Here is a 113,139-nt window from a genome sequence, read left to right as displayed (position 1 = left end):
GCAGTCCCTCGACCACGGAGGACTCGATGACCAGGGGGGCCGGTGCGCCGGGACGGTCGGCAGGGGCTTTCATGGCATCACCCAGACAGGACATCGCAGACGACTTCGATCGGCCTCTTCCTGACCTTGCACCACCATGCACGTCAGGTGTCCGGCGCTCAACCGCACCGGCGACCGCACCGGTGCCCCTGTCTGCCCGGTACGTCCACCCGGGTTCGGCCCGCGCATCCGCGGGCGACTCGGCCGGCGTACCGCCGTGCGGGTGAGCGTGACCCGCTCAATGGACGTGTGCCGCCGCCGGCCCGACCTGCCGCGGCCGGCCCCGGACCGTGCGGAGCAGCATGAGGCAGCCGGCTGCGACCTCGCCGGTGCGGATGCGCAGGAGGCGGGCGTCGGGGGTGCGGCCGTGCGGGTCGCCGGGCGGGCCGGGCCTCCACAGGGCCAGGTGGTCCGGGCCGGGCGGCGGCCCCCACAGGCGGGGCGAGACGGGACCGAACAGGGTGACGGAGCGCGTGCCGTGGGCGACCGCGAGATGCGCGAGGCCGGTGTCGCCGCTGAGCACCAGGGATGCCTCGGCCACCAGCGCGGACAGTTCCCCGAAGGACAGGGTGCCGCTCAGCACGTCGTGTGCCGGCTGCCCGCTGCGCTCGGCGACCGAGCGCACCAGGGCGTCCTCACCGGGGCCACCGGTGAGGACCACATGGTGTCCGGCGGCGCGCAGGCACCGTACGACGGCGGCGAACCGCTCCTCCGGCCAGCGGCGCGAGCCCGAGGCCGCTCCCGGGTGCACGAGCACCGCACCGGGTGCCGGCGACGGCGTGCCGGGGTGGGGCAGCCGCAGGTCCAGGGGGTCGGCCGGGATGCCGTATTCCGCCAGGAAGGCGCACCAGCGGTCCCGTTCGTGGACATGGCCGCGCCACGGTGGCCCGTCGGGGCAGGCGTGGGCGAGCAGCCGGCCCGGGTGCAGGGCGGCGAGCGCGTCGCGGCTCTCGGGACCGTTGCCGTGCAGGTCGATCGCGACCTCGGGCGGCGGCCCGGCCCAGTGCGCGAGGGACGGCACCGCCCGTCCCGGCGCCTCGGCCGGGAAGACGGCGTCGACCGCACCGGTGGACAGCGCGAGTCCGGTCAGGGCCGGTGGCTGCGCCAGGACGATCCGGTGGCCCGGGAAGCCCCGCCGCACACCGCGCAGCGCGGGCACGCCGGCCAGAAGATCACCGAGCCCCAGCGCGCGCAGCACCAGCACGGCCGGGGTGTGCGGGGCACGAGGGTGGTGCGGAGCATCCGGGGCGTGCGGGGCGGGCTCGGCGGTCATCTCGCGCCCCCTGCTGTCGGGGCCGGCGACCGGGCCGCACGGCGGGCGAGGCCGGTGGTGGAACGGCCGTCCAGGTAGGGCAGCAGCAGGACCTGTCCGCCCCAGCTCTCCACCAGGGGCTGTTCGGGCAGGCGGGTGCGTGCGTAGTCGCCGCCCTTGGCCCAGATGTGCGGGCGGAGTGCGCCGAGGATGCGTTCGGGTGTGTCCTCCTCGAAGACGGCGACCGCGTCCACGCACTCCAGGGCGCGCAGCACCCGGACCCGGTCGGCGACCGGGACGAGGGGGCGGCCGGCGCCCTTGCCCCGGCGCACCGAGTCGTCGGAGTTGACGCAGACGATCAGGCAGTCGCCGGCCCGGCGGGCGGCCTGGAGCAGGGCGACGTGCCCGGCGTGCAGCAGGTCGAAGCAGCCGCCCGCGGCGACGACGGTACCGCCGGCGGCCCGGACCCGGGCGGCGGTGCGCACGGCGTCGTACGTGGCGGTGTGCACGTCGTCCGCACCGGGGCGCACGACGTCCGCGGTGGTGTCGCCGTCGGCCGGGGCCCCTGCCTCGACCGACGGCTGCACGGGCGACGGCTGGTCGGTCGACGGCGGCTCGTGCGCGGTGATCGTGCGGGCGCCGCCCTCGGCCACATAGCGGGTGGCCGCGTGCACGGCGGCCCGGACGGCGGCCTCGGTGAAGCCGCCGTCGGCGAGCAGCCCGGCCGCGGTCGCGGCGAACCGGTCCCCCGCTCCGCAGGGGTCGCCCGTCACGGCGGCCGGGGCCGGCACGAGCAGCGGGATCTCACCGTGGGAGAGCAGCGCGCCGCGCTCGCCCAGGGTGACGGCGACGGCCCGGGCCCGCCAGGCCCCGACGAGTGCACCGGCGTCGCGGGCAGCGGTGGGCAGCCCGGCGTGCTCGTCGGGGTCCCCGTCCGCACGGGGCAGCCCGGCCAGCCCGGCCCCTCTCGGGTCCCGGGCGGCAGTACGCGGCCCGGCCCCTCCGGAGTCCCGGGCCTCGGCCTGCTCTTCGCGGGCCCCGGCCGCGACGCGCAGCACCGCCTGCTCGTCATGGTGCCGGCCGCCGGCCAGTTGCCGGGCGAAGGTGCGGGCCTCCTGCGCCGAGGGCGTGGCCAGCCGGACGCCGGCCACCGGGGGCCGGCCCCGTACGTGGGGGTCCCAGACGACGGGCGCCCGGACGGCGGCGGTGGCCAGGGCCGCTCTGAGGACGTCGGCGGTGCCGCGACCGTAGTCGGCGACCAGGATGCCGTCGGCCCCGGTCACGGCGGTCTCCGCGGCCTCGGTCGCCTCGCGGGCGCGGCCCTCGCCGTCGTCCAGGCGCAGCAGCGGCCGGTCCCCGGCGAGGACGCGGGTCTTGCTGCTGAGGGTGCCGTCCAGGGGCACCTCCACCAGGGTGACGCGGCCGGCCAGCAGCTCGCGCACGGTGTGGCTGGCCGGGTCGTCGCCGAGTGCGGTGACGAGGGTGACCGGGCGGCCGTCGCAGGCCGCGAGGCAGGCGGCGAGGGCCGCGCCGCCCGGGCGGGAGCTGCGCCGGGTGCCGTGCACCACCGGCACCGGCGCGTCCGGGGCGAGCCGCTCGGCACGGCCGCACAGATCGTGGTCGAGCAGAGCGTCGCCCACGACGACCAGGGGGGTGCGCGAGGCACTCATGCGGGTCCCTTCCGGTGGGCCACGGGCGCGTCGGGCGCGGCCCGCCCGACGGTACGGGCACGGCCGACGAGCCGGCCGACGACACTCGGTCTGCCGTCGGCGCTCGTTCCACGGTCGGCGCTCGTCCTGCCGTCGGCGCCGGCAGCGCCGGGCCGCCCGGCCTCGCCCCGCTCGACCGCCCGGTCGAAGGCCTCGCAGAGCATGTGCACCGCGACCAGGTGCAGTTCCTGCACGGTGGCGGAGCCGCGGGCGTCCACGCACACCGCTTCGTCCGAACCGAGCTGCAAGGGGTTGGGGCCTCGTCCCGTCAGCCCCCACACCGTCATGCCGAGGCGGTGGGCGCGTTCGGCTGCGCACAGCAGGTTGGCGCTCGCGCCGCTGGTGGACAGCAGCATGAGGATGTCCCCGGGGCGGCCGTGGGCGGCGGTCTGTCGGGCGAACACCTCCTGGACGCCGTAGTCGTTGGCGATCGCGGTGGTGGTCGAGGTGTCGGCGTGCAGGGCGACGGCGGAGAACGGCGGCCGGTCGTCCTGGTAGCGCCCGACGAGTTCGGCCGTCAGGTGCTGTGCCTGCGCGGCACTGCCGCCGTTGCCCGCGACGAGCAGCCGGGAGCCGTCGCCGAGCCGCCGGGCGAGTTCGGTGCCCCAGCGCTCGATGAGCGGCCCGCAGTCGCGGAACGTCTCCAGAGCCTTCATCAGGTCGTCGCAGTGAGTGGTGCCGACGACGGACTTCGTAGCGTCGCGGGACTCCGTGCCGCTGACGGATCCCGTATCGCCGACAGGCTTCGTACCGCTGCCGGACTCCGTACCGTCGACAGGCTTCCTACCGCTGCCGGACTCCGTACCGCCGACAGGCTTCCTACCGCTGCCGGACTCCGTACCGCCGACAGGCTTCGTACCGCTGCCGGACTCCGTACCGCCGACAGGCTTCGTACCATCGACGGAATTCTTGCCGTGGACGGACCTCGTGCCCTGGACAGGCTTCATCGGACGACCTCCGAGAGCGAGCGGTTCGAGGACACGGCGCGGTACGTCCCGGCCACCCCGTCGGCGACGCGGTCCCAGGTGTAGTGGGCGAGCACGCGTTCGCGGCCGGCCGCGCCGTAACGGGCGAGCCGGTCCGGGTCGGCGAGCAGGGAGCGGACGACGGCGCCGAGGTCGTGGTCGTCGTCGGCCGGGACGAGGACACCCGTGCCGCCGTCCACGACCGAGTCGAGCTGGCCGCCCACCGCGGTGGCGACGACCGGGGTGGCACACGCCATGGCCTCCAGCGGGACGATGCCGAAGGGTTCGTAGCGGGGCAGGGACAGGACGAGGTCGGCGCTGGACATCAGCCGGGGCATCCGGGCCCGGCCGACCCCGCCGAGCAGGGTGACGCGGTCCCGGACGCCGTACTCGCCGGCGATGCCGTGCAGGCGTGCCGCCTCCGGGTCGGCGCCGAGCAGGTCGGACTCGGGGCCGCCGGCGATGAGGAGTTCGGCGTCCGGTACGTCGGCCAGGGCGCGGATGGCGCGGTCGAAGCCCTTGCGGGGCACGAGCCGTCCGACGGCCAGCAGCCGTCTGCGGGCACCGGGCGGCCGGACCGCGGCGGCGGGGGCGAACCCGTCGGGGTCGACGCCGCAGGGTACGACGTCGATCCGGTCCTCCGGCAGTCCCATGGCCTTCAGTTCGGCCACCTCGTCGCTGCAGGTGGCGATGATCCGGGTGCACTCGTGACCGATGGCCTCCTCGATCGCGAGCCGCTCGGCCGGACTGGTGTCGGCGGCACCCTGGTAGCGCCGCTTGACGGTGCCGAGTGCGTGATAGGTCTGCACGACGGGGATGCCGGGGCCCCGGGCGCCGGCCAGGGCGGCCAGGCCGGACATCCAGTAGTGGGCGTGCACCACGTCGGGTGGGTCCGCCGCCCACTGCCGGGCCAGGAAGGAGCCGAACTCGGCCATGTGTGGCAGGAGTTCGTCCTTGGGGACGGGTGCGGGCGGCCCGGCGGGCACGTGCACCACGTGTACGCCGTCGATCAGCGTCATCCGGTCCGGCAGCCCCGCCGAGTCCCGCCGGGTGTACACGGTGACCCGGTGTCCCTTCCCGGCGAGCTGCCGGGCGACCTGTGCCACGTACACGTTCTGGCCGCCCGCGTCCGGTCCGCCGAGCGCGGCCAGCGGGCTGGCGTGCTCGGAGACCATGGCGACGCGCCGGGCCGTGTGCGGGATACGGCTCATCGCGTGACCTCCTTGATCAGGCGCTCCCAGTCGTCCAGGAAGCGCCGTTCTCCGTAGCGGGCCTGTGCCGCGGCCCGGGCCGCCTCGCCCGTCAGGCGTGCGCGCTCCGGTTCGGCGAGGAACGCGCGTACGGCCTCCTCCAGCACGTCGAGGCGGTTGGAGACCACACCGGCGCCCTCGGGTACGGCCTCGCGGACCTCGGTGGTGTCCAGGGCGACCACGGGCATGCCCAGGAACATGGCCTCCAGCAGGGACAGGCCGAGCGAGGTCCAGCGCACCGGGTGCAGGTAGACCCGGCAGCGGGCCATCTCCCGGTGCAGTTCGTGCTGGGGCAGGTCCCGGGTGCGGCAGCGGTCGGGTGGCAGGCCGAGGTGGGCGGCGAGGCCTTCGGTGCGCATGCCGAAGACGTCCAGGGGCGCGGACCGCGCGAAGCGGGGCAGCAGGTCGGTGCCGGTCGTACGGCCCCTGCGCACGGGGTCGTTGACCACGACCGCCGCGCGCCGTTCGGTGCCGCTCCACAGCCGGCCGGGATCGATGACGCCGTGTTCCACGACCTCGGTCGGGGCCCGGCCGTTGTCCCACATGAGCCGGTTGAAGTGGGTGACGTGGACGATCGGGATCCCGGGCTGGTCGGACAGCGGGTGGACCTGCCGCTCGGGTGAGGTGTCGGGGCTGTTGTGCTCGACGTAGACGACGGGCACGTCCACGCCGGGGCGGCGGCCGGTCCAGCGCAGGGCCAGTTCGAGTTCGTGCGGGCGCTGCAGCACGATCAGGTCGATGTCGCAGCGGCGCAGTCGTGCCGGGGTCAGTTCGCGGACGTTCGCGGGCCAGTCCCAGGTCACGGCCCGGCCCAGGCCGTCGGGTCCGCGGTCCTCGATGACCGGGATCAGGTAGGTGTGCGGCCCCTGCACGAAGGCGGTGAGCCACGAACCGTGCACGTGCCAGACGAGGATGTTCATGAGTGTCGCTCCTGTATGAGCTTGTGCACCGCGCGTGCCACGTCCTGCCCGGTGACCTCGTCCAGGCAGGGGTGGCCGGGCACCGGGCAGGTCAGGGCCCGGGTGTCCGCGCACGGCGCCGATGGGTCGCCGAGCAGGATGACGGGGACGCCGTACGGTGCCCAGCGGTCGGCCGGGACCACCGGCGCGAACAGGGACACAACGGGGGTGCCGACCGCGGCGGCGAGGTGCGCGGGTCCGGTGTTGGCGCTGACGACCACGTCCGCCGTGCGGAGCACCCCGGCGAGGGTGTGCGCGGTCGTGCGGCCGCCGAGGTCCAGGGCGAGGCCCCCGCCGACCCGCCGGGTCAGGTCCGTCTCGTCCGGGCCGCCGGTGACGACCACCCGGTGCCCGGCGTCGGCGAGCAGCGCGACGGCCTCAGCGCACCGGTGCGGGCTCCAGGCGCGGGCGGGGGCGCTGGCGCCCGGGTGCAGCACGACGTAGGGGCCGTCGCCGGTCAGGCCGCTGGTGTCCGGGGGCGGCAGTACCCGCAGCCGGCCGTCGTCGCCGGGCGGTGACGCGAAGCCCATGGCGGCGGCGGTGTCGAGGGCCGCCTCGGTCTCGTGGCGGCCCGGGAGCCGCCGGTGGCGCACGTCCAGCAGCCGCCCTGGGTGGTCGGCGCTGTCGGCCCCGATCCGGCCGATGCCGGCGAGCCGCAGCAGCAGCGCGGCCGGCAGCGGGCTCTGGTGGAACGACGTGAGGATCAGGGCCGTTTCGAAGGCGCCGGCCCGCAGCCGCGCGATCAGGGCGCCGATGTCGGCCGGATCCACCGGCGGTGGTGCGAAGCCCTCCCAGGGCGCCTCCCACACCAGCACCTCGTCGACGCCGGGCAGCAGCCCGGCGGCGTCGGCGCCGCGGGGGCCGCAGAGCAGGGTGACACGCGAGGAGCGGGCTGCGACGGCGCGTACGGCGGGGCCGGCGAGCAGCACGTCCCCGAAGCCGTCGAGACGGACGACGAGGGATTTCATGACGATCGCGCCCCCATGGTGGCCGCCGGGTCCTGCAGAGCCCCGCGGACCGCTGTGAGGAGGTCGGGGGCGCACCGAGAGGCGAAACGTTTCACCTCGTCGGCCGCCGTGGCCGCGTTCGGGACCAGCATCCCCCGGGCGCCCGCCGCCCCGGCGGCCAGGACGTCGGCCGCGATGTCGCCGACCACCACGCACTCGGCGGGGTCGACGCCCAGCCGTGCGGCGGCCCGCAGGATCAGGCCGGGCCGGGGTTTGCGGCACGCGCAGCCGGCGTCCGGGGCGTGCGGGCAGAACTCCCAGACGTCGAGCCCGCCGAGCAGTTCGTCGGCACGCTCGTTGACGCGGCGCACCTGCCCGGCGGTGAGCAGCCCGCGCCCGATACCGGACTGGTTGCTGACCACACCGGTGGCGAGGCCGCGGGAGCGGACCAGCTCCACGGCCCGAGCGGCACCCGGCAGCAACCGGACCCGGCCGGGGTCGCCGTTGTGGGGCACGTCTGCCACGAGGGTGCCGTCGCGATCGAACAGGACGGCCCGGACGCCCCTCGTCCCGGTCCCGCGTCCTCGGACGGCGCCGCCGCTCATCCGGCACCTCCCAGCGGTTCGGCGTGCCGGTGGCGTACGGCTCCGCGCAGCCAGTGCCGGACGGCCAGGGGCGGGATGAGCATGCTGGTGCCGAGCATCCCGGCGATCTCCCGGGCGGTGCGCGGGCCGGGCAGGATGCGGGCGAGGGCGAACTCGGCGGTGCCCAGCGTCCACAGGGCCGCGCAGACGGTCGCGGCACGGCGCCGGCCGGCCAGGGCGCAGGAGGCGGCGGCGAGCGCGGCACCGGTGACCGCCAGATGGCGGTGCAGCCGGCCGCGGGGCGCCTGGGCGCGGTCCCACCAGTCGCGTCCGTGCAGCCGGTTCATCAGGGCGTCGTCGGCGTTGCCGCGCTGCACCGGCAGCGAGGCCCACCAGTGGGCGGCACGGACCGGGTGCCGGGTGACCCGCTTGCCGCGGCACAGCGACCAGCCGGCCCGCCGCACCCGCAGGGCGAGATCCGCGTCCTCGCGGAAGGCACGTGGGAAGCGTTCGTCGAATCCGCCGACCCTGGTGAGCGCCTGGGTGCGGTAGGCCATGTCGGCGGTGGCCCAGGCGGCGTTCTCCAGGCCCTTGGTGTTGCGTTCCCAGTCGGTGGGCCGGCGGTCCTGGGGCAGGGGGACACGCAGCTGCCCCTGGACACCGCCGACGTCCTCGCCGGCCGCCCGCAGGTCCTCGGCGAGCAGCCGGGACCAGTCCGGCAGCACCTGGACGTCGTCGTCCAGGAAGACCGTCCAGGGCGTCCGGACGGTTCGCCAGCCGGCGTTGCGGGCGGCGGCCGGGCCCTTGCCGCAGGTGCGCAGGGTCCGTACGCGGTCCAGGAGTTGCCCGGCCGCCTGCAGCGGCAGATCGCCGTCCGGCTCGGGCCGGTCGTCCACGACGATCACCTCGTGCGGGGTGTGCCCCGCGGCCTCGGCGAGCGCGCGCAGGCAGTCGGCGAGACACGGGCGGCCGATCGTCGGGACGACGACGGTGTAGGCGGGCGCATCCGTCATGCGAACGCCCTCCCCCGGCGGACGGCGAACGGTCCGAGCACCAGCAGGTCGACGGGGGCCGACCCGAAGCACTCCAGGGCGTCGCGCGGATCGTCGACCATGGGCCGGCCGGCGGTGTTCAGGCTGGTGTTGACCACCACCGGCAATCCGGTGCGCCGCTCGAAACCGTCGATCACGCGGGCCACCAAGGGCTCCTGGGTCCGGTCCACGGTCTGTATGCGGGCCGTGCCGTCGACGTGGACCACGGCCGGTATACGCGCCTTCCAGTCGGCGGCCACGTCATGCACGAACAGCATGTGCGGACTGGGCAGGGGTCCGTCGAACAGTTCGGCCGCCCGCTCGGCGAGCACCATGGGGGCCACCGGCCGGAACTCCTCGCGCCCCTTGACCGCGTTGAGCCGTTCCAGGTTCGCCGCCCTGCCCGGGTGGGCGAGCAGCGAGCGGTGGCCGAGCGCCCGGGGCCCGTACTCGCTGCGGCCCTGGAACCAGGCCACGATCCCGTCGGCGGCCAGCGCTTCGGCGGTCGTCTCGGCGATGTCGGCGGGCTCCTCGTACGGTACGGCCGCCCGTTCGAGCCAGTCGCGCAGCTCGGCGTCGCTCCAGCCACGGCCGAGCGCGGCGGTCGGCATCGGCTCCAGGGTGTCCTTCTGGCCGGCCACGTGCGCGGCCGCGCCGAGAGCCGTTCCGGCGTCGCCGGCTGCGGGCTGCACCCACACGTGCTCGAAGCCGCTCTCCCGCCACAGCCGGGTGTTGGCGACGCAGTTCAGGGCGACGCCGCCCGCCATGGTCAGGGCGTCCTCGCCGGTACGCTCGTGCAGTGCGCGGGCGAGCGTGAGCATGGTCTCCTCCAGACACAGCTGGGCGCTGGCCGCCAGGTCGGCGTGGTCCTGGTTCCAGGCGCCGCCCGCCGGGCGTGGCGGGACGAGGTCGGCCCAGGGCACCTGACGGGCCCGGAAGCCGCCCCCGTCGCCGGCGTGGACGTACGCGCGCAGCCGGTCGGCGAAGCGCGGGGTGCCGTAGGAGGCGAGCGCCATGACCTTGAACTCGTCGCTGCTGCGCAGGAACCCGAGGTGCTGGGTGACTTCCTCGTAGAACAGGCCGAGGGAGTCGGGCAGTTCCTGGGTGCCGAGGACGGTCAGTTCGCGGTTGGTGCAGCGGCCGGCCAGGTGGGAACCGCACTCCCCGCGACCGTCCAGGACGAGGACGGCGCAGTCGGGGTAGGGGGAGACCGGGCCGGCGGAGGCGGCGTGCGCCACGTGGTGCGGGACGAAGCGGACCTTGGCCGGGTCGAGTCCGGGCAGGGCCTCGGCGAGGAAGCCGGGGGCCTGGCGGGCGTACTCCTGACGCAGGCGGTCCCAGGGGTCGTCGAGGCCCAGCTGCTCGGCGGGCCGGGCGAGCGTGGGGTCGTAGGAGTAGGCGACGGCGTCAAGGTCGGACGGGGTGAGTCCGGCCTGCTCCAGGCACCAGCGGGCCGACTGTTCGGGCAGTTCCCAGGCGGAGAAGGGTACCGGCCGCTTGCCGTGCTTGCGGCGCGAGAACCGCTCCTCCTCCGCAGCCGCCATGACCTTGCCGTCCGTGATCAGGGCCGCGGCGGGGTCGTGGAAGAGTGCGTTGATACCGAGGACGTGCATGCGCTGCCTCCAGGGCGGCGAGGAGGGGCGGGTCAGGGCGGCGAGGAGGGGCGGGTCAGGGCTGCGGGGCCGGGGCCGGGGCCCGGGCCGGTTCACCGTCCGGGGGCCGGGCCGCGAAGTAGGCGATGGTCTGCTTCAGGCCCTCCTCCCAGGGGATCTGGGGCGACCAGCCGAGCAGTTCGCGCGCGAGGGTGGTGTCGGGGCGGCGCCGGCCCGGGTCGTCGACCGGCCGGTCGACGAACGCGATCGGTGAGCGGGAGCCGGTGAGGGCGACCACCCGGCGGGCCAGTTCCGCGACGGTGATCTCGTCGCTGCCGCCGATGTTCACCGGTCGCACGGACCGGCTCGCGGCGACCCGGAGCACGCCGTCGACCGTGTCGTCCACGTAGCACAGCGAGCGGGTCTGGCTGCCGTCGCCGGCGACGGTCAGCGGCTCTCCGGCGAGTGCCTGGCAGACGAACGTCGGCACCGCCCGGCCGTCGTGCGCGCGCATCCGCGGGCCGTAGGTGTTGAACAGCCGCGCGATACCTGCGTTCGTGCGCCGGGTCCCGGCGCGCGCGGTGACGAGGGCCTCGGCGAACCGTTTGGACTCGTCGTACACGCTGCGCGGCCCGATGGGGTTCACATTGCCCCAGTAGCCCTCGTGCTGCGGGTGCACCAGGGGATCGCCGTACACCTCGGAGGTGGAGGCGAGCAGGAAGCGGGCGCCGTCGCGTTCGGCGACGTCCAGGGTGTTGCGGGTGCCGAGGCTGCCCACGTCGAGGGTCTCCAGGGGCAGGCGCAGATAGTCGGCGGGCGAGGCCGGGCAGGCGAAGTGGAGCACCAGGTCGTACGGGCCGGGCAGCCGCTCCGGGCAGTCCGGTGCGGAGACGTCGCAGTGCATGTACCGGAATCCGGGCCGGCCTTCGAGGTGGGCCACGTTCTCGCGGCGGCCGCACACGAGATTGTCGGCGCAGTCGACTTCGACACCTGAATCCAGCAGCCGCTCGCACAGGTGGGAGCCGAGGAAGCCGGCGCCGCCGGTCACGAGCGTGCGCCGCCAGGGAAATGGGGTGTCACCGGTCATCGGGGGTGTCCCTTCGTCCACGTCGTCCGCGCCCCGGGGAACGCTCCTGCGTGGGCGTTCGGCGCGCGTGCCGCCGCCGGGTCAGGCGTCGCCGGTCAGGCGTCGCCGGCCGATTCGGAAAGGAATGGTCAGGGCCAGAGGTCCCGTGTCCCGGGACCGCCCTGGTCGGCCGCCGCTGGCTGGACGGCACCGGCAGCTTGGGGTTCCCTGCCGGTTGACTTCACACGATGAACCCTATTGTCCAGAATGTCGGGTGCTTGCGCGACCCAGGCGGCCCGTTACCACGGCGCCGAGCAGGGTGCACGGCAGGAGCGTCATGCAGCGGGAACACAGGGCACGGCGGGGGTGCGCAGTGGGGGCGCGGTGAGGGGCCGCGGCGGGGGTGCGCAGTGGGTCTGGGCGTGCGGTGGGGCACCGGAACCGAGCCATGGTTTCAGAGCCTGTCGGCGACTTGCGGCGGGTGTCCGCGTCCCCGATCCGGCCGTCACTCCCGGGCGGTGTGGCGGGTGGTGCGCGGGGCACTCGACCCGGGCAACGGCCGGCCGCTCACGGCCGCCGCGGTTCTCGCTGGAGGTGACGACATGGGTCACGGCGGAAACGTCATCCAGGAGCTGATGACCGATCACCGCGAGGTCGAGGAGTTCTTCGGCCGCATCGGGGCGCTGCCGCCCGGCTCCGAGCAGCGCAAGGATCTCGCCGACCAGGCCACGATCGAGCTGGTCCGGCACTCGGTCGCGGAGGAGGCCTACCTGTACCCGGCGGTGCGCGAGCACCTGACGGGCGGCGACGCACTGGCCGACAAGGAGATCGAGGACCACGCCAAGGCCGAGCAGATCATGAAGGATCTGGAGGGCTGCCGGGCGGACGATCCGCGGTTCGACACGCTCATGGCCCAGCTGATGAGCGAGATCCGGTCCCATGTGGCCGATGAGGAGCAGAACCTGTTCCCCCGGCTGGAGGCCGCCTGCCCGCCCGACGCGCTGATGGAGCTCGGCGACAAGGTCCGCCGAGCGAAGAAGATGGCTCCCACCCGCCCGCACCCGTCGGCGCCGGACACTCCCCCGGCCAACAAGCTGCTGGCGCCTGGAACGGGCCTGGTGGACCGGATGCGCGACGCGCTCACGGGACGGGGCAAGAAGAGCTGAGCGGCTGTGCGCCCGGGCACAATCAGAGAACGGAACCTCTCTGCGAGGCTCTCTGCGAGGAAATGCGCCCTCTTTTTCCACCCGAAAGGGCCTTCCCGCACATGCTGCACATGATGCGGAAAGGCCCTTTCGCTGCAACCGGCGTCGGGCTCAGCGTTGGGTGAGCATGCCTTCACGCAGGCGGGCGAGGGTGCGCGACAGGAGCCGGGAGACGTGCATCTGGGAGACGCCGAGGTGTTCCCCGATCTGGGCCTGGGTGAGTTCCTCCACGAACCGCATGTGGATGATCTGCCGGTCCCGCTCGCCGAGTTCGGCGATCAGCGGGGCCAGGGCGTGGAAGTCCTCGACCAGTTCCAGCGCCTGGTCCTCGCTGCCGATGAAGTCCTGCAGGGCGGCTTCGCCGTCCTCGCTGCCGCTGATCGTGGCGTCCAGGGAGGAGGAGTTGTAGCCGTTGGCGGCCAGGCGGGCCTCCCGCACCTCGTCCTCGGGCAGGCTCATCAGCTCCGACAGTTCCTTGACCGTCGGCGTACGGCCGAGGCGGCTGCGCAGCTCTTCCGTGGCGCGGGCCAGGTGGACGCGGGCTTCCTGCAGCCGGCGCGGCACATGCACGGCCCAGGTGGTGTCGCGGAAGAACCGCTTGATCTCTCCTACGATGTAGGGGATGGCGAAGGAGGTGAACTCCACCTCGCGCGTCAGCTCGAACCGGTCGATCGCCTTGATCAGGCCGATCATGCCGACCTGGACGATGTCCTCCATCTCCTCCGCACCGCGGCTGCGGAACCTGCCGGCGGCGAAGCGGACCAGGGACATGTTCATCTCGATGAGGGTGTTGCGCGCGTAGCTGTACTCGGGCGTTCCCTCTTCCAGAACCGCCAGCTGGTCGAAGAACAGCCTGGACAGCTCGCGGGCGTCCTTGGGCGCCACCCGGGAGGGATCGGCGACCTCCGGCAACCGGCCAGTCTTCGTGTCCATCGCCGGGATGCTCATGAGCGCCATGGCGTTCCCCTCCCAAAAGTCGTGCCTACCACCACTGCCTGCCGAAACGGCCGACGACGCATCGGCTACCCCTTCATCCCGCACCCATGCCACCGATGTGGACGACGGTCTCGCCCCCTTCCGGGCCGTGCTCCGGTCTCGGGCCCGGTGCACCGCTCAGGCCGAGGTCTTCGACTGAGGTTCCTCGCCCCGGGTGCGCAGTTGCTCGTTGATGCGCTGGGCTTCCTCGAGCTGGTCCTCGAGGATGACGATGCGGCAGGCGGCCTCGATGGGGGTGCCCCGGTCGACCAGTTCGCGGGCGCGCGCGGCGATCCGCAGCTGGTAGCGGGAGTAGCGGCGGTGGCCACCTTGCGAGCGCAGGGGGGTGATCAGGCGGTGCTCGCCGAGCGTGCGCAGGAAGGCGGGGGTGGTGCCGAGCATCTCGGCGGCCCGGCCCATGGTGTAGGCGGGGTAGTCGTCATCGTCGAGGTTGTCGACGGGACGGGGGCCGGCAGGGGGCATAGACCTCTTCTTTCGGGGACGCATCGGGGGGCCCGGGTGCCATGAATCGGCACCCGGGCCCCGAGCTTTCAACACCATCTACCGGCAGAACCGCGCCGGCCTTCTTCTTCCGCAGTGCCGCCTGGGAGGGCTGGGCTGCGGGGATCGCGTATGCGTGACCGGGGACCACCTTCCAATCCAGGGCCTGCGGCACCCGGGCGGACTATTTCCTCGCCCGGGCGATCCTGATGGCGTTCTGCTCCTCACCTTCGACTACTCGTTCGTACTGCTGGATACGACTGGTCATGCTCGCGGCCCCGAGGGCCGCGTCCTTACTGACCGGCGTGCGTGGCAGTTCGTGTCTGCCGCGCTCACTCCGACTTCTCGTATACCAGAACAGTAGCGCCGGGATGCGCCAATGTCTACTGTCTCCACCACAGGTTTTCTCGCGGGCCGACGCGCGCACTTCTGCCGCCCGTACACCCGGAAGACCGCCGCCCTCGATGACTCCCCCGCCCACCGGCACACTGTGGCCTGCGGTCGCGGCCCGCTCCGCCCGTCGCGCCGGGCTCGGGCCGCTGGGGAGGGTACCGCCTTCCGTATGCTGACGCCTCGACGTGCTGGGCGACTTGAGGGGGTGCGCGTGCCGCTGCACAGGGACGACCCGAGGTCCATCGGCGGCTACAGGCTCGTCGGCAGGCTCGGCGCCGGCGGCATGGGCAGGGTCTACCGGGGCAGATCGCGTTCCGGCCGCGAGGTCGCCGTCAAGGTCGTGCACACCCGGTACGCCCACGACCCCGTCTTCCGAGCCCGTTTCCGGCAGGAGGTCGAGGCCGCCCGCCGGGTCAGCGGTGCCTTCACCGCGGCCGTGGTGGACGCCGACCCTGAGGCCGAAGCCCCCTGGATGGCCACCCAGTACGTGCCCGGCCAGTCGCTCGCCGCCCGCATTCGCGACCAAGGCCCGCTGCGCTCAGGCGAGTTGCGGCCGCTGGCACTGGGCCTGCTGCGTGCGCCATCATGACCGCTAGGTCCATTCCTGGGTGGGCGGCGGCCACAGCGGACCGGGCACCTTCGAACTCGCGGGCGGGCGGACGGCCAAGGTCACGAAGGTCGGCGAACTCCGCTACCGTGCGCGGATCCTCGGCACCGACGGCGCCGTCGACGCCACGCCGGAGACGAACGACGTCGGGCTCGACGCCAACGGCGTCTGCATCGTGCTCAGCGCGGGCGGTGTGACCGCGACGCCGATCCCCCAGGCCGGGCGATCCGCCGGCCCGTCAGGCATACGGTGGTCCGGCGAGGGCAGACGACTCGCCACAGGACGTGCCGCTCCGCCGCCACGGCGGTGCCGCCGAGCGGTGCGTGCTACCCGGCGGAATTCGCGGGCCCCGTACGTACGACGGCCCGCCTCTGAGGAGAGGTCGTCACTGTGCTGCTGCCCGTGGAGAAGGAACTGCGCTCGGTGCTGGCCCGCTTCGCCGATGCCCGGTTCCGCCACGACCTTTACCCCACCGGCCGGTCCAGCCGGGAGCTCGAGGACACCTCCCACACGCTCTGCGTCATGACCGGCACCCAGTCGGTGGAGCAGGCCCTCGCCGCCGCCGACGCCCTCCTGGACCGGCTGCGAGCGGACCGTCAGTCCGCCACCAGGGCCGGCCAGGCCCTGGCCGCCTGAGCCGCGACCCGGCGTCGCGCCGTCCATACCGACAGCGCGCTTCGCCGGGGTCACGGGTCACAGCCGTGGTGCCGTGGTCGCGGGCCACGCCCGGGGGGTCATGCGATGTCGAGCATCCCGGACGCCCGGTCTGCCAGGAGCTTGGAGGGGTCCAGGACGACGGGCAGCTCGGTCAGGCCCCGGAACGCGGGGAAGGGCACGGTCAGCCACTTGGCCTCGTCCCCCGGCTGGGCCAGGGAGAGTTCCGGGAAGCGGCGGAAGAGGGACTCCAGGGCGATCTGCATCTCCATCCTCGCCAGCGGTGCGCCGAGACAGTAGTGCGGCCCCGTACCGAAGCCCAGGTGGTTGCTCTGCACACCCGGACGGGTGATGTCGAAGGTCTCGGGGCTCTCGAACGCGGCGGCGTCCCGGTTCGCCGAGGTGACCGCGATCTGCACCAGCGAACCCTTGGGAATGAGCGTCCCCGCGATGGTGATGTCCTCCAGCGCGTGGCGGAAGGTCGCGTTCTCGACCGAGCCCTCGAAACGGATGATCTCCTCGATCGCGTTCGGGAGGAGGGCGGGCTGGTCGATCACCTGCCTGAGCTGCTCGGGGTGGGTGAGCAGGGTGTAGACGGCGTTGCCGATGAGATAGGCGGTCGTCTTGTGGCCCGCGAACAGCAGCACCCACAGCGTGGACAGCAGCTCACCGTCCGTCAGCGACTCCTGCTCGTCCCGCGTCTGGATGAGGACGCTGAGCAGATCGTCCTCCGGCGCCTTGCGCTTGCGGGCGATCAGGACCTCGAAGTACTCACGTAGGGTGTTCTCCGCCTCGGCCAGGCGATCCTTGTCCTTCTTGCTGAATCCGGTCCGCGCGACGACGCTGCACCACTGCTGGACCTCCTGCCGCTCCTCCTCGGGGACGCCGATGAGCTCGCAGATCACCTGGAGGGGCAGCGGGAAGGCGAAGGCGGACAGCAGGTCGACGGGCTGCAGGGTGGAGCAGTCGTCGAGCAGCGCGTCGGTGATCTCCTGGATCCGTGGGCGCAGCGCCTCGATACGGCGCGGGACGAAGGCGCGGTTGACGAGCCGGCGCAGCCGCGTGTGCTTCGGCGGGTCGGCGAACAGCATGTTGTCGTCCAGGGCGATGGAGGAGTCGCCGAAGATGGACCGGTAGGCGTCGATGGCCGCGTACATGTCCTTGCTGATCCTCGGGTCCGCCAGGGCTGCCTTCGCGTCCTCGAACCGGGTGATCAGGTACGAGTCGACACCGTGCGGCGGAGTGAGGCGGCAGACGGGCGCGTTCTCACGCAGGTGCTGATAGAGGGGGTGCGGATCGGCCCGGTACACCGGGCAGCCACGGGATGCCGCGTCCACTGCCCGGGCTGTCTCGTCCGCGGTCTCCTGCTCCTGCATCTGAGTCATCGACGGCCCTTCTTCTCTTCCCACGGTGGCACGGGACTGCTGGGACGCTGGAATGCATTGACGCCACCCGGAACGGGAAAACGCGATTCACCCTGACGCGGACGTACGGCGTCCGCAGCGCACGGAAGCGCAGAAGCCGAGTGCGCCGTCCGGGGGAAGGCTCGATTGCCGACCTGGGGGGCCTGTGACAGGTTCGGATTCAGGGCCGCCATGAGTTCGAATTCGCTGCCCGAACTACCGCTGGGTCACTGGAGGAGGACGGGCCGTGGAAACGCGCGACGAAGAAATGGTGCCGGTATTGATCGTGGGCGGTTCGCTTGTCGGACTGTCCGCGTCGGTGTTTCTGGGAAGACTGGGCGTCAGCCATATGGTCGCCGAACGCCGGGCCGCCACTTCCGAACACCCCCGGGGCCGGGGGAACAACATGCGGACCATGGAGTTGTTCCGCACCGCCGGACTGGAACCGGACATCAGAAAGGCCGCGGCCGTTCTGTCCGGCAATCACGGCATCATGCAGACGGACAGACTGTCGGGCGGTGAGAGCAGATGGCTCTCGGCCCGTCTCACCGGCGGGGCCCCCGAGACGAACGTGTGCTCCACCCGGCGGTGCGCGTGCAGCCAGAACGACCTGGAGCCGGTCCTGCTGGCACACGCCCGTGAACTCGGCGGGGACGTGCGCTTCGGTACGGAGCTGGTCTCCTTCACCGAGGACCGGGACGGCGTGACGTGCGAACTGCGCGAGCGGGAGAGCGGCCGTACGTACTCGATGCGCACGGCCTACCTCCTGGCGGCCGACGGGCCGCGCAGCCCCGTGCGCGAGCGGCTGGGCATCGGACAGAGCGGCGGGGGCGACCTGTTCCACAACGTCAGCGTCACCTTCCGCAGCAAGCTCCTCCGCCAGGTGGTCGGGGACCAGCGCTTCCTCGTGTGCTACCTGAACGGGACCGAGGGCGAAGGGGTCCTGCTGCCCGTCGACAACGAGGAGAAGTGGGTCTTCCACGTCCCGTGGTTCCCGGAGCGCGGCCAGACGCTCGAGTACTTCACCGACGTGCGCATCGCCGACCACATCAGGGCCGCGGCCGGCGTACGGGACCTGGACGTCGAGGTCACGGGACGCGCCCCGTGGCACGCGGCGGACCGGGTCGCCGACCACTACCGGCAGGGGCGCGTCTTCCTCGCCGGTGACTCGGCCCACGAGATGCCCCCCACCGGTGCCTTCGGGTCCAACACGGGCATCCAGGACGCCCACAACCTCGCCTGGAAGCTCACGGCCGTACTCAACGGCTGGGCGGGAGAGGGCCTGCTGGACACCTACGAGAACGAACGGCGCCCGGTCGCCCTGGCCACGAGCGCCCGGGCCATCGAGCAGGCCGCGCGCGAGCAGCACCCCGGATACACGGCCGCGCAGGGGCCGGGTCAGAGCACGGACCTGATGACCGTGTCCCTCGGCTACCGGTACGTCTCCACGGCCGTGTCCGGCGCCGACACCGACGCGCCGACCATCCCGGAGACGCTGCGCCTGCAGGCGGACCCCGGTACTCGGGCCCCGCACATGACGGTCGTGCACAACGGGGACCCCAAGTCGACGATCGACCTGTACGAGCGGAGCTTCGTGCTGCTCTGCGGCCTCACGGACGGGCCCTGGCCGTCGGCCGCCCACGCCGCGGCGGCCAAGCTCGGCATCCCCCTGGTGTCCTACCGCATCGGCGCCGGCCCGGACTTCGACCTCGACACCGCTCCCGACACCGGTGCCGGTGCCGCGGACTGGGCCACCGTCCACGGCGTCACCCCGCAGGGCGCGGTGCTGGTCCGCCCCGACGGAATCGTCGCCTGGCGCTCCGCTGACCTCCCCGCGAACCCCGAGGACGAGCTGACGCACACCCTCGAAGGCCTCCTCAGCCGCTGAAGCCGCCGTTCGGCGCTGTTCAGCCACTGAAGCCGCCGATCGGCGCTCTCCAGCCGCCGATAGCCGCCGAGCCCGCCCTCCAGTCGCTGATCCCGCTCTCCCACGCCCCCCGAACCGTTCCATCCCAGGAGCCCTCCCATGCCTCACGCCGCCGAGACGACCGATCTGCAGGCTCCGGGCGACATAGGCCACCGCACCGCGGTGAGCGCCGACGACGCCCGGCACGAACGAATAGACGTCCACCACCACTACACCGCACCCGAATGGGTGCGGTGGGCCGAGCAGAACGGGTTCGCGGACCGGGACAGCCTGCCGCCGTGGACCCGGTGGGACGAGGCCGCCGCCCTGGACCTGATGGACCGGACCGGCACGCGCACCAGCATCCTCACCGTCGCCATGCTGGGACGCTTCCAGGATGCGGCGACACGCAAGGAGAGCACACGTGTCGCCCTGGACGCGGCCGGCGACCTGACCGCCAGGCACGCCGGCCGCTTCGCCTTCTTCACACCCGTCTTCCTCGACGACGCCGAGCTCTCCCGCTGGTCCGTCGGCCACGGGATGGACCGGCTCGGCGCGGTGGGCGTCAGCGCGCGCACGAGTACGGGGAACACGTATCTGGGCGACCCGGGTCTCGACCCGATCATGGCGGAACTCGACGAGCGTGCCGCTGTGATCAGCACCCACCCCATGCAGGTGAACACCTCCGGCGCCCCCGAGGGCGTGCCGCCGTTCGTGTGCGACTTCCTCATGGACACGACCCGCGCCGCACTGAGCCTGATCATGAACGGCACGCTGGACCGTTTCCCGCGGCTCACCTTCATCCTCCCGCACGGCGGCGGGTACCTTCCGTACATCGCGAGCCGGATCGAGGTCTTCGGACGCCAGCTCGTCCCCGCCGTCGACCCCGGCCGCGTCCGCGACTACCTGCACCGCTTCTACTACGACACGGCCGCGCCCATGTCCCCGTCGGCCACACCCACGCTGCTGGCCGCGGCGGGTTCCTCCCGCATCCTCTACGGCAGCGACTGGCCGCCGACCCCCACCCGCGTGGTCACCGACGTGACGACGCCCGCCCTGGACCGGGATCCCGCCCTCGGCGACCAGGAGCGCGGTCGCATCAACCGCGGCAACGCCCTGCGCCTCCTGCCCGCACTCGCGCCGGTCTGAGCGCACCCGGGCCCGTGCTCGTACTCGGACCGCGTGCGCGAACGACGCGCTGGGGCGCGGCCCGGCTCGCTCGCTCAGACGTCGGCCGTGCGGCTCGCCTCTCGGAGCCGCACGGCCGACGCACGGGTTAGGCTCAGCACAGTCCCGCGGGGATCGAGACCCGGCAGAAGTTGCCGCGGAAGAGGTTGCTCCCCTTCGTGGCGTTCTGGTTGACCAGGTCGGCGGGGGCGTTGGCGGTGATCCAGTTGCCGTCGACGCGGTTCTTCTCGTTGACCGCGCCGACGAAGCTCTTGAACAGCACGATTCCGCCCGACAGCGAGGACTTGCCGCTGTTGCCCGCGACCACGTTGCGCGTCAGCAGAGCGTTCTCCGCGCCCGCCAGCACGATCCCGGCGCCCTGTACGGAGGGCAGCCGGGCCGTCTTGGCGCAGTACTTGTTGTTGTGGAGCACCTGGTTCCCGCTGATGGTGAGCGCGCCGGCACGGGGCTTGTTCTCGTCGCCGATCACCATCAGCCCGGCGCAGTTGCCGGTCAGGTGGTTCCGCTGGACCGTCAGGTTGCGCAGGCGGAGGATCGTCAGGCCGTTCCGGTTGTTCTCCAGGGAGTTGCCCTCCACGACCAGTCCCCGGCTGTCGGTGGCGCCCTTCTCCGACATCGTCGTGTTGGCGAGGTACAGGCCGGCGTCCCCGTTGCCGCGGGCGATGTTGCTCCTGAACACACCACGGGTGGAGTGCTCCTGCGAGATGCCCCACTTGCCGTTCTTCTCGGACCTGACCCGCTGCACGGTCAGGTGGTCGGTGGCCAGGGACCACAGACCGACACTGGAGAAGCCCGTCACCCTGAGGTCGGAGACGGTGACGTTCGCGACGGGCTTGTTCCTGAGCCCCACCACGCAGATGCCCTTTCCGCCCTCCACGCAGCCGATCGCCGCCTTGGGGCTCGGGGCGGCCTTCTTCTTCTGGGGAGGCACGATCACCGTGCGGGGACCGGCGCCGCGCAGTGTCAGCCCGGAGGTCTTGACGGTGACACTCTCGTGGTACGTGCCGGCCTGCACGAAGACCGTGTCACCGGCACGGGCGGCGTTCACCGCCTTCTGGATCGACTCCCCCGGGTGCACCGTCAGGGTGCGCGGTGCCGCGGCGGCCGGGAAGGCGCCGGGGCCCACGCCGAGAAGTACGGCGACGAACGCGGCGTACCGAACATGGTTCCTTTTCATATCCGGAACGTAGGACCGAATACGCGGTTGCTCGCGCGGCACTCGCCCGCATGCCGCCGGTCGGGCGTAAAGGTTCACATCAGCGGCCGCGTTCCGCTGATGTCGGAGTAGCAGCGGTGGCAGCCCGATCCGGCCGTACCTAGGCTCGCTAGCGGATACGAGTCCCCGGGAAGGACAGAGAATGCCGCAGGTCGACGAAGAAGAGATCCGGGTCGGCGTGATCGATACGGCGGATCGGCCAAGAGCGGTGACGCGTTTTCTGCGTTCCGCCGTCAAGGAGACCATGCTGCTGCCGGTGTTTCTGGTCCTCACCGCCATGATGATGGCACTGTGGCTCATGGGTATGCCCTTCATGCAGGCCCTGACCATTTCGACGGCGGTGAAGATTTCGCTGGCCCTGTTCGAGGCGCGCCGGCAGTTCAGCCCTTCGAAGGGCTGACACTGCGGCGCTCCCCGCCCCGGGAAAGGGGCGGCTCTCGCACCGGGGTGGCGATCAGGGGACGGGCGCTTCCCCCCGGGCGGCGCGTCTCGCCGGTCGCCGCCCGGTCTCAGGCCCCGCGCCCCGCCTTCTCGCCGGCCCCGCTCTCCCCGAGGCCCCCCGGCGCCGCCGCCGCGAGGTCGTCGCGTCCCGGATGCGCCCGGCGCTCCCGCAGGTCGGCCACCGCCAGGTACAGGGCGACGAGGATGATCGCCGTAGCGGTGAGCAGCCCGAGCTGAAGGGCCGTCGTGGCGCGGCCGCGGTTGGCGAGATGCGCGAAGTAGACGGCGCCGACCACGGCGATACCGGCCGCCGAGCCGATGCGCTGGCCGGTCTGCAGCACCCCGCCCGCCGCACCGGCGCGTCGTACCGGGACGAGCATGAGCGTGAGGGTGGTGTTGGGTGAGACCGTGAGGCCCGATCCGATTCCGCCGATGACCAGCGGCAGCGCCATGGCCCAGCCCACGCCGTCCCCGGGCACCAAGTGGACGGCGACGACGACACCGAGCAGCCCGAGGGCCACGCCGCTCAGGCCGATGACGACCAGGCTGCGGCCGTAGCGCATCACCAGCCGTCCTCCGATGGCCGCGCCGACCGCCGAGGCGGCCGCGAACGGCAGGATCGTCACCCCCGCGCCGAGCGCGCTGTATCCCACGCCGTTCTGCAGGAACAGCGACAGGACGAAGAAGATGGTGGTCAGTCCGGCGAAGAACGTGAGGCTGATCAGGGCGCCGAGGGTGAAGGAGCGCAGGGAGAACAGCCCGAGGTCGACCAGCGGCGCCTTGCCCAGGCGTCCCCGGTCCCTCTCCCACACCCAGAAGGCGGCGAGCAGCAGTACGGCCACCGGGATCAGCAGCCACTTCGCCCGGCCCTGCCACTGCTGCTCCTGGACCAGGGGCAGCAGCAGCGCGAGCACGCCCGCGCCGAGCAGCAGTACGCCGAACGGGTCGAACTTCTCCCGTCTGTCGCCCGGCACCGGGAGCCGGGGCAGCAGCCGGTTCCCCGCGACCAGGGCGGCCACCCCGATCGGCACATTCACGAAGAACACCCAGCGCCACCCGTCGTCCGTGCCGAACGCCTGGATCAGCAGTCCGCCGGCCAGCGGGCCCACCGCGGTGGATACGGCGACGACGCTGCCGTGGAAACCGAAAGCCCGGGCCCGCTCGGCTCCCTGGAACATCTGCTGGATCAGCCCCGAGGTCTGCGGTGCGACCACACCGGCGGCCGCACCCTGGATCAGCCGGCACACCACCAGCCAGATGGGGCCGGTGGCGAGGCCGCACGCCACCGACGCGGCCGTGAACACCGCGAGTCCGAACAACAGCGCCTGGCGGCGCCCCCGCAGGTCGCCCAGCCGCCCCGCCGGTGCGAGCGCGAGCCCGAAGGCGAGGGCGTACCCGGACACCACCCAGGACTGGGTGGCCTCGGAGGCACCGAGACCGCTCTCCAGGGAAGGCAGCGCCACGTTCACGATCGAGACGTCGAGCAGCGAGATGAATCCAGCGGTCAGACAGACTCCGAGCGCTTTCCACCGCCGGTCGTCGAGAGCGGGCCGGGCCGTTTCTGTGGTCATGTGATCACGCTATGCAGGCACGGCCGGTCGCACCAGCGGGGAAGGTGAGCCGGGCCGCGGGGGCGTCGGGCCCCGGCCTCCGCGCCGGGCACACATGGGGGGCCTCGGACGGAGGCGTCCCTCGACGACGGCACGAGACACCGGCCTCGGCTCGGATCGGCTCGGATCGGCAGGCCTCGCCTGGCCTGGCCTGGCCTGGCCTCGCCTGGCCTGGCCTGGCCTCGCCTCGCCTCGCCTCGCCTCGCCTCGCCTCGCCTCGCCTGGCAACGAAGATCATCTACTGGGTAGCGTTCTGCGGCACCGGACACCAAGCCCACGGCCAAGGAGACCCCATGAGCACATCCGCAGCGCCCTCGTCCGCATCCTCGTCATCCTCGCCCCGCCCTTCCCGGCGCCGTCTGCTGGCCGGTGGAGCCGGTCTGGCCCTCGGGGCGTCCGCCGGGGCCCTCGTCCCGTCGGCCCCGGCCGCCGCCGCGGAGCCGGCGTCCGCGGCGCTGTTCCCGCTCAAGCCGCCTCACCTGCTGGAGGCCGAGACACTGGTGGACTACCTGCGGCTGAGAGCGGACCAGTGGGACCACAACCGGTACGACGCGGCCGGGGAGGACCTGGGCGAGACCGCGGTGACCTGGGGCCGTCCGGGACATCCGGAAGAGTTCGAGAACCTCTCCCAGTGCGCCTCGTTCATGACGCTGCTGCTGCAGCGAACCTACGGCGCCGGCACGGCCTACGGCTGGGCCACCCGCGCGTACTTCGACCAGTACTTCCCGCGCAAGGACGGCCGCCCGCGAGCCTCCTCCTCCCAGCCCACCGCCGAGGATCTCCAAGCGGGGTTCCGCAACGCCGCCGACGTGCCGCACTTCGACCCCGTGACCAAGCCGGTGAACCTGCGCCCCGGTGACATCGTCGCCTGGGACTACGACCCCGGCGCGCGAAGTGCCCCCTACACCGGGCACACGGTGCTGATCCGCGCTTACCTCGGCACCTACCCCTCCTCCGTGGACGACCAGCTCGGCATACCCGGTGTCGTCCCGCATCTCTTCCAGATCATCGACTGCACCAGCAACCCGCACGGCGGCCCCACCCTGACCAGCCGGGCCAGCATCGACCGCTACCGCGCCCACCCCGACACGCGGGCCACTGTCACCGACGGCCCGGACGTCGTCTACGACGAGAAGAACGGTGTGGGCTACGGCCACATGGTCTTCTACGCCCACCCGGACACCTCGCTCTTCGCCGGGTACCGCTGGAGCCTGAACTCCTCTTCGCCGGAGCCTGCGGTCGCGGAGCCTGTCAGCGGCAGGAAGCAGATCGCCGCGGGCCGCGTCAACGCGTTCGTGGTGTAGACGGACACATACCGGCGGGGCGCCGTCCCGGCGCCCCGCCGGGAGCGGCACCGCCTGACCCGTCTTCAACGTGACGGTCCGCTGCCCCCACCCGCCCCTGAACCCCCGGTGGCACGGCTGCTACGCACGGTGACGCCGTTGCGTCGCAGGTGACCTTCGCTGCCGCAAGGTCGATACTGCCAGTAGACGGGACGGGCGACCGCGTCCGACAAGCGGTCGTGAGCGCCTGACGTCCCGTCAGCGAAGTCGGTACCGGACCCGCCACGACCTGCCTCGGAACGCAACGGACTGCCAAGATCACAAAACTGCCATCGCCGCCGACGACCTGCGAAGACGAGGGTCCTGAGCCCCATCCGAGCTCACAAGGAGACACCCATGAGGATGCTGATCAACGTGCCGGAGACGGTCGTGGCGGACGCGCTGCGGGGCATGGCGGCCGCCTTCCCCGATCTGACGGTGGACGTGGAGAACCGGGTGATCGTCCGCCGGGACGCACCCGTGGCCGGGCAGGTCGGGCTCGTGTCGGGCGGTGGGTCGGGGCACGAGCCGCTGCACGGCGGATTCGTGGGTCCGGGCATGCTGTCCGCCGCCTGCCCCGGTGAGGTGTTCACCTCGCCGGTGCCGGATCAGATGGCGCGTGCCGCGGCCGCCGTGGACAGCGGTGCCGGGGTGCTCTTCATCGTGAAGAACTACACCGGCGACGTGCTGAACTTCGACATGGCGGCCGAGCTGGCCGAGGACGAGGGCATCCAGGTCGCCAAGGTGCTCGTCAACGACGACGTGGCGGTCACGGACAGCCTCTTCACGGCCGGGCGGCGCGGCACCGGCGCGACGCTCTTCGTGGAGAAGATCGCGGGCGCCGCCGCGGCGGAGGGCCGGCCGCTGGAGCGGGTGGAGGCCGTCGGCCGCCAGGTGAACGAGAACTCCCGCAGCTTCGGTGTCGCGCTCAGCGCCTGTACGACTCCGGCGAAGGGCAGCCCCACCTTCGATCTGCCCGACGGCGAGCTGGAGTTGGGCATCGGCATCCACGGGGAACCGGGCCGCGAGCGGCGCCCGATGATGACTTCCGGGGAGATCGCCGACTTCGCGGTGCACGCGATCCTGGAGGACATGCCCCCGCGCGGCCCCGTGCTCGTGCTGGTCAACGGCATGGGCGCCACTCCGCTGCTGGAGCTGTACGGCTTCAACGCCGAGGTGCAGCGGGTGCTCGGCGAACGCGGTGTCGCGGTGGCCCGCACCCTCGTGGGCAACTACGTCACCTCACTGGACATGGCCGGTGCCTCGGTCACGCTGTGTCAGGTCGACGAGGAACTGCTCAGGCTGTGGGACGCACCGGTGAAGACTCCGGCGCTGCGCTGGGGGATGTGACCGGGCGGACGAGGCGATCGGCGTCCCCGGCATGCCGGCCGAGGGCCGCACCACGCAGGTCGACGGCCGCACCGCGCCGGCCGAGGGGGAACCACGCCGGTCGACGGCCGCGCCACGCCGGTCGAGGTCGCGTCCCGCGGTCGCCGTACCGCCCGTCACCGTCCGGCCCGGAACGCCGGTCAACAGCCCTACCACGCAAGGAGATCCTGTGCTCGACGCCGAATTCTTCCGCCGTTGGATGATGACGGCCGCCGCGTCCATCGACCACGAGGCGGACCGGCTCACCGCTCTCGACTCGGCCATCGGGGACGCCGACCACGGCAGTAACCTGCAGCGCGGTTTCCGGGCCGTGGCGGCCGTGCTGGAGAAGGAGTCACCGGACACGCCGGGTGGCGTCCTGACGCTGGCCGGACGGCAGTTGATCTCGACTGTCGGCGGCGCGTCGGGGCCGTTGTACGGCACCTTGCTGCGCCGGACCGGCAAGGGGCTCGGTGATGCCGCCGAGGTCGACCTGGAACAGCTGGCCGAGGCGCTGCGCGCCGGCGTGGACGGGGTGATGACCCTCGGCGGGGCGGCGCCCGGCGACAAGACCATGCTGGACGCCCTGGTACCGGCCGCCGACGCGCTCGCGAACGGCTTCGCCGCGGCCCGGACCGCCGCCGACGAGGGAGCGGCGGCCACCGTTCCGATGCAGGCGCGCAAGGGCCGGGCGAGCTATCTGGGCGAGCGCAGCATCGGCCATCAGGACCCCGGGGCGACCTCGTCGGCGCTGCTGATCGCCGCGCTCGAGGATGCGGCCGGGACGGCGGAGGGCTGACCGTGAGCGAGGACAAGGTGGTCGGGATCGTGCTGGTGTCGCACAGCGCGGAGGTCGCCACCTCGGTGGCGGAGCTGGCGAAGGGGCTGGCGGGCGGGGCCCCGGCGGTGCCGGTGGCCGCCGCGGGCGGGACGGCGGGCGGCGGACTCGGCACCAGCGCCGAACTGATCTCCGCCGCCGCTGCCTCGGTCGACCGGGGACGCGGGGTCGCGGTTCTCACCGACCTCGGCAGTGCCGTGCTGACCGTGAAGGCACTGCTCGCCGAGGGCGACGAACTTCCGGACGGCGCACGGCTGTTGGATGCCCCGTTCGTCGAGGGCGCGGTGGCGGCCGTCGTCACCGCGGCCGCGGGCGGCGACCTGGACGCGGTCGAGGCCGCGGCGACGGAGGCGTTCGACTACCGGAAGGTGTGACGCCCGGAGGAGCCGTGCGCACGAGGGCGGCCGCTCCCTCGCGCCCACGAACCGTGAGAAGCCGTGCGCACGGCGGCGGCCGGACAACCGTGCCCCACGCACGGCAGGGGGCGCACAGGAGCGGCCGGACATCCGTGCCCCACGCACGGCAGGGGCCGGGCGCACGGGGCTGCCGGACATCCGTGCCCCACGCACCCCAGAGGCCGGGCGCACGGGAGCGGCCGGACAACCGTGCCCCACGCACCCCAGAGGCCGGGCGCACGGGAGCGGCCGGACATGCGTGCCCCACGCACCCCAGAGGCCGGGCGCACGGGAGCGGCCGGACATGCGTGCCCCACGCACCCCAGAGGCCGGGCGCACGGGGCGGCCGGTCATTCGTGTTCCACGAACCGCCTGGCCAGCCGCTCCCCCTCCGCCACCGCCGCCGCGTGGTCCTCGATGGGGTGCATCCGGGAGCGCTTGAAGACGACGTAGGTGACCCCGGAGGCCACCCCGCCGTCGAGCGGGTCGGCCCGGATGCCGAGACCCTGTGCGGTGGCGTAGGAGACCTCGCCGATGAGGTCCCGGGGTCCTACGTCACCGACGACGGCGTAGCGCACCTTTCCCCGGTAGACGACGGCGGCGACCGATCCACCGCGCACACCGTGGGCGCGTGGGTTCCAGATGCGGCTCGGCGCCGGCACGACGAGGTAGGGCAGCTTCTCGGCGTTCAGGTGGCGGCCGTCGGACTGCTGGAACGCGGTGGCCGCGGAGAACATCGGGTCGGTACGTCGGTTGCAGCGGGCCGTGGGCCGCCCGTCGCAGTCGATGTCCAGATCGGCCTTCCAGTAGACGGCGTCCCGGGTGCCGCAGACGCGCACGGTCGCGGGGCTGTCGGCGTCGGTGCGGTACCGGCCGCGGGAGACCTGGTGGCACCGCCCCAGCCGGGCCAGCAGTTCGGCGGCGGCGACGGCGCCCTCGCCGCGGGCCACGGGCCCCTCGCGGGGCGGGACTGCGGCGGCCGGCACAGGCAGCGACGCCGGGACTAGCAGGGTGGCGCCGGCCATGGCCAGCGCCAGCGACGGGACACGCACACGCACGATGAGGGACCTCTCCTCGGGGACGAAGGGGACATGCAGCACACTGTGGTGCGCGCCGCGGCATCTGGCCGCACGGGCCGCACCGAAGGGGCCGGATGGAGCACGGTTCTGACACCCCATGAGGCGACGAGGTGCGGGGCGGTGGGGGAACAACAGGGGCCGGGGATCCGTGCCGTTGCCGGACCGGATCCCCGGCCGCCCGTGCCGGCGCGGCATCGGCGACGACAGCGTGTCCGCGCCACAGGCATGAACTGCCCTTATTTGTTGGGGAGTTCACCCTTCGGGGCTCTCAGCATACGGAAGCGTCCCGGAGGGACACCGGCACCCCCCGGTGAACCGTGACCGGCTCGGCCGGCACAGTGGCCGTCGCCCCGCCCCGCCTCACCCCGGCCCGGCCCGGCCCGGCCCACGGAGCCGCACATGCAGCCCCCTTGATGTCATCGAGCAGTCCGGGCCATATTGGTCCGGACCTTTACCGTGACGCCTGACACCGCTGCCCGATGGCGAGGCCTGACGCCGATGCCTTACGCAGGAGTTCGATGCCTGACGTCAGGTGTCTGACGCACGACACCCGACCCTCGATACCGAAGCCGTCTCCGGGAGGCAGAACCGTGCGACGTGTTCCCCTTCCGCTCGTGCTGGTCTGCGGGGCCCTGCTGCTCGTCGCGTCCTGCGGCCGGGGCCCGAGCGCCGACGAGGACGAGGGCCGGGCGCCCGGCGCTCCGACCGGCGTCACCGCGGCCGCCGGCAGCGCGACCAGCGTGCACGTGATGTGGAACGCGGTCGCGGCCGCTCCCGGCGTCCGTTCCTACGAGGTGTATCGCGGCACCGTGAAAGTGGAGGAAGTACCGGGTTCACAGCACATGGTGGACGTCACCAGGCTCAGGCCGTCCACCATGTATGCCTTCACCGTGCGAGCCCGGGACGGGGATGGGCGTCTCGGTCCGCCGAGCCGGTCGGTGCGGGCCCGCACGCCGGCTGTGGTGGCGGCGGACCGGTCGGCACCCACCCGCCCGACGGCCCCCGCCGGGCGGCCGGCCGGCAGCCGCGCGGTCCAGCTGTCCTGGGGCGCGTCCCGGGACGACCGGGGCGTGGTGTCGTACGACGTCTACCAGGGCGGGGCGAAGATCCACAGCGTCGGCGGGAACCAGACCGCGACCGTGGTCACCGGCCTGCGCCCCGGCACCGCCTACGTGTTCACGGTGCGGGCCAGGGACGCCGCCGACAACCTCTCCCCCGCGAGCGGCCCGCTGCGCCTGACGACCCCGGGCACCGACGACGGCCGGGACACCGCCCCGACCGGTTTCACCGCCACGACCCACCGGGCCGACGGGGCCTACTACATCGACCTGTCCTGGATTCCGCCGCGCACGGACGGTGTGATCACCGAGTACCGGATCCGGCTCGACGGCGCCGCGGCCACCTCCCTGGTGTGGGGCGGCACCCCGCCACGCGGCCGGGCGCGCTACAGCTTCTACGCGGGCCGGTCCGCCGGGGAGGAGCACCGGGTACGGCTGCGGGCCCGGCTGCCGGACGGGACGTGGGGCGCATACTCGGCGGAGCGGACGGTGACCACGGGCGGGTGACAGGACGCAAGGATCCGGCGTGTCGCCTTGCGCCGGACGGAGGAAAGCGTCACCTGGCCGGGTGCCTCCTGCGTGCGGGCGGCGCCGGGACCGAGTTGGCTGCCGTTGAGGCAGCACGGGCGATCCCCGACCCTCGGCGGCGCATGGGACGTTCCGCCAACCGTGCCGCTGGAGGCCCAGCCCATGCAGAACTCGCGACTTCTCCTCCGCGCCGGCACGGCCCTCACGGCTGCCGCCGCCCTTCCCGTCGTGCTCGCCGGGCCGTCCACCGCGGCCTCGGGCATCTCCGTCAGCACCACCGGGTCCGGCGTCTCGGTGGTCACCAGCGCGTGCACCCGGATCAACGGCAGCTGGGGCAGCGCGGCGCTGCTCACCAGCAATCAGGCGAACTTCTCCCAGGGCCGGCAGGCCACCCTCACGGGCACCACCGTCAGCCAGTCCGCGGCCTGGTCGGGGGTGAGCCCGGGGACGTACACGGTGGTCGTGGTCTGCTCCAGCGGCAGCACCGCGGGCACCCAGACGGTGATCGTGTCGGCTTCCTCGGCCAACACCCGCCCGACGATCTCGGCGACGTCCACGGCGGCGCCGTCCCGCGGCGTGAAGGGCGGCCTCGGCGGTGCCGTCCGCGACTACGGCCCGCTGACGGTGGGCGCCGGCGCGGCCCTGGTCGGCGCCGGTGTCATCGCCACGGGCTGGGCCCTGCGCCGCCGCTCGAAGCCGTACCGGTTCTGACCGGCCGCCCCGGCAGGACCACGGTCCACCCCCGTCCGGCCTTTCCCGCCGTCGTCCCCGGGTCCGGCCCACGTCCGCCCGGCCCCACCGATCGACTGCAGCGGGCTCGGGCTCACGGCCACCCCATCCCGCCGGCCGGTCCCACCCGCCCCCAAGCTCGCGGCCGTCAGCCGTCTGCCGGTCGCTCGCGGGGCTCGGCGGGGCCGTGGCCGTGCGGGTCCTCGGCGTGCAGTGCGGCAAGCTCCGTCAGGGCGTGCGTGAGCCACTGGGTCCAGAAGGTCTCCAGGTCGATGCCCGCCCGCAGGACCAGATGGCGCAGCCGGTCCTGCGGAGTGTCCCGGCCCGGCGGGAAGTCGCGCAGCTCGATCTCCCGGTACTCGGCCAACTGCCGCCGGTGCAGCTCCAGATGGCGGTGCAGATCGGCTTCGAGGCCCGCCGTGCCGACCACCGCCGCAGCGCGCAGCCGCAGCAGCAGCACGTCCCGCTGCGGCTTGGGGTCCTGCGCGGCCGCGGTCCAGCGGGCCAGTTCGGCACGGCCCGCGGGCAGGACGTCGTAGTTCTTCCTCTGCCCGCGGGCCGGCTGCTCGGCCGGGAGGGTGCGGATGAGCCCCTCGGCCTCCAGCCTTCCCAGCTCGCGGTAGATCTGCTGGTGGGTCGCGGACCAGAAGTAGCCGATCGACTTGTCGAACCGGCGCGTCAGCTCCAGCCCCGACGACGGCCTTTCCAGCAGGGCGGTGAGGATCGCGTGCGGGAGTGACATGGGCTCATCCTAGGGACGCGCGCCGCGGGCCTACAGGGCCGCCGCGAGTTCGGTGCCCTGCTTGATCGCACGCTTGGCGTCCAGCTCGGCGGCGACGTCGGCGCCGCCGATCAGATGGGCGCTGCGCCCGGCGGCGATCAGCTCCTCGTATAGATCGCGGCGCGGTTCCTGGCCGGTGCACAGGACCACGGTGTCGACCTCCAGGACCGTGCTCTCCTCACCCACGGTGATGTGCAGGCCGGCGTCGTCGATCCGGTCGTAGCGGACGCCGGGGACCATGGTGACGCCCCGGTGCTTCAGCTCGGCGCGGTGGATCCAGCCGGTGGTCTTGCCGAGCCCCGCACCGACCTTGGTGGTCTTGCGCTGGAGCAGGTGGACGGTGCGCGGCGGGGCCGGCCGCTGCGGGGCGGCGAGGCCGCCGGGTGCCCGGTAGTCCATGTCGACGCCCCACTGCCGGAAGTAGGTCTCCGGGTCCTCGTGCGCCTTGTCGCCGCCGTAGGTGAGGTACTCGGCGACGTCGAATCCGATGCCGCCGGCGCCCAGGACGGCGACCCGGTCACCGACGGGGGCGCCGTCGCGCAGGACGTCGAGGTAGCCGAGCACGCGGGGGTGGTCGGCGCCGGGGATGTCGGGAGTGCGCGGGGTGACCCCGGTGGCGACGACGACCTCGTCGTAGCCCTCCAGGTCACCGGCTCCCACCCAGGTGTCCAGGCGTACGTCCACGCCGTGCTCGTCGAGCTGGTGGCGGAAGTAGCGCAGGGTCTCGTCGAACTCCTGCTTGCCGGGGACCTTGCGGGCGACGTTGAGCTGCCCGCCGATCTCGCTCGCGGCGTCGAACAGGGAGACCTCGTGGCCGCGTTCGGCGGCGGAGACCGCGCAGGCGAGCCCGGCCGGGCCGGCGCCGACGACCGCGACGCGCTTCCGCCGCCGGGTCGGGGAGAGCACCAGCTCGGTCTCGTGGCAGGCGCGCGGGTTGACCAGGCAGGAGGTGATCTGGCCGCTGAAGGTGTGGTCCAGGCAGGCCTGGTTGCAGCCGATGCAGGTGTTGATGGCCTCCGGCTTCCCGGCGGCCGCCTTGGCGACGAAGTCGGGGTCGGCGAGCATCGGGCGGGCCATGGAGACCATGTCGGCGTGCCCGCCGGCCAGCAACTCCTCGGCCAGTTCGGGGGTGTTGATGCGGTTGGTGGTCACCAGCGGGATCGACACCTCGCCCATGAGCCGCTTGGTGACCCAGGTGTAGGCGCCGCGCGGCACGGAGGTGGCGATGGTGGGGATGCGGGCCTCGTGCCAGCCGATGCCGGTGTTGATGATCGTCGCCCCGGCGGCCTCCACCGCCTTGGCGAGGGTGACGACCTCCTTCAGCGAGGAGCCGCCGGGCACCAGGTCCAGCATGGACAGCCGGTAGACGATGATGAAGTCATCGCCCACGGCCTCGCGCACGCGCCGGACGATCTCCACGGGCAGGCGCATCCGGTTCTCGTACGAGCCGCCCCAGCGGTCCGTGCGGCGGTTGGTCTGCGCGGCGATGAACTCGTTGACGAGGTAGCCCTCGGAGCCCATGATCTCGACGCCGTCGTAGCCGGCCGCGCGGGCGAGGCGGGCGGCGCGGGCGTAGTCGCCGATGGTCCGCTCGATGTCGGCGTCGGTCATCTCGCGGGGCGCGAAGGGGCTGATGGGGGCCTGCAGCGGGCTGGGGGCGACGAGGTCCTTGTGGTAGGCGTACCGCCCGAAGTGCAGGATCTGCATCGCGATCCGGCCGCCTTCGCGGTGCACGGCCTCGGTGATGACGCGGTGCTCCTCGGCCTCGGCCTCGGTGGTGAGCTTGGCGCCCCCCTCGTACGGCCGTCCCTCGTCGTTGGGCGCGATGCCGCCGGTGACGATCAGCCCGACTCCGCCGCGGGCGCGGGCCGCGTAGAACGCCGCCATCCGCTCGAAGCCGCGCTCGGCCTCTTCCAGTCCGACGTGCATCGAGCCCATGAGCACGCGGTTGGGCAGTGTGGTGAAGCCCAGGTCGAGCGGGGTCATCAGATGTGGGTAACGGCTCATCGGGCCCTCCGTACGCGGTGTCGTCGCTTCATGTTGTAGAGGAAGCCCGACCGTTTATGCAACTAGTTGCATAATCGCGGAGAGGTGAGTCGCGCCACTTTACCTACTGGTATGTACAGTCACGTCGGACGAAAGCGGCCGTGAAGAGGTCCTCCGGCGCTCAGGGTGCCGCGAGGACGCCCCACGCCGCCCAGGCCGCCTCGGGGCACTCCTGCGCCCGGCCGCCCACGACGCCGTGGGGGCACTCCTGCGCCCCGGCCGGCGGCGGGCCGGCCGGGGCGTTTCCCCGGAGCGAGCCGGTCAGCGGCTCTCGAGGAGGAGGTGCAGGTCCCTCTCCTGGTCACCGGAGGCCGCGGAGGTCTCCTGCACGGTGAACATGGAGTCGAGGGTGGTGCGGAACCTGTCGACGGCCCAGTACCCGCCCTGGACGTCGGCCTGGACCGCCGAGCCGAGACGGACCGGCGGGCAGCCCTGGTCACGGGCGTCCGCGACGTCGTAGGTGCCGAGCCACACCATCGGGCGGGTCTCGTGGAGCTGCTGAGGATCCTCGTCCGCACCCCGGTCGGACGCGAAACAGGTCCTCAGTGCGTCGAAGACCAGACGGGCGTCCTCCTTCGAGCCGCTGAGCTCCACCGTGACGGTTTCCGGATGCGACCGCTCCGTGCGTGCCATTGATCGCTCCTTTCGTGGCCGCGCTGCGGTGGAACGGGGTACCCCGCCGAACCGCGTCCATCCTCAGGAAAACACCACGGGCCGATGAGCACACCTCAGCCGGACCGGAACCCGCACGCCCGGCCGCCACGGAAACCTGCACGTCCCGCCGTCCTCAGTTGTGCGAGAACTTGTACGTCTTGCTGTCCGTCAGTACGCAGAAGCCCGGCGAGACCACGATCACGCGCAGGATCCCCGTGCGCCGGTCGAAGTCGATGCCCTCCGCCTCGAAGGTGCCCGAGCAGGAACTGCGCAGCGGTAGCTGCCGCAGGGCCGTGACATGCCCCGTCACGTCCGCGGATCCGCCCGGCGGGGCCGAGAGGTCGATCCGGAGCAGCGGCTTGGTGATGCCGAAGAGTCCGCCGTCCGGGTCGTCGGAGGAGCACAGCAGGGTCGTGGGCCCGGAGAAGTCGCAGCCCTGGACGTCACGGACGGCGTGGTCCAGCACGACCGTCGAGGCCTGCGGGAGGTTCGCGGAGGGCGAGGTGGAGGGGTTGACGCCGGGGGTCGGGAAGACCAGGAGGCGGGTCATCGTGCCCCACTCCCCCGAGAGCATCCACTGGCCGTCGGGCGAGATGGCGTCCCACGAGTTGTTCAGCGCCTCGCCGGGGCCGAGCGCGTGCACGTACTCCGCCCAGGCGCCCCCCGGCGCCTGCACGCGGAACATCTTCGCGCCGCCCGAGTCCCGCTGGTAGGGCTCGATGTAGTAGCCGTTGTACGAGGCGTCGGGGTCGCCGACGTGGTTCCAGCCGCGGCTGGAGACCGCGAGGGGGACGGTACCGATGCCGGTGTAGCGGTTGGGGCTGTTCGCCGGGACCTCCACCGAGGCCAGCCCCTGGCTCTCGGTCAGCGGGTCGGCGCGGTCGGAGCCGGTCTCGGTCCACGTGTCGGCGGCGGAGGCGGGCGCGGGTGCGGCGAGGGACACGACGGCGGCGGTGGCGAGGGTGACGAGTCCGGCGAGGACGGTGTGACAACGTTGCCGGGCGGACGCGGGCATGCGACTCCTCGGACGGAGGGTGGGGGCACTCGGTCGGCGGACAGTCTGGCGTGGCGTCGTGGTCATGTACAGGCCAATGCAGCAACATGAGCGTGAACTCTCACGGCCCGCGGAACCGCGCTGTACGGTCTGGGCAGGAGACCCCGTACCGCGCGCCCGCCGGCAGGCGCCTTCGGCGGACGTGCGCCGTCGTGGTGAGAGATGGTGGAGGTAGTCGGCGGAGGCCTCGGAGAGTCGGTGTGAGCGCGGTAGAAAAGGGAGAGTCGGCACGGGGGACGAGGTGCCGGGCGGACGGTCGAAGGCGGTGCGTGGCATGAGTGCAGCCGAGGCTCCGGTGGCCGAGGGCGACGAGCCGGCCCGCGGGCCGCAGCGGCCGGGCGGTCTGCTCGACGTCCTCGGCGTGGCTTCGGTGGTGCTGGACACCGACGGGCGCATCGTCCTGTGGAGCCCGCAGGCGGAGGAGCTCTTCGGATACACCGCGCAGGAGGCCCTCGGTCAGTTCGCCGCCCGGCTGATGGTGCACGAGCGGCACATCCAGCTCGTCGGCAAGCTCTTCGCCGACGTCATGCGCACCGGGCAGAGCTGGGCCGGCGGCTTCCCCGTACGCCACAAGGACGGCAGCACCCGCCTGGTGGAGTTCCGCAACATGCGGCTGCTGGACGACCGGGGCGACGTGTACGCGCTCGGGCTCGCCGCCGACCAGTCGACCGTACGGCGGCTGGAGCAGGACGTGGCGCTGTCCGAGCGGATGGTGGAGCAGTCGCCGGTCGGATACGGCGTCCTGGACACCCAGCTCAGGTTCGTCTCGGCCAACCCCGCCCTGGGCAGGATCAACGGTGTCGCGGTCGCCGACCACGTGGGCCGCACACTGTGCGAGGTGCTTCCGCTGGTGGAGTCCGACGCGCTGGAGGCCGCCGCGCGGGAGGTGCTGGAGACGGGGGCGCCCCTGATCGGCGACACGCTCGTCGGCCGTACGGCCGCCGACCCGGACACGGAGCACACCTGGTCGCACTCGCTCTACCGGCTGGAGGACGCCATGGGCAATGTGCTCGGGGTGGCGGTCTCGCTGGTCGACATCACCGAGCAGCACCGGGCCTCGGTGGAGGCGGAGGCGGCGAGGCGCCGGCTCGCGGTCATCGCCGACGCGTCCGCCCGGATCGGTACGACGCTCGAACTGGAACGCACCGCTTGCGAGCTGGCCGAGGTCGCCGTGCCGGAACTGGCGGACGTCGCGGCCGTGGACCTGCTGGACGCCGTGGTCGAGGGCCGGCCCAGCTCGCTGGGCCCCTCCGAGTCCGCGATGATCCGGGCGCTCGCCCTGCGCCCGGTGGACGACACGGACGCCGTACGGGCCGCCGACCGGCCCGGCCACATCGCCCGGTACGCGCCCGACCGGCTGGTCACCGAGTGCGTGCGCACGGGCGAGGCGGTCCTGGTGCCGCACGTGAAGGACGAGGACCTGCCGCGCATCGCCCGCTCGTCCGAGGCGGCCGTGCTGCTGGGCCGGGCGGGGCTGCACTCCTACCTCGCGGTGCCGCTGATCGCGCGTGGCGAGGTGCTGGGAGCGCTCGACCTCAAGCGCACCCGCAATCCGGCGCCGTTCGACGACGACGACGTGCTGCTGGCACGGGAGCTGGCGGCCCGGGCGGCCGTGCAGATCGACAACGCGCGCTGGTACCAGAACGCCCGCAACACCGCCCTCACCCTGCAGCGCAGCCTGCTGCCCAGCCATCCGCCGGTCACGACCGGCCTGGAGGTGGCGTCCCGCTACCAGCCGGCGGGCGCGACCAGCGAGGTCGGCGGCGACTGGTTCGACGTCATCCCGCTGGACGGCGGGAAGACCGCGCTCGTGGTGGGCGACGTGATGGGCAGCGGCATCAGCGCGGCCGCCGCCATGGGCCGGCTGCGCACGGCCACCACCACCCTCGCCGCGCTCGATCTCGACCCGGCCCTCCTGCTGGAACACCTGGACAAGACGACATCGGCCCTGGACCACTCCATCGCGACCTGCGTGTACGCCGTCCACGACCCGCATCTGCGGCAGTGCCGGATCGCCAACGCCGGTCACCTGCCACCGGCCCGGGTCCGGCCGGGCCGGCCGCCGGAACTGCTCGACCTGCCCACCGGGGTGCCCCTGGGCGTGGGCGGCATCGCGTTCTCCACCGTCACCGTCGACTTCGAACCCGGCGACGAGCTGGTCTTCTACACCGACGGTCTGGTGGAGACGCGCCGCCACTCGCTGGACGAACGCCTGGACTTCCTGCTGTCCCTGCTCGGCGATCCGGGCCGCCCGCTGGAAGAGGTCTGCGACCTGCTCCTGCGGACGCTGCACCACCCCGACAACCACGACGACGTCGCGCTGCTCATCGCCCGGGCACAGCGACTGCCCTAGCGGTCAGGCCCGTACGCCGGTCACCACGTGCGCGTACAGCTCGTCCGACACCGCCAGGCGGGTCGTCAGGCCCGCCTCGGCGAACGCCTCCACGGCGCCGGCCGCCTGGTGCTCGCTGATCTCGCTCAGCAGACAGCCGCCCGGCGCCAGCCAGCCGGCTGCCCCGGCGGCCACCCTGCGCAGCGTGTCGAGACCGTCCGGGCCGCCGTCCAGGGCGACGAGCGGCTCGTGGTCGCGGGCCTCGGCGGGCAGCAGGGGCACCTCATCGGTGGGGACGTAGGGCACGTTGGCGGCCAGGACGTCGACGCGGCCGCGCAGGCCGGCGGGCAGGGCGTCGTACAGGTCGCCCTGGTGGGCTCGGCCGCCGAAGGCGGCGAGATTGCGACGGGCGCAGCGGACGGCGACCGGGTCGATGTCGGCGGCGTGCACCTCGGCCCCGTCCAGGGCGGCGGCGAGGGCGGCGCCCAGCGCGCCGGACCCGCAGCACAGGTCCACGACGACACGTGCCCGGGGCGCGGCGGCCAGCGCCTGGTCGACGAGGAACTCGGTACGGCGGCGGGGGACGAACACTCCCGGCCCCACGCTGATGCGCAGCCCGTGGAAGGGCGCCCAGCCGAGGACCTGTTCGAGCGGCAGCCCGGCGGCACGCCGGTCCACCATCGAGGTCAGTTCGTGCGCGGACCGGGCGGACGCGAGGAGCAACTCCGCCTCCTCCTCGGCGAAGACGCACCCGGCGGCGCGCAACACACGGACCACGGCGGAGGGAGAGACAAGGGAAGGGAAGACCTCAGAGGACTGAGAGGACCGGGAGGACTGAGAGGACCGGGAGGGCATGGAGGCCGAGAGCCTTTCGGGAGCACGGGGCCTGAGGGCGCTCCCGCGGTCACCGCAGCCGGTGCACCGCGCCGTCCTGAGGGGAGAGCACCCCGGCTGACACAGCGGAAATGAGTCTCACCTCCCAGCGGTCGAAAGCCGCGACCGTTCGCGACCGGACGACCACCATATCCCAGGGCGTGACGGACCGTCGGCAGCCCTTGCGGGCGCGGGTGGTGACCATCGGCCCGGACGCGCGATGACCGGCGGGCCGGGGGGCTCCGCCCGTGACGGGCGGAGCCCCCTCACCGAACCCCCTCACCGAACCCCCTCACCGAACCCCCTCACCGAACCCCCTCGCAGAGCCCGCCCGCAAAGCCCTCCCGCAGGGCCCTCCCCCGGAGCCGTTCCAGCGCAGTGACGGGCACCGCGCTCCCGCGTGCAAGGTGCGGTCGCTCAGACGCCGACCGTCTCCTCCACCTCTTCCTCGGCCTCCTGCTCGGCGGCCTCCTGCTCCCGCGCCTGTACGGCTGCCCGCTCGGGCCGTGCCTTGGCGGGCGCGGGCCGGTCCCGTCCCTCGGCCCCGGCCCCGGCCCCGGCCCGGGGATCGTTCTCGGGCTCGGGGTGCGCGATGGCCAGAGGGGCCCGGCGGGTCCCCTCGTACAGGGCCGCGACCGCCGTCACGGCCAGGCCGGCGAGCAGCCAGACCACGAGGGTCCACGCGTTGCGCGCGAGACCGTCGTCGCCGAAGTACAGCAGGCTGCGGATGCCCTCGACGAAGCCGGCGCCGTTCCAGAAGGCGTGCAGGGTGCCGAAGAAGCCGTTCTGCAGCTCGGGCCGGAAGAGGCCGCCGGAGCTGGTGAAGTTCAGCATCACGAACAGCACCATCATGGTCAGCGTGGTCCAGCGCCTGAGGAAGGTGTGCAGGCCGACGCCGATGAAGAGGATGCCCGCCGAGTACAGCCACGCCATGCCCCACACACCGGCGAGGTCGTGGTGGGCGAGATGGAACACCGGGCCGGCGAGCAGGACCCCGATGCCGCTCACCACGGCCGAGACGCCGAGCGCAAGCAGCGCCCGGACCCGCATCGCCAGCCCGGCACCCGCGGCACCGAGGGCGGCGACCGACGCGTAGGAGCCGATGCTGAGAGCGATCAGCAGGAAGAACAGCCCCTGCCCGGTGGGGTCGTCGGCGACCGGCGGGGCGACGTCGGTGACCTTCAGCGGGGCGCCCCGCTCGGCGGCGACCGGAGTGAAGACCTTCTCCACGGCCGTCGCGCCCATGTCGGATGCGGCGCCGGCCACGAGCAGCTCGGGCGCCCTGGCGCTCGGCACATAGGCGCCCGTCACATCGCGGGACCGGAGAAGTTCGACGGCGTGGGAGCGGTCGGCGACCGTACGGACGTCGAGCCGATCCCCCGCGGTGTCCTTCACCGTCTGCGCGAAGACCTTGGCCTGCGGCGTGGTGCCCACGACGGCGACGGGCAGATGGTGCGGCTCGGGAGCGACGAAGGCTCCCATGTACGCGAGCCCCATGCCCAGGCACATCAGCAGCGGGGTGATCAGGTGCGTGAGCACATGGCGCAGGGCCGGTGACCTCATCGCGCACGACCTCCAATAGTTGGCTTATACAACTTTCAGTTCTAGTTGTACTATACAACTAGAACGCCGGAGGAGGTATTCCCGTGAGCGCAGCGGAGTCGGCCGTCGAGACGATCCAGCGCGAGATGACGATCTTCGCCCGCCGGGCCCGCGCCTCGGCGGGGCGCATGCACCCCGAGCTGTCGCTGGTGTCGTACACCCTGCTCGGTCACCTGGAGGAGAGCGGCGGCTGCCGGGCGACGGACCTGGCGGCCCACTACGCCCTGGACAAGTCCACGGTGAGCCGACAGGTGGCCGCGCTGGAGCGCATCGGGCTGATCGAGCGCCGGCTCGACCCGGAGGACCACCGGGTCCAGGTGCTCCATCTGACGGAGGCCGGCGAGGAGATCCTGGCCCAGGTCACCCGCAGCCGCCGGACCGCGTTCCGGGAGCGCCTCACCCACTGGCCGGAGGCGGATCTGGTGCGGTTCGCGGCCTACCTGGAGCGGTACAACGCGGGAACGGGCGGCATCGAGCCGGATCGGCCCGCACCGGACCGGGCGACGCCGGGGCGACTCACCTCGGACTGAGCCGCGTCGCAGCGAGCCGCGTCTACCCCACGGCCCCGAAGCTCACCGCGAGCCGGGGGGCGCGGGCCGCCAGGAACGCCGTGCGGCGGCGCAGCCGGAAGCCGAGCGACTCGTACAGGCGGATGGCGCCGGTGTTCTTGGCGCTCGTGTGCAGGAAGGGTGTCTCGCCGCGCTCCCGGATGCCGTGCGCGACCGCGAGGATGAGACGGCCGGCCAGCCCCTCGCCCCGGAACGCGGGGTCGGTGCAGACGGCGCTGATCTCGGTCCATCCCGGTGGATGCAGCCGCTCCCCGGCCATGGCGATCAGCGCGCCGTCTCGGCGGACGCCGAGGTAGGTGCCGAGTTCCACGGTGCGCTGCAGGAACGGCCCCGGCCGCGTGCGCGCCACGAGGTCCAGCATCTCGGGCACGTCCGCCGGGCCGAGCCGGACCGCCTCCGCCTCCGGGGCGGCGGCGAGGCCGTCGTCCACCAGCTGCACGCCCTCCATCCGGAAGGTGATCTCCCAGTCCGCCGGGACCTCCCCGCGGAAGCCGGGCAGCGGGACCTCGGCGCCGGGACCGGCCAGCGCGGCGAGATCCGCCCAGTCCTGCACGTCCGGTCCGTCGGGCAGCGCCAGCCAGGGCGAGACGTCGGGCTGGTAGCGCAGCACCCGGCCGCGCCGCTCGGCGAAGCGGGCGTGCGGTCCGGTCAGGGAGGCGCGGGCGGGGTTGTCCAGGACGTGCGCGGCGTCGGCCGCCGCCGGGGCGGGAACGCCGGGGCCGGCGAGGCTCACGCGGCTCCTTCGATCACTGTCGTGCGGAGGTAAGCCTCGGGCATCTCTTTCCTCACCTTTCTCGCGCTGCCACCGGCGCGCACCCGGGCCGGCACTGAGCGCCAAGGAGGAGCGGCGGAGCGGTATTCCCGCTCGGCCGGGGATTTCACGCGGTCGCAATGATCGGCGCCGGGGCCGGGCGGCCGGGTGGCGGGGGCGGCCCGGACGGCGATGACCTGGGACGGAGCACCCGGGACGACAGCGTACGGTTGACGTATGAACGTCACGCGAGGCTTCACGGGCCGCCCGCGCGTCCACCACCCCGGCCTGCCGCCCGGGCAGTACGACGCGGGCGAGGACTGGCCCGTCCTGTCCGCCGAGGTCACTCCCGACCTCGCGCCCGCCGACTGGTCCTTCCGCATCGACGGCCTGGTCGAGCGGCCGCACACCTGGGACTGGGACGCGGCGCACGCGCTGCCCGCCTCGGCGTACGACGGTGACATCCACTGCGTGACCGGCTGGTCCAAGTTCGGTGTGCGGTTCGGCGGCATCTCGCTGGACGCCTTCCTTGCTGTGGTGCGGCCACATGGGTCCGCTACACATGTGCTCGCCTACTCCCACACCGGCTACACCACCGATCTGCCGCTCGCCGACCTCACCGGCGGTCGGGCCTGGATCGCCTGGGAGTACGACGGCGCGCCGCTGGCCCCGGAACACGGCGGCCCGGCGCGACTGCTGGTGCCTCACCTGTACTTCTGGAAGAGCGCCAAGTGGATCGCCGGGCTCACGCTCCTCGACCACGACGAGCCGGGCTTCTGGGAGCAGAACGGCTACCACGCACGCGGCAACCCCTGGCAGGAGCAGCGGTACTCCGGTGACTGAGACCATGCCGATCCAGCCGGGCTCCTCCCCCGGCCCGGCCGCCCCGGCCCCGGGCGTACCCGCGACGCGGTTCGCGGTGCCCGGGCGCATCGCCGTGGCCCACCGGACGGCGGTGGAGTGGCAGACCGCCACGCTGACGGAGATCCGGCGCGAGACGCCGCACGCGGCCACCTTCCGGCTGGCGGTGCCGGAGTGGGCGGGGCACCTGCCCGGACAGCATCTGATGCTGCGGCTGACGGCCCAGGACGGTTACGCGGCGCAGCGCCACTACTCCATCGCGTCGGCGCCGGACGACTCGGGACACATCGAGCTGACCCTGGACCGGGTTCCGGACGGCGAGGTCTCGGGCTGGTTCCACACCGTGGCCAGGCCCGGTGACACGATCGAGGTGCGCGGCCCGCTCAGCGGCTTCTTCGCCTGGCCCGGCGACCGGCCCGCGCTGCTGCTCGGCGCCGGCTCGGGGGTCGTACCGCTGATGTCGATGCTCCGGCACCATCGCGCGCGCGGTCTGACCGTGCCGCTGCGGATGCTGGTGTCCGCGCGGAGCCCCGGGGAACTGATCTACGCGCGGGAACTGGGCGCGGAGACCACGCCCGTCTTCACCCGGAGTGCTCCCGCGGGGATGCCGGTGGGACGTATGACGGCCGCACATGTGGCGCCGCTCCTGGAGACGCAGCCTTCTGATGGGTGGGAGGCCTATGTGTGCGGGTCCAACGGGTTCGCCGAGCACGCGTCCCGGCTGCTGGTCGAGGCAGGCCAGCCGGTGGAGCGCATCCGCATCGAGCGGTTCGGCTGAGCACTCGGGTCGCGCGGCCGGGCCGGTCGCGCGATGGTGGGGCGCATGGCGCGTTCCGTGCTTCATGAGGGCTTGAACTCGCGGTTCGCGGCATGCGAGAGGTACGCCGTACGGGGTACGAGACGGGTGTGGACGCTCACGCACGCGAGCCGGCGGGACGACGGTCCCCTGCACCGGCTCGCCCGGCTCGCCCGGTTTCTGCTCCGGCGGCGAGGAGGTGAACATGCGTACCCGGGTCCGTGGTTGGCGCTGGCGGCGCAATCCGCTGCGGCGCCGCTCCGATGTCGTGGAGGCCTGGACGGCGGTCGTCGTCGCCGTCCTGCTGTTCGTGGTCGCCCCGTTGGCCGGGGCCGCGGCGGGCCTGCGTGCCCATGGCCGGGCCGAGGCACTGGCCGCGGCCCAGCGCGCCGAACGCCATCAGGTGCGGGCCACGGTGCTCGGTGATCCGCCGCAGCGGCTGACCGCCACCCAGGGCGACCGTGAGCATCCGTATCGCGCCCGGGTCCGCTGGACCGAGCCCGGCAAGGGGGTGCGCACCACATGGGGCCGGGTGCCTGCCGGGACCCGGACCGGTGACGTGGTTTCGGTGTGGCTCGACTCCCGGGGCCGCAGCGTCGCCCGGCCCGCGGACGGCATGGCGGTCTGGCAGCACTCGGTCACCGTCGGCCTGGCCGCGGCGGGCGGGGCCGCCGGAGTCGTGGTCCTGGGCCATGCGGTCGAGCGCCGGATCGCACTCCGGCACCGCCTGGCCGAGTGGGAGCGGGAGTGGGCACGCACGGGTCCGAGGTGGACCCAGCCGAGGACCTGACCCGGCATGAGCATCACTCCGATGAGCGCGGGGCCCGGCCGAGGGCCTCGACGGGCCGTCGGCCCTGTCGGGAGGCAGGGCTGTTCCCGAGGACGCATCGAGGTCGCCCGGCGGAGGTCCTGCGGACACCGACCCCCTTCGACGGTGTGCGCTTCGCGGCCCGCGATCGGTCACGGCGCTGTTCTCGGCGGCTCTGGAGGACCGGGCCCGTCCGTCGCCGGCCGTCTTCGCGGCGTTCGCCGCCTGGACTCACGAGGTCGAGGCGACGAGGTGGACGACCTCGACGACCACGAGGGGGACGGCCCCATCGCCTCGTACGGATCGTACGGACCGAATCCGTGGACTTTCGGTCATGACGGCTTCGGTGCTTCGCGCGGGGCCGCCGACCCTGGCGCGGGGGCCCACCGGGCCGTGTCGGGCCGGAGGGGCCGCGCATCGCCGACGATCCGCGGAGGACGGCCTCGGCCGGGGCCCCGTACCGCGCCCCGTGACGGGCCCGGCGGCGGCTTCGGGACCGCGGTTGGGTTTCGGCCGAACCCGCCGGCGGCTCTTCCCTTGTGGTTTAGACCAATGCTAATTGTGGTCGCGCAATGAGCCCGTTCGGCTACGTCTTGTCACCAACAGGAGGTCGCGGCATGGCCCGCACCACCACCCCGCCCCCTTCGCCGCACGGCGACGACCGCCCGCTGTATGCGCGGGTCGCCTCGCGGCTGCTCGGCGAACTACGCGACGGCACCATTCCGCCGGGCGAACGGCTGCCGGGCGAACGCCACCTGGCCGCCCACTTCGAGGTCAGCCGGGAGACCGTACGGCAGGCACTGGACGTCCTGCGCCGCAGCGGTCTGGTCGCCACCGACCGGCGGGGCAGTCACGCCACGCTGCCCGGTCGCCCGGTCGAGGCGCCGGAGTCGCTCGCCTTCCCCGTGGGCTCCCGTTCGGCGGACCCTTGCGCGGTCGACCGGGCCACGGTGACCTGGGAGGCGCCCTCGCCAGAGCACGCCCAGGCGCTGGGCCTGGCCCCGCGCCGCCCGACGCTGGTGCACCGCTACCGTTCGGTCGCGCCGGACGGCCGGTCGCTGCGGACGGCGGTGACGTCGTTCTCGGCGGTGGCGCTGACCGAGGTCGTGGAACTGGGCCGCTACCGGGGCCGGGCCGACGGGGCCACCCCGGCCCAGCTGCGACGGGCGTACGACTGGATGCGCAAGGCCGGTCTGACCCTGCACCACCGGGACTCCATCACCCAGGTCGGCGACACCTCCTCGGTCCGGGTGACCCGGCGGGTGCACGACCAGTACGCCCGCCCGCTGGAGATCACCGACCTGGTGGTGAACGCCGAACAGGACGCGCTGGTCTACGAGTTCACGCTCCCGGCCGCGGGCTGACCGCGTCGGGCGACCAGCAGCCGCGCCCGCGGACTGCCGTCGCCGCGCCGCCCGAACCCGGGCAGCGCGGCCGACTCGACCGTGAATCCGGCACGCGCCAGCTCCGCCCGCACTTCCCCGAACCGGAAGGCCCGGTAGTACATGACGAACGGCGGCCGCCACAGGGCGTTGCGCACCCGCATCACCGCGTCGAAGCCCAGCAGCGTCCAGAAGGCCGGCTGCGCCGGCCGGGGCGGCGCGAGGACCGGGAAGGCGAAGCGGCCGCCGGGCCGCAGGACCGAGTGGACCTGACGGAAGAGCACCGGCAGCTCCCCGGGCAGGAAGTGCCCGAACGCCCCGAAGGAGACGACCAGATCGAAGGCGGCCGCGAACGGCAGGGCCCGGGCGTCGCCGCGCACCCAGGCGGGGCCGGGCCCGCCTGGGTGCGGCCGGACACGCTGCCGGGCGACCTCGAGCATCCCGGCGCTGAAGTCGACGCCGGTGACACTGCGACGGCACAGCCCGCTGAGCACCTCCGTCCCGGCGCCCGTGCCGCAGCACAGGTCCAGGCCGTCGTCGAAGGGGCCGGCCGGGGCCAGCGCCCGCGCCACGGAGCCCAGGATCTCGTCGGGTGTGCGGAAGGGCGTGTGGTCGAACTTCGGGGCCAGCAGGTCGTATCCGTGCTCGACGGACGACAGTGCCTGCCGCGCGAGTTCGCGCAGGGTGGGGCCTTCGGGACCGAACATCGCGTCAGCTCCCGGCCACACGCCGCCGCACGACCGCCAGCGCACGCTCGCACCAGCGCAGGTTCTCCTCCTCGAAGCCGATCCCGGCCATGAGGGTGAGGTAGGGACCGACACGGTCGCAGGTGCGCAGGTACTCCTCCTCCGTGCGTCCGTCGAGCAGGCGGTCGCGCAGTCGCCGGTAACGGTCGAGTTTCCCGCGTGCCCAGACCCTGCGTTCCTCGATCAGGGCCCGGGTCACCTCCGGGTCGGCGCCGTCCATGGCCTGGATCTTGATGAGCAGTTCGTCCCGGACCGCGGTGGGCCGCTTCGGCGGTTCGGCGGCGAACGCGCCCAGCTCGGCCCGGCCCGCCTCGGTCAGCGTGAACATCCGCTTGTTCGGCCGGCGTTCCTGCTGCACCGTGCGGGCCCGGACGAGTCCGTCCTGGGCGAGGCGCTCCAGCTCGCGGTAGAGCTGCTGCGGTGTGGCGGGCCAGAAGTTCGCGAGCGAGACGTCGAACGACTTGGACAGCTCGTAGCCCGAGGCCTCGCCCTCCAGCAGGGCGGCCAGGACGGCGTACTTGAGCGACATATGGACAGGCTAGCAGCGGTTGACTAATGTCAACCGCACCTATTCAACAAATTGACTATGAGGTGATCCGATGCGCGCGTTCCGCGAGGCGGTCGAGGCCGGGGACCCGGCGGCCGTCGAGGCGTTGCTCGCCGAGGACGTCGTCTTCACCAGCCCGGTCGTCTTCAAGCCCTACCCGGGCAAGCCCATCACCGCGGCGATCCTGCGCGCGGTGGTCGAGGTCTTCGAGGACTTCCGCTACGTCCGCGAGATCGGCGACCCGGCCGGGCCGGACCACGCACTGGTCTTCACGGCGCGGGTGGGCGACCGGCAGCTGACCGGCTGCGACTTCCTGCACGTGAACGAGGACGGCCTGATCGACGATTTCATGGTCATGGTCCGTCCGCTGTCGGGCGCCCAGGCCCTGGCGGAGGCCATGGGCGCACGCTTCGAGCAGATCGCCGCGGAGGCCGAGGCGCGATCCGCCTGAGCGGCCCGGCTCTCCGGCGCGCGGGCGGCCCCGGCTCCCGGGGGGCCTCAGTCCTTGAGCTGCCCGAGCGTCGCCTTGGCGTCCGTCTTCAGCCACTGAGACACGTCGGCGAGCGCGGGCGGGGTCTTGTCCCGGTCGTACGAGCTGAGGTAGGCGCTGTAGCTCATCGTGTACGTCACCCAGCCGTCGCGGACGGCGAGCGTGGCGTACCGGGAGCCGCTGGACGAACCGTTCGTGGTGTCCTGGCTGACCAGATAGGCCTCGTCCCCGATGCCCTTGACGGGGTCGACGTCGTAGTCCTTGTGGCTGTCACCGTAGTTCTTCCAGGTGGCGGTGAACTCGGGGCCCGGGTCGGTCTTCTTGTGCAGGTCCAGCTGCATGGAGAGGTACGCGTCGGCGTAGGTGGACCCGGTCTTCTTCAGGCTCAGGCTGCAGTAGCCCTCGTCCAGCGCGGCGTCGTGGAGCGCGGTCCGGGTCGGCGAGGAGTCGTCCTGCGTGTACTCGTCCTTGAAGGACGAGTAGTCGGCGCTCGAGCACATGTTGCCGGGCGCCGTGTAGCCGCGCAGGTCGGCGTCGTCCCCCTTGCCGCCGAGCAGGAGTACACCGCCCGCCCACGCCGCGGACGCGACGACCGCGCCGACGACGGCCCACAGCACGGCCTTACCGGCGCCGCCGCCACCGGCCGGGGGGACGGGCACGAAGCCGTACTGCGGCGGCGGGGCATAGGGATGACCGGGCATCGGCTGTCCCGGCTGTGGCTGTCCCGGGTGCGACTGTCCCGGCAGCGGCTGGTCGGCGGGCCGGCCCACCAGGGTGGGCTGTGCGTAGAAGTTCCCCGGCGGAGGAGACTGCGGGTTCGGGTAGGGGTAGGCCGTCGGCTGCGGCGGGACGGCCGGCTGCGGCCCGGGGTGCGCGGGCGGCTGGTCGGCCGGCTGCGGGGGCTGTGGTGGCGTGGACATGTCCTGAACGTAGTGGTTAGTGGTCAAGTCCCCTGTCGGCGGCGATCGTTATCGTCCGGGCACATCTGGTGTGCTTTCCTGACACACCGGGCGCAGGCGGTGCCGGGCGCCGCGGTCCGGCCCTCGCCCGGCCGCACCGGCCGGCGCGCGGAACCGTACGAGAAAACCGCCACGGATTCCGCCGGACCGGCCGGGACGGCCCGGCTCAGGAGCGGGGGGCGGCTCAGGAACGGGGTGATTGCGGCCTAGGAGCGGGGTGGTGGCGGCTCGAGAGCCGGGTGCTGGCGGTCTAGGAGCCGGGGGCGGCTCAGGAGCGCGGTGATGGCGGCCTCGGAGCGGGGTGGTGGCGGCTCAGGAGCGGGGTGGTGCGAGCCGGACCGGCAGGCTGCGCACGCTGTTGCCGACGAACCCGGCGTGCGGTGCCAGGTCGGCTTCCGATCCGGCGAGTTCGAGGGCGGGGAAGCGGGTGAACAGCCGCTCCAGCGCCACCGTGGCCTCCAGCCGGGCCAGCGGGGCACCCAGGCAGTAGTGCGCGCCGTGCCCGAGCGAGAGGTGGCGCACCGCGCCGGGGCGTGCCGGGCGGGTGACGTCGAATCGGTCGGCGTCGGAACCGTGCGCGGCCGGGTCGCGGCCGGCGGCGGAGTAGCCGGCGAGCACAGGTGTGCCGGCGGGGATGCGCGTACCGCCGACGGTGAGGTCCCGCACGGGGTAGCGGAAGGGGAAGTAGCTGACCGGCGCGTCCCAGCGCAGGGTCTCCTCCACCACGTCGGCCCAGCTCGCCCGGCCGGTGCGCACCAGGGCGAGCTGGCCGGGGTGGGCGCACAGCGCGCGGACCGCGTTGGTGATCAGGTTGAGCGTGGTCTCGTGCCCGGCGATGATCATCAGGACGAGCGTGCCGATCAGCTCCTGGTGGCTGAGCCGGTCTCCGCCCTCGTCCCGGGCGGCGATGAGCGCGCTGGTGAGGTCGTCCGCCGGGTCCGCGGCCTTCGCGGCGGCGATCTCGCCCAGTACGGCGGCCAGTTCCCGGTTGGCCGCGATGACCTCGGCGGGTTCGATGCCGGTGGCCACGACCTGGTTGCTGAGATGGTGCAGCCGATCGCGGAACCGGGTTTCCACGCCCAGGAGTTCGCCGATGACTCCCATAGGGAGGGGCAGGGCGAAGTGCCGCCGCAGATCGGCGACCCCGTCGCCCTCCCCGGCGGCCCGCTCCAGCTCGTCGAGCAGTCGGGTGGTCAACTGCTCCACACGCGGGCGGAGTTCCTCGACGCGCCGGGGCGTGAAGGCGCGGCCGGCCAGCGCCCGCAGCCTTCGGTGGTCGTCGCCGTCGGCGGTGGTCATGCCCTGGACGGTCGCGAAGGTGAGCAACGGCCAGCCCTCGGCGATCGCACCCTCCCGCAGGGCGGTGAAATGGCGGGCGTTCTTGGCGACTTCGGGGTGCTGCAGGAACTCCCGCAGCGCCTCGTGCCCGAGGACGGCCATGCCCGCGATCCCGCCGGGCAACTCGACCGCCGCCACGGACCCCTGGGCCAGCAGCCGGGCGTTGACGGCGTGCGGGCAGCCGCCGGCCGGATCCAGACGGTGCGGTGAGCGGGCAGGCGAAGTCTCCACCGGTCTCTCCTGACGTCCCCATGACAAGACGGGTCGATCGTAGGCTCATCCGCCCGGTCCCGGGGGGCGGAGCGGATGAGGGACGCCGGTCCCGGAATAGCCCGGCCGAGGGACTTGTTGGAAGACGGCAGACACAGCACTCAGTGCGTGGTACCGTGCAGCAAGCACTCGTGTACGCCGCCCATGGGCGCCGGTGCCAGTCTCACTCACGCTGATCCGCCCGCCGTTCTGCCGGACTTCCGGCTCCCGGCGCGTCAGCTTCTCAGCACACCTCGCGACCAGGCCTTCCGTGCTCTGCCCGAGGTGCCGTTCCCGCCGCCCGGAGCCAGGCGTCCACGCCTCCCGCTCGCGGCCTCTTCCCCCTCTTGCTTCTCTCGTCCGTCCGCGAAAGGACAACCACGCATGACCACCACACTCGAACGCCCGGCCGAGGCCCGGCAGACGGCCGCCCGGATCGTCACCGGCGTGCTCGACGTCGACGCGCACGGGAAGGGGCACCTGAGGGCCGCGAGCCTGCTGCCCGCCCCCGCCGACCCACAGGTCCCGGCCGCACTCATCCGCCGGTACGGACTGCGCAAGGGCGACCTCGTCGAAGCGGTGCGGGGCGCCCAGCACACCCTGACCGACATCGCGCGCGTCGACGGCCGGGCCCCCGCCGACCTCCGCGCACGCCGGCACTTCCGCGATCTGACCCCGCTCCACCCGCACCGGCGCATCCGGCTGGAGCACCCCGCGTCCGGGCTCGCCGGCCGGGTCACCGATCTCTTCGCACCCGTCGGCAAGGGGCAGCGCGGCCTCATCGTGGCCCCGCCCAAGAGCGGCAAGACGGTGCTGCTCCAGCAGCTCGCCGCCGCCGTGTCCGGCAACCACCCCGAATGCCGGCTGATGGTCCTCCTGCTGGACGAGCGCCCGGAGGAAGTCACCGAGATGCGCCGCTCGGTCCGCGGCGAGGTGTACGCCTCCACCTTCGACCGGCCGGCCAAGGAGCACATCGCCCTCGCCGAACTCGTCGTCGAACGGGCGAAACGCCTGGTGGAGGCCGGCGAGGACGTCGTCGTCCTGCTGGACTCGCTGACCCGTCTGTGCCGGGCGCACAACAACGCCTCCGCGGCCGGCGGCCGCACCCTGAGCGGCGGTGTCGACGCGGGCGCGCTGCTCGGCCCGAAGCGGTTCTTCGGCGCCGCCCGCCAGGCCGAGGAGGGCGGCTCGCTCACCATCCTCGCCACCGCCCTGGTGGACACCGGCTCCCGCGCCGACGGCTACTTCTTCGAGGAGCTGAAGAGCACGGGCAACATGGAGTTCCGCCTCGACCGGCAAGTCGCCGACCGGCGCGTCTTCCCCGCGGTGGACATCGACGCCACCGGCACCCGCCGCGAGGAACTGCTCCTCACTCCGGCCGAACTGACGGCCGTACAGGGGCTGCGCCGTGCCCTGCGCTCACGCGAGGGCGCGTCGAACGGCCCGGACACCCTGCTGGAGCGGCTGCGGGACACCCCCGACAACGCCACGTTCCTGCGGCGGATCCGGCCCACCCTGCCCAGGGACTGACGGCCTGCCGGGCGGCCGGGTGCGGCATCCGGGTTGCTCCGTGGGGCCGAACGGCCCGGTGCTGTGGCGCAGGAGGCTCCCGTTCGTACGTTTAATAATATGATCACCGGATTTGCTTCTCGGGCTGCCGTGTCGGCCTGTTCCCTGTGTGTGGCGGGCGTGCTGGTGCTGACGCCGGCAGCGGCAGCCGCCGGGCCGCGCGCAGGCGACCCCGCGCCGCCGCCCCGGGCCACGATGCCCGGTCCGTCCCTGCTCTACCGCGACGGCACGCAGGTACGGCCGCGCCGGGGCGCGCCCGCTGTGCCGGACGTCTCGGCGCTGTCCTGGCTGGTCGCCGACGCCGGCAGCGGGGAGGTGCTGGCGGCGAACCAGGCGCACCGCAGGCTGCCGCCCGCGAGCACGCTCAAGACCCTGTTCGCCCTCACCCTGCTGCCCTCGCTGCCCAGCGGGCTGCAGCACACCGTGCGCTACCAGGAGCTGGCGGACGTGGGCGAGGGCAGCAGCCTGGTCGGCGTCGAGGAAGGGCACACCTACCAGGTGTCCGACCTGTGGCACGGGGTGTTCCTCAGCTCCGGGAACGACGCCGTGCACGTGCTCGCCTCCCTGGGCGGCGGCTGGAAGGCCACGACCGCGCGGATGCAGGGCAAGGCCCGCTCGCTCGGCGCCCTGGACACCCACGTCGTCTCCCCCGACGGCTACGACGCGCCCGGGCAGGTCTCCTCCGCCTACGACCTGGCGGTCTTCGGCCGCGCGGGGCTGCACAACCCCGACTTCGCCCGGTACTGCGGCACCGCCGAGACCGACTTCCCCGGTGACGGGACGCCGTACGCCATCGAGAACACCAACCGGCTGCTGACCGGCGAGGACGGGGTGTCGCCGTACCCGGGCCTGGTCGGCATCAAGAACGGCTACACCAGCAACGCGGGCAACACGCTCGTGGCCGCGGCCCGCCGGGGCGGGCGCACACTCGTGGTGACCGTGATGAACCCTCAGCAGGGGGGCGGGCTCGCGGTGTACGAGGAGGCCCGCACGTTGCTCGACTGGGGCTTCGCGGCGGCCGGCCTGGTCGACCCGGTCGGCTCGCTGGACGGGTTGCGCGCGAAGTCCCCGTCCGCGACGGCCGCTCCGGTGGCGGCGGCCGCGTCGGGGGCGCCGGACGGCGACTCGGACTGGTCCGGCACCGCCGTCGTCGCCGGACTCTCGGGGCTCGGCGCGGGAGCCGTGGCACTGCGGCTGCGGTCCAAGGGCAGCCGGACCGGGGCGGGCTGACCGGTCGGCAGGCCGAGCAGCAGGGCCAGCGTGATCCAGGTGTAGAGGTTGCTGCCGAGGAAGCCGCCCGGACCCGAGGCGTCGTCGAACCACAGCCACACCACGCTGCTGCACAGCACCGCGTACGCGGCGCCCGCGATCCGCGGCCGTCCGGCGCGCACGAGCACGGCGAAGCACGGCAGCAGCCAGACCAGATGGTGCACCCAGGTGACCGGGCTGACCAGGCAGGCCGCCGCCCCGGTGAGCGCGAAGGCCGCCGTCCAGTCACCGGCCGCGGCCGCCCGGCGGGTCCGCCACACCCAGACGCACAGGGTCAGCAGGACGGCCGTCGCCCAGAGCGGGCGGCCCGGCTCGCCGAGGCGGGCCAGCACACCCTGCAGGGACTGGTTCGACACGTAGTCGAGACGGCCCACCCGGCCGGTGTCCCACAGCGCCTCGGTCCAGTAGAACCGGGACGCCCCCGGGTCCACCCACACGGCCAGCGCGGTCGCCGCCGCGGCGACGGCCGTCGCGGTCAGGGCCGCCCGCCGGCGTCCGGCCAGCAGCAGCAGTCCGATGAACAGGGCCGGGGTGAGCTTCACGGCGGCGGCGAGCCCGACCCCGGCGCCCGCCCAGCGGCCCCGGCCGGTCGACGGCAGCCAGGCGTCGACGAGGACGAGGGCGAGGAGGACGAGGTTCACCTGCCCGAAGCTGACGGTGTCCCGCAGCGGCTCGAACAGGGCGAGCCCGCACAGCGCCAGCGACCAGCGGTACCAGCCGTGCCGGCGCCACCGGGAACCGGCCAGGACACGCAGGACCACCCCCAGCGCGGCCAGGTTCACCAGCAGGGAGAGCGCGATGGCGGCGTGCCGGCCGAGCACGGCCAGCGGCAGCATGGTGACGGCGGCGAACGGCGGATACGTGAAGCCGTACGAGGTGCCGGGCACCCGGTAGTCGTAGATGCGGCCGCCGTGGTGGGTCCAAGTGTGCACGGTGCCGTAGTAGACGCGCAGGTCGAAGAAGTCGCGCAACAGCGGCACGGTCGCCGTGAAGAGGGCGACGGCTCCGGCGAGGGCGAGTACCACCAGCAACCGGCCGCGGGCCGTGCGCGGCCGGGCAGGCAGCGGGGGACGAGCCGGCGTGCCGAAGGCCCCCACCGGCCCCGGCCGGCCCCGGAGCCCCCTCATGCCGTGCGTCCCGGCACCGGGACCCGGGAGGCCTGGTGGGCCTGCCAGAGGACGACCACACCGAGCGCCCCGCCGGAGACCGCGAGCACCAGCTGCCCGAGGCCGGCGGGGCCCCCGCTGGGCAGGACGGCGAGGGCGAGCACACCCGCCAGGGCGGCCACCCGGTGCCGTACGGAGGTGCTGGGTGCGGCGGCGGCGATGAGGAACAGGCCCCACAGCACGTACCAGGGGCGGATCGCGGGCCCGAACACCGCTACGGCCAGCAGGCTCAGGCCGAGCGCGTACACCGGTCGGGGCCGCAGCCGGAGCCAGGTCAGCAGGACGGCGACGGCGGTGGCCGTGAGGCCGAGCAGATGCCAGGCCGGCACCGCCAGCGGGGCCAGGCCGCTGCCGAGCCGGCTGAGCAGGGCGCCGGTGGCCCGGCCGAGCAGACTGGTCAGCGCCCAGTTCCGCGGGGAGACCGAGGTGTCCAGGGCGGCGATCCATCCGTAGCCGGTGCCGGCGACGGCGGTGGCGGCGACGGTGGTCGCGGCGGCGGCGGCCGCCGTGGTCAGGAAGGCCGGCAGCGGGCGGCGGCCGGAGCGGACCTGAAGGGCGACGACGGCGAGGAGGCCGAGCGCCGCCGGCGCCTTGATCAGGGCGGCGAGGGTGACGAGCAGGGCGCCCACGGCAGGTCTTCGGCCACGCGCGGCGACCAGGCCGAGTCCGAGCAGACCGAGCATGAGGGCGTCGTTGTGCGCGCCCGCGACCAGGTGCAGCAGCACGAGCGGGTTGAGGGCGCCGAGCCACAGGGCGGCGGCCGGGTCGGCGCCGCTGTGCCGGGCGAGCCGGGGCAGCGTCACCGCCATGAGGGCCACGCCGAGCAGGGCCATCAGCCGCATGCCGAGCAGCCCCGCGGGCAGCTCGCCGCGGGTGAGGCCGGCCAGCGCGGCGGCCGGGGCCAGGAAGGCGGGGCCGTAGGGGGCGCCGGTGTGCCGCCAGACGGGGGCGACCTCGTCGGCCAGCGGGCCACCGAGCCGGGCGGGGCCCTGGCCGTACACGTCCATGTGGGCGTGGACCATGGCGCCCTGCGCGAGGTAGCTGTAGACGTCCCGGCTGAACAGCGGCGGGGCGAGCAGCAGGGGGGCCGCCCATACGGCGAGCACCAGCAGCAGGGCGCGCGGGGTGGGCGGCTCGGGGCCGCGGACCAGGCCGCCCAGGAGCAGCCAGGCCGCCGTCAGCAGGACGACGCCGAAGTACACCCCGACCAGGCCGAGGGCGGCCTGCACCGAGGCCGGGGCCGGCAGATCCCGGACGGGCAGGGCACCGGCCGTCTCGCCGCCCAGCGCGAGGACGGCGGTGCCGGCCAGCCCGAGCGACCGGCAGCGGCGGAGATCGACGGGGAATGCCATGGCCACCACCGGACCAGCGTGTCGATGCCGGATGGCCGGAAGGCGACGCTCCCCACACCGGCGGGCGGACCCGACGTGACCGGCCTGTGCCGGACGGGGGCCTCCGGACACCGCGAGTCCTCACGACCATGGCACCGGCGCCGGAAGGCCGTCGCCACCCCGGCACCGGCAGGCGGAAAACAGTCGCTGCCACGGACCAGCGGCGGGAGGTCCTCACCAGCACGGGGCCGACGGAGATGAAACGTCACTGCCACGGCACCGGTGGCAGGAGGCCGTCGCGCCCCGGCGCCGGTGGGGAGCGGTCGTCTCCGGGTTGGTCCCCGTGTGGTCCGCGTGTGGTCTCCGTGTGGTCAGAACACCGACAGTCCGGTGAGCGTCGTGAAGCGGTCCAGGGCCGCCACTCCGGCCACCGAGTTGCCGCGCTCGTCCAGGGCCGGGCTCCACACGCACAGCGTGCACCGGCCGGGTACGACGGCGATGATGCCGCCGCCGACCCCGCTCTTGCCGGGCAGGCCCACCCGGTAGGCGAAGTCACCGGCCGCGTCGTACGTGCCGCACGTCAGCATGACCGCGTTGACCTGCTTGGCCTGGCTGCGGGTGAGCAGCCGGGAGCCGTCGGCGCGGACGCCGTGCCGGGCCAGGAAGCCGGTGGCGAGGGCCAGATCGGCGCAGGAGGCGGCGATGGAGCACTGCCGGAAGTACTGGTCGAGCAGGACCGGCACGTCGTTGTCGATGTTGCCGTAGGACGCCATGAAATGGCCGAGCGCGGCGTTGCGGTCGCCGTGCGCGGTCTCCGAGGCGGCGACCTCCTTGTCGAAGTCCAGGGCCGGGTTGGCGCTCTCGGCGCGCAGGAAGGCGAGCAGTTCCCCGGCCGCGTCTCCGGTACGGGTCTGCAGGCGGTCGGTGACGACCAGGGCGCCCGCGTTGATGAAGGGGTTGCGCGGAATGCCGTTCTCGTACTCCAGCTGCACCAGGGAGTTGAACGGGTTGCCGGAGGGCTCGCGGCCCACGTGCTCCCAGAGTTCGTCGCCCTCGCGGGCCAGGTCGAGGGCGAGCGTGTAGACCTTGGTGATGGACTGCGCCGAGAACGGCTGCCGCCACTCCCCCACGCCGTAGACCGTGCCGTCCAGCTCCGCGACGGCCATGCCGAAGCTGCGCGGGTCGCAGGCCGCGAGGGCCGGGATGTAGTCGGCGGGGCGGCCGCGCCCGGGAGTGCGGCTGATCTCCTCGGCGATACGCTCCAGGACCGGCAGGAAGGTGAGGGACGACGTCGTTGTCATGATCACTATTGTGCCTCCGGGCCGGTCCCCGAGCGTAGTCGTGCCTGCGTCCTTGCAGGTCAGGCGGCTGGTGACCCGCTGCCGGCGAGGGCCTCGGGGCGCAGCAGGGCGGCCAGCCGCTCGGCCGGCAACAGACCCTTCTCCAGTACCAGTTCCGCCACTCCACGGCCCGTGACGAGGGCCTCCTTGGCGATGTCGGTGGCCGCCGTGTAGCCGATGTGCGGATTGAGGGCGGTGACCAGGCCGATGGAGTTCTCCACGGTGGCCCGCAGCCGGTCGGTGTTGGCGGTGATGCCGGACACGCAGCGCTCGGCCAGCGTCAGGCAGGCGCTCCTCAGGTGCGTGAGGGACTCGGACAGGGAGTGCAGGATGATCGGCTCGAAGGCGTTGAGCTGGAGCTGTCCGGCCTCCGCGGCCATGGTGATGGCGACGTCGTTGCCGATGACCTCGAAGGCGACCTGGTTGACGACCTCGGGGATCACCGGGTTGACCTTGCCCGGCATGATCGACGAACCGGCCTGCACCGGCGGCAGGTTGATCTCGCCCAGGCCCGCGCGCGGCCCGGAGGACAGCAGTCGCAGGTCGTTGCAGCTCTTGGAGAGCTTGACCGCGATCCGCTTGAGCACGCCGGACATCTGCACGAAGGCGCCGCAGTCCTGGGTGGCCTCGACCAGGTTGGCGGCGGTGACCAGCGGCAGGCCGGTGATGGCGGACAGGTGGCGGCGGGCGGCTTCGGCGTAACCGGCGGGGGCGTTCAGGCCGGTGCCGATGGCCGTGGCGCCGAGGTTGATCTCGTGGATCAGCTCGACGGCCTCGGCGAGACGGCTGCGGTCCTCCTCGATCATGACGGCGAACGCGGAGAACTCCTGGCCGAGTGTCATCGGCACGGCGTCCTGCAACTGGGTACGGCCCATCTTGAGCACGTCACGGAACTCGAGGGCCTTGCGGGCGAAGGCGTCCTGGAGCACCGCCATCGCCTTGAGCAGCTCACGCACGGCGAACACCGTCGCCACCTTGACGGCGGTCGGGTAGACGTCGTTGGTCGACTGGCCGAGGTTGACGTCCTCGTTGGGGTGCAGGTGCGCGTACCGGCCCTTGTCGTGTCCGAGCAGTTCCAGCGCCCGGTTCGCCACGACCTCGTTGGCGTTCATGTTGGTCGACGTGCCGGCGCCGCCCTGGATGACGTCCACGACGAACTGGTCGTGCAGCCTGCCGGCGCGGATCTCGCGGCAGGCGGTGACGATCGCGGCGGCCTTCTCCGGCCGCAGCAGGCCGAGTTCCTCGTTGGCGAGGGCGGCGGCCTCCTTGACCGCGGCCAGCGCGTCGATCAGATGCGGGTAGGTGGAGATCGGGGTGCCGGTGATGGGGAAGTTCTCCGTGGCGCGCAGGGTGTGGATGCCCCAGTACGCGTCGGCGGGTACGTCGCGGTCGCCGAGCAGGTCGTGTTCGCTGCGGGTGGGCGCGGTCATGGGGCTGCGGTCCTCTTTCCGAGGTACGGAGGGAAGGGCGCCCCCGACGGGGGCTGGGGAGCGGGCGCACCCCCGGCAGGGGCGTGCGGGACGGGCGCACCCCCGGCAGGGGCGTGCGGGACGGGCGCACCCCCGGCAAGGGCGTGCGGGACGGGCGCACCCCCGGCAGGGGCGTGCGGGACGGGCGCGCCCGTCGCAGGGGCGTGCGGGGCGGCGTGACCGGAGCGGACTACGCGCGGCCGGTCACGCCGGCACGGGACCGGAGCGGTCAGCCACAGGCCGCCAGCTGCACGGCGTCCAGAGCGTGCACCGGCCGTACCCGGCCGACCGGCGCCCCTCCTCCGAGCAGCGGCTCGCCGGCGAACTCGCCGAGCAGAGCCGGGTCGACACCGGCCCGGGCCAGGGCGGCCGCGGCCACCGGGATACGCGCCCGGTCCGCCCCGTCGGCTATCTTCACGGCAACGGCCGTGCCGTCGGGCAGCGCGGCCACCTGGACGCCCTCGAAGCCGTCCTTGGCGAGCAGTCCGGGCACGGCCCGCATCAGCGCGGCGACGTCGCGGCCGGAGCCGGAGGCCGTCTCGGCGTGCTCGCGCATCGCGTCGGCGACCCGGGCCCCGGGCGTGCCGGGCGCGGCCGAGGTGATCCGGGCCAGGGCGCGGGCGAGGCCGTGCAGGGAGATGGAGAACAGCGGCGCGCCGCAGCCGTCGACGGTGACCTTGGCGACGCGCTGGCCGGTGAGATCCTCGACGGTCTCGGCGACGGCCTGCTGGAGCGGGTGCGCGGGGTCGAGGTAGTCGTCGAGGGACCAGCCGTTGAGCCGAGCCGTCCACAGCATGGCGGCGTGTTTGCCGGAGCAGTTCTGGGCGAGCCGGGAGGGCTGTCGGCCCGCGCGGATCCAGGCGTCCCGGACGGCCGGTCCGAAAGGCATGTCGGGGACGTTGCGCAGGTCGTCCTCGGTGAGCCCGGCGAGTGCGAGGATGCGCCGGGTGCCGGCGATATGGCGCTCCTCGCCGGAGTGGCTCGCGGCGGCCAGCGACAGCAGTTCGCCGTCGAGGGGCAGCCCGGCCCGCAGCATCGCCACCGCCTGGACCGGCTTGAGGGCGGAGCGGGGGTAGAAGGCGGCCTCGATGTCGCCGAGCTGGAACCGCACCCGGCCGTCGGCGTCGAGGACGACGACCGAGCCGTAGTGGACGCCCTCGACGACACCACCTCGGACGAGGTGGGCGACGGGCGCGTGGAGGGGTTCACGGACGACGGGCGCGTCGGCGGGGGAAGTGCTCTGCATCACTGCCTGCATCATGGTCTCGGGGCGGCCGGAACGCGGGTCACGCGTCGGCGCCGGTGGATGTGCGGGATATGCGGTGGCGGGCGCCCGGGTGGCCGGGCGAGGTGCGCGGCGCCGCGTCGAGGTGCCCGCTCATGCGGCTGGTCCGTCTTCGGTGGGAGGGCCCGTCCGCCGGGGACGCACGATGTCGGTGAGGGTCGTCTCCACGCGGTCCAGGTGGTGGCTCATGGCGTCCACCGCGTCGTGTTCCCGGCCGTCGGCCAGGGCCTCGACGATCGCCCGGTGCTCGCGGTCGGACTGCTCGCGGCGTCCGCCCAGCTCGTTGAGGAAGGCCGACTGGCGCGCCAGCGCGTCCCGGATCTCCTCGATGACCCGGCGGAAGACCGGGTTCTGCGCGGCTTCGGCCACGGCGAGGTGGAAGAGCGTGTCCATCGCGACCCAGGCCGTGGTGTCCGTCTCCCGCTCCATGCGGTCGAGCAGGTGGGCCAGGTGGTCCAGGTTCTCCTGGGTGCGGCGCAGGGCCGCGTAGCCGGCGACCGGGATCTCGATGTGGCGGCGCACTTCGAGCAGGTCGCTGGCCGCGTAGTCGCCGAAGGTGGGGTCCTCCACGGCGTTCGCGACGACGAAGGTGCCCTTGCCGGTCCGCGAGACCGTCAGGCCCATCGTCTGCAGCGCGCGCAGCGCCTCGCGCAGCACGGGCCGGGACACCTCCAGGGTGCGGCAGAGCTCGGCCTCGGAGGGAAGCTTGTCGCCGATGGCGTACTCGCCGCGCTCGACGGCGCCCCGGAGGTGGGCGAGGACCGCTTCCATGGCGCTGACGCGCCGCGGGCCACGACCACCTGTCTGGCTGTCTGACAGGTTCACGGGAGCGATGGTGCGTCCTGCGGGCCGGGACTGTCAAGGCGGACGCCGGGGGCGGCGTCCGGGACGTGCGAACGGGGTGCGGCGACCGTGCGCGGTCGCCGCACCCCGTGGGTGATCGAGAGGCCGCTCAGCTGCTGAGCGTGCCGGTGCCGAGCAGTCCGAGGAGCGTCACGCCGATGACGATCCGGTAGATCACGAAGGCGTTGAAGGAGTGCTTGGCCACGAACTTCAGCAGCCAGGCGATGGAGGCGTAGGCGACGACGAAGGACACGATCGTGCCGACGGCCAGCGGGGCCGCGCTCACGCCCGCGCCGAGGGCGTCCTTCAGCTCGTACACGCCGGCGCCGGTCAGGGCCGGGATGCCGAGGAAGAAGGACAGCCGGGTGGCGGCGACGCGGTCCAGGTCGAGGATGAGCGCGGTGGACATGGTGGCGCCGGAGCGGGAGAAGCCGGGGAAGAGCAGGGCGAGGATCTGCGAGCAGCCGACCCACATCGCGTCCTTGAAGGACGTGTCGTCCTCACCGCGCTTGTGGCGGCCCATCTGGTCGGCGGCCCACATCACGCCCGAGCCGACGATGAGCGAGCCGGCCACCACCCAGAGCGAGGCGAGCGGGCCGTCGATGAGCGGCTTCGCCGCCAGGCCGACCGCGACGATCGGGACGGTCGCGGCGATCACCCACCAGGCGAACTTGTAGTCGTGGTGGTAGCGCTCCTCGCGGTTGCCGAGACCGCGGAACCAGGCGGAGACGATCCGCTTGATGTCCTTGAAGAAGTACACGAGCACGGCGGCGATGGCGCCGACCTGGATGACGGCGGAGAACCCGACGACGGACTTGTCGTCGACGGGAATGTCCATGAGCCCCTCGGCGATCTTCAGGTGACCGGTGGAGGACACCGGGAGGAACTCGGTCACCCCCTCGACGACTCCGAGGACGACGGCCTGACCGACGGAGATGGCGCTCATGAGATCCAGTTCTGGGGAGAGTGGGTCGACAGTGCTGTGGCTGCTGTGGACAGTACTTGCTGTGTCCCGCCCTGCGGCAACCGCCCGACGCTACAGGGCTCCGGCGAGCCAGACGCCGCCGGAGGCCGCCGCGAGCCCGGCCACCACGCTCGCCACGACGTTGACGGCGGCGTAGCGGCCGGCGCCGGCCTCGGTCAGCCGCAGGGTCTCGTAGGAGAACGTCGAATACGTCGTCAGCGCCCCGCACAGCCCTGTGCCCAGCAGGAGCCGCAGCTGGGGACCGGCGGAGGCGGCGCCCGCGAGCAGCCCGAGGATCAGGCAGCCGGTGACGTTCACCACGAACGTGCCCCAGGGGAGGACCGAGTCGTGACGCGCCTGCACGGCACGGTCGGTGAGATAGCGCAGGGGCGCGCCGACCATGGCCCCCGCGACGACCAGCAGCCAGTTCACACCTGCTTCTCACCCTCCGGTTGTGCTTCGTCCGGTTCGGGCGTACCCCCCGTGTACCGGACGACCTCGCACCCGTCCAGGGTCACGAGGCGGTCGCCGACCAGTCCGTCGAGGTGCGGCAGGAACGCGCGGACCCGCTCCTCGCTGTCCACGACGACCACGGCGACCGGCAGGTCCTCGCTCAGCGACAACAGGCGGGAGGTGTGGATGCGGGAGGAGGCGCCGAAGCCCTCGATGCCGCGGAAGACGCCGGCCCCGGCGAGCCCGGCCGCGTGCGCGCGGCGCACGATCTCGGAGTAGAGGGGTTTGTGGTGCCAGGTGTCGCCCTCGCCGAGGTAGACGGTCAGCCGGAGTGCACGGTCGGTGAGTGGCGTCATGGCTGCCTCCTGATCAGCACCCGGCGGGTGGCGGCCGAGCCGAGCCACACCGCCGTGAGGGCCGCGCACAGCGTCGCGGCGAGATAGCCGAGCCCGAGGCCGGGACGGCCGGCGCCGAGCAGCTCGCGGATGTCGACGGCGTAGGTGGAGAAGGTGGTGAAGCCGCCGAGCACGCCGGTGCCGAAGAAGGGGCGGACGAGACGGTGGACGGCCCGTACCTCGGTGATGATCACCATGAACACGCCGATCACCGCGCAGCCGGAGACATTGGTCCACCAGGTCGCCCAGGGGAAGCCACCGGCCGGAGTGGGCCAGGCGAGGGTGAGCCCGTAACGGGCCGACGCGCCGAGGGCGCCGCCGAGCGCGACCACCGCGATGACGGGTGCCTGGGCACGCCACTCGGACCGCCACCGGTGTGCGGGGCGGCCGCCGATGCTCTCGGCTTCCGGGACGGTCATGCTCGTACGTCTCCTGTCCGGCCCGCCGCGACGGGCTCGCACGCCTTCCGGTCCGGTCCGCCCCGACGGGCTCGTACGGCTCCTGCCCGGTCCTGTCCGGCCCGGCCCGACGGGCTCGTACGGCTCCGGTTCGGCCGCTCCGACGGGTGATCACGGCCGGGCTCCAGGGTAACGCCGGGACGGTGCCGGGCTCACCCGGTGGGCGGCTGCGCGCAGACCGCGAGACCCGGTTCCCAGAGACTGCCGAGGACCAGGTGATCCCCCGTCGTGCAGACGCTGGTGACCATGCGGAAGCCGGAGCGGCGGCGGGTGAGGTGACGGACGGTGTGGCCGTGGTCGTCGAAGGCCAGCACACCGATCGTGCCGCCCGGCCGGAACGGGGCGTGGACGGCGGCTCGGGCGGCGGCGCGGCGGACCGCGGCCGGGGTCCGGTGCAGTAGGTCCAGCGGGGGGACGCGCGGGGCGGCGAGGGCGACCCAGATGGGGCCGTCGGGGCCCGCGCGCCAGAGGTTGTCCGGCATGCCGGGGAGCGTGGCGAAGAGCTCGGCGTGCCCGGCGCGCGGGCCGGTGAGCTGGTAGCGGGTCAGGCGGCAGGCGCCGGTCTCGGCGATCACCAGGAAGGAGCCGTCGGCGCTGACGGCCAGCCCGTTGGCGAACTGCAGCCCCTCCATCAGGACTTCGGGTTCGCCGCCGTCGGGCGCGAGCCGGAGCAGCCGGCCGGTGCCGGAGTGTTCGACGATGTCGCCGATCCACCGCTGGAGCGGGTGCCGGCGGCTGGAGACGGTGAAGCAGACGCTTCCGTCGGCCAGGGCGACGACGTTGCTGCAGAAGCGGAGCCGCTCCCCCGCCACCGTGTCGGCGAGGACGCGGACGACACCGTCGCCGGGCCCGACGCTCAGCAGGCCGCGTTCCGCGTCGCACACCAGCAGGCTTCCGTCGGCGGCGAGTTCGAGCCCCAGCGGGCGGCCACCGGTGTCGGCCAGCACTTCCACCCGGGCGGTGTGCGGCCGGCCGAGGCCGTGGACGCGCAGGATGCGGCCGTCCTCCACTCCGGTCAGCACACGACCGTGCGCATCGACGACCACGTCCTCGGGTCCGCGGGCGCCGAGGGAGACGTAGTGCAGCGGCCTGAGCGGGGTGGGTCGGTCCATGTGCGGTGCCCTTCGCCGTCGGGTCGGCCGTCCCGGCACTCGCGCCTTCGGATCGGCCGGATCGGCCGGTGATCGTACCCACCGGCCGGTCGAGCGTGCGCACCGGCCGGTCGAGCGTGCGCACCGGCCGGTCGAGCGTGCGCGCCGGCCGGTCGAGTGTGCGCGCCGGCTGTTTTCCGTACCCCGCGGGCCGTCGCCCGTGCTCACCAGCCCTTCTCGAACATCCGGGTCACCTCGGCGATGCGGATCTCGTCGCGCCGGTAGTAGGTGCGGCAGCGGCTGCGCCGGGTGCGCAGCAGGCCGAGGCGGGTGAGGAGGTCCAGGTGGGCGGCGGCGGTGCGGCGGGGTACACCGAGCTTGGCGGCGACGGCACGGGCGGTGACACCGATCCGGGCCGGGTCGCGGTGGTACGCGGCCGGAAAGTGGACCGCCGGGTCCTTGAGCCACTCCAGGATGGTCCGCCGAATGTGCCCCGAGGCAGTCGCCGTCATCCGTCCGCCCTCCCTCCGGGCATCCCCGTACGCACTCTTCCCACTGTCGCGCCGACGACGCCGTCACGTCCGGCAGTCGGCGGCCGTTGTCCGGTACCGAACGGCCGTGCGCCCGGACAGCCGGCCCGCGGACCTGGCTACGCGGGCGGGTCCGCACGCCGCGCGGGGCCGGGCCGGTCGTGGCCGGTTCCCCGGTGGCCGCGTCACCCTGGGTGGCCGCGTGACCCTGGGTGGCCGCGTCACCCTGCGTGGCCGCGTCACGTCATGGCCGCAAGCGCGCGGCCGGAGCGCCCGCGGCATCCTGACCGGATCCGGTCGGGACCCGGGCCGGGATCCGGTCGGGACCGGGGTGGGGACCCGGGTCGGGATCCGGTCGGGACCCGGGTCGGGAAAAAGGTCGGGATCCGGTCAGGATCGGAGAAGCCGCGACGGGCTGCCCGGCTCTAGCGTTGGAGCACCGGCGAGGAACCCGTCGGACCACACAGCCGAAAGAGTGAGTCCCATGACCGCAGGCCTGCAGACGATCATCTACCCCGTCAAGGACCCGGAGCGGGCCAAGGCCCTGTTCACCGCCCTGCTGGGTGTCGAGCCCTTCGTCGACGAGCCGTACTACATCGGTTTCAAGGCCGCCGGCCAGGACGTCGGCCTCGACCCGAACGGGCACGCGCAGGGGATGACCGGGCCGGTGCCGTTCTGGCACGTGACCGATCTCCGGGAGCGGCTCGCCGCCCTGCTCGATGCGGGCGCCACCGTGCTCCAGGACGTGCGGGACGTCGGCAACGGCAGGCTGGTCGCGTCGGTGAAGGACGCCGACGGCAACCTGATGGGACTGCTCCAGGATCCGTCGGCCTGAGGCGCGCGGCCTTCCGCACAGCACACTAGTTGCACACTCAACGATTGGCCGGATCGGTGCTACGGTGCGGGTATGGCAGTCAAGACGGCCGACTCCAGGCTCGAGGAGCGGTGGCGGGACATCCTGTCGGTGCACGCACGCACGATGTGCGAGATCGATCGGGCGCTGCATCCGCACGGCCTGGGTGCCAGTGACTTCGAGGTGCTGGACATCCTGGCGTCCGAATCGCCCGAGCGGGGCGACCAGTGCCGGGTGCAGAACCTCGTCGGCCGCGTCCATCTCAGCCAGAGCGCGCTCTCCCGGTTGATAGGCCGGCTGGAGAAGGACGGTCTGGTGGAGCGCTCCGTGTGCGCCGAGGACCGGCGCGGCGTGTGGGTGGCGCTCACGGGCAAGGGCCGCGAGCGGCACGGCGAGGTGCTGCCGGTGCAGCGCGCGGTGCTCCGGCGCATGCTCGCCGCACAGGAGCGCTAGCACTCCGGCTCGGGGCGGGCACTCCGGCTCGGGCGCGAGCATTCCGGCTCGGGGCGGGCACTCCGGCTCGGGCGCGAGCATTCCGGCTCAGGGCGCGTGATCGTCGGCCCGGGGGGTCACCCCTCGGTGGGGGGACGTTGCGGACCACCCCCGTCCGGCTGGCGGTCCGCCGGACGGCTCGGCGGGATCGGGCCACCGGGGTAGTCGCGGGGTCCGGTCCACAGGGCGGGTACGGCGTCGCAGCGGCGGCACAGTTCGTAGGCGATCGCCTCGTAGTTGACCCGCCAGCCGCGAAAGTGCGGCCAGGCCTCCGGCGCGGTGCGCCGGGACCGGAAACCGGCCGTCTCCAGCATCGCCACCGCGGCGTCGAACTCGGCGTAGGAGAGCCGGACGGGCGCCCGCGGCGACGGGTCGGCGTCGAAGGGCATGCGCAGGGCACGGGCGATGTCGCGCAGCGCGGTGAATCCCGCACGCAGCACCAGCCGGGCCTCCGCGGGGGCGAGCCGCGGATCGAGGGCCAGCTGGAGGGCGGCCGCGTCCATCACGGCGATCAGCCCGACCAGCCAGCTGCGGTGCGGCCGCGGGGAGCGGAAGGTCAGCAGGATCGGGTACGTGGAGTGGCTCTCGCCCATGTCCGCGGCGAGCCGCTCCCAGGCGCGGTACAGCTGAGGCAGCGCGGTCTCCGTCTCCACCAGCCACTGCCGGGCGAGGATCTCCGGTCCCCAGGCGGGCTCGCCGGCCCGGGCCTGGAGCAGGGTGACCTCCAGTTCGCGGCGGTTGTAGGCGGCGTAGAGCGTGGGCAGATAGGCGATCTGGAGGGCGATCAGAACGGGTCCGGTGGCCGCGGCCATGAAGTCGACCACCGACAGCTTCAGCCGGGCGCCGCTGGCGAAACCGAGCGTGAACAGGCTGGAGCCGGCCTCGCGGAAGGCGGTGGCCCAGGACAGCGGGGACAGGGCGTACAGCAGGAGCCCGAAGCCGAGCAGGGCTCCGGCGAGCCAGCACGCGAGCATGCCGATCAGCATCAGCGGGGCGAGCCAGGTCTGCGCACGGTCGACGGCCTCGTATCCGCTGCGCGGGGCCGCGAGCCGCAGCGCCCTGCGCAGCAGCCACCACAGCCGGAACACCAGCGCGGAGTAGAGGCCGCGGGGTACGACGAGGGTGCGCAGGATGCTGCTCAGCACCAGCGCGAGGACCAGTGCCCCGGCCAGGCCGGAGATGAGTTCCATGGGCCTATCTTGGCGCCCGGAGGGGCGGGAGCCGCGGTGCGGCAGGCGGGTGTTTCGCCGGGCCCGCAGGGGCCGCTCCGCCCGGTGTGCGTGCCACTTCGGCCGACCGGAGGAGCGGCGACGGGGTGGACGGAGGCCGGCGCGCCGGACCTCCTCCCACCGGGTCAGCGGGCGAGCAGGGTGCGCACTCCTTGCGAGGTGAGCGTGAGTGCGTGGCTGGAGCTGCCGTCGATGGCGAGGGAGAGGTCCTCCTCGGGCCACTGCGAGGCGAGCGCGCCCAGCGGGATCAGGCGGTAGCGCGAGACGAACGGCAGCAGCTCGGCCATCTCGCCCTCCGTGGTGAACACGGGGACGACCTGGTCGCCGCTGGGCTGTTCGAGAACGGGCAGGGCCAGCATCGTGGCATCGGCGCCCTCACCGTCGACCGCGTCGTCCGGAACCGGAACGAGCACGTCGGTGTGGGCGAGGGTGGTCAGGGCGGCCTGGTCATCGGCGTTCACGGTCAGCGCGTCCAGCGCCTGCTGTGCCGACGTGGGCAGGTCTTCGTGTGCGGGTGTCTCCATGGCAGATCCCCTGGTAGCGGCTGTCTTACGGGCCGCCCGGACGGGTTCTTGCCCGGGCGTGCTCCCGCCTCGCGTACCCGGTGGGGTCCGGGGCATGCGCGAGGATCGGCGGGGTCCGGGACGAGCTGAATATCGACATTTCCTCGTTGCGGCCGCGTACGCCCGGATCTCCGCCCGCAGGCCGGGGTGACGGAGGTGCGGCCGGCGGTGAACTCCGGATCACCGGTCCGCCTCCCGGATCACCGGTCCGCCTCCCGGTTCAACGGTCGAACTCCTCGTGGATCGGGGTCTTCGGCTCTTCTCTCAGATGCAGGGAGAGTCCGGGCTTGCCACCGCGCCGGGCCCTCGTGTCCTGCGCGCGTGCCGGAGCAGTGCGAGGCGGCTGGTCGTCCCGCACCTCGTCCGCCTCCGGCTCGCCGTCGGCCCGTGAGGGGGTGTGCTCACTCATCAGGACCTCCCGTCCCATTCACCCCCGTTCGATCACCCCGAGTACCCGCAGACGGCCCACGCCACCGGCCGGCATGGCCGTGACGCGGTCGCGGACTCCGCGGTTCCCGACAGATCGGCCCGGCAGAGTGACTTCCCTCACAGGGGTGCGGGCGACTATGCATGCCGGTTAGTAGATGCCGGCTCATCGATATATAGGACTTGTCCGACTTGCCGTGTGCATGAGTCACCGTCCGGGCGGTCGAACAGCATCCGTTCGACGCCCTCCCCCATCCGTCGGCAGCGGCGGGTTCCTGACGCGACGACAGCCCCGGGCAAACGTCGCTACAGCGAACGCGGCACCTGTTCACATCACCTGGCAAGGGCCGTGCTGCTCTACGAAGTGAGTTAGTAGAAGGGCCTCTTTGCGCTCACTGTGAAGGCGTCCTGAGAATGAGCGCTCAGCGATCACCGAGTGAGGTTGACGATGGGCCAGCACCGCAGGACGACGCATCACTACAGGCGAATAGTCATCACCGCCGTCGCCATCGGAACCGTGGGCGTGCCATCGGTCGCCCTTGCCTGTTCCGACTGGCCGGACGGCGGGCAGGACCCGTCCGGCGCCGCGGCGACGGCGCCCCTGGAGCCGGCGGGCGCTCCCGGACAGGAGGCGCCCCCCGCCGGGCAGCAGCCGACCGCCGCTGAGGTCCCGGCGCAGCCGGGCACGCCCATGCTGCCGCCGGGCGTCCCCACGCGGCCGCCGGGCGCACCCGCACAGCAGTGGAAGCACGCGCACCACCAGCACCACCGCAACGGCCACGCCGCCGGCGCGCCGCGAACCGCCGCGCCGTCCGGTCCCGGCGCCGCGGCTCAGCCGAGCGCCGGGGAGAAGACCACGGCCCCCGGGGCCGACGCGCCCGCCGCCCCCAGCGCGCCCGAGGCCACCGCTCCGGCGCCGGCGGCCCCCTCCGCGCCGAGCACCGCGAAGCCCTCCGCGCCGAGCACCGCGAAGCCCTCCGCCACGGCGTCCGGAACGACCGCCCGGATCCTGCAGCTCGTGAACGCCGAGCGGGCCAAGGCCGGTTGTCAGGACCTCACCCTGAACGCCGAGCTGACCAAGGCCGCGCAGGCGCACAGCGCGGACATGGCTGCCCACCAGAACATGTCGCACACCGGATCCGACGGTTCGGCCCCGGGCGACCGCATCACGCGGGCCGGCTACACCTGGAGCAGCTACGGCGAGAACGTCGCCTACGGCTACTCCACGGCGGAGCAGGTCATGTCGGGCTGGATGTCCAGCCCCGGCCACCGGGCCAACATCCTCAACTGCTCCTTCAAGGAGATCGGCGTCGGCCTCGCGCAGCCCAACAGCTACTGGACGCAGGACTTCGGCACGGCCCGGTGACCAGCGGCCGGTGAGGCCGTCGCGTCGGCACACGCCTGATGCGACGGCCTCGGCGACACCCCTGGTCCGGAGCCTGACAGCCCACCGATGCCGATCGCCGGGAGACCCCGGGCCCCGTGCGGTCCGCTCCGCCGTGTGGCGCCCTCCGCCGTGTGGCGCCCTCCGCCGTGTGGCGCCCTCCGCCGTGTGGTGCGCTCCCCCCCTCACTCGCTCCGCGGCGTGGCGCGCTCGGGGCCGGTCCGGTCGGCGGCGAGGATGGCCGTCGGTGAGCGAAGACGGCTGGGAGGCGGCTATGACCGTGAACCGTGTCGGCCTGGTCGTGCACGGGGGGCGTGCCGAGGCGGTGACCGCCGCCCGGGCGGTGCGCGAGTGGTGCGCCGAGCACGCCGTGGGCTGTACCGACATCGACGTGTGGCAGGAGGGCGAGCGGCACAGCACCCGTGAGGAGATGGACACCGCGGGCGACCCTGACCTCATCGTCACCCTGGGCGGCGACGGCACCTTCCTGCGCGGTGCCCGGCTGGCCGCCGCGAGCGACATCCTGGTGCTCGGCGTCGACCTCGGCCGGGTCGGCTTCCTGACCGAGGTCCCGGTCACCACGGTGCGCGAGGCGCTGGACGCGGTCCGGGAGGAACGGATCACCGTCGAGAGCCGGATGCTCCTGACGATGCGGGCGTCGTGCCGGCTGGAGGTGCCCCCGCAGATGGAGGGGCTGCTGCGGTACGGGCGCGGCCCGCTGCTGCCGCCGCCGCGGGTCCGCACGGAGTGCGAGGTGGGCGGTGACTGGGGCATCGCGCTGAACATCTTCGCGCTGAACGACATCGTGCTGGAGAAGCTGGCCCGGGACCGGCAGGTGTCGGTCGGGGTCTATCTGGCCGGCCGGCTCCTCGCCAGCTACTCGGCCGACGCGCTGCTGGTGGCCACACCGACGGGCTCCACCGCGTACAGCTTCGCGGCCGGCGGTCCGATCGTCTCGCCCCGTGCGGAAGGTCTGATCTTCACGCCGGTCGCGCCGCACATGGTGTTCAACCGCTCGGTCGTCGCCGCCCCCGACGAGCCGATCGCCCTGCGGGTGCTCGAGCGGTCGGGTCAGGCGGCCGTCAGCATCGACGGCCAGCTGCGCGGTGTGCTGAGTCCCGGTGACTGGATCGGCGTGTACGCCGCTCCCCGCCGGTTGAAGGCGGTCAGGCTGGGTCCGACGGACTTCTACGGCCGGCTGCGCGAACGCATGAATCTCACCGACGCGCCGGCCGCGCTCGCCGACGGGAGTGCCGCCCCGCTGTGGCCGGTGACCACTCCCCCGCCCGGCGACCTCGAACACCTCGCGCTGCCCCCGGTGCCCGACGACTCCTCAGGGCACTCCTGAGCCGGCGAAGCCCGAGTGACGCGACGCCGTCCCCGCCGGGGCAGGGCCGTACCCGCCGGCGTGTTGCCGCCACCGCCCTGCCGACCGGCGCTCAGGGCAGCGCTCGTACGAGGACGAGCGCCCGGTTCAGGAAGGGCTGCCGGCGCAGCCGGCCGTAGCACTCGTCCCGGGCGCCGGAGTCGAGGTCGTGACGCACGGAACTCTCCGGCTCCTGACGCCCGTACCGCAGGGCCGGAGGGGGCCGGGCCCCACGTCCCCTCCCCGACCGTGGCGTCCCCGGCGCTCGGGCGGGCGTGCCGCCGAGCGCCCGGCGCCGACACCCCGGGTGCCACCGGGAGGGCGTCCGGCGGATGTTAGGTTCGCGGCCGGAGCAGACGGGACGAGGAGGTGGCCCATGGCGGCTCTGGCTGGGCGACCGGCCGGACGGAGGACCTGCACACACGCGAAGCCACGCCCCCTGCGCCGCTTGCATGGCTCGCGCTGCGTTCGGTGCTCGTGCCGCGGGTGCCACATGTGCCGCGAACACGGCGTGGCCCGGGTCGACATGACCCGCGCTACCGGCCACGCCCCGAGCCGCGCCGGCCGGATCGGACGGGTCGGACGGGTCGAGCGGGTCGGCCGGATCGAACGGGTCGGGCGGGTCGGGCAGGACGGGCGGATCGGGCGGATCGAACGGGTCGAGCAGGTCGGGCTTAGTCCCGTGGGAGCAGCCACGTGACCAGCCGCGTCACCCTCGTCTCGCCCGCCACGAGTCCGTCGCTGCGGCAGGCCCGCTTCTACGACGGCGACTCGCTCGACGACGCCGGCGCGGCCCGGGCCCGCTCCGCGGCCGGATCGCTGCGCGCGGCCTCCCGTGTGCTCTCCTCCGCGAGCCCGCGCTGCCGGGACACGGCCGGGGCGCTCGGCCTCGATGCCGTGGAGGCGGCGGAGTTGGCGCCGCTGGACATGGGCCGCTGGCGGGGCCGCACCCTCGAGGAGGTGGCGGCCGCCGAACCGGAGTCGGTGGGCCGCTGGCTCGCCGACCCCGGCTGGGCGGCACACGGCGGCGAGTCGGTGCGGGAGGTGTGCGACCGGGTCGGTAACTGGCTGGAGACGGCGCGGGACACGGAGGGCCGCACGGTCGCCGTGGTCGAGCCGGAGGTCGTACGGGCCGCTGTCGTCCATGTGCTCGGTCTGCCCCCGGCGGCGTTCTGGCGGCTCGACGTGGAGCCGTTGACGGCCACGGAACTCAGCGGGCGGGCCGGCCGCTGGAATCTGCGGCTCGGTCGGCCGCTGGCCGCGCCGTAGCCCGCCCCGGCCGCGCCGAGAACCTGCGGGCGGACGGAGGGCCGCGCACGGTCACCGTCTGTGTGCCGGGGGGCCAGATCCCGGTGCCGGCGGGGCAGTTCCGCCAGCGCGCAGCGCAGGCAGTCGCTCTCCTCGGGCCACCGAGGCGCCGCTGCACCTGGAGGGTGTTCCGGGCAGTGCGACGGCACGGTGGCGTGCCGCTCGTGGCACTCGGCCGGGTCCTAGACGCGTGCTTCCGGCTCCCGCAGGAGCTGCTCCGACCGCTTGGCCGGCCGGGCGGGCACCCGCACCCGGGCGCCCCGGCCGCCGATCTGGCGGCGGCCGGCGATCAGTTGCCCGTACTCCTGGACGGTGAGGGCGGCCGCCTCGCGGCCCCCAGGGTGATGCGGCGCGGCCGCGGGTGTCCGGCCACTCGGTTCCTCCGCTGCTCGCCCGGTCGGTGCCCGGAAAACGCGACAGGGCCCCCGGATGGTTCCGAGAGGCCCTGGTGTCGCAAAAGCGTTCGGCGCGTTCAGTTCGAGGCGGGAACCGTTCGCCCGGCCGGTACCGCGGCGGGCTTGGGATTCAGCTGCCGTTCCGCCAACTCGCCGAAGAGCAGGCCGAATCCTCCCCACAGGACGCCCTGGATGGCCACTGCGGACAGCCGGAACCGCCACAGCAGATCGGCCGGGAAGTTTTTCGGCACCTCGTTGACGACCGGCAGGAACTCGTAGGCCAGGCCGATGACGACGGCGAAGGCGGCCACGCCCACCACGGTCGCCCACCACGTGCCCAGCGACGGCGCGAGCCGCTTGCCGAGGATGGTCGCGGCGACCGCGAGGAGGACGCTGAGCAGCATCATCAGGAAGTACAGGGTGGTCCGCCTGCCGATGGTGTCGGGGTCGCCGACCGACGGCGGGTTGGCCGGGTACTTCAGGAACGGGACCACGTACACAGCGAGCAGCGCACAGCCGGACAGCAGCAGTGCGGTCGCCCGCGGGCCGAAGCGTCCGACGCGGCCGAGCGCGAAGCAGTACGCGAGCGCGGCGATGCCGCCGAAGGCGACCCCGTAGATCAGCACGCCGGTGGCGAGGCCGGCGGTGGACTGCAGGGAACGGGAGACGATTTCCATCTCGTGCTCGTGTGAGTGGGCGTCCTCGAAGCTGATCGCCTTGTCGACGCTCGGCTCACCGAGCAGGTAGGCGGCGACCAGAGCGAGCACGCCGGCGGCCAGACCGGCGAGCATGCCCCGAACGAGGAGGTTTCTTACCGTTGCGGAGTTCATGGGTGTGCGGCGTCCCTCGGGTCAGTGGCAGGGGAAGCCGAGGAGGTGGCGGGCGTCGTGCACCCACTCGTGGACGTCCGTGCCACTGAACACGGAGGTGGCGCCCTGCTCGGCGCCGACGAAGTAGAGCAGGACGAGCATCAGGATGCCGAAGAACGCCGCCCAGGGAGCAATCGCCTTCAGCGGCAGCTTGGCGGGGACGACGGGGGTGGTGGCGGTCGGCGGGGCGACGGTCTGCGCCATGGCAGGGCCTCCTCTGGGAGTTCGCGTCCCATCTCGGTGGTGCACTGGACGACGGCCACGGGTCTGACTCGCGAAACGTCTCCAAGGGCGTCTCGCACACAGTGGCGCGACCGTGCCGGATTCCCACCGGCTTCCGTCTCGCCGTCGTCGATATCGGACAGACCGTACCGCGTGACGCGTGCACGGCCAAGACCGCACCACCCGGCGTGATCTTCCTCTCGCACCGGGTGGCCGCGCCCGGGAGGACCGGGTCGGCGGCGCCGCAACACCCGCCTCCGGGAGGGGATCCGGGCCCGGCGGGGGGCGACGGTTCAACTCGGCGGACCGCCTACGCCTCCCCCCGGCAGGGACGACCGTTCGGCTCAGCAGGCCGCCCTGCCCGGCGAGGGCGAGGGCCCGGCTCGGCGGACCGCCTCCCCAGGCAGGGACGACGGTTCTCATCGGCAGACCGCCTCCCCCGGGAGGGGCGACCGTTCGGCTCAGCCGGCCGTGTCCGGGGCGGTGCCGGGCCCCGCAAGTCCCAGTTCCCGGTCGCCGAGCGGAGCGAAGAAGCGTTCGACGTCGGCGTCGGTCACCTCCGCGAGTGTGGCCGGTGACCAGCGCGGGTTCCGGTCCTTGTCGATGACCTGGGCGCGGATGCCCTCCACGAGATCGGGCGTGCTCAGGGCGGCGCAGGAGACGCGGTACTCCTGGTCGAGGACCCGTTCCAGCGACCCGAGCCGCCGGGCGCGGCGGACGGCGGCCAGGGTGGCCTTGAGGGCGGTGGGCGACCTGGTGAGCAGGGTCTCGGCGGTCTCCTTCGCGTCCGGGCCGCCGTGGGCGAGCAGCCGGTCGAGGATCTCCTCGACCGTGCCGGCGGCGAAGCAGCTGTCGATCCACTCCCGCCGTCCGGCCGACTCGCCCTGCGGCGGCGGCTGCTCATGCCGCGCGACGGCGTCTCGTGCGGGCATGTGGGCGAGATCCTCGACGAGACGCCGGAGCGCGCCGGACGGTACGTAGTGGTCGGCGAGCCCGCACAGCACGGCGTCACCGGCGCCGATCCGGGCGCCGGTCAGCGCCAGGTGGGTGCCCAGCTCGCCGGGTGCCAGGCCGAGGAGACGGGTGCCGCCGACGTCGGGCACGAAGCCGATGCCGGTCTCGGGCATGGCGATCTGCGAACGTTCGGTGACGATCCTGACGCTGCCGTGCGCGGAGATGCCGACGCCGCCGCCCATGACGATGCCGTCCATGAGGGCGACGTACGGTTTGGGGAAGCGGGCGATGCGGGCGTTGAGGTGGTACTCGTCGCGCCAGAACGCGGCCGAGGCGGAGCCGTCCCCGTCGCGGGCGTCGTCGTGGACGGCGCGGATGTCGCCGCCCGCGCACAGGCCGCGCTCGCCCGCACCGGTGACGAGGACGGTCTCGACGGCCGGATCGTGCTCCCACGCCGTCAGGGCCTCGTCGATGCGGCGGACCATGCTGTGGTTCAGGGCGTTGAGCGCCTTGGGCCGGTTGAGAGTGATGTGGGCGGCCCGGCCCCTGATGTCCAGCAGGACGGGCTCTTCGGTACCGGTCATCCGAATGCCTCCGTCAGGCCACGGGCCACGATGACGCGCATGATCTCGTCGGTTCCTTCCAGGGTCTGCTGCACTCGCTCGTCAGGGTCCGGTGAGGGATCTACGGAGTCGGGCCGGCGTCCGGACGCGCGTCGGTCGCCGGATCCGGCAGGTAGCTCGCCAGGCCGCGCAGGATGATCTCCAGACCGATGTCGAACCTCTCGTCGGACGAGTCCGTCACCATCACACCGGCCAGGGCGCGCAGATGAGGGAAGTCCGCCGCCGGCAGGGACGCGAAGTAGTTCTGCATCTCGCCGGCCATCTCGCGCCAGTCGGGGCGGGCCGGAGAACCCTCACCGCCGTGCTGGGCAGCGCGGTCCAGCCACATGCCCTCCTCCAGGACGAACCCGTCGATGTACGTGGAGATGAGGTCACCGGCCTCCGCCGCGATGCGGTCGGGCAGTCCGGCGGTCCGGAAGAGGCCGAGCAACGCCTCGACGTGCGGCAGCAGTTCCGCGGTGAAGGGGACGTGGGCCATGGAGATCCTGGCCATGTCACGGTGCGCCCGCAGGCACTGCCGCCAGGAGCGGGCGTACTCCCCCACCTGCTCCTGCCACCGCTCAGGATCGGGTTCGGGCTTCTCGAAGCCGCCGAACAGCCGGGTGTACATCAGCTCCAGCAGGTCGTCCTTGGAACTGACGTGGGCGTACAGGGCGGAGACGGCGACCTCCAGCTCCGTCGCCACCCGCCGCATCGACAGCCCGTCGAGGCCCTGCTGGTCCAGCACGGTGAAGGCGGCCTCCACGACCCGTTCACGTGACAGCGGGGCGCGCGCCGGGGCCACCCGGGCGCGAGCCGGGCGCTCGCGCTCCCAGGGGGACGGCGGTGTGGAGGTGGGGCCGGGGGTGGACGGCGGAGGGGGAGGTGGGGGGGTGTCGGCGGCCGCGTCGGTCATGGGGACAGTCTAGGCATCGGGAGAACAGTGTTCTCCCCAACCGAGCGGCGTTCAGGAACGGAAACGCGATATAGCTTGTCTGCCCGCAGGCATTGCGCTATATCTTAATGAACGCTGTTCTCTGGATGAGCGACGTTCTGCTACGGTGAACGCCGTTCTCCTGCTGTTCGGCCGTCCGGCTCGCGGACCCCATGCCGCCCGGCCGGGCAGTCGCATCCATCCGTCCCACCGCGCCGGGTCGTCACCGCGGCGCGCCATTTCACGAGGAGTCCCGATGTCCACAGGTGTCGCGTCCGCCGAGACGCCCACCGACTCCCCAGCGCCCTACCGGTGGCGCTGGGCTGCGCTCTTCGTGATCCTCGCGGCCGAGGTGATGGACCTCCTCGACGCCGTCGTCACGAACATCGCCGGCCCCTCCATGCGGGCCGACCTCGGAGGCGGTGCCTCCACTCTGCAGTGGCTCGCGGCCGCGTACACCCTCGCGATGGCCGTCGGGCTCGTCACCGGCGGGCGGCTCGGGGACATCCACGGGCGCCGCCGGATGTTCCTGGTGGGAGCCGCCGGCTTCACCGTGGGTTCGCTGCTGTGCGCGATATCCGGGTCGCCCGAGATGCTGATCGGCGCGCGTGTCGTGCAGGGGCTGTTCGGCGCGGTGATGCTGCCGCAGGGTCTCGGCATGATCAAGGAGATGTTCCCGCCGAAGGAGTCGCAGAAGGCCTTCGGGCTGTTCGGCCCGGTCATGGGACTGTCCGCCGTGTGCGGTCCGATCCTGGCGGGCTGGCTCGTGGACGCCGACTACTTCGGCACCGGCTGGCGGATGATCTTCCTGGTCAACCTGCCCCTGGGCACCGCCGCCATCCTCGGCGCCCTGCGCTACCTGCCGAGGGGCCGGTCCGGCACCAAGCCACGCCTCGACATCCCCGGCATGGTCATGGTCTCGCTGGCCGCGCTGCTCATCATCTTCCCGCTGGTCCAGGGCCGTGAGTACGACTGGCCCGCGTGGACGTTCGTGATGATGGCCGCGTCGGTGGTCGTCTTCGTCGCCTTCGGCACGTACGAATCGCGCCGCAGCAAGGCCGGCCTGGACCCGCTGGTCGTCCCCAGCCTCTTCCGCAAGCGCGGATTCAGCGGCGGCATGACGCTCGGGCTGGTGTTCTTCTCGGCCATGCAGGGCTTCATGCTCGTCTTCAACCTCTACACCCAGATCGGCCTCGGCTATTCGCCGCTGAAGGCCGGACTGGTGATGGTGCCCTGGTCGGGCGGCATGATCGTCGGGTTCGGGATCGCCCAGGGTGTCACCAGGTTCGGCCGGGCCGTACTGCAGGCGGGCGCGCTGGTCATGGCGGTCGGCGTGTTCGGCGTGTGGCTGACCCTGGACAGGGTGGGCGGCGGCGTGGGCCCCTGGCAGCTGCTGCCGTCACTGCTCGTCACCGGCATCGGGATGGGCCTGCTCATGGCGCCGTTCTTCGACATCGTCCTCGCCAGCGTCGAACAGCACGAGACCGGTTCGGCCTCCGGGACGATGACCGCGATACAGCAGCTCGGCGGGGCCTTCGGGGTGGCCGTCCTCGGCACCGTGTTCTTCGGTCTGCTGGGCGGGGGCATAGCCACCGCCGTCGACCACCACGCGGACGGCCTGCGGGGGAAGTTGGCCGCCGCGCACGTCGCGCCGGCCGCCCAGGACCGGATCGTGGCCGACCTGCGCAGGTGCACCTCGGACCGCGCCGTCGCCAAGGACCCTGCCGCGACGCCGGCGTCCTGCACACGGCTGGAGAAGGACACACGGTCGGCCGTGACCTCGCCTCAGGCCGGTGCCCGGGTTCCCGCCGCGTTGCAGGCCACCGCTTCATCGGCCTTCCGGAGCGGCTTCGGCTCCGTGATGAAGACAGTGCTGTGGGTCGTCGACGGCATGCTCGCCCTGACCTTCCTGCTCGCGTTCCTCCTGCCGCGCCACGCGCGCCCCGAGGAGACCGCGGGGCACTGATCCCCAGCAGGGGTACAGAGGCGGGCAAGGGGAGGTCACGGGCGGGCACTTCCGAGGACGGGTGTGCCCGCCCGCCGGCCTACCGGGAGGCGGGCGGGCCGGGACGCGGGCCCGCCGGGACGGCCACCGACGGGAGGTTCGAGGCGTGCAGCGGACCGGGGACCGCCGTCCGGCCCCGGGTCGGCGCTCGTCCGGGGAACCACCGGCCGGGAGGGCGGCGTCCGGCTCGGCCGGTGCGTGGTCAGTCGGCGGGCCAGGCTCCGCCGAGCCGGCTGAGCCTGGCGGCCGCCGTGATGGTGGCGTGGATGTAGTGCTGGGGAGCTTCCGGCATGACGTCCATGGGCTTGAGCAGCAGAACCGCGCCCCATATCGCACCGTCCCAGATGACGGGCGCGGCGATGGAGTTCCACTTCGCCATGCACTCCTGGTGGCCCAGGGCGTAGCCCTGGTCCCGGATGTCGGCGAGAGAGGCGAGGAGTTCGTCGCCGTCGCGCATGACGCCGGGCCCCGCTTCCTCCGGGACCGGGTCGGCGGCCACCCGTCGCTGGATCTGTTCGGGCAGGTAGGCGAGGATCGTCCGGCCCGAGGCGCCGGTGCGCAGCGACCGCGTGACCGAAAGGACGTCGCGCGGCGTCATCCCGAGTTCGACGAGATCGGAATCCCCCACCGCCATGTCCAGGCACTGCCGGCCGGCTGTGCCGAACGGGGCCCTCATGTACAGGAAGACCAGGCCGCTGTCGGTCGCCGTGCGCAGGTTCTGCAGGACGTGCGTGGCCTCGCTGCCGGAGAGCTTGTCTTCGGACAGTGCGTGCAGTCCCAGGTCGGCGACCGTACTGCCGAGCTGGTAGAGGCCCCGGTCGATGCGGACGAAGGTGCTGTTGTAGGTGCCCGCCGTGAGCATGCGGCCGGTGGTGGAGTCGTCGAGGTCGGCGGTCTTGGCGATCTCGGACAGTCGATGGGCACCGGGGCCCAGAGTGATGAACGCCTGCTGCACCCGCATGAAGCGGTCCGCGTAGCTGGTCCCGGTTCCACGCTGTCCACTCATCAGCCGTACCCCCTCCACGGTGTCCGCGTCTCCTCCTGGAGCACGGTGGTACACGGCGCTGGCCTCACCGCGTACGGTCCGGCATCAGATTATTACGTGGCGGTATCGAGACTGAACTTGCCCATGCCGTTACGACTGTTGAGCACGTGGTGCACCTTGGACGCGTCGGCGAGCGGATAGGTCCCGCCCGTCACGATCTTCAGCGAGCCGTTGCCGACGGCGTCGAAGAGCTGCCTCATGGAGGCCGCCAGCGGGAGCGTCCGGTCGGTGTACAGGTGCGGGAGCCAGAAACCGGCGACGGTGACGGACCGCTGGAGCAGCGTGTGCACGGGGATGTCGGCCAGCTGCCCGCCGGCGAACCCGTAGACGACCAGGCGGCCGCGCGGGCCGACCGCGTCGAGGGTCTGCAGCAGCGTCTTGCCGCCGGTCATCTCCAGGGCGGCGTGCACGGGACCTCCCGCCGCGTCGAGGATCCGCTCCGCCAGACCGTCCTCGTCGGAGGAGTCGACGGCCGCCGCCGCGCCGAGGTCCAGGGCGAGCCGGCGCTTCTCGGCCGTACCGGCGAGCGCGATGACCCGGGCGCCCGCCCGGTGGGCCAGCTGAACGGCCAGCGAGCCGACCCCGCCGGCCGCCGCGGGAATGACGACGGTCTGCCCCTTGGTGACGTGGGCGACCGTGAAGAGGAGGTGGTACGCGCTGTTCCCCTGCAGGGCCAGCGGCACCGCCTGTTCGTCGGTGATCTCGTCGGGGACCTCCCATTGCAGTCTGCGGTGGACGGCCGCCTTCTGCGCATAGCCGCCACCTTGGATCAGTGCCACCACACGCTTGCCGTCCGGGGTGGTGCCGACGACCTCGTTGCCGGGGGTGTACGGCAGCTCGACCGGCGCGAGGTAGGTATTTCCGCGAACATGGACATCTGCGTAGTTAACGCCCGCAAGCCGCACGTCCAGCAGAATCTGACCAGGCCCGGGTTCGGGTTCGGGGATGTCTTCCAATTGCAGAACCTCAGGGCCACCGAATTCCCTCATGACAATGGCGCGCACGGTACTCCTATCGATACGGATGCATGTACGACGACAGGCTAGGGCATCCCCGTGACGCCTCCGACCTGGGCATCTTGCCTCCTACATCTTTCTCACGAGGTGAGAAACGGCCGCCCATTTCTCACTCGGCGAGAAGGTTCAACTTAGAACTTCTCGCGAGATGAGAATGGGAATCCAAGGGTTGCATTTGCCCTTTCGGAGAGACATAGTGATGCCGCCTCACTCGGCCGGACACTTTCCCTCGCAGCGACGACGGGGAACCGGGAGCCGGCCCGGGGGTGGGCACCGGAGTGCTCCGGGAGGCGTACGGGGACGGGCGGAGGACAGCGAATGAAGGACCAAGTGCCGAGGTCGGCGCCGGACCGAGCCCTCATGGGGTTGAGCCGGGCGTGAGCGCCGCACCGGTCTCCGCGCCCGCGGCCGGCCGCTTCAGGCGGCGGTGACCCGGTCGCGGTGATCCGGGTCGCGGTGATCCGGGTCGCGGTGCCCCGGTCGCGGTGCCCCGGTCGCGGTGACCGCCCCGTCGCGGTGCCCGTGCCGCCGTTCCCGATGGCCGTTCCAGGTCGGCGGTTGCCGTCGACGCGCGGTGGCGGTCACCTCATGTGACTCGGCACCGGTCACCGCACCACGCACCACCTAAGTCCGAACAACCAAGCCCTTGGGTCCTCCCACAGCGTGCAACGGCACGCCGGGCACAGACGGGCCGCTCGTCGTCCGCTCTCGCGGGCGCGAGCCGTCACGCCCTGTGCCGGAGCGCCCAGCACCTCATGCCGGAGGCCGTCGTGGCGTTTCCCCCTCCTACCCGTCGCCGGTGCGCCCGCAGCCAGATTCAGGCCGCCGGCGTCCAGGCAACCGTGCCGGTGCTCCTCGACGGAGGCATCGGCGTCCCGGTGGCCGTGCGGGCACCCGTCGACCGGGGCACGGCCATCGCGTCCACCGCCACGGCCGTGCGCCGGCCCGGGCACGCCGGCGGTCTCTCCACGATTCCGCCGACAGCGCCCCCGGCATCGGCAGCGGCATCCGCATCCGGAACGCGACAGACACCGCGGCCCGATCCCTGCCACCCCGGTCTGCCGGCGCCCCCGGCCCCGCTCACCACAGCGCCCTGCGGGCCGGCCGTGTCCGGGGCCAACTGGCAAGGCAGAGCGCGCATCTGGTCCTCGTAGCCGGTCGATGCCCTGACACCCGGCCACTTATCGCCCTGACACTTCTTCCGCCCTGGAGCCCGTTCCCATGGCCATCACTTCCGCCGCACCCGTCGTCGCGTCCCGGTCGGCTGCCGCCGGCACCGTGGCCGTCGTCGCCCCCCACGGCAGCCCTGCCCACGCGGAAGCCTTCGCGCGTCGGGGCTGGCGCACCGTGACCGTCGAACCGGAGGCCGGGCGGCGGCCCTCGATGTTCGAACCAGCCCGCGAAACCGGCATCCACGCTGACTCGGTGAAGCATCGCGGGTCGCTGCGGCAGACGGTGAAAGCCCTGCGTGGGCTGGGCGTCTCGGCCGTCGTCGCCGGGAGCGCGGCGGGCGTCGGGCTGGCGGACCGGATCGCCTGGCATCTGGGCTTTCCCCTGGGGGATCCCGAGACGTCACCGTTGCGCGGCGACCGCGGCGCGCAGGCGGCCGCCCTGGCCCGTGCCGGCATACCGGCACCGCGTGGTGTGCGCAGCACGGAACTCGCCGAGGTCCTGGCCTGGGCCGAGGCCTGCCCCCTCCCCGGCTATCTGCTGGCCCCCGCCGCGGCCGGCACACCGGTCGATCCGGTGGCCTGCGCCGGCGGAAGGCAGATCAACACCACCTGGCCGGTCATGAAGGAAGCGGCCGCCCGGTACTCCGACGACGCGCACCTGGTCCTCACCGAGCAGCTGCCGGTCCGGCAGTTCGTCGTCAACAGCGTCAGCCGTCCGGGTCCGTTCGGGCAGACGGAACACGTCGTCACCGACGTGTGGGCCGAGACCCGCTCCTGTGACGGGTCGCTCGACCGCAGTGACCTGTTGCCCCGTCACGAGCCCATGGTGCGCGCCCTGTCGGCGTACATGGCGCGTGTGCTGGACACCCTGGGGGTGCTGCGCGGTCCGGTCACCGCGCGCGTCGCCCACGACGAGCGCCGGGGGCCGCTCCTCGTCTCGGCGCTGGCCGTGCCCGGCATCTCGCCGGCCGACGAGGCGCTGCGCTCGGCGACCGGCTACGACCGCCTGACGGACGCGTTGGACACCTCCGTCCCGCCGCTGCCCGTTCCGCTCGGCGCCGGTACGGCCGGTCACCGGATCGTCCGGGTGCATTTGCGCCGGAGCGGCGATGCCGTCGACCCGCGCCTCGGGCACATCCTGCGCCGGCTGCCGACGGTGGTCGCGGCCGGCCCGGAGCCGTCGGCCCACGCCCCGGCGCTCGACAAGACCCGGTGCGCCGAGGTCGTCCTCAGCAGTGACCGGCCCGAGGCCGTCGAGGCGGACTACGGCATCATCCGGGCGCTGGAGGGCGAGAGCGTCTACGCCGCCTGACCCCACCGAGCCACCACTGAGTGCCTCCGAGAAGGACGCGCGCCATGTGGTGGACGGCAACCTCTCGGGCACACCGGGCCTGTGGCGCGGTGCGGCACGCCTGACGCCGACCCGTGACGGCGGCGTCCTTCGCCGGGACGGGCGGCGCGACGTCCGATCCCTCGAATAGGCTGCCGCCCTATGGAGAACACACACTCATGACAGCCATCACCCAGACGGCGCCGCGGGTGCGCTTCGACCGTCGGCGGACCCGTACGGAAGCACCCCGTCCGCCGCGCCGCCGCCGGGCACGGACCTCGTACACCGGGGAGCAGGCCTCGTGAGCGGGCGCGTGTCCGGTTCGGTGGGCCGGGGTGCCTGGCTGCGGCGTCTCGGCCCGGAACCGCCCGCGGCCGAGGCCACCTTGGTCTGCCTCCCGCACGCGGGCGGCGCGCCGGCCTTCTACCGCGACTGGCCCAGGTTGCTGTCCCCCACGCTCGACGTGGTGTCGGTGTGCTACCCGGGGCGTCAGGACCGGCTGGGCGAACCTCCCGCCACCGACATGGCCGAGCTGGCCGAAGAGGTGAGTGCGGCCCTGGCGCCACTGGCCGGGCGCCCGCTGGCCGTGTTCGGGCACAGCATGGGTGCGGTGGTGGGTTACGAGGCCGCTCGTCTGCTGCAGGCGCGGTACGGTGTCCGGCCGGTGTGCCTGTTCGTCTCGGGCATGGTGGCTCCGCACCGCGTTCCGCAGCGGACCCGGCACCTGCTGGAGGAGCCCGATCTGGTGGCGCACCTGCTCGAACAGGGCGGTACCGACCCGGAGGTGCTGGCCGACGAGGAACTGCGCGCGCTCGTCATGCCCGCCGTCCGCGCGGACTACCGGCTGATCGACACCTACCGGCCGCTGGCCGGGGACGAAGCGCTGGACACCCCGATCGTCGCCTACTACGGGCGGCAGGACCCGGCGGTCTCCGCGCCGGACGTGCACGAGTGGCAGCGGTGTACCCGGGCGACGGCGGAGGTCCACGCCTTTCCCGGCGGGCACTTCTACCTCAGCCGGATGCACGAGACCCTGACCGCGGACGTCCGCGACCGGATCCTGGCGGCGCTCCGGTCCTGACCCCCGCCCCGGCACCGGCCACGCCCCGGCCCACTTCACCGCGACCAACGCCTACAGCCTCCAGGGCCGGGCCGAGGCCGCCACCGAGGTGCGCGAGCGCCGGCTAGCCGGGGACCGGACGGCGCGACGGCGCTGGTGACCGGCGACATGGTGCTGGGTACGGCGCTGATCGGCGGAGTGGGCGGTCGCCGTTCTGGTGGCCGCCGTTCTGGTGGCCGCCGTTCTGGCGGTCGCCGTTCTGGTGGCCGCCGTTCTGGTGGCCGCCGTTCTGGTGGCCGCCGTTCTGGTGGCCGCCGTTCTGGTGGCCGCCGTTCTGGTGGCCGCCTGCCTGCCGGCGCCGGCACTCGCCGCTGCGCTCCCGGTGTCGGCCCCGGTCGCCGTGGTCGCGGTGGCCGACCGGAACGGTGGGCGGGCCGCCGACTAGCCCAAGGGGCTGATTCACCGGTGCCCCGGGGTGAACCACACCTCGTGACCCCGCGCCCACGGCGGCCATCCGCTCATGACCGTTAGCGTCGGCTCCTGTGCCGCTGAGCTATGCCTTCGTGAACCTCAAACCCGGAGTGGGAAAGACGACCAGCGCCGTCTGGTTGGCCCACGCACTGCACGCATCGGGCTTCGCACCGTTGCTCGTGGACAGTGACCCCGCGTCCTCCGCGCTGCGTTGGAGCGAACTGGCGGGTGGATTCCCTTTCCCCGTCTTCGCTCTGCCGGTCGGCGACGTACACCTGCGCGTGGACGACTTCCTCGGCGACCGGCAGGCCGTGGTGTTCGACGCCCCGCAACTGGAGGACCACGCCCACATCGCCCGGAGCATCATGCGGTACGCGGGCGAGTGGATCGTGCCGGTGACGCCGGCCCCGATCGAGCTGGACCGCATGGCACCCATCGACCGCGAGATGGACGACATGCAGTCCCTGCGCACCGGGCCCGCCCGCGCCGCCGTCCTGCTGAACCGCACGAACCGTCCCGACGCCACGCGCACCGGTCCCGACGCCGATGCCCGCGAGGCCCTCACCGAGCGGGGCTTCGACGTGTTGTCCACACACATTCCGCGGCTCGATCTGTACGCCCAGTCGTTCGGCAGCCCCGTCGAGGTGAGGGGGACGGCCTACATGGACCTCGCGGAGGAACTCATCAAACGTCAGGACACGGTGTGAACCAGCGCAAGGACACCTACCGGGCCGCGCTCCAGCGCCGCCCGGACACCACGACGCCCACCCCCACCAAGGTCACTCCGCTGGACACCCGCTACGTCAAGGTGGTCATCGAAGTGGACCCGGCCTTGCCCAGCGACTTCTCCCGGTGGATCGGACAGCCCGTGTCCGCACTCCTGCGGGCGAGCGCCGCGGTCCTGCGTCCGCTGACACAAGGCCGCTGACACAAGGCCGCTGACACAGGGCCGGTGACGCGTCGGCCCGAGCGGCCGGCCACCCCGGGTCCAGTGCCACAGGGCCGCCGACCCGCCGGCCCGTTCAGCCGTCCCAGGTCCAGTCGGCCACTTCGGGGAGATCCGTGCCGTGTTCGCGGATCTGGTCATGGTGGCGCTGCCGGGTGTCCTCCATGCGCTGGCGCACGGTCGCCGCCCGCACCGCCAGGCCGGGTACGCGGTCGATGACGTCCATGACCAGGCGGTAGCGGTCCAGGTCGTTGCGGACGACCATGTCGAACGGTGTGGTGGTGGTGCCGATCTCCTTGTAGCCGCGCACGTGGAGGTCGCGATGACCGGTGCGCCTGTAGGCCAGGCGGTGGATCAGCCACGGATAGCCGTGGTACGCGAAGATCACCGGCTTGTCGGCGGTGAACAGCCCGTCGAACTCGAAGTCGGTCATCCCGTGCGGGTGTTCCTCACTCGGCATGAGGCGGGCGATGTCCACGACGTTCACCACCCGCACGGCCAGCTCCGGCAGCCGGCGGCGCAGCAACTGGGCGGCGGCCAGTACCTCCTGGGTCGGCACGTCGCCCGCGCAGGCCAGCACCACGTCCGGTTCCCGCGTGCCGTCCTCGGTGCCGGCCCACTCCCAGATGCCGGCGCCACGGGCGCAGTGGACCCTGGCCTCCTCCATCGACAGCCAGTCGAAGCACGGTTGTTTGCCGGCCACGACGACGTTGACGTAGTCGCGGCTGCGCAGCACGTGGTCGGCCACCGACAGCAGGGTGTTGGCGTCCGGCGGGAAGTAGACGCGCACCGCTTCCGGGCTCTTGTTCAGCACATGGTCGACGAACCCGGGATCCTGGTGGGAGAAGCCGTTGTGGTCCTGCCGCCACACGTGCGAGGTGAGCAGGTAGTTGAGGGACGCGATGGGGGCGCGCCAGGGCAGGCGGCGAGTGGTGCGCAGCCACTTGATGTGCTGGTTGACCATCGAGTCGACGATGTGGACGAACGCCTCGTAGCAGGAGAACAGCCCGTGCCGGCCGGTGAGGAGGTAGCCCTCCAGCCAGCCCTGGCAGGTGTGTTCGGAGAGGATCTCCATCACGCGGCCGTGCCGGTCGAGATCCTCGTCCACGGGCAGGGTGGCGGCCTGCCAGGCCTTGCCGCTGGCCTCGTAGACGGCCTGGAGCCGGTTGGAGGCGGTCTCGTCGGGGCCGACGAGGCGGAAGTCGCGCCGGTCGGTGGTGGCCGCCATGACGTCGCGGAGCATGTCACCGAGGACGCGGGTCGGCTCGTGCAGGGCGGCACCGGGCTTGTCGACGGCGACGGCGTAACGGTCCAGCGGAGGCAGGGGCAGCTCGCGCAGAAGCAGGCCGCCGTTGGCGTGCGGGGTGGCGCCGAGCCGGTGTTCCCCCTGCGGCACACAGGCCAGCACGCCCGCGCGCGGGGCGCCGTCCTCGTCGAAGAGTTCATCGGGCCGGTAGGAGCGCATCCACCGTTCCAGCTCGCGCAGATGTTCCGCATTGTCACGTACGGCGGCGAGCGGCACCTGGTGGGAGCGCCAGGTGCCCTCCACCGGCAGTCCGTCGACCTCGGCGGGACCGGTCCAGCCCTTGGGGGTGCGCAGGACGATCACCGGCCAGCGGGGCCGGTCGGTGGCGCCGTCCTCGCGGGCGGCGCGCTGGGCGGCGGCGATACGGTCGAGGGCGGTGTCCATCGCCTCCGCCAGCGCGCGGTGGACTGCGGCCGGCTCGTGGCCGGTGACGTGGATCGGCTCGTGTCCGTAGCCCTTCAAGAGGTCGTCGAGTTCCGTCCCGGACAGGCGGGCCAGGACCGTCGGATTGGCGATCTTGTAGCCGTTCAGGTGCAGGATCGGCAGCACGGCGCCGTCGTGGACCGGATCGAGGAACTTGTTCGAATGCCAGGAGGCGGCCAGCGGGCCGGTCTCCGCCTCGCCGTCGCCGATCACGCAGGCGACCAGGAGGCCCGGGTTGTCGAGGGCGGCGCCGTAGGCGTGGGACAGCGAGTAGCCGAGTTCGCCGCCCTCGTGGATGGAGCCCGGGGTCTCGGGGGCGACATGGCTGGGCACACCGCCGGGGAAGGAGAACTGCTTGAAGAGCCGTGCCATGCCGGCCGCGTCCCGGGTGACGTCCGGATAGGTCTCGGTGTAGGACCCCTCCAGCCAGGAGTTCGCCAGCACCGCCGGGCCGCCGTGGCCGGGGCCCCAGATGCACACGGCGTCCAGTCCGCGGGCCTTGATGACGCGGTTCAGATGGGTGTGGACGAGATTGAGGCCGGGCGAGGTGCCCCAGTGACCGAGCAGCCGTGGCTTGACGTGCTCGGGCCGTAGCGGCTCGGTCAGCAAGGGATTGGCCATGAGGTAGATCTGGCCCACGGAGAGGTAGTTCGCGGCGCGCCAGTGGGCATCCAGGGTGGCGAGTTCCTCGTCCGTGAGTTCGCAGGGCACCTGCTGGGGGCTGAGGGACATCGGGGTCCTTCCAGCTCGGGCGGTCGGTCGGGCGCGGCGGGTGCCGGCGGGCACGGCACCCCACCGTCCGGCGGACAGCGGGTACCCGGTAGGGCCGGTCGGGCACGTTCCCGGCCCGGGCCGCCCTGCCGAGGCCGCCGTCACGGTGCGAGGTCCACCCCGTCCAGCGTCCGCCCCGCCACCCGCTCACGCCCGGTGACCAGCTCCGGATGGATGCGCCGGAACACCTCCTCGGGGGACGTCAGCCGCTCGCGTTACGGCACCCCCTCGCGGACGTCAGCCGCTCGCCGCACGTCAGCCGCTCGCGTTACGGCACCCCCCTCTCGCGGACGTCAGCCGCTCGCCGCACGTCAGCCGCTCGCGTTACGGCGCCCCTCGGAGGACGTCAGCCGCTCGCGGGACGGCACCTCCGCAGGGGCGGCGACCTGGAGGTGCGGGCCGGTCCGGCGCGCCTCTCCCGCCGGCCCGCGTCCCGCCCGGTCCCGGGCACCGCACCGTCACAGCTGGCAGGTCCCGCCGTCGCTAGAACATCCCGCCGTCGATCCGCAGCGTGCGGCCGGTCATGTAGGCGGCGTCGTCCGAGGCGAGGAAGGCGTATCCGGCGGCCACCTCGGACGGGTGGGCCAGCCGCTTCAGCGCGATCTGGACGCCGGCCCATTCGTCCATGGACATCTTGCCGACCAGGCCGGGATGCTGGTAGGCGGTCCCGTGCTCGGCGGCCATGTCGGTCGCGGTGCCGCCCGGCGCGATGGCGTTGACGGTGATCCCACGCTGCCCCAGCTCGGCGGACAGGTTCAGCACCATCGACTCCACCGCCGCCTTGCTGGAGGCGTACAGGGTGTGTCCGAAGACGGCCCGGGACGCGCTGACCGAGGAGGTCAGCACGATCCGGCCACCCTCCTTCATGTGGGCGGCGGCGTGCTGGACGGCGAAGAGCTGACCACGCGTGTTGACCGCGAAGAGACGGTCGAAGTCCGCCGGGGTGATCTCCTCCAGGGCGCCGAAGTGCTCGATGCCGGCGCAGGACGCGAGCACGTCCAGCCGGCCGAACTCTTCCACCGCCCGGTCGATGAGCACTCGGGTCTGCTCCGGGTCGGCGACGTCCGCCTGTACGGCGACGGCACGCCCGCCGTCGCCGGCCAGTTCCGCGACGAGCGCGTGCGCCGCCTCCCTGTTGCCGCGGTAGCCGATGGCGACGGCGGCCCCCTCGCCGGCCAGTCGTCTCGCGACCGCGGCACCGATGCCCCGGCTGCCCCCGGTGATCACAGCCGCCTTGCCCTCGAAACGTGCCTTCTGCACGGTTGGCACCCCTTCTCTTCGCACGCACCCATGGGAGATCCGGACGGCGGCTCCGATGCCCCCCGGATGCCGGACGAGCCCCACGGCACGGCGGGAACGCCCCGTTCATCGACGCCCTCGTGCCGCGAGGTCCGGTCCGGCCTCTCCACCGTAGCAGTAAGTGAAGTAAATCCTTCACTTACTCACGCACCCGGGCCGGCGCTGGCGTAATCTCGACGCGGCCACCACCGGTACGACGAGGGAGACGGATCACGGTGCCCCCCAGCACATCCCGAGGCAGCGGCGGCCCGCGGTTGCGGGCGGACGCCGCCCGCAACCGCGCCCAGATCCTGGCCGCCGCGCGTACCGCCTTCCGGGAGCTGGGAACCGCCGCCCCGCTGGACGAGATCGCCCGCCGCGCAGGGGTCAACATCGCCACGCTCTACCGGCGCTTCCCCGATCGCGACGCGCTGATCCGCCAGGTCGTCGTCGACGGCTTCGCCGTGGTGCTGCGTACGGCCGAGAGCGCGCTGCGGGCCGCGCCCGCGGACGCGCTGTCCGCCGTCGAGGAACTGCTGCTCCGTCTGGTCGAGGAACGGGAGATGCTCGTCCTGCCCCTGATCGGCGGCCCCGTCACCGACGACCCCGAGGCCCTGGCGCTCCAACGGCACATCGCGGAGCTGCTGGAGGAGCTGCTGGCGGCGGCCCGGTCCCAGGGCACCGTGCGCCCCGACGTGACCGCGGTGGACCTGATCACCACCGCAGTCCTGGCCTGCCGGCCGATGCCCCATCTCCCCGCCGGGCAGGCCACCGCCCTCGCCGGCCGGCACGTGCGCATCTTCCTCGACGGCCTGCGCCCGCCCGGCGCCCGGCCGCTCCCCGCGTCCCCCACGAACGAGGAGATCACCGCGCACTGGAGCACGGCGAAGGCCCCAACACCACCGCTGCGTCCCGGGACTTGACCCAGCCGCGCGGCTGCGCCCCGCGGCACGCGCCGGACGTGTCCGGTCCTCTCGCCGGTCCTCGAGGGGTGTGCTAGAACCGTCACATGCCCGTCAACGAGAGTTCGTTGTTCCATCTCGAGACGTTGAATCCGATCCGCAGGTTCGCCGAGGCACTCGCCGGCTCTTGTCTTGACCCTCATCTGCCGAGTTCCGAAGGAAAGCCCCGGGAACTGATCGCGAAGAACCCCGAACTGTTCACCGAGGGCGGGTCCTGGCCACGAGACGTGTGGGTCACCGGTGGGCTGGGGGCCACGCTCGACACCGTCCTCGTGAACACGGGTGACGGGCAGGAGCTGATCGATCTCTGCACCATCCTCACGGTTCTCGGGATCAACGATCCGTGGGTGAAGCTCAAGCAGCTGTCCTACGCGTTGTCCCGAAGCCCGCACCACGTCACGATCCGTCTGGGCTGCGACATGTACTACCGAGTCGCCCGCCGGATTCTGAAGTGCTTCGACAAGCTGGCCGAACCCGGCGACTACGTCATCAACATGCGGCAGTGCAACGGGTCGGACGCGGTCGAACTGGCCCTGCACGCGGCCTGGAACGCGGCGCGTGAATCGCCGGGTCGACGCAGGCTGGGGACGTTCCGGGGCTCCTACCACGGCGAGAGCCTGACGGCGAGCCTCATCAGCGAGCACCGACCTCAGCACGGTTCCGGCCGGCTGCTCGTCGAAAGAGCGGACAACGTGGCCTTCTTCCCCTCTCCGACAGATGAGGAAGACGGATCCCTGAGTGCCGAGTCGCTGGCCACGCTCGATACCCTGGAGCATGACGGCGAGGAGTACTTCGCCGTGATCATCGAACCGATCCAGTGGCGGAATTCGGTGCACGCCGTCCCGCTCGAATTCCTCCGGCGGTTGCGCGACGTCTGTACGCGCAAGTCCATCTGCCTGATCTTCGACGAGATCCACAACGGTTTCGGATACACGGGGGCCATCAGCTTCGCGGAGAACAGCGGGGTGTGCCCGGACATCGCCGCGATGAGCAAGGGACTGACCTCCGGCCACGGATCCCTCGCCATCATGGTGGCCAAAAGGGATTTCAGTTCGGTCGACGGGCCGTTCGCGGGGAAGTCCAATGCCGCGGACATGATGTCCCTCGTCGCGATCGACGCGGTGCTGGACCGGCTTCTGGGAATGGACCCCGAGGAGGTGGACGCCCTCCCCGAGTGGTTGCCGGACGAGCTGACCGCGGAACTCCGCACGGGCCTGCTCGACGCCGCCTACGGCCGCGCCGTGGCTCTGATCGATTCGCTCTTCCTCGAACTGCGCCGCAGATTCCCCGGAGTCGTGGGTGCGTCGACCGGGATGGGGCTGGTGCGCGGGCTGGTGATGCTGGACGAACTCGGCAGGCCGTCCGAGGCGGTCGCATCAGCGGTGGCCGGGCGCTGCCTCGCGAACGGTGTCTACGTGCGCCAAGCGGGCACCGCCCTCTTCGTCAAGCCCAGCCTCGTGCTCGGGCCGGCCGAGGCGGACCGGGCGCTCGACGGGCTTGCCCGCACCCTGGCCCAGGTGGCGCAGGACCGCGGGGAAGCGGCGAGGTCCGCGTGAGCCCGGACGGGCCGAGCTGTTGCCGCGGCTGAGCGTCGCGATCGGCGGGCCGCAGGGCATCGGCAAGTCGACGGCCCTGCGCCTGCTGGCGGACCGGCACCCCGACTACGAGACGATCTCCGTCGGCGACCGGTTCCCCGCCGACTTCCGGTCACTGCCCGCCGCGGACCGGGCCCGGGTCCGGGCCGGGGCAGGCGCCCGACTGGAGTCGCGGCTGCTGGCGAACCGGGATGGCGTCGTCGTCGTCGATCTCCACTACCTCGACCTGCGGGAAGCCGATCCGCGGGTACAACGCCCGGAGGTGCTGGCGCGGTTCGATCTGCACGTGCTGCTCGTCGCGCCCGCCGACGTGCTCCTCGCCCGACGCACGTCCGACCCCGGCAGGACGGATCGGCCGGTCTCGCTCGCCGATGCCGAGCGTGACGTGGCCGCCCACATCGAGTACTTCGGCCGGGAGCCGGCCCTCGGCCCGGACGCCCTCGTGCTCGACTGCCGGCCCGGGCCCCTGGAGGTGGCACGAGAGCTGCACCACCACATCGCCGCCCGGCTGGACGCCGGAAGACGGTAGGCACCTGACGGCCGTAGCCGCCCGACGACCGGAGCCACCGGACGACCGTGGGCGCCGGACGACCGTGGGCACCGGTCGTCGGGGCCGGGCGGGCACGGGGCCGGACAGCGGACGCCGGCCGGCCTCACCCGGCCCGCATGCCGGCCACCGCCTCGATCGCCCTGGTCATTCCCGCCAGCGCCTGATCGACCTCCCGCTGGGTGATGACCAGGCAGGGCTTGACGAAGAGGGCCGTGCCGGCCTGCCTGACGTGGACACCGTGGTCCATGCACCCCCTCGCCACCTCGCCCGCGAGCGCCGAGGACGGACGCCCGTCACCGCCGAGCATCACCAGCCCACGCATCAGCCCGGCCCCCGTCGCCCGGCCGGCCGTCGCCGGGAAGCGGCGGCGCAGCTCGGTGAGCATCTCGTCGATCATCTTGACCGTACGGGGATAGGTGGTGGAGAGAAGGCCCTCCCGGAGGTCCCGCTCCATGCCGGCGGGGAGCCAGTGGGGAAGCACCTCGGCATCGGGGCCCGTCACCCCGAGCAGCCGGTCGAGCACCGCATCGACCGCCACGAGCGACAGCATGTTCGCCGAATTGGACTTGAACCCGAACGGGGACTCGACGGTGCCGAACGCCCGGTCCGCGACGATGAGGGAGAGCGCTCCGTGTCCGGAGGTCAGCCCCTTGCCGAGCACCGAGATGTCGGGATGGACGCCCGACACCTCGCCGTACCGGATGGCACCGGTGAACCCGAACCCGTTCTGCACCTCGTCGAAGATCAGGCAGATCGATTTCGCGGTGCAGATCTCGCGAAGCCTCCGGAGGAACTCGGCCGGGACCACGTGGACCGCGTTGCGCCACGGAATCGGTTCGAGGATGACGGCGAAGTACTGCGCACCGTCACGTTCCAGGGTGGCGAGTGCGTCCAGGGTGGCCGCGTCCAGCCGTCCGTCCGGGCCGGTCGCGGGGATCGGGAACTGCTCGACGTTGTCGGCCCGGTCCAGGAGGACGCGGCCGGAGCCGCGTTCGGGCTGGTGGTCGCTCACCAGGACACCGCCGAGGTTCGAGCCGTGGAACGCGCCCACGAAGGAGGCCAGTCTGCGGCGCCCGGGGGACGTGCGCGCCGCCGTCCAGGCAGCGTGGAGCGCCAGCTCGACCGCCCCCGAGCCGGTGCACTCGCGCATGTTCAGGACGTGGTCCCTGCCTCCGCCGGTCTTGTCGAAGTACCTCGACAGTCTGTTCGCGACCCGGTAGTAGAGATCGTTCCCGAAGCGGACGGTCACGTAGTGCGGTCGTTCCGACAGCACGTGCGCGATCTGACGGAGCTGCACCCATGGGTCGTTGAGACCCAGCACGGTGTTCTCCGTCATCGAGCACAGATCGATGAGCTCGGACCCGTCGGACAGCCGGAGGGTGGCTCCACGACCGGAGACGGCGCTGAGGTGCCGCGGTGCGGATCCGCGCATGAACATCGCCGCTTCGAGGTCGTACGCACCTCCGTCCGATCGCCGGTACTGCGGCCGCGTGGGGTCGAGCACGGTTCCGCGGAGCGCGGTCACCAGTGGTTCGAGGTCGGGTACGGCACCCGGCGCAGGCATCGCGTCCTCCGCGGCACCACTCATTTCGGCTCCTCCCGGGCGACAGGGTGCAAAAGCTCGTGGAAGGTGGCCGCCAGCCGGTCCCCGGCCAGCTCGAAGTCCGCCCCGGTCGTCGACAGGCTGGGTTTGACGTACACGGAGTGGCCTGCTCGGCGGACGTAGACACCGTGTCTCAGGCCGAGGTCCGCGACCTTGCCGGCCACGTGCCCGGACGGCCGGCCGTCCGGGCCGAGCATGGCGACACCGCGCATCAGGCCGAGGCCGCTCGCGGGCCCCACCAGCGAGGGGAACCGGTGCTGCAGATCGGCCAGGAAGTCCTCCAGCATCCCGGTCACACGCGGGTAGGCGGTCGCCAGGAGGCCGGCGCGCAGGTCCGCGGCCAGACCGGGCGGCAGCCAGCCGGGCAGGGCCGCGAACTCCTCCGGAAGCATGCCCGTGAGCCGGTCCATCACCGCGTCGACGGCGACGAACGACAGCATGTCCCCCGAGTTGGTCTTGCTGCCGAACGGCGCCTCCACCTCGGCGAACTCCCGTCGGGCGACGACGATGGCCAGCGCGCCGTGGCCCGAGGTCAACGCCTTGCCCGTGGCCACGATGTCCGGACAGACGTCGCTGCTCTCCGCGAAGAAGACGGTCCCCGTGTAGCCGAACGCGTTCTGCACCTCGTCGAAGACCAGGCAGATCGACTTGCGCGTACACACCTCCCGAAGCCGGCGAAGAAACTCCGGCGGTACGGCGTGCACCGAGTTGCGCCACTGGATCGGCTCGATGAGCACGGCGAAGTACTCGTCACCGGCATGCTCCAGGGCATCGAGCGTGGCGAGCGACTCGGCACTCAGGCCGCCGCCGTCCGCGCACCTGGGCGAGGGGAAGTGCACCACGTTGTCGACGCGGTCCACCAGTGCGCGTCCGGCGCCGTACGCGGGATCGTCCTCGCAGACGAGGCTGGCCAGGACGCTCTCACCGTGGTACGAGCCCTGGAATGCGGCGAGTCTGCGCCGGCGCGGTGCGCCGCGGGCCGCGCGCCACGCGGCATGGAGGGCCAGCTCCACCGCGTCCGAGCCGTTGCACTGGCGCAGGTTGATGACGAAGTCGTCGGGGGCTTTGAAGCGGCTCAGCCGGTTCAGGATGCGATGGGCGACGCGGTGGAACAGGTCGCTGCCGATCCGCGCCGGGAGGTAGTGGGGCTGCTCGGAGAGCAGGAAGGCGGCCTGCCTGAGTTTCACCCACGGATCGTTGATGCCCAGTACCGTGTTGCAGGTCATCGAGCACAGATCGACCATCTCGACGGGTGCCGCGGTCCGGGCCAGCGAGCCCTGGATCCGGGAGCCGAGCGCCGTGTCCGCCCAGAACTCCCGCGCGACCGAGCCGCCCGCGGTGAAGAGCGTGGCGTTGCCGGCCAGGTGCTCCTGAGGTGTGCGGTCGGCCGGCCGCCCTCCGGGGTCCAGGCAACTGCCTTCGAGCGCCGCGGCGACCTTACGGATCGACTCGATGCTCGAAAGGTGGAACGGCGTGTCGTCGGGCGTCGTCAAGTCCTGCCCCGTGTGCGCGTCAGGCATCTCGCCGGGTCACCTCCTTTGTCTCCATGCCGCTGTCCTCGGCCACCATGTGCGCGAACAGGTCGAGGAGCTGCCGGCATCCCTCGTCCAGGCCTGCGCCCCCGGAGGCCACGAGCAGCCGATGAGCCCACGCGCACGCGAAGTACAGGTAGGCGGCCGTGGTGCGGAGCCGCTGAACCCCGTCGCAGCGGGCGAGTGCGTCGCGGAGGTCGCCGAGCAGGGCGGAGCAGTTCGACGCGGTCTCTCCCGGTACGTGGGAGGAGAGGGCACCGCGCGCGTGCCCGGCGATCTCACCGGCACGGATCAGCGGATCCCCGCCGCCCCAGAGGCACGTCCCGATCACGTCCGTCACGTGAAGCCGTGACATGACTTCGCCGTACTGCACGTCGTCCAGGGCCGCATCGCGGATCCTCACCAGGGCGATGTCGCGACCGCGGTCGTCCTCGAACCGCGCGGACAGGCGCAGGTCGAGGTCTGCGTTGAGATCTGCCGCCATGACGTCGACCAGGTCGAGCGCATCGCCCGTCCACCGGGGCTTCGTGGCGGCCAGGTCCGGAGTCGACGCGTACTCCGCGCGCATCGCGGCCAGGCCCTCCTCGTCCTCGACCGAAGTACGCCAGGAGAGGGGGCGGCCACGACGCCCGGCGGCGACGCCGCCGGAGGCCGGCCCCACCAGGACCGGGTCGGAGAACATGTAGAAGGAACCGGGGGACTCCCGCGTGAAGTTGAGGGTGAACACGTCACGGGTCTCCGAGAGGTTGCGATGGCCCGAGTGGATGCCGTTCGTGTCGAACACGACGCAGGTCCCGGCCGTTCCGTGGCCGAGGAACAGACCGCCGTTCCCGAACCGGAGAGCCTCGTCGAGAGTGAACTTCGTCTCGCGCTGTGTCCGGAACTTCCAGGGGACCTGCTGGCTTCCGCAGACGTACCGCATGGCCTGGCCGTCGGGCGTCACGTCCGTCAGCAGGACCATGACCTTCAGCTCTTCGAACGGCCCCTGGGTCTTCATGTCCTGGTGGTAGTCCCAGGCGCGGTACCTGAGCGGCTTGCACGGACCTTGCCGGTATCCGCGCGCCGAGACGAAGCGTGACGGGCCGTCGAAGTACCGGTCCAGGATCTCCGTCAGTTCCGGGAGGTGGGCGAAGTCCTTGATCATCTCGACGGTGCGGCGCGCGCACTCGTCGACCGCCAGGTTGAACGACAGCTGTCGCAGAGAGGTCGTCCCGCCCTTCCTGCCGATCTCGGCTTCGAACCGGTCACGCAGTCCGAGGAGAGTGGGTTCGTCGACGAGGCCGTCGACCGCGGCGATCCCGTTGTCCCGGAAAGGGTCCTGCCCGGACTCCTCGCACCGCGACCCCGCCGACTCACCCGTGGGAAGGCCGCTCGTCTCCCGGCGTGCGGGCGACTGGTCGTGCGTCAGAGCGGACAGCACCGAACGGCCCTTGGACGCCGTGCGCCCGGGAGCGGTGGCGCCCCGCGGGTCGACCAGGCAGCGGGGCAGCGGACGGCTGCGGGCGATCGACGCGGCCTCGCCACGCCGCCACGCGTCGCCGTCCAGCGTGGCGAGCAGCAACCGTTCGCGGTAGGTCGGCGGTTGCCAGTCGTGCAGGCCGGCGATCCAGCTGTGGTCCCAGTGGCAGATGACCTCCGGCAAGGAGTCGGGCCACAGCTGCGCTCGTTGTTCCGCCTCCGCACGGGCGGACGGCGGCGCCCCGAACTCGAACGGCTCGTAGGTGAGGCCGGTGGGGCGCGTGCCGGCCACCAGCGTGTGCGGTACATGGCCGGAGGTGAGTTCGCCCGCCTCGACGCCACGCTGGACTCCGCGCTCGTACCCGCAGACCAGCCCTGCCTCGTGCACCGCGATCGCGAGGTTGTCGGGCCCCCCGGCGAGGCTGAACCGTGCCGTTCCCGTCAGCGACGGATCGTGCCGCAGGTTGCGCAGTTCGAAGAACCGGGGATGAGCGCCGACCTCGCCGGGGCCGACGGCCACCCCGTGAGCGGCGGCGAGGAATCTGCAGGCGGCCTCGCGGTAGGTGGTCACCAGGGCGGCGACCCGGCGTCTGGCCCTCCGGAACGGTTCCGACCCGGCGAAGCCGGCGGTCACGTCGTTGCTGAGGCAGCCGTTGTCCTTGAAGCGCGCGAGGATGCCCAGCGGGCAGGGCGTACTCGCCGCGGCCGGGCCGAGTGAGTGCGTGAACTCGACGTCCATGTCGGTGCACATGCCCCGCTCGATCACGAAGCTGAGCAGCCGAGCGTAGTCCGACACCACGGAGAGGTTGCCCTTGGCGTCCTCGGGCCCGAAGAAGTGTGCGTCGATCTCGGCGTGGATGTGGTCGAGAATGACGCGCTCGTCCGCGTCGGCGGCCGGGATCGTGCTCACGTCGCGCACCTCGACGCCGAGCCGGCCCGCGAACTCGAACAGGTCCCGTGCGGCATCCGGCAGGAGGACGGATCCGGCGACGACGAGCAGGATCCGCCCGCCGTCGTTCATCGCACGTAAGCGAGCGAGCCGGGCGCGGTGCTTCGCCGGGAGGCCGTCGGCACTGATCCAGATGCGAACCTGGTCCAGGCAGTTCACCGTCGGCGTCTGCGCCGGGTGTGCCGGAGCGCCGGGCACCGTCGACGCCCGCGCCGGGTGTCGCGGAGCGCCGGTCGACGGAGCGGGGTTGCCGGGCCGTCGTTCGGCGTCAGCGCTCATCGCGGAGCCGCAGGACGTCGTCGAAGGTCTTCGTCAGTGCGTTCAGAGCGGCCTCGGTCTCCGCACGGGTCAGCACGAGGCACGGTTTGAGGAGCACGGCGGTGTCGGCCTGACGAACGTAGACCCCGTGCGCCAGGCAGATTTTGGCCGCTGCCACGGCAAGACGCGTGGACGGCCGGCCGTCCGCCTCCAGCAGGACCAGACCTCGTACGAGGCCCACGCCGCGGGGCGGACCGATGAGAGTCGGGAAGCGACTGCGCAGCTCGGCGAGCAGCTCGTCGACGAGAGCGACGGCATGCGGGTACGCGGATGCCAGCAGGCCCTCCCGCAGCTCGGCCGCGAGCCCGGGCGGGAGCCAGGCGGGCAGCATCTCCTGCTCCGGCTGTTCCAGGCCCAGGAGCCGGTCCAGCACGGCGTCCGCGGCCACGAGCGCCAGCATGTTGCCGGAGTTGGACTTGGCCCCGAACGGAGTCTCCGTCTGCCGGTACCTGTGCCTCGCGACGATGATGGCGAGCGAGCCGTGGCCCGAGGTCAGCGCCTTGCTGATGGCGCTGATGTCGGGGCTGACGCCGGACGTCCGCGCATAGCCGATGGAACCGGTGTATCCGAACGCGTTCTGCATCTCGTCGAACACGAGGCAGATCGACTTCCGGGTGCAGACCTCCCGAAGCCGGCGAAGGAACTCCGTCGGCACGGTGTGTACCGAGTTGCGCCACTGGATCGGCTCGATGATCGCAGCGAAGTAGGAGTCGCCGTCCCGTTCGAGGGTGTCGAGGGTCGACAGCGCGCTCGCGCTCAGTTCCTGGTCGTCGTCGTCCAGTTCCGGGGTCGGGAAGAAGACCACGTTGTCGGGGGCGTCGGCGAGCAGGCGACCGGGCTGGTGCTCGCTCACCCAGTTCGCGGTCAGGCTCTCCCCGTGGTACGAGCCGCGAAACGTCGCCAGCTTGCGGCGCCCGGGATCGGAGGCGGCCGACTTCCACGCGGCGTGGAGCGCGAGTTCGACGGCGTCGGAGCCGTTGCACTGGCGCAGGTTGACCACGTAGTCGTCAGGGCCGCCGTTGCCGTTGAAGCAGCCGAGGATCCGTCGCGCTGTCCGGTAGGTGAGGTCGTGCCCCATCCGGGCGGTCAGGTAATGCGGCTGGGTCGAGACGAGGAACGACGCCTGTTTCAGCTTCACCCACGGGTCGTTGATCCCCAGGATCGTGTTCGCCGTCATGGAGCACAGGTCGATGAGTGTCAGCGGAGTGTCCGTCGCCACCGCCGTCGCCTCGACCGTCGCACCCAGACCGGAACGGGCCCAGACGTCCCGTGGGGCGGATCCGGAGGTGAACAGCAGGCTGTTGTCGGCGAACTGTTCCGCCGCTGCGAACGTCGACTTCGGCCGAGCCGGATCCAGGCATGTGCCGTCGAGCAGGGACAGCAGTTCGCGGACGTGTGTCAGGTCCTCCAGGTGGAATCGCTCTGCACGATCGACGATTTCGGACGAAGGTGGATCATCCCCTCTGACCACGGTGGCGATCGTACTGCGACCGTCCCGGGCTGAACAGGCCCCCCGGACGGCCGAGCGCGTTTCCGGACAGCTGCCGGGCGGGGGGATACGGACCCCGCTCCGGTCCCGGAGGTCCGGGTCACCGCTCCTGGGACCGTGGCCCGGGGCCGGGAGCGACACCCGGCGACGCCGCTGTGCGACCCCGGCGCCGCTGTGCGACCGCGGCGGCTATTCGACCGTGGCGGCGTCGTACCGGGGAACGGTGGCACCACCGCCCGTCTTGACCGCTTCCACCACCGCCTGGTGCAGGTCCCGGCTGTGTCGCTCGGTACGGCAGGACACCGGGCTGCCGGTGAGGGTGAACCACTCGGAGGTGTCGGTGTACTGGACCGTCACATCGCACTCACTGCCGTCCCAGGTGGTGTGCACGGTCAGGTCGCCGACGACGATCCCTGCCTCGTCCGTGCGTGCGCCGCCCCGGCCGGTGAAGACCCCACGGGTCGTCCATGATGCCCAGACCATGATGTCAGCCTTCCTTCCGAGTACGCGGCCCGGACCCGAGCCGCGTTCCGCCGCGCCACGGGCCACGAGGTCCGCCGGGAGGACCCGGCCTCGGCGGAGAGGCGTGGACTCTCCCGGGCCGAGCCCTACGTCTCCAGCTTGGAGGCAAATCCGCAGCTCGCCACCGTCATGGTCGATCACCCTCCCGACCTGGCCTTTTCGCGGACGCCGAGGCCCGTGCGCCGGCCGCGCCGCCCCCGCTGGTGGCAGCTGCGACGGGTTGCCGGGCGAGCCCGTGGCGGTTCGGCCTGCTGTCGGGGCAGCGGCTCTCAGCCGCCGCGACGCACCTGGGCCGCTTTCCGGGCTTCGGCGAGCCTGCGGGCCTCGCCGGCCTTTCGGGACTTGCCGCCGGTGCCACCGGTGCCGCGGGAGGCGTCCTTGCTGGTGCCCAGGCCACGGAAGGGGGCGTTGGTGTTCTTGGTCCTAGGTGCGGCCGGCCCGCCGTCGAGCGGGTTGCCGGAGGGAGCCTTGGCCCCGGTGATCCGGGTCAGCTCCGCCTCGCCCGAGCGCACCTTGGTGACCGTCGGCTCGACGCCGGCCGCGGCCATGAGCCGGCTCAGCTCGCGGCGCTGGCCCGACAGCACCAATGTGATGACGCTGCCGGACTCACCCGCCCGGGCCGTGCGGCCCGCGCGGTGCACGTAGTCCTTGGGGTCGGTGGGCGGGTCGACGTTCACCACGAGATCGAGGTCGTCGACGTGCAGGCCGCGAGCCGCGACGTTGGTCGCCACCAGAACGGTGACGTGGCCGTTCTTGAACTGCGCGAGGGTGCGGGTGCGCTGCGGCTGGGACTTGCCGCTGTGCAGGGCCGCCGCGTGCACCCCGCTGGCCCGCAGATGCCGGGTGAGCTGGTCGACGGCGTGCTTGGTGTCCAGGAACAGCAGCACGCGGCCGTCACGGGCGGCGATCTCCGTGGTGACGGCGTACCGGTCGGGGCCGTGGACGACGAGCACGTGATGCTTCATCGTCGTGACCGCGCCCGCGGACGGATCGACCGAGTGGACGACGGGGTCATGGAGGTACCGGCGGACCAGCTGGTCGACGTCGCGGTCCAGGGTGGCCGAGAACAGCATCCGCTGACCGTCGGGGTGCACCTGGTCGAGCACCTCGGTGACTTGCGGCAGGAAGCCCAGGTCGCACATCTGGTCGGCCTCGTCGAGGACGGTGATCCGCACCTTTCCCAGGCGGCAGTCCTTGCGCTCGACGAGGTCCTGCAGACGGCCGGGGGTGGCGACGACGACCTCGGCACCGTGGCGTATCGCGGAGACCTGCCGGCCGATCGACATGCCGCCGACGACGGTGGCCATCCGCAGCCGGAGCGCGTCGGCGAACGGCGCAAGCGCCTCGGTGACCTGTTGGGCCAGCTCCCGGGTGGGCACCAGGACCAGCGCGAGGGGCTGCTTCGGCTCCGCGCGCCGTCCGGCCGTCCGTGCGAGCAGCGGAAGGCCGAAGGCGAGCGTCTTGCCCGATCCGGTGCGCCCGCGTCCCAGTACGTCGCGTCCCGCGAGGGCACTGGGCACGGTGGCCGCCTGGATCGGGAAGGGCTCGCGCAGGCCGAGTTCGGTGAGCGTGCCCAGCATCTCGGCCGGCAGTCCCAGGGCGGCGAAGGAAGCCGCCGGGGGCGCCGTTCGGCCGGCGGTCACCGGCTGGGCGAGGTCGTCGTGCGAGGTGCCGGGGCTGTCGGGGTGATTCAAGGAGAGCCTTCCGCAGAGGAACGTACCGAGGAAGGCCCGGCAGGAACGAGCAACCGACGGAACAGGGGGCACCGCGGGCCGGAATCACCGGCCACCACGAGCGCGCAAACACGTCAGGCTAACACAAAGTGACGGCCGGCGTCGTCGAGCAGCGCTCCGCCCCGGTCACCGACACGCACCCGGAGCCGTCCGGTCGAGCGGGCCGCCGAGCGCGGAGCGGCGGCTCAACCGGTGAGGCGGCGCAGCGGAACGTGCCCGGCCGAGAGGGACGCCGCCGCGGCCGCGAAACCGAGGACCGCGCCCGCCAGCACGTCGCCCGGGTAGTGCACACCCGTGTGCACGCGCGAGTAGCCGACGGCGACCGCCAGCGCTCCGAGCGGAATCGCCGCAGGAGGCAGTACGACGCCCACGGCGGTGGCGAACGCGGTCGCGGACGCGGTGTGGCCGGACGGGAACGACGCCGACTCGGGCATGGGTACGTACCGGGCGGCGACCGCCTGCTCCCTGCCGGGACGCCTGCGGTGCACCACACGCTTGCCCACGAGATTCGCCAGCATCGAAGCGAGCGCCACCGATCCGGTCCCGGCGAGGGCCGCGCCGCGGGGGCGGCCCGGCACGAGGGCGAGAGCCACGGCCACCGCCAACGAGATCTTCGAATGGTCGGCCGCTCGCGACAGCCGCCGCAGCGCACGGTCCAGCGCGGGGGTGGAGGTCGCGGCCACGGCCGCGTAGAGGGCGCCGTCGACCGCGCGCAGGTCGCCGAGGACGGCGGCCGTGGTCCGGCGGACCGACTCGGTGGGGCCGGTCTTGCACGGGTCAGGCACGGTGCTCTCCTTCCGGGCTGCGTTCGGTGCGGCCGAGCGCCGGGTCGCTTTCGGCGCGGCCGAGTGCCGGGTCGCTTTCGGCGCGGCCGAGTGCCGGGTCGCTTTCGGTGCGGCCGGGCGCCGGGCTCCGTTCGGTGCGGCCGAGCGCGAGTTCGACGAGCCGCCGCCAGTCCACGCGCGGCGTCGGGACGACGCCCGGACGGTCCCGCGGCACCAGGACCCGCAGCGCCCCGGGGCGCACGGTGCAGACCACCGGCGTGGACATGCGCAGCGCCTCGCCGTCCACCGCGACGGGGATCTCGGCGGTGTCCGCGGTCACCTCGACCCGCCGGGCGGTCATGACGGTCATTCCGGTGGACTGCGCGCCCCGCACAGCCAGGTCCGCGGCTTGGGCCGCGCTCTCCACCCGGATGCCCAGCACCCCCAGCTCTCCGCCGTCCAGCCGGGGCCGGCGACCACCGCCGCCGACTTCGTCGGGCGAGACGTACGGATTGTTGCTCACGAGGAGTGCCTGCTGGTCGGAGAGCGCGGTGCCGTCCACCCGGGCGCCAAGCCGCCGCACGCCCTCCCCGACCAGCAGCCCGGGCATGAGGTCCAGCGCCGTGCCGGCCTTGTCGTCGCGGTACTCCGGGCTCTGCACGACGTCCGCGTAGACCCCGAACGACACCGTGTTGACGAACGTACGGCCCGCCACCTCGCCGAGATCGATCTTCAGCTCCTCGCCGTCGGTCAGGGCATCGAGGCAGCGGGCCGGGTCGGCCCGGTCCAGGCCGAGATCCATGGCGAAGTGGTTGCGGGTCCCGGCGCTCACCACGAGGAACGGCAGACCGTGCTCGGCGGCGACCATCGCGACCTCTGCCTGGGTGCCGTCACCCCCCGCCACGCCGAGCAGATCCGCGCCCCCGGCGACAGCCTCCCGGGCCAGCACGGCCACGTCGGTCCGGACCGAGGGGTCGAGCAGGATCACCCGCGCACCGAGCTTCTCCGCCCGCTGCACCAGGCCGAAGCGGCCCACCTTCCCGCCGCCCGACCTGGGGTTCATGATGAGCACCGGCCGCTGCGGCGGGGCGGCGGGCGCCGCCCGCATGGGCCGCTCGGGCCGGGACCTGCGCAGCGCCGCACGGGCACAGACCAGGGCCGTGCCCCAGCACACACCGAGGATCAGCGCGGACTGCCACAGGCCGTCCTGCGCGTAGAACACGAGCACTCCGACGGGCGCGGCCGTCGCGACCAGCGCGCCGAACAGCCGGACGGCGCCGTGGTGCGCCAGGAACCACCAGATTCCCGCGCTGCCGACGATCACCCCGAGAAATCCGGCGGCGAGAACCAGCAGTCCGCCACCGCCGAGCGCGAACAGCGGCACGGCCACGACTCCGAGCACCGCCGCCACGGCACAGCGCGCGAGCAGTCTCGCCCCCGCTCCGTCGTGGGAGCGCGGCCTCCGTGTCCTGGTCATGACGTCCTCCACGTCGTGTCCGGCCCTTCCCGCAGGCCCGTCGTACCAGCATGCGCCGCCCTGAGCCGGTGGCGCGCCGGCCGGTCCGTGCGGGTGAGCCGGCCCCCATGCCGCAGCGAACGCCGGGACCCCCGGCTCCGCGCCGGAGCCATCGCGGCTCCTCATGGCGCCGGTCGTGCCCGCACACGCACACGGACGGCATCCAGCGGCCGATGCATTCACCATGCAGCGGTTGACGCGTTCGCCCCACCACCGGCGTACAGGCCGGATATCGTGTTGTGTCCCCGTCAAGAAAGGCGACGACGCCATGGACAGGTCCGCATCCAAGAGCTTGGTCCGTGCCAGCCTCGTGCTGAGCGCGGTCCTGGTGCCGACCGTGCTCTGCGGCACGGCGAGCGGGGCTGCCCCCGGGGACGCGAGGGGAGACACCGGAACGGTCGCCGCCGCACGCACGAGCAGCGAACGCGGCTGTCCCGTCGTGTACTTCGACCTGGGCGAAACCCTTGTGCACACCGCCGACGACGGCAGCACCGACTATCAGCGTGGCGCGGCCTCCTACCTGCGCGCCCTGCGTGCACACCACATCGAAGTCGGCCTGATCACCAATGTCCCGTCCTCCTGGGGCACGACCGACGCGGAGCGTGCCGCCAGGCTGAAGGAGGAGGTCGACGCGACGTGGCGGGGTCCGGTCCCCTTCGCCTGGGAGGATTTCGAGGACCGGATCCTCACGCCGCGCGCCGAGACCGAGCGTAAGCCGGCTCCGGTCCTCTGGCAGCGCGCGAAGGCCGACTCGGGCCGCTGCCGAGTCGTCTACCAGGCGGAGACGGCCGAAGAGGTCACGGTGGCCTCCTCGCTGGGCTTCGTGGCGTACCAGGTCGGCCGGCCCCACCGGCCCGCGTTCCTGCCGGTTGGCCTGGTCGAACTCCTCGGCCACCGGTCCCGCTGATTGCTCACCCTGTTACGGCACTCCCTGTGCCCTCATGTCGAACACGGCCCGGGGATCGGGAGTTCGGCCCAGATCGTCTTGCCGGTGGAGGTGTACCGGGCGCCCCAGCGCTGGGACATCTGGGCGACGAGGAACAGGCCGCGGCCCCCCTCGTCGTCGCGGCGCGCTCGCCGCAGGTGGGGGGCGGTGTGCGCGTTGTCGGAGATCTCGCACAGCAGGCTGCGATCCCTGATCAGCCTGAGCATGACCGGCCCAGTGGCGTACCGGATGCCGTTGGTGACCAGTTCACTCACCACCAGTGCAGCGGTGAACGACAGTTCGGACAGCCCCCAGGTCGCCAGTTGGTCTTCGGTGAGTGCGCGGGCGTGAGCCACCACGGCCGGGTCGGGCGGCAGCTCCAGATCCACCACACGGTCGGCGTCGAGCCGCCGGGTGCGCACGAGCAGCAGCGTGGCATCGTCAGCCTGCGGTCCGAGCGGCATGGCCGACAGCGCCCGGTCGCACAGCTCCTCGAGTGGGCACCGTTGCCAGGAGAGTGTCTGGGCCAGGCGGTCGATACCGCTGTCGATGTCGGTACGCCGGTCCTCCACGACGCCGTCGGTGAAGAAGCCGACCACACTGCCGCCGGGGAGGTTCAGTTCGACGTTTTCGTAGGGCAGGCCGCCGAGTCCCAGGGGCGGTCCCGGTGCCAGCGCGGACACGGCCACCGAGCCACTCGCATCGGCGACGATCGGCGGGGGATGGCCCGCGCTGGCCCAGCCGCACCGGCCGCTGACCGGGTCGTAGATCGCGTAGAGGCAGGTCACCCCGAGCGCCTCGTCGCGCACTCCGTCGTCCGCCTGGGATTCCGCGTCCTGCGCGACCATGTCGTCCAGCCGGGTGAGCAGCTCGGCCGGGTCCAGGTCCAGCAGGGCGAGGGTCCGTACGGTCGCGCGCAGCCGGCCCATCGTCGCGGCCGCGTGCACGCCGTGGCCCACCACGTCGCCGACGGTCAGGCCCACTCTGGCACCGGACAGCGGGATCACGTCGAACCAGTCGCCGCCCACGCCCACGCGGCTGTCGGCGGGCAGATAGCGGTACGCCGCCTCGACCGCGCTCTGCTCGGGCAGGTGCTGTGGCAGCAGGCTTCGCTGCAGGACCAGGGCGGCCGCATGCTGGCCGGTGTACCGGCGGGCGTTGTCGATGCCGACGGCAGCGCGCTCGGCCAGTTCGACGGCGAGCGTCTGCTCCTCGGGGCCGAAGGGGTCGGGGTTGCCGCTCCGCCGGAACGTGGCGAGGCCGAGCACCGCGTCACGCGTGAACAGCGGGACGAACAGACAGGAGTGCGCGGCAGCCGATCTCCCGTCCTCCGGCACTTCGGACGGGGAGGCGTCGACGACGAGGCGGCTGGTGGCCAGGCTCAGGGCCTGAGGTGACGACGGCGGGTAGTGGACCGGACTGGTCCGGAACTCTTCCAGCGTGCGGCCGTGCATCCGCAGCAGGTTGTGCCCCGGTGCCGAGCCCGCCGGTGGCTGCCTTCCGTCGATGACGGCCGGCGGCAGGTCCACCAGCACCTCGTCGGCCAGCTGCGGTACCGCCACGTCGGCGAGCTCGGCGACGGTACGACGCACGTCCAGCGAGGCACCGATCCGCTTTCCTGCCCGGACCAGCAGCGAAAGGCGTTCCTGGGCGCGGTAGCGCTCGGTGATGTCCAGGGACTCCTCGAACAGCCCCAGTGGTTCGCCGCGGGCGTCCAGCAGCCGGTGGTACGAGCAGGACCAGACGTGCTCGCGCACCGGGTCGGCGGGGGCGCGGCCGCGGTAGTGCATGTCCGTGATGGGCTCTCCCGTCGACAGCACGTGCTCGATGATCTGGTCCTCGTCCGGGGGGTGGTGGCGCGAGAGGAACTCGCCTTCGGGGAAGAGGTCCCCCGCCGGCCGGCCCACGTACTGGGCGATCCCCCCGAGTTCCAGATCCGTGGAGACGTTGCCCCACACCACGCGCGCGTCGGTGTCGAAGATCGTCAGGCCCACCGAGGACTCGGTCGCCAGCCCCTGCAGCATCGCCAGCTGGGCCTCCCACCCGCGCAGCGCCTCCAAAGAGGCCGCGACCACGACGGTGCCGGCGGCGCCCTCGTGGGCGAGGGGGCTGAACGTCACGGCCGCGCGCAGAGTACGTCCGTCCCGGCAGCGGAGATCCAGGACCGCGCTGCGGGGCTTGTGCGCCTTGCAGAGAGTGCGCAGCCACTGCGCGGGGGCCGTGGCCAGCAGTCGGTTCGCCGACCGGCCGAGCACGTCCTCGGGCCGATGACCGAGAAGGTCCTGGGCCGCGGCCCCCCACCCGCGGACGCGACCCTCGGCGTCCAGCACCGCGGCCGCGGCCCTCGACAGGTCCAGGGGGCTGTGGAAATCGACGTCGGCGGCATTCGGAAAACGATCCATGACACCGCTTCCCTCCGTGCTTCCCCAGCATCCCGTGCCGCACGACACACGACAACCGCAGCTCGCACGGCGGAGTGAGCCGGCGGCCGCCCAGGCGGTCGCGCCTGCCGCTCGTGCGACTACCGGTGCTCGGGGTTCTCGTGGTCGTGGCGGCAGCCTGCGTCCCACGCGGTGCGCTGGTTGCCGTAGGCGGGAATGCCCCCCAGGTCCTTCAGGGCCCGGGCCAGATGTAGCAGGTTCCAGGTCATGAAGGTGGTGTTGCGGCGGGTGAAGTCGTTCTCCGGGCCGCCCGAGCCGGGGTCGAGGTAGGAGGGGCCCGGACCCGCCTCGCCGATCCATCCCGCGTCCGCCTGGGGAGGGATGGTGTAGCCCAGGTGCTGGAGGCTGTAGAGCACGTTCATGGCGCAGTGCTTGACGCCGTCCTCGTTGCCGGTGATCACGCAGCCCCCGACGCGGCCGTAGTACGCGTACTGACCGGCTTCGTTGAGCAGGCTGGAACAGGCGTAGAGGCGCTCGATCACCCGCTTCATCACCGAGCTGTTGTCGCCCAGCCAGATCGGGCCCGCCAGGACGAGGATGTCGGCCGCCATCACCTGCTGGTACAGGTCCGGCCACGCGTCGCTCTGCCAGCCGTGTTCCCTCATGTCGGGCCACACACCGGTGGCGATGTCGTGGTCCACGGCCCGTACGACGTCCACCTGCACGCCCTGTGCCCCCATGATGGCCGTACTGCGGTCGATCAGCCCCTGGGTGTTGCTCGTCTCGGGCGAGCGCTTCAAGGTGCAGTTGATCACCAGTGCACGCAGGTCGTCGTACCGGGCCGGCGGTGCGTCGGTGTCGGGCGGCGAAGCAGTCACGCGTTCCTCCAAGAACCGATCGCCGCGCGGTGCCGGGCGGCGTTCCACATCCTGATCCAGCGTGCGGGTCGCTCGCGGCGAACGCCAGTCGCTGTGCCCCCTCCGTCCCGTACGACGCCGGCCCGAGGCAGGTACCAGCCGGACGAGGAGCCGATCGTGCGGACATCGCGCGATCCGGCGATGTGGGCGAAGCGACCCCCTTTGTTATTCAATGAGGTGTGCGGTCAGGGATCTCGGGGCCCCGTCGCACGGGTCCGAGTACGGCCCCGGCGCTGCGCCGGGGATTGCCGAGAGAGCCGCATGGACTCCACCCCCTCCCCCACGCCTTCTTCGCCGTTCGACCTGGTCAGCAGCGCCCTGGGGCGCTACGTCCCGCGCGGCGGAGCGGCGGCGGCGGACGGTCCTGCTGCCGACGCGCCCGGTGACCGCGGCACCCGCCGACGCGTACCCGACACCCCGGCAGCCGACCGTCAGGATCAGATTCTCGGCGTGGTCAACCTGGACAGGGAGCTGAGGATCACCCGCTGCAATCTGGACGCCCCCGTGTTCGCGGGTCTGCACGCCGAGACGGGGAGCCCTTTCGCCGATCTCATGCCCCCCGGGGACGTCCCGACGGTCACGCGGCGGTTGCGGCAGGTCCTGGAGATCGGTGAGGCGCACGTCGCCCGGATCCAGCGCCTGCGGCGTGGCGACGGGTCGGAGCTGGTGGTCTCGATGAGCATCCTGCCGGCCGCGGCGCCTCAGGACGGCTTGACCGTCTCCCTGATCGCCATGGCCAGGAGGCTGCACCTGTACGCCGCCGAGACCGCGATCGGCACCTCGCTGGACATCGGCGAGACCGCGCAGTCGCTGGCGGACTCCCTGCTGGCTTGGGGAGAGGTGGCCGCCGTCGATCTCGACTTCGCCGTGTGGACGGGCGAGGGCGTCACCGGGCAGGCGCAGGGGCGCATCCGGTTGCGGCGGGCGGCCCTGGTGCCGGACCGGGCGTGGCCCGACGGCTACGTGACTCCGGGCGACGATCTTCCCAGCGACGCGAGTCGCCTGCTTGCGCAGGCGGTACGCCGCGGTGACGCCCCGCAGGCCATCGTGATACCGGACCGGGACGCGGTCGAGCGGGTCCTCGGCAGCCCGCGGGTGATGCGTGCCCTGGTGCCCGGTGACCGGGCGGCGGGTGTGGCGTGCATACCGCTGGTCCTGGACGGCCCGCCGCCGGTCGTACTGGGCGTGGCTGAGGTCTGGCGGCGGGCGGACTGCCCCTTCCGCGACAGCGAGCTGTTCGACCTGCAGGAGCTGGTGGCCAGGACCGCTCACCACGTGGACCTGGCCCGTCAGCACCAGCGCGAGCACACACAGGTTCTGGCGTTGCAGCGCCGGCTGCTGCCCAGGACCGGCGGCCGCACCGTCGAGATCGCCAGCGTCTACCAGCCCGCCACCCCCGACAGCGCGGGCGTCGGCGGTGACTGGGTGAACAGTTTTCCGCTGCCGGACGGCCGTACCGCGCTGGTGGTCGGTGACGTCGTGGGGCACGGCCTGGGAGCCGCGGCGACCATGGGCCAGCTGAGCATGGAGGCCCGCGCGCTGCTGTCCGCGGGATTGGCGCCCGACGAGGTGCTGGAGCACCTGGACGAGACCGTGACGCTGCTGGACGACGCGGAGTCCGGGCTGGCGGCCGGCTACAGCGCCCTCGGGTCGACCTGCTGCATCGCCCTCTACGACCCGGTCGGCCACCGGGTGGCGCTGTCCAGCGCCGGTCACCTGCCCCCGGTCCTGGTCTCCCCGGACGGGCACGCCGGCCCGCTCGCGGTCCGCCCTCATCCCGGCCTGGGCGCCGAGTTCGCGCTGCGGGAGCCGTTCGACGTGTACGAGTTCGGCGCGCCCCCGGGCTCCCTGCTCGCCCTCTACACCGACGGCCTGGTGGAGGATCCGGCCGTGTCGATCGACGAGGGCGTCGCCAGGCTGGCGGACGCCGTGTCGGCCGTGCACCCCTGGGACGCCCTGCAGCAGGCCGCGCGGCACGTCGTCTCCGCACTGGCACCCGTGCGCCAGCGCGACGACGTGACCCTGTTGATCGCGCGGATGATCGGCTGCCGCAAGGGGGACACCGCGACCTGGCGGCTCCCGGCCCGCGACGACGCCCCCGCACGTGCCCGTTCCCAGGTCTGCGCGCTGCTGCGGCAATGGCGCATCAGGGACGGCACCCGGGACAACGCGCTGCTACTGGTCAGCGAGCTGGTCACGAACGCGGTGCGCTTCGCGACCGGTCCCATCACGGTACGGCTGATCAGGTCCGGGCACGGCCTGCTGTGCGAGGTCGGCGACACCGGCAACGGCAGACCGAGGCTGGGCCGGGGCGGCCTCCTCGACGACGGCGGCCGGGGTCTGCGCATCGTGCACAGGCTCACCACCCGGTGGGGGGTGCGGTGGACGGACACCGGCAAGGTGATCTGGGCGGAAGTCGCAAGGTGACGCGACTGCGGGGCGGGGTACGGCCGGCGCAGGACGAATGCGGCAAGGTGACACGCGGCTGCCGGCGCGGCACGGCCGGCGCGGGGCGAGCGCGGCAAGGTGACACGCGGCTGCCGTCGCGGCACGGCCGACGCGGGGCGAGCGCGGCAAGGTGACACGCGGCTGCCGTCGCGGCACAGCCGACGCGGGGCGAGCGCGGCAAGGTGACACGCGGCTGCCGTCGCGGCACGGCCGTGCGGGGCCGGCGCGGCAAGGTGACACGGCTGCGGTCGCGGCACGGCCGTGCGGGGCGGGCGCTGCAAGGTGACGCGGCGTGCGCGGCAGCCGACGCCGTTGACCGTACGGACGGCGCCCGCAGCCTCTTGCGGTGGCCAGACCGGTGACGCGGCGGCCTGTTCGCTGGTAGGGGCGGCGGGGGCTCCCGCTACAGCCACATCCCTTCCAGTGCGGTGGCGGTGAGGCCCGGGGCCGCCGCGTACAGGACGGCCCGGTCACCGGACTTCTGCCCGGCGTCGTGCGCCCGCCTCAGGATGTCGAACACCGCGGCGCCCCCGCGGTTGCCGCTGGTGTAGCTGGCCCGGCTGTAGTCCAGCAGTCCCGACGGCCATGCGTCGGGCATCGTCTGCTCCATGTACTCCAGCACCCGGGTCCCGCCGGGGTGCGCGAGCAGCACATCGGGGTGCCAGGAGTCGGGGTCGTCCTGGTAACGGACGCGCAGCCACTCCCACATGGCGGTGACCGTCTCCTGTACGGCGCGCGGCCCGCGCCGGTCCATCACGAAGTGGGTGCCGTCCGCCCGCGTGATCAGGCGGTGCAGGTCCTGGGTGCCGGGCAGGGTGTGGTGCCAGGCGGCGTCCAGCCGCAGCACCGACTCGGGCCGCGGGCGACCCGTGACCACCGCGGCGACCGCGGTGTCCGCGAACAGCAACCGGACGATCAGGGACTCGAGGGTGTCGTCCGCGGGCTGGTAGGTCGTGCTCAGCGCCTCCGCGATCACGACCAGGACCACCCGGTCGGGGTCCGCGGCCACGAGATCCGCCGCCAGGGCAAGGGAGCGGGTCCCCGCGACACAGGCCCACTGCGTGGCCGGCAGCAGCAGCACGTCGTTGCGGAGCGGCAGCCTGTTGGCCAGGGCGACGTCCAGACCCGGCAGTGCCGGGGTGGTGGAGTGACTGGTGATCAGGCAGTCGATGTCCGCGGCGTCCAGCCCGGCGATCTGCAGCGCGCCGCGCGCCGCACGCTCCCCGTAGGACTGCACGGCCGCCCAGGCCGGCGCGGTGCGCTCCTGGACGGTCTGCGGCGCGGGTATCGCCTCGAGGGCGGCGATCACGCGGTCCACGTCCTGCCGGCCGAACCCGTCGCGTGCCAGCGCCTTTTGAAGGGGCTCGGGGCCGGCACCTCGCAGGACGCTTCCGTCGCCCGGCGCGACGGCGGCCTCCAGCGGCAGCATCCACCCTCGGGTCTCGATGCCCGTGGCGGCCGCGATGCCGTCGATGCGCGGCGCCCACGCCGCATCCGGGTGGCGCTCGCGCACCTCCGCCACGATCTGGCTTGTTTCCACGGCGTGCTCGCCGTGTATCACGGCAGGAGGACAGAGGTAGGCGGACATGACGGGCACCTTTCCGAGGGAACAAGGGGGAACTTGACGAGGGCCGCTCAGGCGACTCCGGAACGTCGCGCCCATGCCGACGGACTCGACTTCGGGGGCGCGATCCCTGTCGAGCATGGACGCCAAAGGGACATTTCCGCTGTGATGCATACAACTTGGGCGCCCTGCAATGGGCGTGACACGGCACACACCGCCGCAGCCCAAGGCCCTCAAGCGGGTTCCGCGGAGCTGGTCGACCTGTCGCCGGCCAGGTTTCCGCCGGCCTCCGCCTTCTCGGCCCAGCCGGCGCACCGAACGGACTGCGTCAGCGGCCCGGCGCCGAGCCGACATCAGCGCGGCCGGCTACGCGACGTCCTCCGCGGCCGCCGGACTCACCGTGGGTTCCCGCGTCCCCCTGGGCTCGTAGCGGATCCAGGGATCCGGGGCCGCTCGAACCGGTGCGGCCGGACGGACGCGCCCAGCGGAGGCGCCGGCGCGAAACCTCGGCGGCGACTTCGCCGGGCCGCCGGCCCTCGGCCGGATCGGTGGTCGGGCCAGACCCGCGGGCACGGCGGACGCTCAGTCACCGGTTCCCTTTGTGCTGCTCGGTGAGCCACTGCTGGTGGGGGAGGCGCTGACGCTGCCGGAAGGACTGGTGGAGGGCCGCGTGGGAGGGGTCGCCGTCCGCGAGGGCAGGCTGGGGCGGCGGCTACCGGACGGTCGGGGGGTCGGCTTCTCCTTCACCGGTGGCGGCGCACTGGTGGTGGCGGAAGGCCGGGAGACCGGCGGCTTGCTGCGAGGTGGCGTCGGCAGAGGACGCCGGTTCCCGTCACTGTCCCGGCCCCGTACGCCTTTTCGCGCCGGGTGCGTGGACGGTCGCTCCGGTGTAGCCGGTGAACCGGTGACGCGGACCTCGGACTCCGCGGGGGACGAATCCGGGGTCGGAGCTGCTCGTGGGGTCGTCGACTGGAGAAGCACCGATGCGGTGGCCATGCCGCCGAGGATGGTGAAGGCGGCTGCGGCAAGAGACTGGACCGCATACTTCTTCAGCCGCGACGGACGGCCGTACCGGTCTGCCGTCAGGTCCTGGGAGGACGTCGGTGACCCGGGAAGGGGGGGCTCGGAGCGGCCCGGCCCCTCGTCGAAGCGGACCTCGGGCATCGCCGCGCCGACGGTCGGAGCGCCGTCTCTCCCCACGCCCGGCTGTGCCATGCCCGAGTCGTATGCCCCGCACTCGGGGCAGGTTACGGCGCCGTTGAGCGTGCGGTTGCACGGAATGCAGTAGTCCATGAAGCGACCGTTCTCAGTGCTTGACTTGACGGGGGAAAAGGCGAACCGAGCCGGGCAGCGGTGGGCAGACGCCGGATGGTGTGTTGCGGACCTGTCTTCGACGTGTGCGAACCTCACTCACGAATCTGCGGCGCCGGTCACCGGTTACCGAGGTCAACGGGACGTGTCGAACGAGTACTCAATCGCCGGCTCACATGTGGCGTACGTATCGCTGCGGGGAAGGCCGTCGGCGACGGGAGCGGGGTCTACGGCGCCAGGGCACGTCTCGCCCTCACGCTGCGGACCAAGTGGCCGGCTGCCGAAGCCAGGGGGCGGCCGGGCGGACCACCGGCGGCGTGGGCGCGCGGCGGGTACCGAGAACGGGTCACCGGGCGACTCGTCGGACCGAG

97 protein-coding genes, 3 pseudogenes and 1 riboswitch (1 of these 101 cut by a window edge) are annotated in these 113,139 nt (G+C 72.8%); of the genes and pseudogenes, 38 read left to right on the top strand and 62 right to left on the bottom strand.

The window, feature by feature from the left end:
* The 11 genes from ACGFT2_RS02455 to ACGFT2_RS02405 form a co-directional block, all read right to left on the bottom strand.
* A protein-coding gene (locus tag ACGFT2_RS02455) for an ANTAR domain-containing protein (protein ID WP_393272665.1) crosses the window boundary here: on the bottom strand, positions 1 to 73 show its 5' portion. It extends 1,178 nt beyond the left edge of the window; the window shows 73 of its 1,251 coding nt (coding positions 1–73); its start codon is at positions 71 to 73; the stop codon falls past the left edge of the window.
* Between the two features lie 204 nt (positions 74 to 277).
* Positions 278 to 1,312: a glycosyltransferase family 9 protein gene (locus tag ACGFT2_RS02450; RefSeq protein ID WP_393272663.1), complete on the bottom strand. Its 1,035-nt coding sequence runs from the start codon at positions 1,310 to 1,312 to the stop codon at positions 278 to 280.
* Positions 1,309 to 2,961 carry a PfkB family carbohydrate kinase gene (locus tag ACGFT2_RS02445; RefSeq protein ID WP_393272661.1) on the bottom strand — a complete coding sequence of 551 codons (1,653 nt, stop codon included), beginning with the start codon at positions 2,959 to 2,961 and terminating at the stop codon, positions 1,309 to 1,311. Before ACGFT2_RS02445 ends, ACGFT2_RS02450 begins: the two co-directional genes overlap by 4 nt.
* On the bottom strand, positions 2,958 to 3,656 hold the full coding sequence (locus ACGFT2_RS02440; protein ID WP_393272659.1) for an SIS domain-containing protein: 699 nt from the start codon (positions 3,654 to 3,656) through the stop codon (positions 2,958 to 2,960). Before ACGFT2_RS02440 ends, ACGFT2_RS02445 begins: the two co-directional genes overlap by 4 nt.
* Before the next feature lie 287 nt (positions 3,657 to 3,943).
* Complete coding sequence (locus tag ACGFT2_RS02435; RefSeq protein WP_393272657.1) at positions 3,944 to 5,176, bottom strand: glycosyltransferase; 1,233 nt, start codon at positions 5,174 to 5,176, stop codon at positions 3,944 to 3,946.
* Entirely contained in the window at positions 5,173 to 6,135 is a 963-nt protein-coding gene (locus ACGFT2_RS02430) for a glycosyltransferase (RefSeq protein WP_393272655.1), read from the bottom strand. The genes ACGFT2_RS02435 and ACGFT2_RS02430 overlap by 4 nt, the downstream gene beginning before the upstream one ends.
* A complete protein-coding gene (locus ACGFT2_RS02425) occupies positions 6,132 to 7,142 on the bottom strand; it encodes a glycosyltransferase family 9 protein (RefSeq protein WP_393272653.1) in 1,011 nt (336 codons plus the stop codon). Before ACGFT2_RS02425 ends, ACGFT2_RS02430 begins: the two co-directional genes overlap by 4 nt.
* Complete coding sequence (locus ACGFT2_RS02420; RefSeq protein ID WP_393272652.1) at positions 7,139 to 7,645, bottom strand: HAD-IIIA family hydrolase; 507 nt, start codon at positions 7,643 to 7,645, stop codon at positions 7,139 to 7,141. The genes ACGFT2_RS02425 and ACGFT2_RS02420 overlap by 4 nt, the downstream gene beginning before the upstream one ends.
* A gap of 77 nt (positions 7,646 to 7,722) precedes the next feature.
* Entirely contained in the window at positions 7,723 to 8,718 is a 996-nt protein-coding gene (locus ACGFT2_RS02415; protein ID WP_393272650.1) for a glycosyltransferase family 2 protein, read from the bottom strand.
* Complete coding sequence (locus ACGFT2_RS02410; RefSeq protein ID WP_393272649.1) at positions 8,715 to 10,349, bottom strand: carbamoyltransferase; 1,635 nt, start codon at positions 10,347 to 10,349, stop codon at positions 8,715 to 8,717. The genes ACGFT2_RS02415 and ACGFT2_RS02410 overlap by 4 nt, the downstream gene beginning before the upstream one ends.
* 55 nt (positions 10,350 to 10,404) lie before the next feature.
* On the bottom strand, positions 10,405 to 11,415 hold the full coding sequence (locus tag ACGFT2_RS02405) for an NAD-dependent epimerase/dehydratase family protein (protein WP_393272646.1): 1,011 nt from the start codon (positions 11,413 to 11,415) through the stop codon (positions 10,405 to 10,407).
* 581 nt (positions 11,416 to 11,996) lie between these two features.
* On the opposite strand from ACGFT2_RS02405, the gene ACGFT2_RS02400 reads away from it, so the two are divergent.
* Positions 11,997 to 12,560, top strand: a complete 564-nt coding sequence (locus tag ACGFT2_RS02400; protein WP_393272644.1) for a hemerythrin domain-containing protein — start codon at positions 11,997 to 11,999, stop codon at positions 12,558 to 12,560.
* A 150-nt stretch (positions 12,561 to 12,710) separates the two neighbouring features.
* Here ACGFT2_RS02400 and ACGFT2_RS02395 read toward each other — a convergent pair whose 3' ends face one another.
* Together ACGFT2_RS02395 and ACGFT2_RS02390 are read right to left on the bottom strand one after the other, a co-directional pair.
* Positions 12,711 to 13,556: an RNA polymerase sigma factor SigF gene (locus ACGFT2_RS02395; protein ID WP_393272643.1), complete on the bottom strand. Its 846-nt coding sequence runs from the start codon at positions 13,554 to 13,556 to the stop codon at positions 12,711 to 12,713.
* A 156-nt stretch (positions 13,557 to 13,712) separates the two neighbouring features.
* Positions 13,713 to 14,057: a MerR family transcriptional regulator gene (locus tag ACGFT2_RS02390; protein ID WP_393272642.1), complete on the bottom strand. Its 345-nt coding sequence runs from the start codon at positions 14,055 to 14,057 to the stop codon at positions 13,713 to 13,715.
* Between the two features lie 622 nt (positions 14,058 to 14,679).
* Between ACGFT2_RS02390 and ACGFT2_RS02385 the strand changes: the two are divergent.
* The 3 genes and pseudogenes from ACGFT2_RS02385 to ACGFT2_RS02375 form a co-directional block, all read left to right on the top strand.
* Positions 14,680 to 15,048: pseudogene (locus ACGFT2_RS02385) on the top strand (serine/threonine protein kinase); the annotation flags it as partial.
* 16 nt (positions 15,049 to 15,064) lie between these two features.
* Positions 15,065 to 15,271, top strand: a pseudogene (locus tag ACGFT2_RS02380) (hypothetical protein); the annotation flags it as partial.
* Between the two features lie 194 nt (positions 15,272 to 15,465).
* Positions 15,466 to 15,711 carry a DUF5133 domain-containing protein gene (locus tag ACGFT2_RS02375; RefSeq protein WP_393272640.1) on the top strand — a complete coding sequence of 82 codons (246 nt, stop codon included), beginning with the start codon at positions 15,466 to 15,468 and terminating at the stop codon, positions 15,709 to 15,711.
* Positions 15,712 to 15,809: 98 nt separating this feature from the next.
* On the opposite strand, the gene ACGFT2_RS02370 is transcribed toward ACGFT2_RS02375, so the two are convergent.
* Entirely contained in the window at positions 15,810 to 17,114 is a 1,305-nt protein-coding gene (locus ACGFT2_RS02370) for a cytochrome P450 (protein ID WP_393272638.1), read from the bottom strand.
* A gap of 286 nt (positions 17,115 to 17,400) precedes the next feature.
* Here ACGFT2_RS02370 and ACGFT2_RS02365 point away from each other — a divergent pair, with 286 nt between their 5' ends.
* Positions 17,401 to 19,020: an FAD-dependent oxidoreductase gene (locus tag ACGFT2_RS02365; RefSeq protein WP_393272916.1), complete on the top strand. Its 1,620-nt coding sequence runs from the start codon at positions 17,401 to 17,403 to the stop codon at positions 19,018 to 19,020.
* A 138-nt stretch (positions 19,021 to 19,158) separates the two neighbouring features.
* Positions 19,159 to 20,187: an amidohydrolase family protein gene (locus tag ACGFT2_RS02360; RefSeq protein WP_393272636.1), complete on the top strand. Its 1,029-nt coding sequence runs from the start codon at positions 19,159 to 19,161 to the stop codon at positions 20,185 to 20,187.
* 133 nt (positions 20,188 to 20,320) lie between these two features.
* Here ACGFT2_RS02360 and ACGFT2_RS02355 read toward each other — a convergent pair whose 3' ends face one another.
* Positions 20,321 to 21,403, bottom strand: a complete 1,083-nt coding sequence (locus ACGFT2_RS02355; RefSeq protein ID WP_393272634.1) for a nitrous oxide reductase family maturation protein NosD — start codon at positions 21,401 to 21,403, stop codon at positions 20,321 to 20,323.
* A gap of 181 nt (positions 21,404 to 21,584) precedes the next feature.
* On the opposite strand from ACGFT2_RS02355, the gene ACGFT2_RS02350 reads away from it, so the two are divergent.
* Complete coding sequence (locus tag ACGFT2_RS02350) at positions 21,585 to 21,842, top strand: hypothetical protein (RefSeq protein ID WP_393272633.1); 258 nt, start codon at positions 21,585 to 21,587, stop codon at positions 21,840 to 21,842.
* Between the two features lie 109 nt (positions 21,843 to 21,951).
* On the opposite strand, the gene ACGFT2_RS02345 is transcribed toward ACGFT2_RS02350, so the two are convergent.
* Entirely contained in the window at positions 21,952 to 23,454 is a 1,503-nt protein-coding gene (locus ACGFT2_RS02345) for an MFS transporter (protein ID WP_393272631.1), read from the bottom strand.
* A gap of 332 nt (positions 23,455 to 23,786) precedes the next feature.
* On the opposite strand from ACGFT2_RS02345, the gene ACGFT2_RS02340 reads away from it, so the two are divergent.
* The 4 genes from ACGFT2_RS02340 to ACGFT2_RS02325 all read left to right on the top strand — a co-directional run bounded on the left by ACGFT2_RS02340 (position 23,787) and on the right by ACGFT2_RS02325 (position 27,395).
* The gene (locus ACGFT2_RS02340) at positions 23,787 to 24,797 is read left to right on the top strand and encodes a hypothetical protein (RefSeq protein ID WP_393272629.1); all 1,011 of its coding nucleotides are present in this window, start codon (positions 23,787 to 23,789) and stop codon (positions 24,795 to 24,797) included.
* Between the two features lie 375 nt (positions 24,798 to 25,172).
* Positions 25,173 to 26,165, top strand: coding sequence for a dihydroxyacetone kinase subunit DhaK (gene dhaK, locus ACGFT2_RS02335; protein WP_393272627.1), 993 nt, complete (start codon positions 25,173 to 25,175; stop codon positions 26,163 to 26,165).
* 208 nt (positions 26,166 to 26,373) lie between these two features.
* Complete coding sequence (gene dhaL / locus ACGFT2_RS02330) at positions 26,374 to 26,982, top strand: dihydroxyacetone kinase subunit DhaL (RefSeq protein ID WP_393272625.1); 609 nt, start codon at positions 26,374 to 26,376, stop codon at positions 26,980 to 26,982.
* Positions 26,983 to 26,984: 2 nt separating this feature from the next.
* Positions 26,985 to 27,395: a PTS-dependent dihydroxyacetone kinase phosphotransferase subunit DhaM gene (locus ACGFT2_RS02325; RefSeq protein ID WP_393272623.1), complete on the top strand. Its 411-nt coding sequence runs from the start codon at positions 26,985 to 26,987 to the stop codon at positions 27,393 to 27,395.
* A 371-nt stretch (positions 27,396 to 27,766) separates the two neighbouring features.
* Here the strand turns inward: ACGFT2_RS02325 and ACGFT2_RS02320 are convergent, their stop codons facing one another.
* Positions 27,767 to 28,468, bottom strand: a complete 702-nt coding sequence (locus tag ACGFT2_RS02320; protein WP_393272914.1) for a glycoside hydrolase family 75 protein — start codon at positions 28,466 to 28,468, stop codon at positions 27,767 to 27,769.
* Between the two features lie 617 nt (positions 28,469 to 29,085).
* Between ACGFT2_RS02320 and ACGFT2_RS02315 the strand changes: the two genes are divergently transcribed.
* Both ACGFT2_RS02315 and ACGFT2_RS02310 read left to right on the top strand, forming a co-directional pair.
* Entirely contained in the window at positions 29,086 to 30,060 is a 975-nt protein-coding gene (locus ACGFT2_RS02315; protein ID WP_393272621.1) for a fibronectin type III domain-containing protein, read from the top strand.
* 183 nt (positions 30,061 to 30,243) lie between these two features.
* Entirely contained in the window at positions 30,244 to 30,792 is a 549-nt protein-coding gene (locus ACGFT2_RS02310; RefSeq protein ID WP_393272619.1) for a hypothetical protein, read from the top strand.
* Positions 30,793 to 30,958: 166 nt separating this feature from the next.
* Here the strand turns inward: ACGFT2_RS02310 and ACGFT2_RS02305 are convergent, their stop codons facing one another.
* From ACGFT2_RS02305 to ACGFT2_RS02290, 4 genes are all read right to left on the bottom strand, one after another.
* Positions 30,959 to 31,552, bottom strand: coding sequence for a PadR family transcriptional regulator (locus tag ACGFT2_RS02305; protein ID WP_393272617.1), 594 nt, complete (start codon positions 31,550 to 31,552; stop codon positions 30,959 to 30,961).
* Between the two features lie 30 nt (positions 31,553 to 31,582).
* Complete coding sequence (locus ACGFT2_RS02300) at positions 31,583 to 33,598, bottom strand: FAD-dependent oxidoreductase (RefSeq protein WP_393272615.1); 2,016 nt, start codon at positions 33,596 to 33,598, stop codon at positions 31,583 to 31,585.
* Positions 33,599 to 33,898: 300 nt separating this feature from the next.
* Positions 33,899 to 34,270: a hypothetical protein gene (locus tag ACGFT2_RS02295; protein WP_393272613.1), complete on the bottom strand. Its 372-nt coding sequence runs from the start codon at positions 34,268 to 34,270 to the stop codon at positions 33,899 to 33,901.
* 154 nt (positions 34,271 to 34,424) lie between these two features.
* Positions 34,425 to 35,306, bottom strand: a complete 882-nt coding sequence (locus ACGFT2_RS02290; protein ID WP_393272612.1) for a hypothetical protein — start codon at positions 35,304 to 35,306, stop codon at positions 34,425 to 34,427.
* 313 nt (positions 35,307 to 35,619) lie between these two features.
* On the opposite strand from ACGFT2_RS02290, the gene ACGFT2_RS02285 reads away from it, so the two are divergent.
* Positions 35,620 to 37,698: a SpoIIE family protein phosphatase gene (locus ACGFT2_RS02285; protein WP_393272610.1), complete on the top strand. Its 2,079-nt coding sequence runs from the start codon at positions 35,620 to 35,622 to the stop codon at positions 37,696 to 37,698.
* Between the two features lie 3 nt (positions 37,699 to 37,701).
* Here the strand turns inward: ACGFT2_RS02285 and ACGFT2_RS02280 are convergent, their stop codons facing one another.
* A complete protein-coding gene (locus tag ACGFT2_RS02280; protein ID WP_393272609.1) occupies positions 37,702 to 38,532 on the bottom strand; it encodes a putative protein N(5)-glutamine methyltransferase in 831 nt (276 codons plus the stop codon).
* Between the two features lie 435 nt (positions 38,533 to 38,967).
* The gene (locus ACGFT2_RS02275; protein WP_393272607.1) at positions 38,968 to 40,113 is read right to left on the bottom strand and encodes a hypothetical protein; all 1,146 of its coding nucleotides are present in this window, start codon (positions 40,111 to 40,113) and stop codon (positions 38,968 to 38,970) included.
* 83 nt (positions 40,114 to 40,196) lie between these two features.
* On the opposite strand from ACGFT2_RS02275, the gene ACGFT2_RS02270 reads away from it, so the two are divergent.
* Positions 40,197 to 40,682, top strand: a complete 486-nt coding sequence (locus ACGFT2_RS02270; RefSeq protein WP_393272605.1) for a MarR family winged helix-turn-helix transcriptional regulator — start codon at positions 40,197 to 40,199, stop codon at positions 40,680 to 40,682.
* Between the two features lie 22 nt (positions 40,683 to 40,704).
* Here the strand turns inward: ACGFT2_RS02270 and ACGFT2_RS02265 are convergent, their stop codons facing one another.
* Complete coding sequence (locus tag ACGFT2_RS02265) at positions 40,705 to 41,454, bottom strand: GNAT family N-acetyltransferase (protein ID WP_393272603.1); 750 nt, start codon at positions 41,452 to 41,454, stop codon at positions 40,705 to 40,707.
* 255 nt (positions 41,455 to 41,709) lie between these two features.
* Here ACGFT2_RS02265 and ACGFT2_RS02260 point away from each other — a divergent pair, with 255 nt between their 5' ends.
* From ACGFT2_RS02260 to ACGFT2_RS02245, 4 genes are all read left to right on the top strand, one after another.
* On the top strand, positions 41,710 to 42,315 hold the full coding sequence (locus tag ACGFT2_RS02260; RefSeq protein WP_393272602.1) for a sulfite oxidase-like oxidoreductase: 606 nt from the start codon (positions 41,710 to 41,712) through the stop codon (positions 42,313 to 42,315).
* 4 nt (positions 42,316 to 42,319) lie between these two features.
* On the top strand, positions 42,320 to 43,111 hold the full coding sequence (locus tag ACGFT2_RS02255) for a ferredoxin reductase (protein ID WP_393272912.1): 792 nt from the start codon (positions 42,320 to 42,322) through the stop codon (positions 43,109 to 43,111).
* A 223-nt stretch (positions 43,112 to 43,334) separates the two neighbouring features.
* Complete coding sequence (locus ACGFT2_RS02250) at positions 43,335 to 43,919, top strand: hypothetical protein (RefSeq protein ID WP_393272600.1); 585 nt, start codon at positions 43,335 to 43,337, stop codon at positions 43,917 to 43,919.
* A 635-nt stretch (positions 43,920 to 44,554) separates the two neighbouring features.
* On the top strand, positions 44,555 to 45,301 hold the full coding sequence (locus ACGFT2_RS02245) for a GntR family transcriptional regulator (RefSeq protein ID WP_393272598.1): 747 nt from the start codon (positions 44,555 to 44,557) through the stop codon (positions 45,299 to 45,301).
* Here ACGFT2_RS02245 and ACGFT2_RS02240 read toward each other — a convergent pair.
* Both ACGFT2_RS02240 and ACGFT2_RS02235 read right to left on the bottom strand, forming a co-directional pair.
* A complete protein-coding gene (locus ACGFT2_RS02240; RefSeq protein WP_393272597.1) occupies positions 45,271 to 46,026 on the bottom strand; it encodes a methyltransferase domain-containing protein in 756 nt (251 codons plus the stop codon). The two genes, ACGFT2_RS02245 and ACGFT2_RS02240, sit on opposite strands and share 31 nt — an antisense overlap.
* A 4-nt stretch (positions 46,027 to 46,030) precedes the next feature.
* Positions 46,031 to 46,594 (bottom strand): PadR family transcriptional regulator, encoded by a 564-nt coding sequence (locus tag ACGFT2_RS02235; RefSeq protein ID WP_393272595.1) that lies wholly within the window; start codon positions 46,592 to 46,594, stop codon positions 46,031 to 46,033.
* Positions 46,595 to 46,664: 70 nt separating this feature from the next.
* Between ACGFT2_RS02235 and ACGFT2_RS02230 the strand changes: the two genes are divergently transcribed.
* Positions 46,665 to 47,063: a nuclear transport factor 2 family protein gene (locus ACGFT2_RS02230; protein WP_393272593.1), complete on the top strand. Its 399-nt coding sequence runs from the start codon at positions 46,665 to 46,667 to the stop codon at positions 47,061 to 47,063.
* 47 nt (positions 47,064 to 47,110) lie between these two features.
* On the opposite strand, the gene ACGFT2_RS02225 is transcribed toward ACGFT2_RS02230, so the two are convergent.
* A complete protein-coding gene (locus ACGFT2_RS02225) occupies positions 47,111 to 48,022 on the bottom strand; it encodes a hypothetical protein (RefSeq protein WP_393272591.1) in 912 nt (303 codons plus the stop codon).
* A gap of 351 nt (positions 48,023 to 48,373) precedes the next feature.
* Positions 48,374 to 49,630, bottom strand: coding sequence for a cytochrome P450 (locus ACGFT2_RS02220; RefSeq protein ID WP_393272589.1), 1,257 nt, complete (start codon positions 49,628 to 49,630; stop codon positions 48,374 to 48,376).
* Positions 49,631 to 50,032: 402 nt separating this feature from the next.
* Here ACGFT2_RS02220 and rho point away from each other — a divergent pair, with 402 nt between their 5' ends.
* Together rho and ACGFT2_RS02210 are read left to right on the top strand one after the other, a co-directional pair.
* Entirely contained in the window at positions 50,033 to 51,178 is a 1,146-nt protein-coding gene (gene rho, locus ACGFT2_RS02215; RefSeq protein ID WP_393272587.1) for a transcription termination factor Rho, read from the top strand.
* Positions 51,179 to 51,277: 99 nt separating this feature from the next.
* Positions 51,278 to 52,108 (top strand): annotated as a pseudogene (locus ACGFT2_RS02210) (D-alanyl-D-alanine carboxypeptidase family protein); the annotation flags it as partial.
* A gap of 59 nt (positions 52,109 to 52,167) precedes the next feature.
* On the opposite strand, the gene ACGFT2_RS02205 reads toward ACGFT2_RS02210, so the two are convergent.
* The 12 genes from ACGFT2_RS02205 to ACGFT2_RS02150 all read right to left on the bottom strand — a co-directional run bounded on the left by ACGFT2_RS02205 (position 52,168) and on the right by ACGFT2_RS02150 (position 63,793).
* On the bottom strand, positions 52,168 to 53,613 hold the full coding sequence (locus ACGFT2_RS02205) for a glycosyltransferase family 87 protein (RefSeq protein WP_393272585.1): 1,446 nt from the start codon (positions 53,611 to 53,613) through the stop codon (positions 52,168 to 52,170).
* Entirely contained in the window at positions 53,610 to 55,004 is a 1,395-nt protein-coding gene (gene mptB, locus ACGFT2_RS02200; protein ID WP_393272583.1) for a polyprenol phosphomannose-dependent alpha 1,6 mannosyltransferase MptB, read from the bottom strand. The genes ACGFT2_RS02205 and mptB overlap by 4 nt, the downstream gene beginning before the upstream one ends.
* Positions 55,005 to 55,354: 350 nt before the next feature.
* Positions 55,355 to 56,284: a glutaminase gene (locus ACGFT2_RS02195; RefSeq protein ID WP_393272582.1), complete on the bottom strand. Its 930-nt coding sequence runs from the start codon at positions 56,282 to 56,284 to the stop codon at positions 55,355 to 55,357.
* Between the two features lie 59 nt (positions 56,285 to 56,343).
* Entirely contained in the window at positions 56,344 to 57,753 is a 1,410-nt protein-coding gene (gene aspA / locus ACGFT2_RS02190) for an aspartate ammonia-lyase (protein WP_393272580.1), read from the bottom strand.
* A 268-nt stretch (positions 57,754 to 58,021) separates the two neighbouring features.
* The gene (locus ACGFT2_RS02185) at positions 58,022 to 59,038 is read right to left on the bottom strand and encodes an asparaginase (protein WP_393272578.1); all 1,017 of its coding nucleotides are present in this window, start codon (positions 59,036 to 59,038) and stop codon (positions 58,022 to 58,024) included.
* A 132-nt stretch (positions 59,039 to 59,170) separates the two neighbouring features.
* Entirely contained in the window at positions 59,171 to 59,848 is a 678-nt protein-coding gene (locus tag ACGFT2_RS02180) for a FadR/GntR family transcriptional regulator (RefSeq protein WP_393272910.1), read from the bottom strand.
* Between the two features lie 181 nt (positions 59,849 to 60,029).
* Entirely contained in the window at positions 60,030 to 60,866 is an 837-nt protein-coding gene (locus ACGFT2_RS02175) for an undecaprenyl-diphosphate phosphatase (RefSeq protein ID WP_393272576.1), read from the bottom strand.
* A 90-nt stretch (positions 60,867 to 60,956) separates the two neighbouring features.
* Positions 60,957 to 61,316 (bottom strand): fluoride efflux transporter CrcB, encoded by a 360-nt coding sequence (crcB, locus tag ACGFT2_RS02170; protein WP_393272574.1) that lies wholly within the window; start codon positions 61,314 to 61,316, stop codon positions 60,957 to 60,959.
* A complete protein-coding gene (locus ACGFT2_RS02165; RefSeq protein ID WP_393272573.1) occupies positions 61,313 to 61,693 on the bottom strand; it encodes a DUF190 domain-containing protein in 381 nt (126 codons plus the stop codon). The genes crcB (ACGFT2_RS02170) and ACGFT2_RS02165 overlap by 4 nt, the downstream gene beginning before the upstream one ends.
* Positions 61,690 to 62,151: a fluoride efflux transporter CrcB gene (crcB, locus tag ACGFT2_RS02160; RefSeq protein WP_393272571.1), complete on the bottom strand. Its 462-nt coding sequence runs from the start codon at positions 62,149 to 62,151 to the stop codon at positions 61,690 to 61,692. The genes ACGFT2_RS02165 and crcB (ACGFT2_RS02160) overlap by 4 nt, the downstream gene beginning before the upstream one ends.
* 191 nt (positions 62,152 to 62,342) lie before the next feature.
* Positions 62,343 to 63,302, bottom strand: coding sequence for an SMP-30/gluconolactonase/LRE family protein (locus tag ACGFT2_RS02155; RefSeq protein ID WP_393272569.1), 960 nt, complete (start codon positions 63,300 to 63,302; stop codon positions 62,343 to 62,345).
* 203 nt (positions 63,303 to 63,505) lie between these two features.
* Positions 63,506 to 63,793 (bottom strand): ArsR family transcriptional regulator, encoded by a 288-nt coding sequence (locus ACGFT2_RS02150; RefSeq protein WP_393272567.1) that lies wholly within the window; start codon positions 63,791 to 63,793, stop codon positions 63,506 to 63,508.
* Positions 63,794 to 64,295: 502 nt separating this feature from the next.
* On the opposite strand from ACGFT2_RS02150, the gene ACGFT2_RS02145 reads away from it, so the two are divergent.
* Complete coding sequence (locus ACGFT2_RS02145) at positions 64,296 to 64,646, top strand: VOC family protein (protein WP_393272565.1); 351 nt, start codon at positions 64,296 to 64,298, stop codon at positions 64,644 to 64,646.
* Positions 64,647 to 64,718: 72 nt separating this feature from the next.
* Positions 64,719 to 65,117 carry a MarR family winged helix-turn-helix transcriptional regulator gene (locus ACGFT2_RS02140; RefSeq protein ID WP_393272563.1) on the top strand — a complete coding sequence of 133 codons (399 nt, stop codon included), beginning with the start codon at positions 64,719 to 64,721 and terminating at the stop codon, positions 65,115 to 65,117.
* Between the two features lie 116 nt (positions 65,118 to 65,233).
* Here ACGFT2_RS02140 and ACGFT2_RS02135 read toward each other — a convergent pair whose 3' ends face one another.
* From ACGFT2_RS02135 to ACGFT2_RS02125, 3 genes are all read right to left on the bottom strand, one after another.
* Complete coding sequence (locus ACGFT2_RS02135) at positions 65,234 to 66,346, bottom strand: hypothetical protein (protein WP_393272562.1); 1,113 nt, start codon at positions 66,344 to 66,346, stop codon at positions 65,234 to 65,236.
* Positions 66,347 to 66,510: 164 nt separating this feature from the next.
* The gene (locus ACGFT2_RS02130; protein WP_393272560.1) at positions 66,511 to 66,909 is read right to left on the bottom strand and encodes an SseB family protein; all 399 of its coding nucleotides are present in this window, start codon (positions 66,907 to 66,909) and stop codon (positions 66,511 to 66,513) included.
* Positions 66,910 to 67,168: 259 nt separating this feature from the next.
* The gene (locus ACGFT2_RS02125) at positions 67,169 to 67,357 is read right to left on the bottom strand and encodes a hypothetical protein (protein ID WP_393272558.1); all 189 of its coding nucleotides are present in this window, start codon (positions 67,355 to 67,357) and stop codon (positions 67,169 to 67,171) included.
* Between the two features lie 465 nt (positions 67,358 to 67,822).
* On the opposite strand from ACGFT2_RS02125, the gene ACGFT2_RS02120 reads away from it, so the two are divergent.
* The 3 genes from ACGFT2_RS02120 to ACGFT2_RS02110 all read left to right on the top strand — a co-directional run bounded on the left by ACGFT2_RS02120 (position 67,823) and on the right by ACGFT2_RS02110 (position 71,393).
* Positions 67,823 to 68,740, top strand: a complete 918-nt coding sequence (locus ACGFT2_RS02120) for a CAP domain-containing protein (protein ID WP_393272556.1) — start codon at positions 67,823 to 67,825, stop codon at positions 68,738 to 68,740.
* Positions 68,741 to 69,032: 292 nt separating this feature from the next.
* Positions 69,033 to 70,106: an NAD(+)/NADH kinase gene (locus ACGFT2_RS02115; RefSeq protein WP_393272554.1), complete on the top strand. Its 1,074-nt coding sequence runs from the start codon at positions 69,033 to 69,035 to the stop codon at positions 70,104 to 70,106.
* 714 nt (positions 70,107 to 70,820) lie between these two features.
* Complete coding sequence (locus ACGFT2_RS02110) at positions 70,821 to 71,393, top strand: histidine phosphatase family protein (protein WP_393272553.1); 573 nt, start codon at positions 70,821 to 70,823, stop codon at positions 71,391 to 71,393.
* 511 nt (positions 71,394 to 71,904) lie between these two features.
* Here ACGFT2_RS02110 and ACGFT2_RS02105 read toward each other — a convergent pair.
* The 4 genes from ACGFT2_RS02105 to ACGFT2_RS02090 all read right to left on the bottom strand — a co-directional run bounded on the left by ACGFT2_RS02105 (position 71,905) and on the right by ACGFT2_RS02090 (position 75,390).
* Positions 71,905 to 72,657, bottom strand: coding sequence for a CbtA family protein (locus ACGFT2_RS02105; RefSeq protein WP_393272551.1), 753 nt, complete (start codon positions 72,655 to 72,657; stop codon positions 71,905 to 71,907).
* Positions 72,658 to 72,678: 21 nt separating this feature from the next.
* Complete coding sequence (locus ACGFT2_RS02100) at positions 72,679 to 72,900, bottom strand: CbtB-domain containing protein (RefSeq protein ID WP_393272549.1); 222 nt, start codon at positions 72,898 to 72,900, stop codon at positions 72,679 to 72,681.
* 36 nt (positions 72,901 to 72,936) lie between these two features.
* A riboswitch (cobalamin riboswitch) is annotated at positions 72,937 to 73,081 on the bottom strand.
* A 298-nt stretch (positions 73,082 to 73,379) separates the two neighbouring features.
* Entirely contained in the window at positions 73,380 to 74,456 is a 1,077-nt protein-coding gene (locus tag ACGFT2_RS02095) for an enoyl-CoA hydratase/isomerase family protein (RefSeq protein ID WP_393272547.1), read from the bottom strand.
* 100 nt (positions 74,457 to 74,556) lie between these two features.
* Positions 74,557 to 75,390 carry a TetR/AcrR family transcriptional regulator gene (locus tag ACGFT2_RS02090; protein ID WP_393272545.1) on the bottom strand — a complete coding sequence of 278 codons (834 nt, stop codon included), beginning with the start codon at positions 75,388 to 75,390 and terminating at the stop codon, positions 74,557 to 74,559.
* Between the two features lie 274 nt (positions 75,391 to 75,664).
* Between ACGFT2_RS02090 and ACGFT2_RS02085 the strand changes: the two genes are divergently transcribed.
* The gene (locus tag ACGFT2_RS02085; RefSeq protein WP_393272543.1) at positions 75,665 to 77,374 is read left to right on the top strand and encodes an MFS transporter; all 1,710 of its coding nucleotides are present in this window, start codon (positions 75,665 to 75,667) and stop codon (positions 77,372 to 77,374) included.
* Positions 77,375 to 77,615: 241 nt separating this feature from the next.
* Here ACGFT2_RS02085 and ACGFT2_RS02080 read toward each other — a convergent pair whose 3' ends face one another.
* A complete protein-coding gene (locus ACGFT2_RS02080; protein WP_393272542.1) occupies positions 77,616 to 78,419 on the bottom strand; it encodes an IclR family transcriptional regulator C-terminal domain-containing protein in 804 nt (267 codons plus the stop codon).
* Between the two features lie 92 nt (positions 78,420 to 78,511).
* On the bottom strand, positions 78,512 to 79,414 hold the full coding sequence (locus ACGFT2_RS02075; RefSeq protein WP_393272540.1) for a zinc-binding alcohol dehydrogenase family protein: 903 nt from the start codon (positions 79,412 to 79,414) through the stop codon (positions 78,512 to 78,514).
* A 1,281-nt stretch (positions 79,415 to 80,695) separates the two neighbouring features.
* Here ACGFT2_RS02075 and ACGFT2_RS02070 point away from each other — a divergent pair.
* The 5 genes from ACGFT2_RS02070 (at position 80,696) to ACGFT2_RS02050 (ending at position 84,435) form a co-directional block, all read left to right on the top strand.
* Positions 80,696 to 81,958, top strand: a complete 1,263-nt coding sequence (locus ACGFT2_RS02070) for a hypothetical protein (RefSeq protein WP_393272538.1) — start codon at positions 80,696 to 80,698, stop codon at positions 81,956 to 81,958.
* Between the two features lie 319 nt (positions 81,959 to 82,277).
* The gene (locus ACGFT2_RS02065) at positions 82,278 to 83,057 is read left to right on the top strand and encodes a thioesterase II family protein (RefSeq protein ID WP_393272537.1); all 780 of its coding nucleotides are present in this window, start codon (positions 82,278 to 82,280) and stop codon (positions 83,055 to 83,057) included.
* Positions 83,058 to 83,253: 196 nt separating this feature from the next.
* Positions 83,254 to 83,481 carry a hypothetical protein gene (locus tag ACGFT2_RS02060; protein WP_393272536.1) on the top strand — a complete coding sequence of 76 codons (228 nt, stop codon included), beginning with the start codon at positions 83,254 to 83,256 and terminating at the stop codon, positions 83,479 to 83,481.
* Positions 83,482 to 83,578: 97 nt separating this feature from the next.
* On the top strand, positions 83,579 to 84,214 hold the full coding sequence (locus ACGFT2_RS02055; protein WP_393272534.1) for an AAA family ATPase: 636 nt from the start codon (positions 83,579 to 83,581) through the stop codon (positions 84,212 to 84,214).
* A complete protein-coding gene (locus ACGFT2_RS02050) occupies positions 84,211 to 84,435 on the top strand; it encodes a hypothetical protein (protein WP_393272532.1) in 225 nt (74 codons plus the stop codon). Before ACGFT2_RS02055 ends, ACGFT2_RS02050 begins: the two co-directional genes overlap by 4 nt.
* A gap of 94 nt (positions 84,436 to 84,529) precedes the next feature.
* Here ACGFT2_RS02050 and ACGFT2_RS02045 read toward each other — a convergent pair whose 3' ends face one another.
* Entirely contained in the window at positions 84,530 to 86,914 is a 2,385-nt protein-coding gene (locus tag ACGFT2_RS02045; protein ID WP_393272531.1) for a phosphoketolase, read from the bottom strand.
* A 522-nt stretch (positions 86,915 to 87,436) separates the two neighbouring features.
* Positions 87,437 to 88,213: an SDR family NAD(P)-dependent oxidoreductase gene (locus ACGFT2_RS02040; RefSeq protein ID WP_393272529.1), complete on the bottom strand. Its 777-nt coding sequence runs from the start codon at positions 88,211 to 88,213 to the stop codon at positions 87,437 to 87,439.
* 254 nt (positions 88,214 to 88,467) lie between these two features.
* Between ACGFT2_RS02040 and ACGFT2_RS02035 the strand changes: the two genes are divergently transcribed.
* The 3 genes from ACGFT2_RS02035 (at position 88,468) to ACGFT2_RS02025 (ending at position 91,317) form a co-directional block, all read left to right on the top strand.
* On the top strand, positions 88,468 to 89,154 hold the full coding sequence (locus ACGFT2_RS02035) for a TetR/AcrR family transcriptional regulator (RefSeq protein ID WP_393272527.1): 687 nt from the start codon (positions 88,468 to 88,470) through the stop codon (positions 89,152 to 89,154).
* Between the two features lie 86 nt (positions 89,155 to 89,240).
* Entirely contained in the window at positions 89,241 to 90,749 is a 1,509-nt protein-coding gene (locus ACGFT2_RS02030; RefSeq protein ID WP_393272525.1) for an aminotransferase class III-fold pyridoxal phosphate-dependent enzyme, read from the top strand.
* Positions 90,750 to 90,768: 19 nt separating this feature from the next.
* Positions 90,769 to 91,317, top strand: coding sequence for a hypothetical protein (locus tag ACGFT2_RS02025; protein ID WP_393272524.1), 549 nt, complete (start codon positions 90,769 to 90,771; stop codon positions 91,315 to 91,317).
* Between the two features lie 124 nt (positions 91,318 to 91,441).
* Here the strand turns inward: ACGFT2_RS02025 and ACGFT2_RS02020 are convergent, their stop codons facing one another.
* The 8 genes from ACGFT2_RS02020 to ACGFT2_RS01985 all read right to left on the bottom strand — a co-directional run bounded on the left by ACGFT2_RS02020 (position 91,442) and on the right by ACGFT2_RS01985 (position 103,183).
* Entirely contained in the window at positions 91,442 to 92,926 is a 1,485-nt protein-coding gene (locus tag ACGFT2_RS02020; protein ID WP_393272522.1) for an aminotransferase class III-fold pyridoxal phosphate-dependent enzyme, read from the bottom strand.
* A complete protein-coding gene (locus ACGFT2_RS02015; protein WP_393272521.1) occupies positions 92,923 to 94,461 on the bottom strand; it encodes an aminotransferase class III-fold pyridoxal phosphate-dependent enzyme in 1,539 nt (512 codons plus the stop codon). The genes ACGFT2_RS02020 and ACGFT2_RS02015 overlap by 4 nt, the downstream gene beginning before the upstream one ends.
* Entirely contained in the window at positions 94,454 to 96,952 is a 2,499-nt protein-coding gene (locus tag ACGFT2_RS02010; protein WP_393272519.1) for a phytanoyl-CoA dioxygenase family protein, read from the bottom strand. Before ACGFT2_RS02010 ends, ACGFT2_RS02015 begins: the two co-directional genes overlap by 8 nt.
* A gap of 196 nt (positions 96,953 to 97,148) precedes the next feature.
* Positions 97,149 to 98,669 (bottom strand): aminotransferase class III-fold pyridoxal phosphate-dependent enzyme, encoded by a 1,521-nt coding sequence (locus tag ACGFT2_RS02005; RefSeq protein WP_393272517.1) that lies wholly within the window; start codon positions 98,667 to 98,669, stop codon positions 97,149 to 97,151.
* A 207-nt stretch (positions 98,670 to 98,876) separates the two neighbouring features.
* Entirely contained in the window at positions 98,877 to 99,170 is a 294-nt protein-coding gene (locus ACGFT2_RS02000; protein WP_393272515.1) for a hypothetical protein, read from the bottom strand.
* Between the two features lie 308 nt (positions 99,171 to 99,478).
* On the bottom strand, positions 99,479 to 100,903 hold the full coding sequence (locus tag ACGFT2_RS01995; protein WP_393272514.1) for a DEAD/DEAH box helicase: 1,425 nt from the start codon (positions 100,901 to 100,903) through the stop codon (positions 99,479 to 99,481).
* 224 nt (positions 100,904 to 101,127) lie between these two features.
* Positions 101,128 to 101,727, bottom strand: coding sequence for a phosphatase PAP2 family protein (locus ACGFT2_RS01990; protein WP_393272513.1), 600 nt, complete (start codon positions 101,725 to 101,727; stop codon positions 101,128 to 101,130).
* The gene (locus ACGFT2_RS01985) at positions 101,720 to 103,183 is read right to left on the bottom strand and encodes a diacylglycerol/lipid kinase family protein (protein ID WP_393272511.1); all 1,464 of its coding nucleotides are present in this window, start codon (positions 103,181 to 103,183) and stop codon (positions 101,720 to 101,722) included. Before ACGFT2_RS01985 ends, ACGFT2_RS01990 begins: the two co-directional genes overlap by 8 nt.
* 307 nt (positions 103,184 to 103,490) lie before the next feature.
* Between ACGFT2_RS01985 and ACGFT2_RS01980 the strand changes: the two genes are divergently transcribed.
* The gene (locus tag ACGFT2_RS01980; protein WP_393272510.1) at positions 103,491 to 104,129 is read left to right on the top strand and encodes a hypothetical protein; all 639 of its coding nucleotides are present in this window, start codon (positions 103,491 to 103,493) and stop codon (positions 104,127 to 104,129) included.
* Between the two features lie 32 nt (positions 104,130 to 104,161).
* Here ACGFT2_RS01980 and ACGFT2_RS01975 read toward each other — a convergent pair whose 3' ends face one another.
* On the bottom strand, positions 104,162 to 106,549 hold the full coding sequence (locus ACGFT2_RS01975) for a SpoIIE family protein phosphatase (protein ID WP_393272508.1): 2,388 nt from the start codon (positions 106,547 to 106,549) through the stop codon (positions 104,162 to 104,164).
* 119 nt (positions 106,550 to 106,668) lie between these two features.
* The gene (locus ACGFT2_RS01970; protein ID WP_393272507.1) at positions 106,669 to 107,406 is read right to left on the bottom strand and encodes a flavodoxin family protein; all 738 of its coding nucleotides are present in this window, start codon (positions 107,404 to 107,406) and stop codon (positions 106,669 to 106,671) included.
* A 300-nt stretch (positions 107,407 to 107,706) separates the two neighbouring features.
* Here ACGFT2_RS01970 and ACGFT2_RS01965 point away from each other — a divergent pair, with 300 nt between their 5' ends.
* Positions 107,707 to 109,872, top strand: coding sequence for a SpoIIE family protein phosphatase (locus ACGFT2_RS01965; RefSeq protein WP_393272506.1), 2,166 nt, complete (start codon positions 107,707 to 107,709; stop codon positions 109,870 to 109,872).
* Positions 109,873 to 110,296: 424 nt separating this feature from the next.
* On the opposite strand, the gene ACGFT2_RS01960 is transcribed toward ACGFT2_RS01965, so the two are convergent.
* Positions 110,297 to 111,481, bottom strand: a complete 1,185-nt coding sequence (locus ACGFT2_RS01960; RefSeq protein WP_393272504.1) for a type III polyketide synthase — start codon at positions 111,479 to 111,481, stop codon at positions 110,297 to 110,299.
* Positions 111,482 to 113,139: the final 1,658 nt, after the last annotated feature.

Source organism: Streptomyces sp. NPDC048514 (assembly GCF_043199955.1).
GTDB lineage: Bacteria > Actinomycetota > Actinomycetes > Streptomycetales > Streptomycetaceae > Streptomyces.
The sequence above is the reverse complement of the archived record's forward strand: the minus strand, read 5'-3'. Positions and strand labels throughout refer to the sequence as shown.

Excerpts from the sequence above, each read along its gene's own strand:
- ACGFT2_RS02450 (WP_393272663.1), bottom strand. The coding sequence starts at position 1,312 with ATGACCGCCGAGCCCGCCCCGCACGCCCCGGATGCTCCGCACCACCCT.
- ACGFT2_RS02445 (WP_393272661.1), bottom strand. The coding sequence starts at position 2,961 with ATGAGTGCCTCGCGCACCCCCCTGGTCGTCGTGGGCGACGCTCTGCTC.
- ACGFT2_RS02440 (WP_393272659.1), bottom strand. The coding sequence starts at position 3,656 with ATGAAGGCTCTGGAGACGTTCCGCGACTGCGGGCCGCTCATCGAGCGC.
- ACGFT2_RS02435 (WP_393272657.1), bottom strand. The coding sequence starts at position 5,176 with ATGAGCCGTATCCCGCACACGGCCCGGCGCGTCGCCATGGTCTCCGAG.
- ACGFT2_RS02430 (WP_393272655.1), bottom strand. The coding sequence starts at position 6,135 with ATGAACATCCTCGTCTGGCACGTGCACGGTTCGTGGCTCACCGCCTTC.
- ACGFT2_RS02425 (WP_393272653.1), bottom strand. The coding sequence starts at position 7,142 with ATGAAATCCCTCGTCGTCCGTCTCGACGGCTTCGGGGACGTGCTGCTC.
- ACGFT2_RS02415 (WP_393272650.1), bottom strand. The coding sequence starts at position 8,718 with ATGACGGATGCGCCCGCCTACACCGTCGTCGTCCCGACGATCGGCCGC.
- ACGFT2_RS02410 (WP_393272649.1), bottom strand. The coding sequence starts at position 10,349 with ATGCACGTCCTCGGTATCAACGCACTCTTCCACGACCCCGCCGCGGCC.
- ACGFT2_RS02405 (WP_393272646.1), bottom strand. The coding sequence starts at position 11,415 with ATGACCGGTGACACCCCATTTCCCTGGCGGCGCACGCTCGTGACCGGC.
- ACGFT2_RS02400 (WP_393272644.1), top strand. The coding sequence starts at position 11,997 with ATGGGTCACGGCGGAAACGTCATCCAGGAGCTGATGACCGATCACCGC.
- ACGFT2_RS02395 (WP_393272643.1), bottom strand. The coding sequence starts at position 13,556 with ATGGCGCTCATGAGCATCCCGGCGATGGACACGAAGACTGGCCGGTTG.
- ACGFT2_RS02390 (WP_393272642.1), bottom strand. The coding sequence starts at position 14,057 with ATGCCCCCTGCCGGCCCCCGTCCCGTCGACAACCTCGACGATGACGAC.
- ACGFT2_RS02370 (WP_393272638.1), bottom strand. The coding sequence starts at position 17,114 with ATGACTCAGATGCAGGAGCAGGAGACCGCGGACGAGACAGCCCGGGCA.
- ACGFT2_RS02365 (WP_393272916.1), top strand. The coding sequence starts at position 17,401 with ATGGTGCCGGTATTGATCGTGGGCGGTTCGCTTGTCGGACTGTCCGCG.
- ACGFT2_RS02360 (WP_393272636.1), top strand. The coding sequence starts at position 19,159 with ATGCCTCACGCCGCCGAGACGACCGATCTGCAGGCTCCGGGCGACATA.
- ACGFT2_RS02355 (WP_393272634.1), bottom strand. The coding sequence starts at position 21,403 with ATGAAAAGGAACCATGTTCGGTACGCCGCGTTCGTCGCCGTACTTCTC.
- ACGFT2_RS02350 (WP_393272633.1), top strand. The coding sequence starts at position 21,585 with ATGCCGCAGGTCGACGAAGAAGAGATCCGGGTCGGCGTGATCGATACG.
- ACGFT2_RS02345 (WP_393272631.1), bottom strand. The coding sequence starts at position 23,454 with ATGACCACAGAAACGGCCCGGCCCGCTCTCGACGACCGGCGGTGGAAA.
- ACGFT2_RS02340 (WP_393272629.1), top strand. The coding sequence starts at position 23,787 with ATGAGCACATCCGCAGCGCCCTCGTCCGCATCCTCGTCATCCTCGCCC.
- dhaK (WP_393272627.1), top strand. The coding sequence starts at position 25,173 with ATGAGGATGCTGATCAACGTGCCGGAGACGGTCGTGGCGGACGCGCTG.
- ACGFT2_RS02310 (WP_393272619.1), top strand. The coding sequence starts at position 30,244 with ATGCAGAACTCGCGACTTCTCCTCCGCGCCGGCACGGCCCTCACGGCT.
- ACGFT2_RS02305 (WP_393272617.1), bottom strand. The coding sequence starts at position 31,552 with ATGTCACTCCCGCACGCGATCCTCACCGCCCTGCTGGAAAGGCCGTCG.
- ACGFT2_RS02300 (WP_393272615.1), bottom strand. The coding sequence starts at position 33,598 with ATGAGCCGTTACCCACATCTGATGACCCCGCTCGACCTGGGCTTCACC.
- ACGFT2_RS02295 (WP_393272613.1), bottom strand. The coding sequence starts at position 34,270 with ATGGCACGCACGGAGCGGTCGCATCCGGAAACCGTCACGGTGGAGCTC.
- ACGFT2_RS02290 (WP_393272612.1), bottom strand. The coding sequence starts at position 35,306 with ATGCCCGCGTCCGCCCGGCAACGTTGTCACACCGTCCTCGCCGGACTC.
- ACGFT2_RS02285 (WP_393272610.1), top strand. The coding sequence starts at position 35,620 with ATGAGTGCAGCCGAGGCTCCGGTGGCCGAGGGCGACGAGCCGGCCCGC.
- ACGFT2_RS02280 (WP_393272609.1), bottom strand. The coding sequence starts at position 38,532 with ATGCCCTCCCGGTCCTCTCAGTCCTCCCGGTCCTCTCAGTCCTCTGAG.
- ACGFT2_RS02275 (WP_393272607.1), bottom strand. The coding sequence starts at position 40,113 with ATGAGGTCACCGGCCCTGCGCCATGTGCTCACGCACCTGATCACCCCG.
- ACGFT2_RS02260 (WP_393272602.1), top strand. The coding sequence starts at position 41,710 with ATGAACGTCACGCGAGGCTTCACGGGCCGCCCGCGCGTCCACCACCCC.
- ACGFT2_RS02255 (WP_393272912.1), top strand. The coding sequence starts at position 42,320 with ATGCCGATCCAGCCGGGCTCCTCCCCCGGCCCGGCCGCCCCGGCCCCG.
- ACGFT2_RS02250 (WP_393272600.1), top strand. The coding sequence starts at position 43,335 with ATGCGTACCCGGGTCCGTGGTTGGCGCTGGCGGCGCAATCCGCTGCGG.
- ACGFT2_RS02245 (WP_393272598.1), top strand. The coding sequence starts at position 44,555 with ATGGCCCGCACCACCACCCCGCCCCCTTCGCCGCACGGCGACGACCGC.
- ACGFT2_RS02240 (WP_393272597.1), bottom strand. The coding sequence starts at position 46,026 with ATGTTCGGTCCCGAAGGCCCCACCCTGCGCGAACTCGCGCGGCAGGCA.
- ACGFT2_RS02235 (WP_393272595.1), bottom strand. The coding sequence starts at position 46,594 with ATGTCGCTCAAGTACGCCGTCCTGGCCGCCCTGCTGGAGGGCGAGGCC.
- ACGFT2_RS02230 (WP_393272593.1), top strand. The coding sequence starts at position 46,665 with ATGCGCGCGTTCCGCGAGGCGGTCGAGGCCGGGGACCCGGCGGCCGTC.
- ACGFT2_RS02225 (WP_393272591.1), bottom strand. The coding sequence starts at position 48,022 with ATGTCCACGCCACCACAGCCCCCGCAGCCGGCCGACCAGCCGCCCGCG.
- rho (WP_393272587.1), top strand. The coding sequence starts at position 50,033 with ATGACCACCACACTCGAACGCCCGGCCGAGGCCCGGCAGACGGCCGCC.
- ACGFT2_RS02205 (WP_393272585.1), bottom strand. The coding sequence starts at position 53,613 with ATGAGGGGGCTCCGGGGCCGGCCGGGGCCGGTGGGGGCCTTCGGCACG.
- mptB (WP_393272583.1), bottom strand. The coding sequence starts at position 55,004 with ATGGCATTCCCCGTCGATCTCCGCCGCTGCCGGTCGCTCGGGCTGGCC.
- ACGFT2_RS02195 (WP_393272582.1), bottom strand. The coding sequence starts at position 56,284 with ATGACAACGACGTCGTCCCTCACCTTCCTGCCGGTCCTGGAGCGTATC.
- aspA (WP_393272580.1), bottom strand. The coding sequence starts at position 57,753 with ATGACCGCGCCCACCCGCAGCGAACACGACCTGCTCGGCGACCGCGAC.
- ACGFT2_RS02185 (WP_393272578.1), bottom strand. The coding sequence starts at position 59,038 with ATGCAGAGCACTTCCCCCGCCGACGCGCCCGTCGTCCGTGAACCCCTC.
- ACGFT2_RS02180 (WP_393272910.1), bottom strand. The coding sequence starts at position 59,848 with ATGGAAGCGGTCCTCGCCCACCTCCGGGGCGCCGTCGAGCGCGGCGAG.
- ACGFT2_RS02175 (WP_393272576.1), bottom strand. The coding sequence starts at position 60,866 with ATGAGCGCCATCTCCGTCGGTCAGGCCGTCGTCCTCGGAGTCGTCGAG.
- ACGFT2_RS02165 (WP_393272573.1), bottom strand. The coding sequence starts at position 61,693 with ATGACGCCACTCACCGACCGTGCACTCCGGCTGACCGTCTACCTCGGC.
- crcB (WP_393272571.1), bottom strand. The coding sequence starts at position 62,151 with ATGACCGTCCCGGAAGCCGAGAGCATCGGCGGCCGCCCCGCACACCGG.
- ACGFT2_RS02155 (WP_393272569.1), bottom strand. The coding sequence starts at position 63,302 with ATGGACCGACCCACCCCGCTCAGGCCGCTGCACTACGTCTCCCTCGGC.
- ACGFT2_RS02150 (WP_393272567.1), bottom strand. The coding sequence starts at position 63,793 with ATGACGGCGACTGCCTCGGGGCACATTCGGCGGACCATCCTGGAGTGG.
- ACGFT2_RS02145 (WP_393272565.1), top strand. The coding sequence starts at position 64,296 with ATGACCGCAGGCCTGCAGACGATCATCTACCCCGTCAAGGACCCGGAG.
- ACGFT2_RS02140 (WP_393272563.1), top strand. The coding sequence starts at position 64,719 with ATGGCAGTCAAGACGGCCGACTCCAGGCTCGAGGAGCGGTGGCGGGAC.
- ACGFT2_RS02135 (WP_393272562.1), bottom strand. The coding sequence starts at position 66,346 with ATGGAACTCATCTCCGGCCTGGCCGGGGCACTGGTCCTCGCGCTGGTG.
- ACGFT2_RS02130 (WP_393272560.1), bottom strand. The coding sequence starts at position 66,909 with ATGGAGACACCCGCACACGAAGACCTGCCCACGTCGGCACAGCAGGCG.
- ACGFT2_RS02125 (WP_393272558.1), bottom strand. The coding sequence starts at position 67,357 with ATGAGTGAGCACACCCCCTCACGGGCCGACGGCGAGCCGGAGGCGGAC.
- ACGFT2_RS02120 (WP_393272556.1), top strand. The coding sequence starts at position 67,823 with ATGGGCCAGCACCGCAGGACGACGCATCACTACAGGCGAATAGTCATC.
- ACGFT2_RS02115 (WP_393272554.1), top strand. The coding sequence starts at position 69,033 with ATGACCGTGAACCGTGTCGGCCTGGTCGTGCACGGGGGGCGTGCCGAG.
- ACGFT2_RS02105 (WP_393272551.1), bottom strand. The coding sequence starts at position 72,657 with ATGAACTCCGCAACGGTAAGAAACCTCCTCGTTCGGGGCATGCTCGCC.
- ACGFT2_RS02100 (WP_393272549.1), bottom strand. The coding sequence starts at position 72,900 with ATGGCGCAGACCGTCGCCCCGCCGACCGCCACCACCCCCGTCGTCCCC.
- ACGFT2_RS02095 (WP_393272547.1), bottom strand. The coding sequence starts at position 74,456 with ATGACCGGTACCGAAGAGCCCGTCCTGCTGGACATCAGGGGCCGGGCC.
- ACGFT2_RS02090 (WP_393272545.1), bottom strand. The coding sequence starts at position 75,390 with ATGACCGACGCGGCCGCCGACACCCCCCCACCTCCCCCTCCGCCGTCC.
- ACGFT2_RS02085 (WP_393272543.1), top strand. The coding sequence starts at position 75,665 with ATGTCCACAGGTGTCGCGTCCGCCGAGACGCCCACCGACTCCCCAGCG.
- ACGFT2_RS02080 (WP_393272542.1), bottom strand. The coding sequence starts at position 78,419 with ATGAGTGGACAGCGTGGAACCGGGACCAGCTACGCGGACCGCTTCATG.
- ACGFT2_RS02070 (WP_393272538.1), top strand. The coding sequence starts at position 80,696 with ATGGCCATCACTTCCGCCGCACCCGTCGTCGCGTCCCGGTCGGCTGCC.
- ACGFT2_RS02045 (WP_393272531.1), bottom strand. The coding sequence starts at position 86,914 with ATGTCCCTCAGCCCCCAGCAGGTGCCCTGCGAACTCACGGACGAGGAA.
- ACGFT2_RS02030 (WP_393272525.1), top strand. The coding sequence starts at position 89,241 with ATGCCCGTCAACGAGAGTTCGTTGTTCCATCTCGAGACGTTGAATCCG.
- ACGFT2_RS02020 (WP_393272522.1), bottom strand. The coding sequence starts at position 92,926 with ATGAGTGGTGCCGCGGAGGACGCGATGCCTGCGCCGGGTGCCGTACCC.
- ACGFT2_RS02015 (WP_393272521.1), bottom strand. The coding sequence starts at position 94,461 with ATGCCTGACGCGCACACGGGGCAGGACTTGACGACGCCCGACGACACG.
- ACGFT2_RS02010 (WP_393272519.1), bottom strand. The coding sequence starts at position 96,952 with ATGAACGACGGCGGGCGGATCCTGCTCGTCGTCGCCGGATCCGTCCTC.
- ACGFT2_RS02000 (WP_393272515.1), bottom strand. The coding sequence starts at position 99,170 with ATGGTCTGGGCATCATGGACGACCCGTGGGGTCTTCACCGGCCGGGGC.
- ACGFT2_RS01985 (WP_393272511.1), bottom strand. The coding sequence starts at position 103,183 with ATGACCAGGACACGGAGGCCGCGCTCCCACGACGGAGCGGGGGCGAGA.
- ACGFT2_RS01980 (WP_393272510.1), top strand. The coding sequence starts at position 103,491 with ATGGACAGGTCCGCATCCAAGAGCTTGGTCCGTGCCAGCCTCGTGCTG.
- ACGFT2_RS01975 (WP_393272508.1), bottom strand. The coding sequence starts at position 106,549 with ATGGATCGTTTTCCGAATGCCGCCGACGTCGATTTCCACAGCCCCCTG.
- ACGFT2_RS01965 (WP_393272506.1), top strand. The coding sequence starts at position 107,707 with ATGGACTCCACCCCCTCCCCCACGCCTTCTTCGCCGTTCGACCTGGTC.
- ACGFT2_RS01960 (WP_393272504.1), bottom strand. The coding sequence starts at position 111,481 with ATGTCCGCCTACCTCTGTCCTCCTGCCGTGATACACGGCGAGCACGCC.